The sequence below is a fragment of the Stenomitos rutilans genome, from assembly GCF_059505485.1.
This window is the reverse complement of the sequence record NZ_JCACKR010000027.1, coordinates 1-115343: the sequence shown is the minus strand read 5'-3', so window position 1 is coordinate 115343 and position 115343 is coordinate 1. Positions and strand designations below refer to the sequence as shown.

94 protein-coding genes, 2 pseudogenes and 1 riboswitch (1 of these 97 running past the window's edge) are annotated in these 115343 nt (G+C 51.0%); of the genes and pseudogenes, 51 read left to right on the top strand and 45 right to left on the bottom strand.

Annotated elements, in window-relative coordinates; translation table 11 throughout:
- Nucleotides 1-502, top strand: partial view of a TPR end-of-group domain-containing protein gene (locus tag AC5JLP_RS03725; RefSeq protein WP_496066556.1) — the end only. Its footprint begins 704 nt before the window's first position; only the last 502 of its 1206 coding nucleotides appear in the window; its start codon lies beyond the left edge, outside the window; the stop codon is at nt 500-502.
- Nucleotides 503-531: 29 nt separating this feature from the next.
- Here the strand turns inward: AC5JLP_RS03725 and AC5JLP_RS03720 are convergent, their stop codons facing one another.
- The 4 genes from AC5JLP_RS03720 to AC5JLP_RS03705 all read right to left on the bottom strand — a co-directional run bounded on the left by AC5JLP_RS03720 (nt 532) and on the right by AC5JLP_RS03705 (nt 3395).
- Nucleotides 532-1371, bottom strand: a complete 840-nt coding sequence (locus tag AC5JLP_RS03720) for an energy-coupling factor ABC transporter ATP-binding protein (RefSeq protein ID WP_496066555.1) — start codon at nt 1369-1371, stop codon at nt 532-534.
- Complete coding sequence (gene cbiQ, locus AC5JLP_RS03715; RefSeq protein ID WP_496066554.1) at nt 1355-2158, bottom strand: cobalt ECF transporter T component CbiQ; 804 nt, start codon at nt 2156-2158, stop codon at nt 1355-1357. The genes AC5JLP_RS03720 and cbiQ overlap by 17 nt, the downstream gene beginning before the upstream one ends.
- A gap of 181 nt (nt 2159-2339) precedes the next feature.
- Nucleotides 2340-2633, bottom strand: coding sequence for an energy-coupling factor ABC transporter substrate-binding protein (locus tag AC5JLP_RS03710; RefSeq protein ID WP_496066553.1), 294 nt, complete (start codon nt 2631-2633; stop codon nt 2340-2342).
- Between the two features lie 3 nt (nt 2634-2636).
- A complete protein-coding gene (locus AC5JLP_RS03705; protein ID WP_496066552.1) occupies nt 2637-3395 on the bottom strand; it encodes an energy-coupling factor ABC transporter permease in 759 nt (252 codons plus the stop codon).
- Between the two features lie 22 nt (nt 3396-3417).
- Nucleotides 3418-3741: riboswitch (cobalamin riboswitch) on the bottom strand.
- An 85-nt stretch (nt 3742-3826) separates the two neighbouring features.
- Here AC5JLP_RS03705 and xylB point away from each other — a divergent pair.
- A complete protein-coding gene (xylB, locus tag AC5JLP_RS03700) occupies nt 3827-5290 on the top strand; it encodes a xylulokinase (protein WP_496066551.1) in 1464 nt (487 codons plus the stop codon).
- 54 nt (nt 5291-5344) lie between these two features.
- On the opposite strand, the gene aroF is transcribed toward xylB, so the two are convergent.
- Nucleotides 5345-6208, bottom strand: a complete 864-nt coding sequence (gene aroF / locus AC5JLP_RS03695; RefSeq protein WP_496066550.1) for a 3-deoxy-7-phosphoheptulonate synthase — start codon at nt 6206-6208, stop codon at nt 5345-5347.
- Between the two features lie 844 nt (nt 6209-7052).
- Here aroF and AC5JLP_RS03690 point away from each other — a divergent pair.
- Nucleotides 7053-7277: a hypothetical protein gene (locus AC5JLP_RS03690; RefSeq protein WP_496066549.1), complete on the top strand. Its 225-nt coding sequence runs from the start codon at nt 7053-7055 to the stop codon at nt 7275-7277.
- A 94-nt stretch (nt 7278-7371) separates the two neighbouring features.
- Here the strand turns inward: AC5JLP_RS03690 and AC5JLP_RS03685 are convergent, their stop codons facing one another.
- Entirely contained in the window at nt 7372-8961 is a 1590-nt protein-coding gene (locus AC5JLP_RS03685) for a glycoside hydrolase family 57 protein (protein WP_496066548.1), read from the bottom strand.
- 431 nt (nt 8962-9392) lie between these two features.
- Here AC5JLP_RS03685 and AC5JLP_RS03680 point away from each other — a divergent pair, with 431 nt between their 5' ends.
- Nucleotides 9393-10493 (top strand): type IV pilin-like G/H family protein, encoded by a 1101-nt coding sequence (locus AC5JLP_RS03680; RefSeq protein ID WP_496066547.1) that lies wholly within the window; start codon nt 9393-9395, stop codon nt 10491-10493.
- Between the two features lie 96 nt (nt 10494-10589).
- On the opposite strand, the gene AC5JLP_RS03675 is transcribed toward AC5JLP_RS03680, so the two are convergent.
- Together AC5JLP_RS03675 and AC5JLP_RS03670 are read right to left on the bottom strand one after the other, a co-directional pair.
- On the bottom strand, nt 10590-11078 hold the full coding sequence (locus AC5JLP_RS03675) for a phosphate-starvation-inducible PsiE family protein (protein WP_496066546.1): 489 nt from the start codon (nt 11076-11078) through the stop codon (nt 10590-10592).
- 302 nt (nt 11079-11380) lie between these two features.
- Nucleotides 11381-11518, bottom strand: a complete 138-nt coding sequence (locus AC5JLP_RS03670) for a hypothetical protein (protein WP_496066545.1) — start codon at nt 11516-11518, stop codon at nt 11381-11383.
- A gap of 140 nt (nt 11519-11658) precedes the next feature.
- On the opposite strand from AC5JLP_RS03670, the gene egtD reads away from it, so the two are divergent.
- The 4 genes from egtD to crtO all read left to right on the top strand — a co-directional run bounded on the left by egtD (nt 11659) and on the right by crtO (nt 19437).
- Entirely contained in the window at nt 11659-12672 is a 1014-nt protein-coding gene (egtD, locus tag AC5JLP_RS03665; RefSeq protein ID WP_496066544.1) for an L-histidine N(alpha)-methyltransferase, read from the top strand.
- A 273-nt stretch (nt 12673-12945) separates the two neighbouring features.
- A complete protein-coding gene (locus AC5JLP_RS03660; RefSeq protein ID WP_496066543.1) occupies nt 12946-15135 on the top strand; it encodes an SPFH domain-containing protein in 2190 nt (729 codons plus the stop codon).
- A gap of 71 nt (nt 15136-15206) precedes the next feature.
- Complete coding sequence (locus AC5JLP_RS03655) at nt 15207-17174, top strand: protein kinase domain-containing protein (protein WP_496066542.1); 1968 nt, start codon at nt 15207-15209, stop codon at nt 17172-17174.
- Between the two features lie 571 nt (nt 17175-17745).
- Nucleotides 17746-19437: a beta-carotene ketolase CrtO gene (gene crtO, locus AC5JLP_RS03650; protein ID WP_496066541.1), complete on the top strand. Its 1692-nt coding sequence runs from the start codon at nt 17746-17748 to the stop codon at nt 19435-19437.
- Nucleotides 19438-19459: 22 nt separating this feature from the next.
- Here the strand turns inward: crtO and AC5JLP_RS03645 are convergent, their stop codons facing one another.
- Nucleotides 19460-20200 carry a carbonic anhydrase gene (locus AC5JLP_RS03645; protein ID WP_496066540.1) on the bottom strand — a complete coding sequence of 247 codons (741 nt, stop codon included), beginning with the start codon at nt 20198-20200 and terminating at the stop codon, nt 19460-19462.
- Between the two features lie 237 nt (nt 20201-20437).
- Here AC5JLP_RS03645 and AC5JLP_RS03640 point away from each other — a divergent pair, with 237 nt between their 5' ends.
- The 4 genes and pseudogenes from AC5JLP_RS03640 to AC5JLP_RS03625 all read left to right on the top strand — a co-directional run.
- Nucleotides 20438-21556, top strand: coding sequence for a saccharopine dehydrogenase family protein (locus tag AC5JLP_RS03640; RefSeq protein ID WP_496066539.1), 1119 nt, complete (start codon nt 20438-20440; stop codon nt 21554-21556).
- Between the two features lie 105 nt (nt 21557-21661).
- Nucleotides 21662-22408 carry a DUF561 domain-containing protein gene (locus AC5JLP_RS03635; protein ID WP_496066538.1) on the top strand — a complete coding sequence of 249 codons (747 nt, stop codon included), beginning with the start codon at nt 21662-21664 and terminating at the stop codon, nt 22406-22408.
- 584 nt (nt 22409-22992) lie between these two features.
- Nucleotides 22993-23202, top strand: a complete 210-nt coding sequence (locus AC5JLP_RS03630) for a type II toxin-antitoxin system HicB family antitoxin (RefSeq protein ID WP_496066537.1) — start codon at nt 22993-22995, stop codon at nt 23200-23202.
- Between the two features lie 67 nt (nt 23203-23269).
- A pseudogene (locus AC5JLP_RS03625) lies at nt 23270-23425 on the top strand (type II toxin-antitoxin system HicA family toxin); the annotation flags it as partial.
- Between the two features lie 649 nt (nt 23426-24074).
- Here AC5JLP_RS03625 and AC5JLP_RS03620 read toward each other — a convergent pair.
- The 6 genes from AC5JLP_RS03620 to AC5JLP_RS03595 form a co-directional block, all read right to left on the bottom strand.
- Nucleotides 24075-24590 carry a DUF309 domain-containing protein gene (locus tag AC5JLP_RS03620; protein WP_496066536.1) on the bottom strand — a complete coding sequence of 172 codons (516 nt, stop codon included), beginning with the start codon at nt 24588-24590 and terminating at the stop codon, nt 24075-24077.
- A 17-nt stretch (nt 24591-24607) separates the two neighbouring features.
- Nucleotides 24608-25348, bottom strand: a complete 741-nt coding sequence (locus AC5JLP_RS03615) for a DUF928 domain-containing protein (RefSeq protein ID WP_496066535.1) — start codon at nt 25346-25348, stop codon at nt 24608-24610.
- 24 nt (nt 25349-25372) lie between these two features.
- A complete protein-coding gene (locus tag AC5JLP_RS03610; RefSeq protein ID WP_496066564.1) occupies nt 25373-27313 on the bottom strand; it encodes a sensor histidine kinase in 1941 nt (646 codons plus the stop codon).
- Nucleotides 27314-28068: 755 nt separating this feature from the next.
- Nucleotides 28069-28740 (bottom strand): response regulator, encoded by a 672-nt coding sequence (locus tag AC5JLP_RS03605; RefSeq protein ID WP_496066534.1) that lies wholly within the window; start codon nt 28738-28740, stop codon nt 28069-28071.
- A gap of 155 nt (nt 28741-28895) precedes the next feature.
- A complete protein-coding gene (locus AC5JLP_RS03600; RefSeq protein ID WP_496066533.1) occupies nt 28896-29018 on the bottom strand; it encodes a hypothetical protein in 123 nt (40 codons plus the stop codon).
- Between the two features lie 116 nt (nt 29019-29134).
- On the bottom strand, nt 29135-29677 hold the full coding sequence (locus tag AC5JLP_RS03595; RefSeq protein WP_496066532.1) for a type IV pilin-like G/H family protein: 543 nt from the start codon (nt 29675-29677) through the stop codon (nt 29135-29137).
- Nucleotides 29678-30023: 346 nt separating this feature from the next.
- Here AC5JLP_RS03595 and AC5JLP_RS03590 point away from each other — a divergent pair, with 346 nt between their 5' ends.
- From AC5JLP_RS03590 to AC5JLP_RS03575, 4 genes are all read left to right on the top strand, one after another.
- Nucleotides 30024-33557 carry an O-linked N-acetylglucosamine transferase family protein gene (locus tag AC5JLP_RS03590; protein ID WP_496066531.1) on the top strand — a complete coding sequence of 1178 codons (3534 nt, stop codon included), beginning with the start codon at nt 30024-30026 and terminating at the stop codon, nt 33555-33557.
- 175 nt (nt 33558-33732) lie between these two features.
- Complete coding sequence (gene trxB, locus AC5JLP_RS03585; protein WP_496066530.1) at nt 33733-35118, top strand: thioredoxin-disulfide reductase; 1386 nt, start codon at nt 33733-33735, stop codon at nt 35116-35118.
- A 775-nt stretch (nt 35119-35893) separates the two neighbouring features.
- Nucleotides 35894-38110 carry an O-linked N-acetylglucosamine transferase, SPINDLY family protein gene (locus AC5JLP_RS03580; RefSeq protein WP_496066529.1) on the top strand — a complete coding sequence of 739 codons (2217 nt, stop codon included), beginning with the start codon at nt 35894-35896 and terminating at the stop codon, nt 38108-38110.
- A gap of 50 nt (nt 38111-38160) precedes the next feature.
- Nucleotides 38161-39324: a glycosyltransferase family 4 protein gene (locus AC5JLP_RS03575; protein ID WP_496066528.1), complete on the top strand. Its 1164-nt coding sequence runs from the start codon at nt 38161-38163 to the stop codon at nt 39322-39324.
- 28 nt (nt 39325-39352) lie between these two features.
- On the opposite strand, the gene AC5JLP_RS03570 is transcribed toward AC5JLP_RS03575, so the two are convergent.
- On the bottom strand, nt 39353-40930 hold the full coding sequence (locus AC5JLP_RS03570; protein ID WP_496066527.1) for an FkbM family methyltransferase: 1578 nt from the start codon (nt 40928-40930) through the stop codon (nt 39353-39355).
- A 145-nt stretch (nt 40931-41075) separates the two neighbouring features.
- Here AC5JLP_RS03570 and AC5JLP_RS03565 point away from each other — a divergent pair, with 145 nt between their 5' ends.
- From AC5JLP_RS03565 to bchI, 4 genes are all read left to right on the top strand, one after another.
- A complete protein-coding gene (locus AC5JLP_RS03565) occupies nt 41076-41654 on the top strand; it encodes a biotin transporter BioY (RefSeq protein ID WP_496066526.1) in 579 nt (192 codons plus the stop codon).
- Nucleotides 41655-41740: 86 nt separating this feature from the next.
- Nucleotides 41741-42283, top strand: a complete 543-nt coding sequence (gene lspA, locus AC5JLP_RS03560) for a signal peptidase II (RefSeq protein ID WP_496066525.1) — start codon at nt 41741-41743, stop codon at nt 42281-42283.
- A gap of 115 nt (nt 42284-42398) precedes the next feature.
- Nucleotides 42399-42800 carry a phosphomannose isomerase type II C-terminal cupin domain gene (locus AC5JLP_RS03555; protein WP_496066563.1) on the top strand — a complete coding sequence of 134 codons (402 nt, stop codon included), beginning with the start codon at nt 42399-42401 and terminating at the stop codon, nt 42798-42800.
- Between the two features lie 160 nt (nt 42801-42960).
- Nucleotides 42961-44067: a magnesium chelatase ATPase subunit I gene (bchI, locus tag AC5JLP_RS03550; protein ID WP_496066524.1), complete on the top strand. Its 1107-nt coding sequence runs from the start codon at nt 42961-42963 to the stop codon at nt 44065-44067.
- Between the two features lie 38 nt (nt 44068-44105).
- Here the strand turns inward: bchI and AC5JLP_RS03545 are convergent, their stop codons facing one another.
- Nucleotides 44106-44579 (bottom strand): GNAT family N-acetyltransferase, encoded by a 474-nt coding sequence (locus tag AC5JLP_RS03545; RefSeq protein ID WP_496066523.1) that lies wholly within the window; start codon nt 44577-44579, stop codon nt 44106-44108.
- Nucleotides 44580-44802: 223 nt separating this feature from the next.
- On the opposite strand from AC5JLP_RS03545, the gene ruvC reads away from it, so the two are divergent.
- Nucleotides 44803-45294, top strand: coding sequence for a crossover junction endodeoxyribonuclease RuvC (gene ruvC / locus AC5JLP_RS03540; RefSeq protein ID WP_496066522.1), 492 nt, complete (start codon nt 44803-44805; stop codon nt 45292-45294).
- A gap of 297 nt (nt 45295-45591) precedes the next feature.
- Here ruvC and AC5JLP_RS03535 read toward each other — a convergent pair whose 3' ends face one another.
- Nucleotides 45592-46827, bottom strand: a complete 1236-nt coding sequence (locus tag AC5JLP_RS03535; RefSeq protein WP_496066521.1) for an LL-diaminopimelate aminotransferase — start codon at nt 46825-46827, stop codon at nt 45592-45594.
- Nucleotides 46828-47588: 761 nt separating this feature from the next.
- Here AC5JLP_RS03535 and hpnI (AC5JLP_RS03530) point away from each other — a divergent pair.
- The 7 genes from hpnI (AC5JLP_RS03530) to AC5JLP_RS03500 all read left to right on the top strand — a co-directional run bounded on the left by hpnI (AC5JLP_RS03530) (nt 47589) and on the right by AC5JLP_RS03500 (nt 57495).
- Complete coding sequence (gene hpnI, locus AC5JLP_RS03530; protein WP_496066520.1) at nt 47589-48806, top strand: bacteriohopanetetrol glucosamine biosynthesis glycosyltransferase HpnI; 1218 nt, start codon at nt 47589-47591, stop codon at nt 48804-48806.
- A gap of 130 nt (nt 48807-48936) precedes the next feature.
- Nucleotides 48937-49800 carry a ferritin-like domain-containing protein gene (locus AC5JLP_RS03525; protein WP_496066519.1) on the top strand — a complete coding sequence of 288 codons (864 nt, stop codon included), beginning with the start codon at nt 48937-48939 and terminating at the stop codon, nt 49798-49800.
- Nucleotides 49801-49941: 141 nt separating this feature from the next.
- Nucleotides 49942-51423 (top strand): hopanoid biosynthesis associated radical SAM protein HpnJ, encoded by a 1482-nt coding sequence (gene hpnJ, locus AC5JLP_RS03520; RefSeq protein WP_496066518.1) that lies wholly within the window; start codon nt 49942-49944, stop codon nt 51421-51423.
- Nucleotides 51424-51689: 266 nt separating this feature from the next.
- Entirely contained in the window at nt 51690-52571 is an 882-nt protein-coding gene (gene hpnK, locus AC5JLP_RS03515; RefSeq protein ID WP_496066517.1) for a hopanoid biosynthesis-associated protein HpnK, read from the top strand.
- Nucleotides 52572-52591: 20 nt separating this feature from the next.
- A complete protein-coding gene (gene hpnI, locus AC5JLP_RS03510; RefSeq protein WP_496066516.1) occupies nt 52592-53845 on the top strand; it encodes a bacteriohopanetetrol glucosamine biosynthesis glycosyltransferase HpnI in 1254 nt (417 codons plus the stop codon).
- 593 nt (nt 53846-54438) lie between these two features.
- A complete protein-coding gene (locus AC5JLP_RS03505; RefSeq protein WP_496066515.1) occupies nt 54439-55788 on the top strand; it encodes an HlyD family secretion protein in 1350 nt (449 codons plus the stop codon).
- A 96-nt stretch (nt 55789-55884) separates the two neighbouring features.
- Nucleotides 55885-57495, top strand: coding sequence for an MDR family MFS transporter (locus tag AC5JLP_RS03500; RefSeq protein WP_496066514.1), 1611 nt, complete (start codon nt 55885-55887; stop codon nt 57493-57495).
- Here the strand turns inward: AC5JLP_RS03500 and AC5JLP_RS03495 are convergent.
- From AC5JLP_RS03495 to AC5JLP_RS03480, 4 genes are all read right to left on the bottom strand, one after another.
- Entirely contained in the window at nt 57470-57676 is a 207-nt protein-coding gene (locus tag AC5JLP_RS03495; protein ID WP_496066513.1) for a hypothetical protein, read from the bottom strand. The two genes, AC5JLP_RS03500 and AC5JLP_RS03495, sit on opposite strands and share 26 nt — an antisense overlap.
- Before the next feature lie 152 nt (nt 57677-57828).
- Nucleotides 57829-59880, bottom strand: a complete 2052-nt coding sequence (locus AC5JLP_RS03490; RefSeq protein WP_496066512.1) for an AAA-like domain-containing protein — start codon at nt 59878-59880, stop codon at nt 57829-57831.
- Nucleotides 59881-60689: 809 nt separating this feature from the next.
- Nucleotides 60690-62288, bottom strand: coding sequence for an AAA-like domain-containing protein (locus AC5JLP_RS03485; protein ID WP_496066511.1), 1599 nt, complete (start codon nt 62286-62288; stop codon nt 60690-60692).
- Nucleotides 62289-62391: 103 nt separating this feature from the next.
- A complete protein-coding gene (locus AC5JLP_RS03480) occupies nt 62392-62997 on the bottom strand; it encodes an exopolysaccharide biosynthesis protein (protein ID WP_496066510.1) in 606 nt (201 codons plus the stop codon).
- A gap of 324 nt (nt 62998-63321) precedes the next feature.
- On the opposite strand from AC5JLP_RS03480, the gene AC5JLP_RS03475 reads away from it, so the two are divergent.
- Nucleotides 63322-63861, top strand: a complete 540-nt coding sequence (locus tag AC5JLP_RS03475) for a hypothetical protein (protein WP_496066509.1) — start codon at nt 63322-63324, stop codon at nt 63859-63861.
- Between the two features lie 213 nt (nt 63862-64074).
- A complete protein-coding gene (locus AC5JLP_RS03470; protein ID WP_496066508.1) occupies nt 64075-64830 on the top strand; it encodes a DUF6816 family protein in 756 nt (251 codons plus the stop codon).
- Between the two features lie 120 nt (nt 64831-64950).
- Here AC5JLP_RS03470 and AC5JLP_RS03465 read toward each other — a convergent pair whose 3' ends face one another.
- From AC5JLP_RS03465 to AC5JLP_RS03450, 4 genes are all read right to left on the bottom strand, one after another.
- Entirely contained in the window at nt 64951-65550 is a 600-nt protein-coding gene (locus AC5JLP_RS03465; protein WP_496066507.1) for a hypothetical protein, read from the bottom strand.
- Nucleotides 65551-65667: 117 nt separating this feature from the next.
- Nucleotides 65668-66732: an LOG family protein gene (locus AC5JLP_RS03460; protein WP_496066506.1), complete on the bottom strand. Its 1065-nt coding sequence runs from the start codon at nt 66730-66732 to the stop codon at nt 65668-65670.
- A gap of 238 nt (nt 66733-66970) precedes the next feature.
- On the bottom strand, nt 66971-67294 hold the full coding sequence (gene trxA / locus AC5JLP_RS03455; protein WP_496066505.1) for a thioredoxin: 324 nt from the start codon (nt 67292-67294) through the stop codon (nt 66971-66973).
- Between the two features lie 662 nt (nt 67295-67956).
- Complete coding sequence (locus AC5JLP_RS03450) at nt 67957-69120, bottom strand: GuaB3 family IMP dehydrogenase-related protein (RefSeq protein ID WP_496066562.1); 1164 nt, start codon at nt 69118-69120, stop codon at nt 67957-67959.
- Nucleotides 69121-69368: 248 nt separating this feature from the next.
- On the opposite strand from AC5JLP_RS03450, the gene AC5JLP_RS03445 reads away from it, so the two are divergent.
- The gene (locus AC5JLP_RS03445) at nt 69369-69965 is read left to right on the top strand and encodes a DUF1517 domain-containing protein (RefSeq protein ID WP_496066504.1); all 597 of its coding nucleotides are present in this window, start codon (nt 69369-69371) and stop codon (nt 69963-69965) included.
- A 60-nt stretch (nt 69966-70025) separates the two neighbouring features.
- Complete coding sequence (locus tag AC5JLP_RS03440; protein ID WP_496066503.1) at nt 70026-70874, top strand: hypothetical protein; 849 nt, start codon at nt 70026-70028, stop codon at nt 70872-70874.
- Between the two features lie 170 nt (nt 70875-71044).
- Here the strand turns inward: AC5JLP_RS03440 and AC5JLP_RS03435 are convergent, their stop codons facing one another.
- From AC5JLP_RS03435 to AC5JLP_RS03410, 6 genes and pseudogenes are all read right to left on the bottom strand, one after another.
- Nucleotides 71045-71881, bottom strand: a complete 837-nt coding sequence (locus tag AC5JLP_RS03435; protein WP_496066502.1) for a type IV pilin-like G/H family protein — start codon at nt 71879-71881, stop codon at nt 71045-71047.
- A 240-nt stretch (nt 71882-72121) separates the two neighbouring features.
- Nucleotides 72122-73972 (bottom strand): ShlB/FhaC/HecB family hemolysin secretion/activation protein, encoded by a 1851-nt coding sequence (locus AC5JLP_RS03430; RefSeq protein ID WP_496066501.1) that lies wholly within the window; start codon nt 73970-73972, stop codon nt 72122-72124.
- 30 nt (nt 73973-74002) lie between these two features.
- Nucleotides 74003-78121, bottom strand: coding sequence for a cobaltochelatase subunit CobN (gene cobN, locus AC5JLP_RS03425; protein WP_496066500.1), 4119 nt, complete (start codon nt 78119-78121; stop codon nt 74003-74005).
- A 266-nt stretch (nt 78122-78387) separates the two neighbouring features.
- Nucleotides 78388-78807: pseudogene (gene tnpA, locus AC5JLP_RS03420) on the bottom strand (IS200/IS605 family transposase).
- A 113-nt stretch (nt 78808-78920) separates the two neighbouring features.
- Nucleotides 78921-79904 carry a DUF4347 domain-containing protein gene (locus AC5JLP_RS03415; protein ID WP_496066499.1) on the bottom strand — a complete coding sequence of 328 codons (984 nt, stop codon included), beginning with the start codon at nt 79902-79904 and terminating at the stop codon, nt 78921-78923.
- Between the two features lie 485 nt (nt 79905-80389).
- Nucleotides 80390-80557: a hypothetical protein gene (locus AC5JLP_RS03410; RefSeq protein ID WP_496066498.1), complete on the bottom strand. Its 168-nt coding sequence runs from the start codon at nt 80555-80557 to the stop codon at nt 80390-80392.
- A gap of 354 nt (nt 80558-80911) precedes the next feature.
- On the opposite strand from AC5JLP_RS03410, the gene nrdJ reads away from it, so the two are divergent.
- Nucleotides 80912-83242: a ribonucleoside-triphosphate reductase, adenosylcobalamin-dependent gene (gene nrdJ, locus AC5JLP_RS03405; protein WP_496066497.1), complete on the top strand. Its 2331-nt coding sequence runs from the start codon at nt 80912-80914 to the stop codon at nt 83240-83242.
- A gap of 81 nt (nt 83243-83323) precedes the next feature.
- On the opposite strand, the gene AC5JLP_RS03400 is transcribed toward nrdJ, so the two are convergent.
- Complete coding sequence (locus tag AC5JLP_RS03400) at nt 83324-84091, bottom strand: C39 family peptidase (RefSeq protein ID WP_496066496.1); 768 nt, start codon at nt 84089-84091, stop codon at nt 83324-83326.
- Nucleotides 84092-84611: 520 nt separating this feature from the next.
- Here AC5JLP_RS03400 and AC5JLP_RS03395 point away from each other — a divergent pair.
- From AC5JLP_RS03395 to AC5JLP_RS03380, 4 genes are all read left to right on the top strand, one after another.
- Nucleotides 84612-84827 carry a ssl0294 family protein gene (locus AC5JLP_RS03395; protein WP_496066495.1) on the top strand — a complete coding sequence of 72 codons (216 nt, stop codon included), beginning with the start codon at nt 84612-84614 and terminating at the stop codon, nt 84825-84827.
- 131 nt (nt 84828-84958) lie between these two features.
- Nucleotides 84959-85225, top strand: coding sequence for an RNA-binding regulator (rbp, locus tag AC5JLP_RS03390; RefSeq protein WP_496066494.1), 267 nt, complete (start codon nt 84959-84961; stop codon nt 85223-85225).
- Nucleotides 85226-85422: 197 nt separating this feature from the next.
- Nucleotides 85423-86646: a (E)-4-hydroxy-3-methylbut-2-enyl-diphosphate synthase gene (gene ispG, locus AC5JLP_RS03385; RefSeq protein WP_496066493.1), complete on the top strand. Its 1224-nt coding sequence runs from the start codon at nt 85423-85425 to the stop codon at nt 86644-86646.
- A gap of 299 nt (nt 86647-86945) precedes the next feature.
- Nucleotides 86946-87824 (top strand): DUF2806 domain-containing protein, encoded by an 879-nt coding sequence (locus tag AC5JLP_RS03380; RefSeq protein WP_496066492.1) that lies wholly within the window; start codon nt 86946-86948, stop codon nt 87822-87824.
- A gap of 160 nt (nt 87825-87984) precedes the next feature.
- Here the strand turns inward: AC5JLP_RS03380 and AC5JLP_RS03375 are convergent, their stop codons facing one another.
- On the bottom strand, nt 87985-88527 hold the full coding sequence (locus AC5JLP_RS03375; RefSeq protein WP_496066491.1) for a GIY-YIG nuclease family protein: 543 nt from the start codon (nt 88525-88527) through the stop codon (nt 87985-87987).
- Nucleotides 88528-88594: 67 nt separating this feature from the next.
- Complete coding sequence (locus tag AC5JLP_RS03370) at nt 88595-88921, bottom strand: hypothetical protein (protein ID WP_496066490.1); 327 nt, start codon at nt 88919-88921, stop codon at nt 88595-88597.
- A 165-nt stretch (nt 88922-89086) separates the two neighbouring features.
- Between AC5JLP_RS03370 and AC5JLP_RS03365 the strand changes: the two genes are divergently transcribed.
- Complete coding sequence (locus AC5JLP_RS03365; RefSeq protein WP_496066489.1) at nt 89087-90499, top strand: 16S rRNA (cytosine(967)-C(5))-methyltransferase; 1413 nt, start codon at nt 89087-89089, stop codon at nt 90497-90499.
- A 97-nt stretch (nt 90500-90596) separates the two neighbouring features.
- Nucleotides 90597-91022 (top strand): tellurite resistance TerB family protein, encoded by a 426-nt coding sequence (locus AC5JLP_RS03360; RefSeq protein WP_496066488.1) that lies wholly within the window; start codon nt 90597-90599, stop codon nt 91020-91022.
- A 145-nt stretch (nt 91023-91167) separates the two neighbouring features.
- Here AC5JLP_RS03360 and psb35 read toward each other — a convergent pair whose 3' ends face one another.
- The 4 genes from psb35 to AC5JLP_RS03340 form a co-directional block, all read right to left on the bottom strand.
- Nucleotides 91168-91374 carry a photosystem II assembly protein Psb35 gene (psb35, locus tag AC5JLP_RS03355; RefSeq protein ID WP_496066487.1) on the bottom strand — a complete coding sequence of 69 codons (207 nt, stop codon included), beginning with the start codon at nt 91372-91374 and terminating at the stop codon, nt 91168-91170.
- A 780-nt stretch (nt 91375-92154) separates the two neighbouring features.
- Nucleotides 92155-92370, bottom strand: a complete 216-nt coding sequence (locus AC5JLP_RS03350) for a hypothetical protein (protein ID WP_496066486.1) — start codon at nt 92368-92370, stop codon at nt 92155-92157.
- Nucleotides 92371-92557: 187 nt separating this feature from the next.
- A complete protein-coding gene (locus AC5JLP_RS03345) occupies nt 92558-92959 on the bottom strand; it encodes a hypothetical protein (RefSeq protein WP_496066485.1) in 402 nt (133 codons plus the stop codon).
- A gap of 133 nt (nt 92960-93092) precedes the next feature.
- Complete coding sequence (locus AC5JLP_RS03340; protein WP_496066484.1) at nt 93093-94118, bottom strand: hypothetical protein; 1026 nt, start codon at nt 94116-94118, stop codon at nt 93093-93095.
- Nucleotides 94119-94599: 481 nt separating this feature from the next.
- Here AC5JLP_RS03340 and AC5JLP_RS03335 point away from each other — a divergent pair, with 481 nt between their 5' ends.
- Both AC5JLP_RS03335 and AC5JLP_RS03330 read left to right on the top strand, forming a co-directional pair.
- Nucleotides 94600-95082, top strand: a complete 483-nt coding sequence (locus AC5JLP_RS03335; RefSeq protein ID WP_496066483.1) for a DUF2267 domain-containing protein — start codon at nt 94600-94602, stop codon at nt 95080-95082.
- 300 nt (nt 95083-95382) lie between these two features.
- Entirely contained in the window at nt 95383-95883 is a 501-nt protein-coding gene (locus AC5JLP_RS03330) for a hypothetical protein (protein ID WP_496066482.1), read from the top strand.
- A 14-nt stretch (nt 95884-95897) separates the two neighbouring features.
- Here AC5JLP_RS03330 and AC5JLP_RS03325 read toward each other — a convergent pair whose 3' ends face one another.
- A complete protein-coding gene (locus AC5JLP_RS03325; protein WP_496066481.1) occupies nt 95898-97094 on the bottom strand; it encodes an ATP-grasp domain-containing protein in 1197 nt (398 codons plus the stop codon).
- A gap of 301 nt (nt 97095-97395) precedes the next feature.
- Between AC5JLP_RS03325 and AC5JLP_RS03320 the strand changes: the two genes are divergently transcribed.
- The 3 genes from AC5JLP_RS03320 to AC5JLP_RS03310 all read left to right on the top strand — a co-directional run bounded on the left by AC5JLP_RS03320 (nt 97396) and on the right by AC5JLP_RS03310 (nt 101021).
- Entirely contained in the window at nt 97396-97734 is a 339-nt protein-coding gene (locus tag AC5JLP_RS03320) for a hypothetical protein (RefSeq protein ID WP_496066480.1), read from the top strand.
- A 430-nt stretch (nt 97735-98164) separates the two neighbouring features.
- On the top strand, nt 98165-99877 hold the full coding sequence (locus tag AC5JLP_RS03315; protein ID WP_496066479.1) for a transglutaminase domain-containing protein: 1713 nt from the start codon (nt 98165-98167) through the stop codon (nt 99875-99877).
- A gap of 622 nt (nt 99878-100499) precedes the next feature.
- Nucleotides 100500-101021, top strand: a complete 522-nt coding sequence (locus tag AC5JLP_RS03310) for a type IV pilin-like G/H family protein (protein ID WP_496066478.1) — start codon at nt 100500-100502, stop codon at nt 101019-101021.
- 111 nt (nt 101022-101132) lie between these two features.
- Here the strand turns inward: AC5JLP_RS03310 and AC5JLP_RS03305 are convergent, their stop codons facing one another.
- Nucleotides 101133-101258: a hypothetical protein gene (locus AC5JLP_RS03305; RefSeq protein WP_496066477.1), complete on the bottom strand. Its 126-nt coding sequence runs from the start codon at nt 101256-101258 to the stop codon at nt 101133-101135.
- A gap of 9 nt (nt 101259-101267) precedes the next feature.
- On the opposite strand from AC5JLP_RS03305, the gene AC5JLP_RS03300 reads away from it, so the two are divergent.
- The gene (locus AC5JLP_RS03300) at nt 101268-102743 is read left to right on the top strand and encodes a CoA-acylating methylmalonate-semialdehyde dehydrogenase (RefSeq protein WP_496066476.1); all 1476 of its coding nucleotides are present in this window, start codon (nt 101268-101270) and stop codon (nt 102741-102743) included.
- Nucleotides 102744-103016: 273 nt separating this feature from the next.
- Here the strand turns inward: AC5JLP_RS03300 and AC5JLP_RS03295 are convergent, their stop codons facing one another.
- From AC5JLP_RS03295 to AC5JLP_RS03285, 3 genes are all read right to left on the bottom strand, one after another.
- Nucleotides 103017-103727 (bottom strand): fasciclin domain-containing protein, encoded by a 711-nt coding sequence (locus AC5JLP_RS03295; protein ID WP_496066475.1) that lies wholly within the window; start codon nt 103725-103727, stop codon nt 103017-103019.
- A 115-nt stretch (nt 103728-103842) separates the two neighbouring features.
- Nucleotides 103843-105090 (bottom strand): cation:proton antiporter, encoded by a 1248-nt coding sequence (locus AC5JLP_RS03290; protein ID WP_496066474.1) that lies wholly within the window; start codon nt 105088-105090, stop codon nt 103843-103845.
- 227 nt (nt 105091-105317) lie between these two features.
- Nucleotides 105318-106370, bottom strand: a complete 1053-nt coding sequence (locus AC5JLP_RS03285; RefSeq protein ID WP_496066473.1) for a glucokinase — start codon at nt 106368-106370, stop codon at nt 105318-105320.
- A gap of 176 nt (nt 106371-106546) precedes the next feature.
- Between AC5JLP_RS03285 and AC5JLP_RS03280 the strand changes: the two genes are divergently transcribed.
- From AC5JLP_RS03280 to AC5JLP_RS03270, 3 genes are all read left to right on the top strand, one after another.
- Nucleotides 106547-107170 (top strand): tetratricopeptide repeat protein, encoded by a 624-nt coding sequence (locus AC5JLP_RS03280; protein WP_496066472.1) that lies wholly within the window; start codon nt 106547-106549, stop codon nt 107168-107170.
- A gap of 123 nt (nt 107171-107293) precedes the next feature.
- Nucleotides 107294-107509, top strand: a complete 216-nt coding sequence (locus AC5JLP_RS03275; RefSeq protein ID WP_496066471.1) for a hypothetical protein — start codon at nt 107294-107296, stop codon at nt 107507-107509.
- Between the two features lie 382 nt (nt 107510-107891).
- Nucleotides 107892-108293, top strand: a complete 402-nt coding sequence (locus AC5JLP_RS03270) for an ISAzo13-like element transposase-related protein (protein ID WP_496066470.1) — start codon at nt 107892-107894, stop codon at nt 108291-108293.
- 130 nt (nt 108294-108423) lie between these two features.
- Here AC5JLP_RS03270 and AC5JLP_RS03265 read toward each other — a convergent pair whose 3' ends face one another.
- Nucleotides 108424-109227: a DUF6885 family protein gene (locus AC5JLP_RS03265; RefSeq protein WP_496066469.1), complete on the bottom strand. Its 804-nt coding sequence runs from the start codon at nt 109225-109227 to the stop codon at nt 108424-108426.
- Nucleotides 109228-109326: 99 nt separating this feature from the next.
- On the opposite strand from AC5JLP_RS03265, the gene aptA reads away from it, so the two are divergent.
- From aptA to AC5JLP_RS03250, 3 genes are all read left to right on the top strand, one after another.
- Nucleotides 109327-110673 (top strand): omega-aminotransferase AptA, encoded by a 1347-nt coding sequence (aptA, locus tag AC5JLP_RS03260; protein WP_496066468.1) that lies wholly within the window; start codon nt 109327-109329, stop codon nt 110671-110673.
- A gap of 1373 nt (nt 110674-112046) precedes the next feature.
- Nucleotides 112047-112388 (top strand): hypothetical protein, encoded by a 342-nt coding sequence (locus AC5JLP_RS03255; RefSeq protein ID WP_496066467.1) that lies wholly within the window; start codon nt 112047-112049, stop codon nt 112386-112388.
- 232 nt (nt 112389-112620) lie between these two features.
- Nucleotides 112621-115293, top strand: coding sequence for a GAF domain-containing protein (locus AC5JLP_RS03250; RefSeq protein ID WP_496066466.1), 2673 nt, complete (start codon nt 112621-112623; stop codon nt 115291-115293).
- Nucleotides 115294-115343: the final 50 nt, after the last annotated feature.

The following is a 115343-nucleotide window of genomic DNA, read 5'->3' as shown; positions in this document are numbered from 1 at the left end:
CGTTGAGCAGGGGAAAGCCCTTTATTTTGAAAATCAATTTGAAGATGCCTTTACCTTCTACGAAAAGGCCATTCAACTAGAGCCAGAAAACTTCAGGGCCTGGTTTGGCAAAGGCGCAGTTTTAGTCAAATTGCAAAAAACAGACGAGGCGATCGCAGCCTATGAAATTGCCATACAGTTCAAGCCCGATTTTGCGGAAGCCTGGTTCGGCAAAGGCACTGGATTGGCAAAGTTGGCAAAACTGGCAGACGCGATCGCGGCCTATGAAACGGCCATTCAGCTTAAACCCGATTTCTTTCTGGCTTGGTTTGGCAAAGCGCGTAGTTATGCGCTGCAAGGCAACATAGAAGCAACGCTCAAAAGCTTGCAGCAGGCAATCCATCTCAACCCAGAGAAAGCGAAAGAAGCCGCTAAAACGGATACCTCTTTCGATGCTATGCGAGAGGATCAACGCTTTCAGTCACTCACTGCCCCGCAGGCGGAACTGACAGACAAACAGTGAGCGATCGTGCCTGGTGTGCAAAGCCACTGTCAGTCGCGGCGGAAGGCATTTAGAATGCGTTGTTGCAGAGGTTGAAAGGCCATCGCCTGGAAATGAGTGTCGTCAGCTAACGCATCTGCGACTCGATCGAGCACTTCAAAGACCTGGGGCACGCCTAAATGCAGCTTCTCCAATAACTCGCGGTGGGCAAATACATCTTGGGGCGTGCCTTCTAAGACCAGTTGCCCGCGATCGACCACAAACACCCAATCTGCCCAACTGTAAACGAGATCCAAATCATGGGTTGCCATAAGAATCGTCGTTCCGGTTGACCAAATCTGCTTGAGCTTCACCATCAAATCGCGGGTATGAAGACGATCAAGATAGGCGGTTGGTTCATCCAGCAACAGCAATTCTGGCTGCATCACCATCACATCTGCCAATGAGACGCGCTTCTTCTGTCCCAGGCTGAGATGATGCACGGGACGATTCACCAGTTCGGTCAGCCCAAATGCTGCGATCGCCTCTCTGACCCGTTGCGCAATCTCTGCTTCTGGCAAACCCAAATTGCACAACCCGTAGGAAATATCTTCTTCAACCGTCGAAGCGACTAGCTGCTGTTCAGGGTCTTGAAATACCAGCCCGATTTGCTGTCGGAGCGCCATCAGGGAAGTGCGATCGTACTGCAATGGGTTTCCCTGCCAGCGCACCACACCCTGCTGTGGTTTATACAAACCATTTGCTAACAAAAACAGCGTTGTTTTACCACACCCATTTTGACCAATCAGCGCACAGCGTTTGCCTGCTGGAATGCGAAGCGTTAAACCCTGAAGGGCAGGCTGAAAGCTCCCTGTATAGGTATAACTAACGTGCTCAAACTCCAACAGCATACTGCCATCCTGCGAGCGTAACCAAAACTGTGCAACCGAAGCAGGCTTCCAGGCTATAGCGTTTGGAGGGTTTGTAGCGACGGGAGTGCCAGACGCGAATATCGCCTGTAAAGCCGCGAGAATCTAAAGTTTGAGATACCTGACGATAGTTTTCGAGCGTGCGTCGAAGAAGTTGCCCCACTAACAGGCTCAGGCTTTTCATCCACACTCGCCAGGTACGGTAGCCACCACGTAACTGTTGCGCCGTCCAAACTTCGCTGGCCGTTCGCAACAACACAAAGATAAAGCGGTACATCAGCAGCAGCAGTTCGGTGAGCAAGGCAGGACAACCAACACGGCGCAGAATGTCTAGCAATTCAGTGAAGGGTATGGTGAGCATGATGAAGTAGATACAGGCAGTAGAGGCGATCGTCCGTGCCGCCAGTTCCCCAGCTTGTTGGATGCCATGAAGACTTAAATAGAGGTAGTAATGCCCCCAGCTAACGCCCTGCCAAGCGTCTGCCTGCACGGATGCCAGGGTGTCTAGACCCACGCCATTGATGACAAAGGCAGGTAAGCTAGTAAACCAAAAGCCGATCGGGATGAGAAGCAGGCGCACATATGTGGCTGCCGGAATTTTGGCATAAATGACGATCCACATGCTCAGCCAGAGGGCGATCGCAAGTTGAATCGGCGCATGAGTACAGTAAGTGATTAAAAGGAGGGCGATCGCAAACAGCAGCTTATGTTCCGGTGGCAGTTGCCGCAACTGATTGGTGTATGCCAGGGTATCGATCTGTAAAGCCATGAACGATTGGATTGATTGTAGAGACATTCCAAGGAATGTCTCTATAAAGGCTCTAATTTTGGGAACCGATCATGCTTCCTGGTAGGGGCAGAATCTTTGCCAGGACTCGTTTTTTCAGTAGTTCGGGGCACGTTCACAGCTTGTACAGCCACAAACAGAACGTGTTGCCTCATCGTCAACCTTACTCGTCTTTTTTGCGTGTCTCCGATCGCCCTTTGTACAGCCCTAAGACATAGCCAGTAATGCCTGCGCCAATCCCTGCTTGAGACGCAAACAAAAACGTTTGCACTTCAGGGCCAGAGTCTTTAATAATCGGTTCAAACCAGGGTTTATAGTTTGGGTGATCTTTTTCGATCGCAGCGACAAAGTTGCCATCCGTTGCACCAAACTCTCTACCCTGGAGTACTAGCAGGGGGCCAAAAGCGAGAACTAAAACCCCAATGACTAACAACCAATGACTTGATAGCTTATTCATCGCTTAAGACTCCTGCTCTAAAAGTTTGAGGGTTTGTAGCTCCTGTTTGCCATACTGCTGCAACCACCCCCAAACCAATACGGTTAGCAGTCCTTCACTAATCGCTAACGGGACTTGAGTAATCGCAAAAATGCCCGCAAATTTAATAAACGAAGCGATAAACCCACCTTGCACTGCTGGAAACGCTAGTGCAAGCTGTACAGCCGTCGTCATGTAAGTGAGCAGATCTTCCAGGGTGGCAGCCAGGAAAACGGCAAGCTTCTGTTTACCCGTTTTCATAACCGTGTTGTAGACTACGTAGGCAACCAGTGGCCCCACGATCGCCATCGAAAACACATTTGCGCCCAACGTTGTCACACCACCATGCGCAAGTAAAACCGCCTGAAACACAAGCACCAAAGTACCCAGCACCGTCATTGTTAAGGGGCCAAACAGAATGGTGCCTAGCCCAGTGCCTGTAGGGTGGGAGCAACTTCCGGTGACAGAGGGAATCTTTAAAGCAGAAAGGACAAAGGTAAACGCGCCTGCCAATGCCAACAGCAATTTTAGTTCAGGGTTTTGCCGGGTGATGCGGGTGAGTGATCGCAAGCCTACGAGAAAGAACGGTAACGATACGGCCCACCAAAAGGCTGCCCACTGCACAGGCAAAAAGCCTTCTGCAATATGCATTGCATAAGCAGGATTGGCAGAACCAAGCAACAAATAACAACTCAAGCCAGCCATTAATCCCAGGCTGACCCATTTCCGGTAGCGTGTCTTCATCCTGTACCTCGCAGATAAGACGATGTTGTAGAACGATACGGCAGGTGTTCTGACTTAAAGAGTGTTGAGTGTCGAGTGATGAGTGTTGAGTTGAATAGGACTTACGCAAAAACGGTCATCTTTCGCCCCCTAGCCCCCAATGCTGGGGGAACCGAGCCAATTAAAGCCCCCAGCATTGGGGGTTTGGGAGCAAATGCGCAAGGCCTATTGAATTAGTAACTTAAAACTCATCATGCAAAACTTCTAACTTCTCTCACAGTTGCGGGACAGCGGTAGAGTTTCACTACACTTTCCCTGTTTTCTCTGGCGGTGGTTTCCCGTCAGAGCCGAATCGTGAACACAGCATACCTGATTAGGAAAAGAATAGAAACTGTTGAGAACGTTCTACCTTAGTTGTTACGCTTGAAGCTTTTGCGTCCTACTGTACAGTTATGTTTCTCGGCATCGATTTAGGCACTGGCTCAGTGAAAGCATTGCTACTTGCAATCGATGGCACCGTCATTGCGGAAGCATCCCATTCCTACCCAGTGCGATCGCCCAAACCAGGCTGGGCAGAAACCGACCCAACTGAGTGGTGGGACGCGGTTGGAAATGTCGTGAGAACTGTCGTTAAAGACAATGAGGCATCGATTCAGGCGATCGGGCTGTCGGGGCAGATGCATGGCGTCGTGCTGACCGATCGCGCTGGAGAGCCATTGCGTCCTGCCATCCTTTGGGCAGACACGCGATCGAGCCAGGAACTCGATCGGTACCGAATGCTCGCTCCTCACTTGCACAAACAGCTTGCTAATCCCATTACAACCGGGATGGCAGGCGCAACGTTGCTCTGGTTACAAACGCACGAACCCAACCTTTACACGAATGCTCGTTGGGTGCTTCAGCCCAAAGATTGGCTGCGCTTTCGTCTGACCGGAGAAGCTGCCTCTGAGCCTTCGGATGCGTCTGGAACCTTGTTATACGATCTCGGTGGGGATACCTGGGCGATCGACGTTCTCGATGCACTACATCTCCGTACCGATTGGCTCCCAAATCTGACGCCATCCACCAGTATGGTAGGCACGTTAACGACCACTGCGGCGGCAGCTCTCGGCTTACCATCTGGCTTGCCTGTCATTGCAGGTGCGGCTGACACAGCATCTGCAATGCTGGGTAGCGGTCTCTTAGAACCAGGACTGATGCAGTTAACGGTGGGTTCAGGCGCGCAAATTGTCACGCCTCGATCGACTGCGATCGCCGATCCGCAAGTTCGGACGCACCTTTATCGCACTGCCCTACCAAACCAGTGGTACACCCTCGCCGCGATGCAAAATGCTGGACTGGCGCTGGAATGGGTTCGCAATCTCCTCGGCTTCAACTGGCAGCAGGTGTACGCCGAAGCCTTTACCGTGGCTTCTGGCTGCGAGGGGCTCACTTTTTTGCCCTATTTCACGGGCGAACGTACACCTCACCTTGACCCCAATGTGCGTGGAGCCTGGGTTGGATTGGGACTCAACCACACTCGATCGCACCTTATGCGGTCAGCCCTGGAAGGCGTTGCGTTTGCCATCAAGCAAGGATTAGAGACGATCACAGCCACAGGTATGACTGTTGCAGAACTCCGTTTAGCTGGCGGCGGCACGTTGGAGCCAGTGTGGAGACAACTACTTGCAGATGTCCTGCAACTGCCACTTCGGAGCGTAACCGTGTCAGCAGCATCCGCAAGAGGCGCAGCCCTTCTAGCCGGTTTGGGGAGTGGAGCTTACGCCAACGTGCAAGCCCTTCCCTCACTGTTGAGCAATGCCCATCCAGTCGTACCGACAAGCAACGCTGACCTCACCGACGCATGGGAACGGTATCGATCGCTCTATCCTCGTCTGCAAACCTGGCGCGACGGTCAGCGCGTTGAGTCAAAGTAGTTTCCCTTCGATACGCAGATTGACGGATCAGCTATGCAGAAGCAATGACGCACGTCAAACAGCAACCAGTTGCTTTGGCTCTGCAACGCTGGGCTTACTTAAAGTGCGTCCAACGGCACGGGCGATCGGTTCCAGGCTATGCACTAGTTCCACCATTGCTTCCAACGAAAGAGCCTGACGAGCATCCGATACAGATTGGTCAGGATCAGGGTGGCATTCAACAATCAAGCCATCGGCTCCACAGGCAACGGCGGCTCTGGCGAGGTCGGCGATCAGTTCCCGCTTACCCGCTGCGTGGCTAGGATCTACGATGACGGGCAAATGGGTCAATTGACGTAATGCTACTACTGCGCCTAAATCCAGCACATTGCGGGTGTAGGTGTCGAAGCTACGAATGCCACGCTCGCATAGCACCACACCGGGATTGCCATGCGCCATGATATACTCTGCTGCCATGACAAATTCTTCAATGGTGGCTGACAGCCCTCGCTTCAGCAACACGGGTTTACCTGCTTGCCCCAACGCCTTCAACAACTCGAAGTTTTGCATATTGCGACTGCCAATCTGGAGCATGTCAGCGTAGGCCGCAACGGGTTCAATCTGGGCGATCGACATCACTTCTGTCACCACAGGCATGCCGTAGCGCGATCGTACGTCTGCTAGAAGGCGCAGCCCGTCCACACCCATCCCCTGAAACGAGTACGGAGAGGTGCGGGGTTTGTATACTCCGCCTCTTAGGGCATGAATGGGGGCACCAGAAAGCTGGCTGGCAACCTGCTCCATTTGGTCAGCGCTTTCTACTGTACAAGGACCACCGATAACGATGACGTTATTGCTACCGATCGCGACTTGCTCAGAAAGCTGTACAACGGTGCGGTGGCTGGGGTGAGACTTGATAACTAACCGGGCATCCAACATGAGATTTGCTCCTAATTTGGGTGATGTGATTGCAAACAAAAAGCCCGAAACCTTTTGGGTTCCGGGCTGTACGAACGAAGGCGCAACAGACTTTACCCGGAACACTTTCCGAACCAGAAGTAAAAGCTGTAAAACCAACTCATAACCGCAGCCATTGCTCTTTCCTACAGCCGATAACAACAACGTAAAAAACTAAAAAACCGCAGAGTTGACTCTGCGGTTCACCTGGACACGTTCGTCTCGAACGGTAGTCACTCCAGGTGAACCGACGAACGCCAGAAATAGAAGTGAAAAACGCTGCTCGACATTTGCGGAACCAGAAGAGGATGAGACAGGTGCATGATCTGAAGCTAGCAGAGGGTCGAGAGACCGTCAAGTACCTCTCCGGATGCTAATTTGCAAAATCCGGAATTTTCCTAGCAGAATAATATTATGGTAGATGTTATTTTTTATACATGCGTACATAATTATGAACATTTATTGAAAGTTTTGGTGAAGTTAGTGGTTTTAGCTGTTAGAAATACTATAAATGGCTGAATTTATACAAGGATTCACAAGAAGCGAAGCGAAGTTGGCTCCACAACGCGAAGGACTATCAAAAACAGTCGAACACTAATGTCTGCTTGAAATACTGAGACAATCACCTTTATCCTAAGCATCGATCTGGCATCTTCTGTAGATTTCGGTATCGTAAGTTCTTCCCATGCATCGATCTTTCTTACCCGCAAAGAGAGCACCTCAGTAGAACTCATTAAAATTCCAGTTATCTAAAGTTCAAGTAAAGATCATGGAGCCTCCTAGCAAGTCACTTGAGTTTAGAAAAGCGTCTCTCTTAATGAGACGTATGATGCCGTGGATCTGCGTACCGATCGCATCTCTCGGTGCAGCGAACGTAGCGCTTTGTTCAGCAAGCTTCGACACAACAGGCTCTATTGCCGTTACGGCCACCCTTGCGGCAAACCCACTCTCCTCAACCCATACCCTTAATAAAACGACTGTAGGCGACTATCAACCACCTGATAACGGTGGCCCAGGCAAATCAGGCGGTTCAGGAACCCGCTTGCAGTAGGACTGAGTCATAAAGAACCGTTTCAAATTAATCGCCTGGCTGATTAGAAGCCGCCTAAATTAACTCAAAACGGCTCCAGTGCTTAAAAACAGTTCTACAACGGTCGGTACACGCGATAGTTGAGGTTGGGGAAGATGTTGTCGATCGCTTCCACCTTTTCCAGCCAACCCGAATCAATTTTGCCTTGCTTAATTTCCTCATACAGCTTGTGGAAGCGCATGAGGTGCGATCGAGTGCGTCGTACCGCATAGGGCACCATCGTCCCCGTCCGCATAATGAACGCCCAGTCGGAAGATTGCGCCAGCAGTAGCTCTCGTGCGGCCTGGTTGAGTGATCGCCACGTCAAGTCGTCCTCTGGCTCATGCTTAGCCAGTTCAATCATCCGCTCCGTGGCCTTGTGCAAGTGCGGATAAATCCAGGCGTTCGTTTCATTCAACCAATATTCGTGGAAGCCTTTGTAACCCCAGCTTGATTGTGATGGATTGCACACTTGCTGCGTTTGATTAATCCGCAGGTAGTCCGCCAAGTGCGTCATCTCAAACGTACCCTGGTCAAACCACGCTTTGCGGAATAGGTAATCGATAAACCAGGGGCCTTCATACCACCAGTGACCAAACAGCTCTGCATCGTAGGGCGACACAATGATGGGCTTGCGCTGCATCATGCCGTATAGGTGCTCCACCTGACGTTCCCGGTTATAGGTAAAGTTTCCAGCGTGTTCGGCTGCTTTTTCCCGTGCCCAGTAAGGGTCGTAAAGCTGCTTATCACCTAATCCCAGACCTTTGCCCGTAATCTTGTGATACTTGATGCCCACATTCTTACGTTGACCATTGGGCATGACATAGGGCTTGATATACTCGTATTCTGCATCCCAGCCCAAATCGCGGTAAAACTCGCGGTACTCCGTTGCGCCAGGGTAGCCCACTTCCGATGACCATACTTGTTGGGACGATTCGTGATCGCGCCCAAAAGCAGCCACCCCTGTTGTGGTAAAAATCGGCGCGTAGGTGCCAAAACGGGGACGAGGGCGGGCGTAAAGAATGCCGTGCCCATCCGTCAAAAAGTAACGCAACCCAGCATCCGCCAGCATGCGCTCTACGCCTTCGTAGTAGGCGCATTCAGGCAACCAGATGCCTTTAGCTGGACGACCAAACGTTTCTTCGTAGTGTTCACAGGCAACCTTAATCTGCGCCCACACCGCTTGTGGATACATCTTCATTAAGGGGAAGTAGCCGTGCGTTGCGCCGCAAGTGATGATTTCGAGGTTATTGGATTCAGCGAACTGATTGAACGCTTTGATGAGGTTGCGATCGTACTTCTCCCAAACTTGCCGCACCTGATTAAATTCTTTGGCATAATATTCAGCCAAATATTTGAGGTGACCACTCTGCGCGTGGCGCTCAACTTCCATCTCTGCCAGTTCTTCAAGCTGAGCAAGATGCTCGTCATACCGCTCTTGCAGCAGTGGATCGAGCAACATCGACACCAATGGTGGTGTCATGCTCATCGTAATTTTGAAATCAACGCCGTCTCGCTTTAACCCCTCAAAGACCTGTAGCAGAGGAATGTAGGTCTCTGTAATCGCCTCATAGAGCCACTCCTCCTCCAGCACATAGTCGCTTTCGGGATGGCGGACGAAGGGCAAGTGGGCATGCAGAACAAGGGCGAGGTATCCAATACTCATAAGAACGTCGATTTAGAGGGGTTGGGCGGGCTACGGTGCATCGGCTTTGCCAAGCATTGTATTTGCCAAGCATTGTAAAGCGAAATGGCAATCGAAAGACGGGTTGATCGGCTGCTTCTATAGTCTTTATCTTACGCAAGCTAGATAGACAGGGGGCAGGGGTTAGAGGGCAGAAGGCAAGAGAAGTTGTAAAGCCTTTGGCATGACTTCGCTAGAGTGGTCAGTTGTTGTTCTTTAGAAGAACGCTGATAGCTGACCACTGACGGCTCACCGCTGATAGCTAATCCAGAAGCATGTTTACAAATTCAATAAGATCGCTATCTACAAGCCTCATACGGGCTTTGATTGACTTTTAGCCCGATCGCTCATTTACGAGTATCCTGAATGCTAAATGCTTTGTCGAGTCAATTTCTTCCGATCGGTGCCCTGCCATGACTCAGCCGAACCTACTTGAACGTGCCCAACAGGGTGACCCGCAGGCCATTGCTGCCCTCATGAACCTGACGCTGGAGCCAGAGGGTGTCGTCGCCAAAGCGGTCCTTGAAGATCAATGCTTGCATGTCTTTCTCAGCGCCACTCGTGCCTTAAACGCCCAAACACTGGTCGCATTCATTCAACGAGGTATCCAACGGTTAGATATTGCTTCCATCCAACGTGTGCTCGTGTATGGGCAACGTCTGGAGAATGATCAACCTGACTGGGTCGAAACGTTTATGCTGCCTCGATCGCCCGTGGCTGAAGCCCTGGAAGCGTTGTCTCACCCATCCAGCGCAAGTGCTGGGTACCCCGAAACCATGCCCATTCCAGCACCACCCACACCAACGCTGTTGGATGAGTGGAAGCAGCGCTGGTTAAGCCCAATACGGCAAGTGCAATCATTCTTAAGCAATGCTTTAACGTCATCAAAACAACGGGTGACACAACGGCACGATCGCCAGAAGAATGCGGAGACAACGTTTGGGGTTGCGCGCTCCAAACCCGCTGCAAACTCCTATCTCAAGCTCTCAGTGCTGGTAACGCTGATCGCTTTTGTCACAGGGGGAGCCGTCGCGCTCATCGCAAATTCCTATACCATTCGCGATCGCAAGACAGGTTCTCAGACCGCTACGATCGCCTCAAACAGTCAGCAGAGCATCAAATCTGAGGCAGAACGTAATCGAGAACAGCAACAGGCAACGACCAGAAAATATCTAGAAACGATGAATCAGGCGCAAAAGACGTTCTATAGCCAAAATGGCCGCTTTGCTTCAACGCTAGAAGAACTGGAGCGCTTTGCTGCCGTGCCAATTGCCTCTCGTAGCGATTATATTTATAAGCTGACTGTTCCTAGCCGGACTCAATCTCAGCTAGCTGCCGTCCCTAAAGCTAATGGCTTAAAGAGCTATACTGCTGCTGTCTCGATCGCAAAAACAACGAATCAGGCAATCGCAACCATTTGCACCTCGCAGCAAGCCGCAAAAGTGCCGCCGCTCGTCTTTCAATCACCAGAGGGCAAAGTTCAATGCCCGGTGGAATCTGCTAAAGCGCCGTGAGGCAGAAGGCAGAAGGCAGGAGGCATCCTTTCATCCTTTAGCTTTCATCCCTCATCCTTTAGCCTTTCATCCCTCATCCTTTCATCCCTCATCCTTTCATCCCTCAGCTTCTTGCTGTCGCTTGGCGAATCGACGTTCTGGATCGATGCCAACAAAGGTGGGAGGTAGCCAAACGCGGACGACTAACAAGAGTGCCATGACGATTAAGAAGGCACACGCTGCTAGAATTTGGCTCCAATGGACTTCGAGTACACCTCGAACGATGACCTCACGCAGTACTGAGACGATCGCCACTTCAACTGCCACGCCGATCGACACCCGTTGTTCCTGCAAGTAAATGATGAGCAGCCGAAACAACTCCACCAAAATCAACAAGAATAAAATGTCCGCTGTGACAGCCCGGAAGTTGAGCGGTGGCAGCAGCGAAAGAAACATCGCTCTAAGCTGAATGACCATCACGCAAAACAGTCCCATACAAAGGGATACCACAATCAAATCTTGCACCATTTCAAGTGCGCGGACGACGTGCTTGCGGGTGAATGGTTCGTGCCAGCGTTTTAGTAACAGTTGAGAAGGTGATTGCATACAAATATTGCCTGAAAGAGTTATTCTATTTAAGTTCAGTTAAATTTATCAGTAAAGCCAAAACCTATTGGAAAATTTAATGACATTCATCACAACGTACAACTAGGGAGCGTTGGGTTTTGGCAAAGCAGTAAACGAAAACAGCCTTTTAATCCGTCTGGTTCTACAGCGGTTTGCAGTTGCATCCATCACACCCCACACTTCACACCCGTCTTAATTCGGCTGTCGTCTACTGAATCTAATAACGGCTGTAAGCTATACCTCTAGCTACCAACGATTCTCATCATTTTTTAAACCCACTCTCAACGGGCGATCGAGTTGCCAGCAGACAATGGCAATTGCGTTTGTAATGCCGTGAGAGATTGTTTGGCAATTATCCCAATGCCGTAAGCGCTGATCCTCTTCCACTGAGAGGTGGATGCAAATGCGGCTGTAAGCACTGTTTAATCTTTATGGAGCGGCTAATCCTGATAGCCTAGACTTTGCTTTCAAACTGCTTCAAAAGCTCATGCTATAGCGCAGGTTAAGGTGAAGAACCTTACGACTGAACGAATGCAGACCTCGTGAAAGGAGACCAATTTTGAACATTGCACAAGAAAATGCTCGCCTCCGCTGGATTACGCTAAACGCTTCAGAAGCGACTGTCGATGAAGGAACTGCCATTATTCAGGGTCTCCAACAAACACCAAAGACCCTGCCATGCCAATATTTTTACGACGATCGCGGTTCCCAGTTGTTCGAGCAGATTTGCGACTTGCCAGAATACTACCCCACCCGCACTGAGCAAGCCATTCTAGAAACCTACGCCACCGAAATTGCCCAACTGACTGGCTCCTGTGAATTAGTCGAACTAGGTAGCGGTAGCTCTCGCAAAACCCGCTTATTGCTGGAAGCGTATAGTCAAGCGAACGACCAACTGCAATACTGCCCAATCGACGTCAGCGCGGGTATTCTCAAAACCACTGCACTGGAACTCCTGCGTCAATATCCTAAGCTCAAGCTTTGCGGATTGGCAGGAACCTACGAACAGGCGCTCGATCAACTGCCGCCTGCTGAAATGGAAAACCGGATGCTGATCTTTCTGGGCAGCACGATCGGGAATCTCAATCAACAGGAGTGCGATCGCTTTCTTGAGCGAGTGCAAAAGGCACTCAAACCAGGAGAATTTTTTCTGCTTGGCGTTGATTTGCAGAAAGATCCTGCCATCCTCGAAGCGGCATACAACGATGCTCAGGGCGTGACTGCCGCGTTTAACCTCAATATCTTGCGTCATCTCAACTGGCGGTTTCAGAGCAATTTTGACCTCGATCAATTCAGGCACTGGGCATTTTACAACCCGATAGACCATCAAGTTGAGATGCATCTTCGCAGTTTAGAAACGCAGACTGTGGCGCTCAAAATGCTTGGCTTCGACACGACATTACAAGCAGGTGAAAGCATCCACACCGAGATTTCGCGCAAATTCCATTTGCCCACCCTGGTTGAAACATTGGAGACCTTTGCGTTTCAACCGCTGCAAGTTTGGACTGATCCAAACCATTGGTTTGGCTTACTACTTTGTCAGCGCCAGTGCACGAGCAACGAATGTCCTTAATGCAAAACTCCTAATTCAAAGCAAGGTATTCAAAGGGCTGTTCTTTCGTCGGGACATTACATGCAATGTCCCTGAACGTTTTTGTCTTGATGGAGGCGATCGCACTCCTTCCGAAATCCGATCGCCTCCTTGCGTATCTACTTGCTACCCCAACGGCGCAATACTTCTTCATTGCACTGGCATAGATTACGACGAGTTTAGATCTTTGGAGTGCGAGCAGATGGGAATGCTAGGTTGGACAAACCTCTACATATAAGGCAACGCCTTATCACTATGAACACTCACTCTTTGCTTTCTAGACTGCAATCGCTACGTCAGTCTCGCAAAGCGGTTCGCTTGGTTTCGTCAGTCGCTGTTTCGCTGTTAACGGCAGGTTCGATCGCCACGCTTTCACCTGCCCGTGCTGATAGTACCAATCTGGGCCAACTGCGATCGGCCGTTGCGGATACGATCGCAGCCTCAACGCCACAATTCATTGAACTGACTACGCAACCATTAGCTCAAGCGCAACCGGGACGATCGTTCCCCACGGTGCAGCAGATGAGCATCTTTGATTTATTTGGTCCCTTAATGGTGGGCAGCATCGTTGTGGTTGGCGGCTTAATCTTCTTCTCATCAATTACAGGACTGGTCATTATCAGTGAGCAAGAAGTTGGCGTCGTCGTCAAAAAATTTGGGGGTCGCCTGCCTGCGGGACGATTAATTGCCCTCAACGGTGAAGCCGGCTATCAGGCCGATACCCTCGCTCCGGGCTGGCATTGGGGGCTATTTCCCTGGCAGTACAATGTGCAAAAGCAGCCGATGATTGTTGTGCCGCAGGGCGAAATCGCGCTACTGGTTGCCAACGATGGTGCCCCTGTTCCAGCCGAGCGCATTTTGGCAAAAGTTGTACCCTGTGACAACTATCAGGATGCGCGTAAGTTTTTGACCAACAGCGGCGAAAAAGGTCGGCAGATGGGCTTTTTGACCGCAGGGACGTACCGCATCAACACCGCCTTGTTTAAGGTGATTACGTCTGCGAATGCGAATCAGCACGGTATGGCTGGCGAGAAACTACGGGTTTACACCGTGCAATCGGATAAGGTGGGCATTGTCACCACGCTGGATGGTCAACCAATCGATGCGGGTGAAATGGCGGGATCAACCGTTCCTGGGCACAACAACTTCCAGAACGGTGAGAAATTCATCCACGCAGGCGGACGACGTGGCTTGCAGGAGCAAATTCTACTATCCGGTTCCTGGAACCTCAATCCCTGGTTTGTGCAGGTCGAACAGGTGCCTATGACCGAGATTCCGATCGGCTACGTGGGTGTGGTCATCGCCTATGTCGGTAAAGCCCACGAAGATGTGAGTGGTGCCTCCTTTACCCACGGCAATCTCGTACTACCCGGACACAAGGGCGTGTGGACAGAGCCGCTCTATCCCGGTAAGCATCCGCTGAATACTCGCGTGATGAAAGTGGAACTGGTACCCACAACGAACATTGTGTTGAACTGGTCAGGACGGACAGAACGCCACAATTACGACTCCAACCTGGCATCGCTGACAGTACGATCGCGCGATGGGTTCGCCTTTGACCTGGAAATTGCCCAAATCATCCACGTCGGTGCCTTGGATGCGCCAAAGGTCATTTCCCGCGTCGGTTCCATGCAAAATCTGGTGGATCACGTCCTGGAGCCGACAATCGGCAACTACTTCCGCAACTCGGCGCAGGAATGTACCGTGCTGGATTTCCTCAGCGCCCGCAGCGATCGCCAGTCCGAAGCGGCAGAATATATCAAAGTCGCACTCCGAAGCTACGACGTTCAGGCGATCGACACGCTGATTGGTGACATTCAACCACCAGAGACCCTGATGCAAACGCAGACCGATCGCAAAATTGCTGAAGAGCAGCGCAAAACCTACGAAGTGCAGCAGATGGCACAAACCCAACGGCAACAGTTGGTGCGTGAAACCGCGCTAGCAGACATCCAGCAAGAAATGGTGAAGTCTGAGCAAAACGTCAACATTGCCGAACTGCAAGCCAGGGCTGATATTCAGCGTGCTAACGGTGAAGCCGAAGCCACCAAGTTGCGGGCAGTTGGTGATGCCGATGCGATTCGGGCCACAGGTACAGCTCGTGCCGAAACCTACCGTGCGGGTGTGGAAGCACTGGGGTCTCAAAGCTACACCGCTATGCAGTTAATGCAAATTATTGGCGATCGCCGCGTCCGGCTCATTCCCGATGTGTTGGTGGGCGCAAACGGCAACGGCAACGGTTTAGTTGATGGCTTACTCTCCATGATTCTGTGGAACCAGCAAACCAACGGCAAAGTTAATTCTGCCAAGCCAGCCGTATCATTAGAGGCGGAACAACCTGAAAGCACCCTGACTAATGGAACGGCTTCCCCTCAAGCAGTACCATCCTTTGATCCTGCGCTTGGTGCTGAGATTGAAGCCATCTTCAACGCCGACAAGCGGTAGGGATAGAGAGTCAGGTGTCAGAATGAGCTAAAGGCTCTTGGTCTGATGCCTGATTACTCACTGATCGCTCTATGAGCTACTGCTTTAATCCAATCTGTAAAGAGCCGCAGAATCTTGATAGCGCCGAATGCTGTCGAGCTTGTGGCTCTTCCTTGCGTTTATGGAATCGTTATCGTGCGATCGCGTTGATTGGGCAGGGAGGGTTTGGGCGAACGTTTTTGGCGATTGATGAGGGTGGGGAGGCAGAAGGCGGAGGGCAGAAGGCAGAAGGAGCAGGGGAAGCGGAGGGGGCAGGGGAAGCAGGGGAAGCAGGGGGGGATGAGTACGGATCACAAACAACTCTCTGTGTGCTCAAGCATTGTTTGCCACGACAGGTGGTAGGGGCAGAGGCGATCGCGCTTTTTCATAAAGAAGCTCAACGGCTTAAGGAGCTGGGCGATCATCCGCAAATTCCGACTTTACTAGGTACCTTTGAGGGCGATGGGCAGCTTTACCTAGTGCAGGAATTTATCGAGGGGCAAAATCTGGAACAAGTCCTGGCAGAGCAGGGGAGCTTTACGGAAAGTGCTATCTGGTACCTGCTGAATCAGGTGTTGCCCATTCTAAAATTCATCCACGATCGCCACGTCATCCACCGTGACATCAAACCTGCCAACCTGATTTGGCAACGACACGGTGAATATTCTCGTCTGGTTTTGGTCGATTTTGGGGCAGCAAAACTGGTGCAACCAAGCGATCGCCTGCAAACAGGCACCTGCGTTGGCAGTGCAGAATATGTTGCCCCAGAGCAAGCACGTGGTAAAGCAGTCTTCGCCAGCGACCTTTACAGCCTTGGTGTAACCTGCATTCACTTACTCACCAACCTCTCGCCGTTTGACCTGTTTGATACCGTAAACGATCGCTGGGCCTGGCAGCAATATGTCACCGAGCCAGTGAGCGATCGTCTTGCCGCCATACTTGATCGGCTGCTTCAAAATGCATTGAGCAGACGGTTTCAATCGGTTGATGCAGCTATAGAGGCGATCAACCGATCAGCTTTCAGCGATCAGCCATCAGCTTCAACTCAAAACTCTCTAGCAACGCGGCGCATAGCGCTACTCAAAACTCAAAACTCTCCCCTACTCCCCTCTTGGCATTGCGCCCACACCTTCACCGGACACACAGCTTGCGTTAATGCTGTTGCACTCAGTCCCAATCGTGCGATCGTGGCGAGTAGCAGCGAAGATAAAACGATTCGCTTTTGGGATTTGCAAACGGGCAGTGTGACAATGGCTGTTCTGGATCATGTGCTGGCGGTGCGTGCGATCGCCTTTAATCCCGATGGTGAGACAGTTGCCTCTGGCGGGCAAGATCGGACGGTCGTACTCACCCGCAAATGGTATTTAGATATTGCGGGACGGAGCGAAATTTTGGGTCAGCATACGCAGGCGGTTACGTCGATCGCCTTTGCGCCTAGTGGACAACTGCTTGCCAGTGCTAGCCGCGACAAGACCATCAAGCTTTGGAATCTCGCCACAAAAGCAGAAATTTGCACACTCAAAGGCCATCGGCTGAACGTCACCGCGATCGCCTTCAGCCCCAACGGACAGTTTCTCGCCAGTGCCAGCGCCGATCACACAGTCTCCCTCTGGACGACTGAAGCAAATCTCAACATCCAGATGCGCTATACCTTTACCGACCATATAGGCACTGTGCAAGCGGTTGCGTTCAGTTTAGACAGCCAGTTGCTAGCAACTGGCGGAGACGATCGCACCATTAAGCTTTGGAGTACGCAAACCGGACGCTTGCTACGAACCCTACCAGGGCACTCATGGACAGTCAGTGCGCTCAAATTCACACCTGACGGTTCAACACTCATCAGCGCCAGTTGGGACGGCACGCTGAAACTGTGGGACTTAACCAATGAGCGATCGGAGTCAGCAATTGTTCTCACTGGGCATAGCGACTCGGTAAACGCGATCGTCCTCAGCACCGATGGCAAAACCCTCATCAGCGGCAGCAGTGATAAAACAATCCGCGTCTGGCAAACTGTGGGGTAAGCGATCGCCCACTGGCTGTCTTATGCCCATTGCTCAACCTTCCCTAAATGGTAGCTCCACTTTAGCCAAAGTCTACTAGTGATTAGGACTTACGCATTTGCCCCCAAACCCCCAATCTTGGGGGCTTTGATTGAGACGGTTCCCCCAAAGATGGGGGCTAGGGGGCGAAAGATGACCGCTTTTGCGTAAGTCCTAGTGATAAACAACTTGAAAGCTCGTTGGATGTGAGTGGCTGTGAGCGGTCAAACGGTAATCTCGCAAGGACTGTTACCTGATTGACTGACAAATCTTTTTTTAGGTTGGGTTGAACTCTGTGAAGCCCAACGCCAAGAGGGGTTTGTTGGGTTACAGTAACGCTTTTCTGGTACGTCGAAACGGCTTTACCCAACCAATCAACAGCAGAATCAGGTTTTCAAGCGTTTTGTCAGTCAATCAAGGGCTATTACTGGTTAACCGCGCTCAGAATGCAGAAACCACGATCGCTGACTTAAAATCTCCGTTTAGATTGATGAAGTGCTCAGTGTGATTACTCTACCTTAAGCTAAGAGATACATAGGCTGGAGACATTTGGATGCAGGAATACGATGTTGTCATCATTGGTGCGGGGCACAACGGGCTGGTCTGTGCGGCTTATTTGCTGAAAGCTGGCTACCGTGTGCTGTTGCTAGAAAAGCGCTCAGTTCCCGGTGGGGCAGCTACAACGGAAGCCGTGATTCCAGACCTACCCGACTTTAAATTCAACTTGTGCGCGATCGATCATGAGTTCATTCATCTTGGCCCCGTGGTTGAGGAACTGGAACTCACAAAATACGGTTTGGAATACTTGTTTTGCGATCCAGTCGTCTTTTGCCCTCATCCCGACGGTAAATACTTCTTGGCTCATCGATCGATCGAGCAAACCTGTGCCGAGATTGAGCAGTTCAGCCCACGGGATGCTAGAAAGTATGCGGAGTTTACAGATTACTGGCAGCGGGCGATCGGGGCGATGATTCCGATGTTTAATGCGCCGCCCAAGTCATTGATTGATATTGCAGGCAATTACGACATTGCCAAGATTAAGGATTTATTCTCTGTCATTGGTTCGACTGATAAAACGTTAGATTTCATTCGCACGATGCTAACCAGTGCGGAAGACATTCTCAACGAATGGTTTGACTCGGAGTTTCTCAAAGCGCCTCTGGCTCGCTTGTCCTCGGAATTGGGCGCACCACCGTCTCAAAAAATGCTGGGTATTGGAGCCATTATGATGGCAATGCGGCATAACCCCGGCATGGCAAGACCCAAAGGTGGCACAGGTGCATTAGTTGACGCGTTACTCCGTCTGGTCAAAGCGCTTGGCGGCGATATTTTAACAGAACAGCACGTTGCAAAAATTTTAGTGGATGACGGTCGGGCGGTCGGTGTGCGGGTGGCAAACGGGACGGAGTATCGTGCCACTAAAGGTGTAATTTCTAACATCGATGCACAGCGCTTAATGGTGCATATGATCGATCCTGCCGATCTGAATGCGGCTGATCCTGATCTGCGCGAACGATTACAGCGGCGCATTGTAAACAATAATGAAACCATTCTCAAGATTGACCTGGCAATAGATGAACCGTTGCGCTTTGAGCATCACAATCATCGAGATGAGTATCTCATTGGCTCGGTGCTGATCGCCGACTCGGTGCGTCAGGTCGAAATTGCCCATAGCGATCCGGCGATCGGTAACATTCCTGATGCTGACCCATCGTTCTATCTGGTGCAACCCACCATGCTAGATCCCACAATGGCTCCGGCTGGCAAACACACTGTCTGGATTGAGTTCTTTGCGCCCTACAAAATTGCTGGGTTAGAAGGCACAGGGCAGCATGGTACTGGTTGGACGGACGAGCTGAAAAACAAAGTCGCCGATCGCGTCATCGATAAGCTGGCAGACTACGCGCCCAATGTGAAAACAGCGACGATCGCCCGTCGAGTGGAAAGCCCTGCTGAGTTGGGTGAGCGGTTAGGAGCAGTCAATGGCAACTATTACCATATCGATATGACCCTCGATCAAATGGTGTTTTTTCGTCCCTTACCCGAAATCGCCAACTACAAAACGCCGATCGACGGGCTATTTCTCACCGGAGCGGGAACCCATCCCGGTGGTTCCATTTCAGGCATGCCAGGACGCAACTGTGCACGGGTTTTCTTGCACACGCAGCAGCCGATCGCGCAGACCTTCCGCGATGCGAAAGAATCGCTTAAAGCAACGGTAGATTCTGTCTTTCGCCTATCTTGAGCTTTAGAAACTGTCTTTTTTGTCAACGATCCGGGCGCTCACTACTCATCGCTCCCATCATGGCTTGCAGCCAAAGCCAGCGACCGTGGCTATCCTTTTCGAGCAGAGGATCAGGCACTGGGAACGATCGTTCCTCTAATGGAATAAACAACCCGGTGCCGGAATGATACGCAAAGATGGCACCTAACTCGATGGCATAAATCCAGGCGTGGAGGTTGAGCTTCCCCCCATACATTTTTGAGTGAATGATGGGATACGTCTTTAAGTTTTCAATTTGGCTCAGGACGTTTTGTTGGATAGCAATTTTCAGCAGTTCTTCTGGCGTATAGCCCTTGTCTTTGCAGTTATCGACGATCAAACGGCGAGTGGGTTCAGCGTGATGTTTGAGCCAATCGTAAACCAACGGCATTTCTTCAGCGAGGCTACCCAATTGCAGCAATCCTTTCATCGCACCGCAATGCGAGTGACCACAAACAATGATGTCTTTGATGCCAAGGGCATGCACCGCATACTCGATCGCGGCACCTTCCGCATGATTGGCCGCTCCATAAGTAGGGATAATATTGCCCACATTGCGGACGATAAAGAGGTCTCCGGGTTGAGCTTGCGTGATCAGGAATGGATCAATGCGTGAGTCAGAACAGGTAATAAACAGAACTTCTGGGGTCTGCCCATGAGACAGTTGCTGAAAGAGTTCCTGATGGGTACTGAAATAGGTATTCTGGAACTCATTAAGCCCGTTGATAATGCCTGCCATCGACATGACTGTAATCCTCTTTTTCTGGTTTCACTCTAGACACGAGTCACCCCACTAAACTGCCCACAGGCTAGAGCATAAAAAGAACGTTCACCTCCCTCTAGAGCCACTTTGCAGATCTACACAATCTGGTTACGATCGCGATCAACGGCTTCAAAACGAGATTTCGCCTGAAACGTGTAAGTTCTAATATTCCAATAAGACAAACTCTGTGTGACAGTAAACGACGTTGTTTAAAGGATAATGACCAAGCAAGTTTTGATCTTAGGTGGACAAGGACGGATCGGTCGCCAAGTCGCTACTGACCTTGCTGCCCACACCGACACCAAAATTACCATTACGGGTCGAAGTCAGCATGTAAAACAGCTTCCTGAGATGGGTTCGCCTTTCCACTATTTGGAACTAGATTTAGACGATCAGGAGCGACTGTCAACGGCGATTCAAGCGTTGAGATCGGATGACAGCAGTCGCAATGTTGTAGTGCACTGTGCGGGACCCTTCCACCATCGCGATGGCAGAGTGTTAGAAGCCTGCATTGCCGCTGGGGTGAACTACGTGGATGTCAGCGATCATCCATCCTATACGCGTACCGCGATCGCCTATCGTGAGGCAGCAGCAGCAGCAGGCATCACGGCGATCGTCAATACAGGCATCTTCCCTGGCATCTCCAATAGCATGGTACGGCAGAGCATTGAGCAGCTTGATGCGGCTGATACGGTGCATCTTAGCTATGTGGTCGCTGGCTCAGGTGGCGCAGGCGTAACGGTCATGCGAACAACGTTCCTGGGCTTACAGCGTCCCTTTCAGGCATGGCTGAATGGTCAATGGCAAGCCGTGAAACCGTATAGCGATCGCGAAGTGGTAGACTTTCCCCCGCCCTATGGCCGCGTTGGGGTGTACTGGTTCGACGTGCCCGAAGCCTTCACCATTCCCAGCGCGTTTCCCGTCAAAACGGTGATCACCAAATTTGGCACCATACCTGACTTCTACAACGTTCTCACTTGGAGCGTGGCTCGTTGGTGGCATCCTCGTCTGCTACAAACTCGCGCTGTGATCGAGTTTTTGTCCTACGTGAGCCACTTTATGACGGATGTCACTGATCGCTTTAGTGGCATTGGCGTTGCCATTCGGGTAGAAGTGGCAGGGCAGAAGAATTACAAGCCCGCTAAGAGCTACGCCACCCTGGTACACGACAATACCGCGATCGCGGCTGGCTATGGTACAGGCAGTGTTGTCCAACTGCTTTTGTCAGGTGAACTCAAAAAACCGGGTGTTTGGGCGATCGAAGACGCATTGCCTACTGATTTATTTGAGCAAACGATGCAGAGCCGTGGCATCAAAATCGAGCAGGCGTTACGCTGATACTGCACTCCCTACCCCCTACTCTCCACTCCCTCTGCAACAAAATGCTGGAATCTCCCGGCATTGGGTGTCAAAATGGACGGTACGAATTTGAGTAGAGATACCATGACAATCCCCACGCTACAGAGTGCTCTAGATAACGGACGTGCCCTTAAAGTTATTAGCGGTCTGCACAATTTCGATGCCGATCGCGTAGCTGCAACGGTTAAGGCGGCCGATCGGGGTGGTGCAACCTTTGTAGACATTGCTGCCGACCCTAACCTGGTGCGCTTAGCCAAACAACTGACCCCTCTCCCCATCTGCGTCTCTACGGTAGAGCCAGAAAAGTTCGTCATTGCCGTCGATGCTGGAGCCGACTTGATTGAAATTGGCAACTTCGACAGCTTCTACGCACAAGGTCGTCGCTTTGAAGCCGATGAAGTGCTGGCGCTCACCCGTGCCACACGCGAGTTGCTGCCCACTATCACCCTTTCTGTCACCGTGCCTCACATCCTGCCGCTTGACCAGCAGGTGCAACTGGCAGAAGCCCTCGTCAATGCAGGCGCTGACATCGTTCAAACCGAGGGCGGCACCAGCAGCAAACCCATTCACGCTGGCACCTTGGGACTGATCGAGAAAGCGGCTCCCACTCTAGCTGCTGCCTACGAAATCTCCCGAGCAGTGACGGTTCCTGTCTTGTGTGCATCTGGTTTGTCCAATGTGACGGCTCCGTTGGCGATCGCCGCTGGTGCCTCCGGTATCGGCGTTGGCTCTGCTATTAACCAACTCAACAGCGAAATCGCCATGATTGCCGCTGTTCGTAGCCTGGTCGAAGCATTAGCCACTGTCAGCCGAACACCGCTTTACGTGTAGGGCGATCGATTCATTAGTCGGAAGCTTTCTGTCTATCTAATCTGAGATTCTAGACAGAAAGTTTCCGCACAACACAAGTACTTACTGTTGCATCATCGGACTGAATCCAAGTGATGAATCACAGGTAAAATCGCTTCAAGATTCCCGATCACAGGAGAAAATCATTAAGTCTATCCGCGATTTAGATCATGAAAATGCTGTATCTAAGTTTCTTATACAACATTTAACTGGCAAGAACCTAAAGGAGATGGTGTGTAAGTTCAAAGACAATAAAAACGGGCACGATATTAATGTTAGCTGCCTTGCCAAATGCATACGTCATGTTTTCGCTCATGGTATTTTAGCAGCCAACTCTACAGGTCTATCACCTAAGCGATTTGATCAAATATCTCAAATTATTTCGGACTTTTTGTTGAATTGTATGGATCAAGATTTTGATCAGCGCGTATCACAAGCACGATCGCTCATTTCCTAAAGTATTTGCTGCAAACCAAATGCACCTTACAAAAAAAGCGCGATCGCCCTACCTAGCTATACTAACTTGAAGCACTAGAAATTTAACTGGCAAACCAGAGGGTAGACCAATGAAAAAGAAAGAATTTTATGTTGTGATTGAACGAGATGAAGATGGCCTTTATGTTGGTGAAGTTCCGCAGCTCAAAGCCTGCTACAGCCAGGGAGACACCGTTGATGAGCTAATGCAAAATATCCGTGATGTCATTGCAATGTGCCTTGAGGAAATTGAGGAAGAATCAACTACTGAATTTATTGGCATTCAGAAAGTGGTGCTCTAGTGACAAAACTCCCTAACCTAAGTGGAGGCGAGCTAATTGCTGCGCTTCAAAAGATTGGCTTCTACGTGGTGAGAAAGGTAGCCATGTTCGTCTAAAGCATGAAGACAATCGCGTTGTTTCTATTCCCGTTCATGCTCGTAAGGCAATTGGTAAAGGTTTACTGTTGAAGATTCTACGAGATACTGATTTGACTAAAGAAGAATTAATCAATTTGTTGGAATAATTCGGAATCTGCTCCTAGCTCCTAGTTCTGCAAGCGAGTTGAGCGACCTGGATGGCATCGAGAAAACGGTGCGTCGGCAGAGGCTAGAGCCTGACTGCCTGACACAAGTGCCTTAAAGCCTTGCTCTGTAAGCAATCTGTCACCTACCGCTAAAAGCTCGATTGAGCATGACTTGACTGGCTGAAAGCCTTGACCTGCCGTACTGGAGAAACTTGGGTTTTACGAGATATCAAGGGTTTGACATAGATGTGTCAGGCAACCAGGGCTAGAGCACGTCAGCCCAGAGGTTGCCTTTTTTATCGTGACTCGCACTGGCACAACCCAAGGCAGCGTGAGCCCAGTGAAAAGCCTGGTTGGTTGCTGGCCCAGGCATGAAGCCCAGGCACAACGACTCAACCTCAAAGCACATAGCCGCTTGAGTAGCTTGTTAGCGAAGTCCATGATCAAGCGGAACAACTATGTTCGATGGGCTCTGGTGCGGTGGCAGCGGCAGTGAAGAAAATGGATCGTCGCTGACAAAGGTCAGGAGCAAAATGGAATCCGGCATCCGTGAACCCAATGTTGCCATTGAGATGCGCAGCCCTCAAGGGTCAACTTGCGTTTTGACTGTTTTTGCATAACTGGGATGCTTCCTTCTAAACCTACGTTGCTAAGCCTGGGAGGACACTGTGTGCAGTACTGGCAAGCCAAGACTCTCAAAGCCTTCAGGCATTAAAACCTCTGCATCGGCAGCACTTGAGTTGGCAGAATCCTCAACAAAATCCTTTGAGGGCGGTAATAAACCAAGCTGTTGAACAACGCTGGCAACTTGCTCAGGGCCAGTTTGCTGGAGCACATTCAAGACCAGAGCCGTTTGCACCAAAAACGCCTCAGTGTCAATGCCCTCATAGCTAGGCTGGTAACCGCGCAAGCGATTCATTCCTTCACCCATCAAAATAACGGCTCCGCGCCAATTTTGATTGCTCAAGTGATAGAGAGCCACCGCTACTTGCAAAATGCCTTGATAGAACTTCTTATCGGGTTCGGTCGCTTCAATCCACAAAGCCTCTAACGTGTCGTGACACGCATAGAATTCTCCCTGGTTGAATTGTGCAACACCGCGCCAAAAGTCTTCTGGTAGTGCTTCGTTCAATTGTCCCATCCCGGCGTTAGCCCGATGCCGCATTGTTGCCTACTGCAACTCTAGCGCTGGATGGCGTGAATGGAGCTAGCTTGTAGCAATTGACGCTCAGCCGGATCAATCGCCACACGATCGAACACAGACTGCCGTAGTGCTTGCAATTGAGTGGCACTGGTAGGAGGGTTAAAGGCCGTTTTTAGCACGTCATACCAGAGATTTGCCTGGGCATAGAGTTTAGCTTGAGTCAGGCGATCGCGCGTTTGCGCTAACTGATTCTTCAAGCCAGTTTGCAAGGGGATGACCTCAAGCGTCGCTTCAGCAAAAAGATTGCTAGACGGACGACTGGGATTGCAAACCAGCTCTACCTGCCAGCGATAGCGCTTCCCTACGGTCAGTTCGGGGATCGCTCCCGCAGAAGACATTACCATAATGCCGGGAGTGCTTTTCAAGCGATCGTCCTTGATCTCTTTCACCAGCTTGAACCGATTAGCTGTCTGTTCGTAGAGCCTGAACTCGATCGGAAAGGACACGGCATCACGCACAAACCACACAAAAGTGGGACGCGTCGAAACCGTTTGCCCTGCTTGCCCACTGGGTGTCAGCAAGATGAGTGCAGGTACCTGCGAAGCATTAGGTTGGGCACTTGTCCCGCAGCCTCGACCGCCTGAAGACCGACCGTTGGTTGGCGCTCTATCTTCGTCTGCCAAACTGATGGAGGGCAGAAGCCACAGCCCTAAAATAACTCCTGCGACTAACCTTGTAACGATTTGTTGCTTGAGACGAAAGGCAACTGGATAACTCATGGCTCTCCGAAAAAGCTAAGTCTATTAAAGCCTGTTGAGTAAGTGCTGCGTTGACTGGAATGGGTGAGAAAACTGCCACCAGAGTCTTGGACTACGCCATGTCAGCTCACACACTAGACCGTGAGGCACGTTAGGACGACGCTGAAAGCTACCTCGGAGCGATCGCGCCAGTTCTCTGGCCTGAGCTGTACCCTGCCCTTCTCTGGCATTGACTTGAGCCAAATAGCATGCACCATTATCAATCACTTGTAGAGTATACCAATTTTTGTTCCGTCGGCAGATAACGTCTAGACAGCTTGCATTGATCGCGTGGTTGCCAACATTACACAAAGCTTCCTGCAAAAACAGGCACAGCGCCTGCTTTTGATCGGGCGACAGCGGGCAGTCTTTAAGCACAGTAAAGTCGGGTGCAATAAAAGTGAGAATAGACGTAAACCCTGGCAGCTCTCGCTCTAGCGTTTTTTCATAGATCTGATAGAGCAATTCCTGAATTGGAGTCTGGGCATAGCGCTGATTACCCGTCACAATGGCTTGATGCATGGAATCGTAGACCGATCGCAGCTCCTGGTTAAGATTTTGTAACTGCGATCGCAATTTCTCTGGTGGCAAATCATCCAGGCTGCGCAACATAGCGGCCAGCGTTTGCAGGGGGCCATTATGTACTGCGTCGTATGTTCGCTTAAGTGTCAAGCTACGTTGCTCAAGCAAGAGCCGCGAATCGCGATCGAACAGTGCTGTCGTTAAGCCAGCAGCACCGAGGGCCAACAGCGCTGGAATCACTGGAATCCACCAGCTTAAGGTGATCAACCCGTAACTGATGCTAATCAAGCACGTGCTGCCAACAGCCAACCCCAAAAGCGTTTTCCAGGGTGATTGCAGCAGCAAACCCAGCGTAATGCCCAATAAACCCCAAAAGATAATCCAGCTATACTCCCAACCTTTCGCCCAGGTTTGCAGCAGTGGACGATGATCCAACACAGCACTGATGATTTGGCTAATGGCATGGGCATGATTCTCAACGCCGTAAAGTAACCGATATTCATCCATCGTGCCAGTGGCATCGGTAAGTAGGCTGCCTTTAATAGCATCGGTCATGACGGTATCATTCAGGCTGTTGGAAGCCGTTACGCCAATCAGCACGATGCGATCGCGTATCTGTTCCGGCTTCACCCGTCCCTGCATAACATCAGTCATTGAAACCACAGGAAACGGCTTTGGATGGCTGCGGAAGTTCAGTAAGATCTGGTTTCCTCCCGCTTGAGCTTGCACATAGCCACCTGTGTTGGCTCGAAAGCGCGGCAGTACCAGCGAGCCAAAGCGAATCGGATCGCTAGCACGCCGTCCCGGTTCAAAAGGGATTCCTTGCGTCTGTAAATAGCGTGCTGCAAGCAGTAAGGATAAGGAATATTTCACCTCACCGGAGTCAACCTTGCTTGCCAACATACAGCGACGCAGTTTGCCGTCAGAGTCGAAGAAAATGTTAGCCAGCCCCACTTGCTCTGGAGGCAATTCTGGCGGTGGTTTCACCTTGAGCGTTGCCGTCGAACCAACATCTGCCTCAATACCAATAAGATTGGGGCTGGTTCTAAACACTTGCGCGAGTGCTTCCCGATTTGGATCAGTCGTCAAGTCACGAAATAGATCAAGCCCGATCGCTGTAGGACGGTAGCTCTGTAGTGTTTTCAGTAGCGCTGCCAGTTCTCGATCGGGAATCGGATACTTTTTTGTCAGGCGGATGTCTTCCTCATTAATGCCAACAATCACAATCCGCGTATCGGGTGACTCTACCGGGCGCGATCGCAGGAAGCGATCAAACGCGCTCCACTCCAAACTTTGCAGCGAACCCGTCAGGCGTGCGATCACGACCAGTCCAACAACGACCAATCCTGGAAGTACTCCAACTCGCCAAACCTTCGCTTGCTGCTCAAGCTGCGTCCAAAATTCAGCATTCACCTTGATTTTCATTTCAGTCAATAGTGGCTATGCTTCAACAACGTACTGTCGCGGATGGTAGATGGCTGGCGGAAAAGCGCTCGCCTTGCTTACTTGACGGTCTGTCAGTGGAACGTGGTTAGATTGCTTTAATAAGTGAAAACTATAGATTAGGACTGACGCCCTTAATGCTTGAACCTTAACCTTTCCTCCAAAAGTGGGAACTCTACAAGCCCCCTTTTGTAGCTTGCCTCCCGCAGAGTAGGAGGGTGAGGAATCTCTTTCACATAAGTCCTGTAGATAAAAAGAGCAATTTAACTTGTTGCCATTTTGAAATGGACGTGTGGCCTTTCCCGACTATCCTCCTTCTCATTAGCGCGATCAGGATTCAGATGAACAGCCATCAGCCCGTGTGTTAAGACAGCACGTGATAAACGTTATCGGCAAACCACACCACCACACAAGGACTATCTCCCCCCCACTGGATGATTTTTAAGTGAAGGATGAAGACAAAATGAAGAAGAAGCCGTAAAGTTTAGAGCGCTTATCCTACACACCTTGACCTTAGAAGCCGCGCCGAACTCGCGCTGGGCTAAAGGATGTTTCTATTTTCTGCCTTTAAGCTGTTTTCTGCCTGAGAATGTTTTGACCCACAACAGCCCCTGATTATTTCCCTGAATCATGGCTATAGATACAACACCAGCGCTCAGCACCCCCTGCTGGCAACCGCTAAAGCGTCTACAGTCCTCAGCACTGACTTTGCAGCGCAATTTTGTAGAACTGATAAATCAGCTCAGCAAGCCAAGTTTACGAGCCGCGATCGCAATTTGAATCCGCAGATCTTTGTCCGGCTCATCGTAGATACCTAACGCATCCTGCAATCTAACCCAGTAATTTCGGACTGTACGATCGCTGACTTGCATCCGGTCTGCAATCGCTCTGTCTGTTAACCCTTCCTGAAATTTCAGCGTGAGCACCTCCAGCCACTTACGGTCAAACTCTGAGCGTGATCGCAACTCTGGCGGCAAGTAAATCGAGCCGCGTAGCGCAAAATCCACTAACCGGAGCATCTCCCGAATGGGTAGCGACTTGTCCATTGCGGCAAAGCCGCCCTCATAGGCATTAATCATCGGCTTCAGTTGTACCAATGGCCGAATGTTAGTACTCAGCACCACAATGTTCGGCGCTAACTGGCTCTCAATGAGTGTCTTGAGAAACTGAATCCCGACCTCGGCACTGGCGATCGCATAAGGCTGTTGCGGTACGCTCAAATCCAAGACAACCAGCGTGGGGTGATAGTAACCAATTTGTGTTTGAGCGGTTTGAATATCTTGCGCTGTAAAAATTTCGGCAGTCGGATACGTTCGCTTCAAAGCAGGCACCGTTCCTTCCAAAATGGCCTCGTGGTCATCCACCACCAAAAAAGTCTGAGTTACTGCACCGGACGCACTACGGTTCATCGGCTACACCCACGCAACGATCGTCTATACGCTCATTCATTAAGCTTCCTTATAAAGCAAAAATGGCCTTAAAGCAAAGACTAACCTGGTCGTTCCACATCAGCAAGGGGCATGAGAACACTGCCATGAGCGGCCGCCCTACATTAACCAAAAACTTACAGCAGTTCTCGATCGAGTAAGCCACAGTCTAATTGAGCACGGTTGCAGGGTGTCGGATAGCGGATGTGGTGAACCCAAACGAAAACGGCTGTAGCAGTCAAGCGGTATGCTGCGATCATCTATAAGCACAAAAATGTAAGCACAAAAAAGAGTGGGTAGAGCATCTACCCACTCTTTTAGTATCTAAACAGGATCGTGATCAAGTGCTGCGATTGCAGACTTGCTAGCAGTCAAATTACTTGCCCAGATCTTGGTAGTTGGTGCCGTCGCAGGAAGGGCCGGTCAAGGAGTTCAGCGTTACGCCAGACAGGGTGGTTGCACCCGGCTTAGCAGATTGGCAAAGAACAGCCAGGGTCGTTGCTTCACCCGACGTTGCACCTGTGGTGAAACCGGTGCTCACGCCACCGAGGTGTGCTCTCAAGGTGTTGGTGAATTTGGGGTTGGAAACGTTCTTCACACCAGAGCTGGTGGGAGAGTCGATCTGGTAGGTGTAGTTGGTGGTGTCGGTTTTGATGCCGAGGCCCAACAGAGAAACATCAGACGAGAAGGTGTTCTTCTCCAGGTAGTAAGCCTGCTGTGAACGGTTCATCGAACCAACGTACTGCTTAGACTCCGACTCTTTTGCTTTGTTCGCTTGGTTCAGGAAGGAAGGCAGTGCGATCGCAGACAGAATACCGATGATGATGATTACAACCAGCAGTTCAATCAGGGTGAAGCCCTTGTCTTGCTTCTTCTCGATGAGGTGGTGTAGGAACTTAGCTTTGAAATCAGACTTCATGAGAGGGTCTCCTTTTAGGTGCGGGGTATGTGGTTCTAACTCCTGAACGTAACGTACCCCGCTCTCCCTGCTTTCATATCACTCCACTCTAAAAAAAATGGCGGTTGAGTTTGTTTGCTGCGGTAAAAATGCGCCTGACCCTGGCAGCGTGAGCGTTTGAGCTTATAAAAAATTTGTCGACATGCGTTGATCTTGGTGTTGCCTTTGCGCTAGCAGGCTTTTTCTCTCGCGAAATTATGTGCAAACTTGTCCGTTTGGGCAAGATAGAAACGTAGCGGTTTGCCTTTCTATCAGTGCGGCTTCTATGATCGCCCCCTCTTGCCCCCTCCATCGCTGACTGACGCATATGGACATTCAACGGTTCACTGCCCGCTTTGCCTCCCATGACGACGCTGTACCGAACCAGAAGGAAAGCTCTTCTCAGGCAACCGTCATGCTAAAGCCACCTCATCGCCTTACCGCAACACCAGTTGCCCAACTCTTAAACACGGCGATCGGCTACATGGTTCCAGGAGAGGTGTATTGCGAAGTTGGCTGCTTGCCGGGAGAAAACCTGATGGCAGCGTTGCTGAATCACCCTGACTGCATGGCATACGCCGTAGAGGAGGATGATCGGTTCGGTGCCAAGCGTGCGACGATCGAGCAATTAACCGAGCAGTTAGCAGCGGCTGGCATGGATGAGCAAGTTTTTCTTTGCAACCAGTCCTTTGAGGAGTTTTTTCACGACCTGCGGCAACTGGCAACCGAAGACCGGATTGGGGTCTATTTCTACAACGGTAAGGCTGATTATCGATCGGTCATTTTGGGGCTAATGCTGGCGGCACCGCTGCTGGCAGAGCAGGCATTGATCATAATCAATCAAGGGCAGCTTAAGACGGTGCAACAGGCAACGCGGGACTTTTTAGCGTCTTATGCTCAAGCGGCTTTACAGCTTAATGGGTTGGCACAAGAGGCGGTGGTAGACGGAGATGCCCCTCATTTTCTGGTTCTCAGTTGGAAGGCCGGGAAGCAAACCGAGGCGCAAGCATTTGACTGGTACGCCCGTCGCGATCGCGCTGTCATTGATGCGATTTATCAGTTGCCCGTGTATCCCAAAATCGATTTGGCAACGTTACGCCAAGAGGCGGTTGACCTGCACGTTAAAGGCCAGCTTTCTGGTGCTGAGGAAAAGTACCGCACGATTCTACAGGTTGAGCCTCAAAATGCAGAGATTTGGTTCAATTTAGGGATGCTCTACTATTTGGCCGAGAACGATGCAGCGGTGATTGAAGCAATCCAGCAGTCTGTAGCGCTTGCCCCTCACACCCCATTGGCGCACTACATTAAGGGGTTGGCGTTAGAACGAATGGCCCGTCCTGACGAGGCGATCGCGGCCTTTCAAGAGGCGATTGCACTGGATGAAAATCACGTCGATACGCTCAATCATTTAGGCAATCTTTTGGTTCAGAACGGTGCTTCTCAGCAGGCAGAAGACCTGTTTCGACGGGCGATCGCGTTACAGCCAAAAGATTTTACGGGGCACCTTGGCTTAGGCAAGGCGTTGATGGCACAGCAGCAAGCGCAACCTGCGATCGCAGCCTATCATCAAGCCCTGAAACTAAAGCAGCGCGATCCTGCGATTCTGTGGAAACTGGGTGAAGCCTATGTTGCGGCAAATGATGTTGCAACTGCACATAACTTTTTTGCCTATTCTTACAATCGGGATGGTAATCCTGAAGCGGCGATCGAAGCCTTTCAAGCATTTTTTGCAACGGGGCAAACGGGCAACGTGCAAGACTATCTCACATTGGCTGACTGCTATCAGCTTTGTGGGCGAATGGAAGCCGCGATCGAGTGCCTTCAGGCAGCGGCGAATTTGAAACCAGATGATCTGTTCTTAGCAAGTCTGCCGCAACTGCTCTTGCCGCTGCTTTACCAAAGTACAGAGGAAATGACGGCGTATCGTCAACGGTTTGAGCAAGGACTCAAGAGCATTAACCATCAGGTCGAATTAGCCGCAACCCAACAACAGTCCGTTGATTTTAGCAATATCTCTTGTTTGAGACTGTTTTACTTGGCCTGTCAGGCAATCAATGTGCGGAAGCCACAAGCTCTATATGGAGGGTTGCTTCAGCGTGCCATGCGTGAGCATCATCCTGAGTGGATGCAGCCGCTTTCCATGCCACCCGTCAGCAAAGCCGGAAAAATTCGGATTGGTTATCTGGCTGATTCTATTGGCACCAACAGTATGTCTCTGTGGACATTTGGATGGCTCAAAAACCACGATCGCAGCCAATTTGAAATCTATTGCTACAACACGGGTTCAGCGATCGATCGTCGCACTGAGCAATTCAAAGCCCTGAGTGATGTCTATCACTACATGCCAAACGATCTGCAAGGGGTTTGTCAGCAAATTCTGGCCGATGATCTGCATCTTCTGGTCTTTCTGGCGATCGGTGTGCATACACCCACTGCGATGGCGGGTTGCTTTCGGTTAGCGCCTGTGCAGTGTGCGGCTTGGGGGCATCCTGTTACTTCTGGGTTACCCACGATCGACTATTTCCTGTCAGGCGCTTTGATGGAGCCAGAAAACGCTCAGGAACACTATACTGAGCAACTTGTTCGCTTGCCCAGTTTAGGGATTAGCTATCCTCACCCATCGATTCCTACAACCACGAAAACACGAACTGCCTTTGGGTTAAGAGCCGATGCGGTACTCTATGTTTCCTGCCAGTTAATCATCAAATATTTGCCTCAGCACGACTACCTGTTTGTCGAAATTGCGCGTCGAGTGCCGCAAGCACAGTTCGTCTTCATCGTGCGATCGACCATGACGAATCGATCGAGTCCAACTTTAGAGCGACAGTTTCGTGAGCGGCTCCAGCGATCGTTTGCGGCAGCAGGACTCAAGAGCGAAGCTTACTGCGTCTTTTTACCGGGTCAAAATTGGCAGGATTACACGAGTCTACTCCTCGATGCAGACGCGTTTCTCGACACGCCTGGTTTTTCGGGTGGGCACACCACCTTTGACGCGATCGCCTGCAATCTTCCTGTTGTGACTCATGCCGGGGAATTTATGCGCGGTCGCCAATCCAGCGGGATGCTCACCATGCTGGGTGTGCCGGAGACGATCGCTCAAACGGAAGCCGAATACATTGAAATCGCAGCGCGATTGGGGCTAGAACCGGAGTGGAAACGGTCGATCGTCCAGCGGATGAGTGAGCGGCATGCGCTTCTTTTTGACGACACAGAGTGCGTGAGAGGACTGGAGCAGTTTTACCAGGACGTGGTTGCTGACAGGTTGATGCAGCAGTCAGCCGATCCTGTTGCCAAACCCATAGAAGAGACGCAGCCGATCGCCACAAAGCTGATTCTGCACGTGGGGTGTGGCCCCTATGATCCTGAAGCGCTGCCGGAAGCGCTGCGGACTTCAGAATGGCGAGAGGTGCGGCTAGACATTAATCCTGCTATGGAGCCGGACATTATCGGTTCCATGACAGACATGAGCGCGGTGCCAGACGAGTCCGTAGATGCAGTATTTTCATCCCACAACCTGGAGCATCTCTACGCTCACGACGTGCCGCTTGCTCTGGCGGAGTTTTATCGCGTGCTGAAACCGGGTGGCTTTGCGCTCGTTACGCTGCCCGACATTCAAGCTGTGGCGGCATACGTTGCTCAGGGCAGGTTAGAAGAAATCCTCTATGTGTCACCAGAAGGCCCGATCGCAGCGATCGACATTCTCTATGGGTTTAGAGCCGCGATCGCGGGTGGCAACCATTTTATGGCTCACCGGACTGCTTTTACGGCTGAGAGCTTGCAGGAAAAGTTACAACAGGCCGGGTTCAAGAACATTGAAAGCCACAAAGATCAATTAAACCTTTGGCAACGGGGCTACAAGTAGGGGTTGAGAGTCTTTTGGGGTACAGGGTTTGGGGATGTGCCTGTTGACAATGGGTGATACCACTTTTAGTCGCTAAATCTCTAATTCCTGCCCCATCCCATAAGCGCTGCCAGATTCTCTAGCGCAGGTGGGGTTTCTCTTTAAGAGATGTTGCGCTATACTATGCGTAGTCGTTATGAGTTTGTATAGACCAATGACCACCCCAACGATCGAAAACGTAGTGATTATCGGCTCCGGTCCAGCCGGGTATACCGCCGCAATTTATGCGGCTCGCGCCAACTTGAAGCCCTTTATGTTTGAAGGCTATCAGGCAGGCGGTTTACCTGGTGGACAACTCATGACAACCACTGAGGTAGAGAACTTTCCGGGTTTTCCAGAGGGCATCACGGGACCACAGTTAATGGATCGCATGAAAGCACAGGCGATACGCTGGGGCGCTGAGTTAGTGACGGAAGATGTCACCTCGGTTGACTTTAGCCAGCGTCCCTTTGTGATTCGTTCTGAGGAACGGGAAGTGCTGGCGCACAGTGTGGTGATTGCCACAGGTGCCACTGCAAAGCGGTTGGGACTCCCCTGTGAAAGCCAGTTTTGGAGCCGTGGCATTTCTGCCTGCGCGATTTGTGATGGTGCGACCCCCATTTTTCGATCGGCAGAACTCGCGGTTGTCGGTGGCGGCGATTCGGCAGCCGAAGAATCGATTTATCTCACGAAGTATGGCTCTCATGTCCACATGCTGGTACGCACTGAGAAGATGCGTGCCAGCAAAGCGATGCAAGATCGGGTGCTCAGCAATCCCAAAATCACCATTCACTGGAATACCGATATTTCGGATGTGTTTGGTGAAGCCGACCACATGAAAGGGGTCAAAATTCGAGATGCCAAAACGGGCGAAGAAGGAGAACTTCACGTCAGAGGGTTGTTCTATGCGATCGGGCACACCCCCAACACCTCCCTTTTCACCGGGCAATTAGACCTGGATGACGTGGGCTATATTGTCACCAAGCCTGGTTCTGTTGAAACCAGCGTCGAAGGCGTGTTCACCGCAGGCGATGTTCAAGACCATGAGTTTCGTCAGGCCATCACCGCAGCAGGTACAGGCTGTCAGGCGGCGATGCTGGCAGAACGCTGGCTCTCAACCCATGACCTGATTCAAGAATTTCACCAGACGGATTCTGAAAAGCCAGCCGCTGAACCGACTGCCAAGAAAACGGACGCCGAGCAAGAAACCGAGTTTAATGTGGAGCGGACTCGCCATGAAGGGGGCTATGCTCTGCGGAAGCTGTATCACGACAGCGATCGCCTGATCATGGTCAAGTATGCGTCACCCCAATGTGGCCCCTGCCATACGCTCAAGCCCATTCTTAACAAGGTGGTGGATGAGTTTGACGGCAAGATTCACTACATTGAGATTGACATTGAGCAAGATCCAGACATCGCTGAAGCGGCTGGAGTCGTTGGCACACCCACCATTCAGTTCTTTAAAGACAAAGACAAGGTCGCAGAACTGAAAGGGGTGAAGCCCAAGAGCCAATACCGGGAGACGATCGCGTCTTACGTGTAGAACGAACATCGGTAGCCATCTGTAGGGACGTTACATGTAACGCCCCTACAGGGTTGCCAGTATCAATCTGATCGACAGTGGTTCTAGGTGTATCGACTCATCAGGTTAGCCCTAAGAAACGGTGCGTTACGCTGGAGCTAACAGCACCCTACGCAGCTACTGCTTCTTTTAAGATTCTTTCAAGGGCGAATTATTACCAGTTAATCTAATAATTTGCCCTCATCGCGTAAAAGTATCAACCAGAGGAATCTGCCTGGAGATTGAGTATCCATGCTCTTCTAAAAACGAGCGCATCCAAAAAGTTACCTGTATACCAAACCATACAAGTATTGAGAGGACAATTGAACCTAGCTTTGAAGGCTGTTTTGGCGATCGAAACAATGCTCTGCTAGCTCTCTTGCCGAAAATAGTGAAAATCAATCCATAGCCAAAAAGAATGGATATGAATGTAATAAATGTGAACCAGCAATTAATACTTTGAACATGATACGTTGCTTGTAGCAATGGGGTGAGGATAAACCCATAGCCCTCTATTGAACTGCCAATAAGTAAGATTACGCCACTTACTCGCTCTGAGAAAAGACCACGCCAGTGGGAATCGTTAGGGTTAGGATTGTTAATTGGCATACACTACGATCGATAATTACTCTAAGCACCACAAGTAGAGTTCCCCAGCGATCGACTGATTTCCCCGCGCTACCCGATCGAAGCCCATACGACTGGGGCATACTGAAGCCGTAGGGCATCCCCCGTCCCTGATGGCAGCGGTGACAACATGATGGTTGAAGACAGTTTGGCAGTGCGATCGCAGGTACAGCAGGCAGACGCTTGTTTGGCGCGTGGTGAATATGGTGCTGCGATCGAGCGTTATCAGCAACTCATTGAAGAGCAACCCGATGTCAAAGCCTACTATTGGCATCTGGGGGTAGCATCCCTGCTGCTGGGTGACGAAGCCGAAGCGCAGACCACCTGGATGCTGGCAATGATGGAGGGGGATGACGAGCAGATTGAGCAATGGACGGCAGAACTGGCACAGGTTGTGCGATCGCAGGCAGAACAGCAAGAAGCCAGCGCCAACCCAAAGCTTGCCTGGGTCTTGCGTCAGCACCTCCGGGAAATTGCACCTCAAGATTTAGCGAACCTGTTATACCTGGCACAACGATCGGTTGAACTCGACCGCTTTGCAGGGGATGATTTGGTGGAGTGGGGTACGATCGACGTGCTGCGATCGTCGGCTGACGTTGACCAGGCATTACTGGTAGACACGTTGAAAGCTGTCTTGAAGCACGCGCCTACCGATCCAGCGCTATTGGACTTTGCGGAAGTGGCGCTCGATCGGGCAGAGGATCTGCTTCCTGTCGTGCAAACGCTCATGCTGGCATCGGTTGCCATTGCCTACGAGTGGAATCGACCCTCACTAGCGGCTGAGTATGCCCAACGGTGCCTAAACGCCTGTCCGCAAGACTTAGAGATTCTCAGCCATCTATCGACCTTCTATCAAAATTCAGGACAGTACGAAAAGGGCATCGAAACCGCGCGGGAGTGGTGTATTCTGGCACGATCGCTGCCGGATCAGGTGTTTGGTGCCTTTCTGCTGCTGCGAGCCTTAACCCGTGCTGGCGGCTACTGGAAAGAAATTTTTGAGTTAGCAACCCTGCAAGAATCCCTCTTGCTGTCGCTGGCTGAGGAGCAAACCGAGCCGCTCGATCAGCACACCACGTTGAAGCTCGTCACCACCACGTTCTTCTTGCCCTATGTGCGAGATGACCTGGAGCGCAATCGTCTGGCCCAAAATCATCTGTTTAAGCTGTGTCAGACCAGCGTTCGAGCGTATGCGGCTGAACCTGCCGAGCGATATCAGCAGGGACTGGCTTCCCGGCGCGATCGCCCACGACAGCATCGACGTTTACGGGTGGGCTACTTTTCGCACTGCATGCGGCGACACTCGGTAGGTTGGCTATGCCGCTGGTTGTTGCAACACCACGATCGGGAACAGTTTGAACTCTTTGGCTACTTTTGGAACTATCAGCGCGGCAACGATACGCTGCAAGATTGGTTTGTAGAACAGGTTGATCAGGCTCGGAAACTGGGGCGCGATGGGCTAGAAATAGCCGAGCAAATCTATCAGGACGACATTGATATTCTGATTGATCTGGATAGCATTACCGCCGATGTGTGCTCGGAAGTGATGGCGCTCAAGCCTGCACCGATTCAAGCTACGTGGTTAGGGTGGGATGCTTCGGGCCTTCCCGCGATCGACTACTTTATCGCTGATCCATACGTCCTTTCGGAAGACGCTGAGGATCACTACGCCGAAAAGATCTGGCGCTTGCCCCAAACCTACCTGGCCGTGGATGGGTTTGAAGTCGGTGTACCCACGCTGCGACGAAAAGACTTGGGCATTCCAGCCGATGCCGTGATTTACCTGAGCGGACAGAGTGCCTCCAAGCGCCATCCTGAAACGGTGCGATCGCAGCTACGCATCATTGCTGCCGTGCCCAACAGCTACTTTTTGATTAAAGGCATTACCGACGATAAAGCGATTCAAGCCTACTTTACCGAAGTGGCAAAAGCAGAAGGGGTATCGACCGATCGACTCCGCTTTTTGCCAGAAGTACCAGCGGAAGCCGTGCATCGAGCCAATCTGGCGATCGCAGACGTAGTGCTAGATACCTATCCCTACAATGGCGCGACAACTACGATGGAAACGCTTTGGATGGGCATTCCGCTGGTGACGCGAGTAGGCGAACAGTTTGCCAGCCGCAACAGCTACACCATGATGGTGAATGCGGGCATTGAAGAAGGCATCGCCTGGACAAATGAGGAGTATGTTGCATGGGGAGTGCGCTTTGGCACCGATCCGGCCTTACGGCAGCAGGTTGCCTGGAAGCTCTGGCGATCGCGCCAAACGGCTCCGCTCTGGAATGCCAAACAGTTCACCCGCGAAATGGAACAGGCTTACAAACAAATGTGGGCACAGTATGTTAGGTAATTTAGACCTTTTTCAAGCCCATTATTGCGACGTTGCTGACTTTTGAGGCTATGGTTAAACCGCTCAAAATCTTAGTGCTGACCAATCTCTACCCGCCTCAGGTGATTGGCGGGTATGAACGGGCGATCGCAGACTTTGCCAGTTTGCTCAAGCAGCGAGGGCATCACGTCGTTGTGCTGACCAGCGACGCACCAGAGATTGCCACGAACTGTCCCGAACCAGCCTTCAATCCTATAGTATATCGGCACTTGATGCTTGGGGGCACCTGGGGCGAACAAGGGGCAGAGTGGTTGCCGACCGATCGGCTGGCCTCAATTCAGGCGCGTAACCTCAAAGCGGTACAGCAGATAGTGCAACAGTTTCAGCCTGATCTTTGTCTGGCAGGAAACATCACCTTTTTTGGCATTGCTGTTTTGCGCTCGTTTCTCACGAACGATATTCCCGTTGCTCACTACGTGATGAATGCCCATCCAGGCTATGTCGTAGAGGAGTCGCCATCGGATCGCCTGCATCGATACATCACGTGCAGCGATTGGGTTCGCCAGCATATGCATCAACTTGGCTACCCGGTTGGAACCGCGCAGGTTGTCTATCCTGGTGCCGCTGTTGAGCAGTTTTATCAGGCCACGTTACCACCTCGCGATTGTTTACGCATTGCCTATGCCAGCCTTGTTATGCCCTATAAAGGTGCCGATACGCTGGTAGAAGCGCTCTGTTTGCTGCATGCTTCTGGGGTGAAATTTACCGCCACGATCGCGGGTGGAACATTTCTGCCTGAATTTGTGCAGGCGTTGCAACAGTTGATAGAAACCGAAGGCATGCAAGCTTTTGTTCATCTTCCTGGTGTTTTATCGCGGCAAGCACTTAGCCAACTCTACAAAGATTGCAACATCCTTGCATTTCCATCCCGGTTTGAAGAACCCTTTGGAATTAGTCAAATTGAGGCGATGGCGGCTGGTTTAACGTTGGTAACAAGCGGTACAGGCGGTGCTTCTGAGATTGTTGAACATGGGCAAGATGGGCTAATCTTTGAAGCAGAAAATCCCTTTGATCTAGCTGAGTGTTTATCCTCCTTATCCGCACAACCAGAGCTTTGGCAAAGGCTGTCTCAAGCGGGTCAGAAAAAAGCAATGTCTCAATTTAGCCAGACACAAGCTGTTGAACAATTAGAATCTGTTTTGTCTGCATTGGTGGCAGGTGTAGCAACAAGTTGAAAGCTAAAATAACGTTCTCTTGCTTCGACTATAATCCGGCCTTACTGGCATGAACGGCAATGATGTTAAGGCTATTCTGCAAAGTTGATAGAGTCTCAAGTCGAGAAAGTGTTTGAACGTAGGGAACATAGTAGAAGAGTAGATAGCCTTTTGCCTGTAAAAATTCGGCAGCATCTAAGTTCGCAGCTTCACCAAAGCCAATATTTTCGTAAAGAATCGTTGGCATATATTCAGTGAGAATTTTTTCGCTTCCTGTTAAGACCTGAAGTTCATGGCCTTCAACATCGATTTTGAGAAAATCTACATGCGTTATAGCTGCTTGTTCAACTAGATAATCAAGGGTAAAGCAAGACACAGTTTCTGTTTGCTCTATATCTAGATCTCCATCAGCTTCAATCAATCGATTTAATTCACTGGCTGGATTGATTGCTAAACGAGCCGTATGGTTGCGATCGCTCGCCGCCCCTGCAATCACGTTGACCCAGTGAAACTGATTGATAGCGCAGGTTTGTTGTAGACATTGGACGCAATCTAAGAATGGTTCTACTGCTAAGACACGGCCTGTTTCACCCACTCGTCGAGCTGCACTGAAGGCATAAACACCCACGTTTGCGCCCACATCAATCACTGTCATTCCTGGCTGTATTTGGTTGCGCCAAAACTCCATTTCTGCCTCAAACCAATCCCCTTTTGCCAGTAAAACTCCAGTTGTAATCGTCAAAAGGCTGGCTCTTACGGCTAACAGGATGGTGTCGAAAGCAACGTAGGTAAAAGGACAATCGTTAGCTAGCGTTGTCCATTGCACATGATCTGGATTAGTAGTTTCTAAGCAACGTGTTTGAGCCGTTTCCAGCCACATGTTTGCTGATGCTGCTTGTTGGCGATCTCGGTATGCCAGATAAAGCGCTTGCAGAATCTTCGGATGGTCTGGTGCTAGCTGTTGGGCGCGATGGAGATGGAGCAAACTTTCCCATTTCTCGTTCATGCAACCTGAGATTCCTAACAGCAAATTGTTTATGACAGACATTGGTGTCATATGAACAGCCAGGTGTAGAAATCGCTGTCCAACCTCGTTATAAAATACGGTTTGCAACTGGTAGCTAAGCACGTCACCCAACAGTAAAAGAGCTTGGTGTAAGCCATCTTCTTGCTGCACCACTGGTATAAGACGCGGCGACAGCGTTTCATGAAAGTGGCTCAATGGTAGATAGATTAATCCAGGCGCTAGGGACTCCGATCGAGTATAGAGCGGCTGGACGATCTGAACAAAGTTGGCAAGGGCAATCTGACCAGAAATTTGGGTTTCGCCTACGAGACTGTACGTAAGGGCAAGATGCGCTGCACAGAGCGGATGGGCGTTGGCACCTTGATTAAAGGCATCGATCGCAGTTTCTACATAGAGCCTACGCAAATCAAGATCAGTTGCTTGCTCTGCTTCAATCAGGGCAAGCACACCATAGTTGTTCCACTCTAGAGGGGACTGTGGCTCCTCCCAGTTGGTGGCTTCGAGGGCGACCTGGATGGTAGGCAATGATGCAGGTGCGATCGACGGGCAGATGCCCTGAAGGTACTGCCAATAAAGCTTGGTATAGGGGGACGTGTTCATGAGGGTAAGAACAGTTTCACCCTGCTAGTCTGCCCTGCGATCGCGCTTAATGTACACGGTCTGCTTTTTCATAAATGTACACGGTCTGCTTTTTCATAATTGGACTCTGCTGCCGTTTGCTTCTACACTTTTACTTTTGGACGTCATGGCTTTTTCCACTGAATTGCTGTGGGCACTCATTGGTCTCATCCTGACGATCGGGGGCACCTTTCTGGAAGCCTTTCTGGCAACCCCAACGCTAGGAGCAGGCAACATTCAGACCCACTCACTAGGCGTTACGTACCAATTTGGGGCGGCTTTGCTGGTGGGATGTCTCGGCGGCAAGAATGCTGCTGCACTCTCCCAAATCGCCTACATCATGCTGGGGTTGACCTGGTTTCCAGTCTTTTCGCAGGGGGGCGGTTTTGGCTACCTCAAGGAACCTAGCTTTGGCTACATTCTGGGCTTTATCCCTGGTGCATGGCTGTGTGGTTATCTAGCATTCAAAGCGTCACCGAAGTTGGAATCCCTTGCGTTTAGCTGCCTGTGTGGGCTACTGAGCATTCATGTAACAGGCATGCTGTACATGACGGCAACCTATGGACTCAAGCTCGTCAATACGGCTGGCTTACCGTTAGAGCAGCTATTGATGAAGTATTCGCTCTACCCGCTGCCAGGGCAATTTGCGATCGTCTGTGCCGTGACGGTACTTGCCTTCACGCTGCGCCATTTGATGTTTTACTGATAGCCTGAAAGAGAAGACAGAAGGTAGAAGGTAAAGGGAGCAGGGGAAGCAGAGGGAGCAGGGGGAGCAGAGGACGCAACAAATCAATGATTAACTCAAAACTTAGAACTCAAAACTCAAAACTTCCTGCACCCATGTTTTTTAAGAATCGCTTTTTCTGGATAGCTGCTGTTGTGGGTCTGGCGCTCGATCGCCTGACCAAGATCTTGTTTGTCACCTATATTTTTCCGCCAATTCTGCACTATTCGATTCCGGTACTACCGGGTGTGTTTCACTTTACTTACGAGTTAAACCCCGGTGCGGCCTTTAGCATCTTTCCGGGTGGTTCTATCTGGCTACGTTGGCTTTCGCTGGGTGTCAGCATTGGGTTGATGCTGCTGGCATGGTCAAAAAGATTTGCGCTCAATCGGTGGGAGCAGGTTGGCTATGGTCTCATCTTGTCAGGAGCGTTGGGGAATGGCATCGATCGCTTTCTGGTCGGCGAAGTGATTGACTTTCTGGATTTTCGGCTGATTCGCTTTCCAGTCTTTAACGTGGCAGATACGTTTATCAACATCGGGATTGTCTGTCTGTTGATTGCCAGCTTTGGCCGATCGCCTGCTTCAGAGCGCGAAACAAACCAAAAATAGGCGCTAATCAGCAGTGGATGTAGGGTACAGGGTTTGGGAGATAGGGGAAAAACGCCGACGATCCGGCATGATGGATTTGTGGATTTTGGTAGATAAAAGCATGGGCGAAAGAAGTATGGGCGAACCTGACGATCGCGACCTCCCGCACTCACAACCTGTAGACTCTGACACGATTCGACTACGACCCTGGGGCACCGTTACGCTGTTAGAAGAAAGCGACCACTACCGCATCAACCGTATTGAACTGGCACCCAGTCAGCACATCAGTACCCAGATGCACTACCACCGCAGCGAACACTGGATCGTCGTTTCGGGCACCGCAAAAGTCATTTGCGACGGTCAAGAAACGATCCTGATGCAAAAGCAATCAACCTACGTACCCATGTGTACCCCCCATCGCGTCGAAAATCCTGGTGTCATTCCGCTTGTGATGATTGAGGTGCAGAACGGCGAATATTTGGGTGAGGACGACATTACGCGGTTTGGGGATGATCCGGGAGTGAGGAATGGGGAGTAGGGAGTGGGAGAGAGGGATGAAGGAAGGCTAAAGGCCCACTCAAAGCTCTCTTAACCTCCTCTCTGCCAACTCAAAACTCAAAACTCAAAACTTCGTCTCCCCCTCTATGGCACAATGAAAGCCAGTGATCTATACGTTTTAACAAACATCAGGTAAGTCCGTGAGTCTTATTGCGAATCCCGTTACTGCTGAGAATGGTCGATCGGTGCAATCCTCGTTTACCCGTCGTCGTCCGGTGTTCCCGTTTACGGCGATCGTCGGGCAGGAGGAAATGAAGTTAGCGCTCTTGCTCAATGTCATTGACCCAAAGATTGGTGGAGTCATGATTATGGGCGATCGGGGCACGGGCAAATCCACAACCATTCGCGCACTGGCGGACTTGCTGCCAGAAATTGATGTGGTGACAGATGACCCGTTTAACAGCCATCCCCACGACCCTGAAATGATGGGCGATGCAGTACGGCAGCAAATGGAACAGGGCACAGAGATTTCTGTGACGAAGAAAAAGATCACGATGGTGGATTTGCCGCTGGGTGCAACAGAAGATCGGGTTTGCGGCACCATTGACATTGAAAAAGCGCTTTCGGAAGGGGTGAAAGCCTTTGAACCGGGACTGCTGGCGAAGGCAAATCGGGGCATTCTCTACGTGGATGAGGTTAACCTGCTGGACGACCATTTAGTAGACGTGCTGCTGGATTCGGCTGCCTCTGGGTGGAACACGGTAGAGCGAGAAGGGATTTCGGTACGGCATCCCGCGCGGTTTGTGCTGGTCGGTTCTGGCAACCCGGAAGAAGGCGAATTGCGTCCCCAATTGCTCGATCGCTTTGGGATGCACGCCGAAATTCGTACAGTGAAAGAACCCGCGCTTCGGGTGCAAATTGTGGAGCAGCGCACCGAGTTTGATCAAGATCCACAAGCCTTCCTCGATGCCTGCCAGCCACAGCAGGATGCATTGCAACAGCAGTTGGTGGTGGCTCAAGAGCGGCTCAAAAGCGTGGCGATCGACCACGATCTGCGCGTCAAAATCTCTCAGGTTTGCTCTGAGTTGGATGTAGATGGTCTGCGAGGCGACATTGTGACCAATCGTGCGGCCAAAGCCTTAACCGCTTTTGAAGGACGCGATGAAGTCACAGTGCAGGATATTCGCCGCGTCGTCACCCTTTGTCTGCGCCATCGCCTGCGGAAAGACCCTTTGGAGTCGATCGACTCTGGCTACAAGGTGGAGAAGGTCTTTAATCAGGTGTTTGGGCTGGAAGGGGGAGAATAAGTGAGAGGGGAGGAGTGAGGAGTTGAACACGAATATCCTCAGTCTTCGAGTTTTACATACACTTCTGTCGGGTGAGAAATGGCGAAAGAAATGTTCCATTGCCAAAATCCCAAACTCTGATACAACCTTGCAGCGATCTCATTCTCTTTTTGATAACTGGTCGCAATGATCTCAACTTCAGGATGTAGCTTGAGACGACGAATCACCTCAATCATGGTGGCTCGTCCATAGCCTTGCCTCTGGTACTTTTGATCAACCATTAACCGCATAATAAACCCTACACCCGCAACAATTTCATACATCGTGAACCCAATCAGTGGTACTTCAGGTTGTTCATAGCCACATGCCGCAGCATCGTAGATAGCCAAAGGAAAAAGATTGGGATCAATATAGGCTTCTGCGAGAGATTGGGTGGCTGTCGCAACCAATCTCCTCTGCACCTCAGTCACCTGAAGATTCAGGCACGCGTGGAAATTCTCTCGCGTTATTTTGCGAAGATGAACTTTAGCCATAAGCTTGCTTACCTGGTCAAATTTCTTGCCGTTGGCTAGCTTAACACTCACCTTAAAGATACTTTGAGATCGCTTCACCAATAACTTCCAGGCAGCTACCTCATTGCTTCCTCCAATCTACCTAGTTGTAAATGCCAGCAATTACTCTTCAGACGACTGCTACTACAGAAACCGAAGCTGCACAGCATGTTTATCGCTCTCTCCATGTAACACTCAAACCTCTATGCAAAAGCGGATTCTCGGACTCGATCCAGGGCTGGCGACGTTGGGGTTTGGCGCGATCGAGTGTTCAGGGCTGGCAAGGGGTGAAACTGAAGCTCCGGTGTCTGTCCTAGATTATGGTGTGGTACAGACTCCAGCAGGTCAGGAAATTGGGCAACGGTTGATTATCATTCATGACGATCTGCATACGCTGATGAAGCAGTGGCAACCCGATCTGGTGGCGATCGAGAAGCTTTTTTTCTACCGCATGGGCAACACGATCGCGGTGGCACAAGCTCGTGGTGTGGTCATGCTGGTGCTGGCACAATACAACGCGACGTATATCGAGTTCACCCCGGCTCAAATCAAGCAAGCACTGACCGGATATGGCAATGCCGATAAGCATCAAGTGCAAACCGCTGTTACCCGCGAGCTTAATTTAGACCAAATTCCGAAACCAGACGATGCCGCCGATGGATTAGCCGTTGCGCTGACAGCCTGGTTTCAGAATTAAGACCAGAGAGCAGGCCGGGGAAGCTAGGAGAGCGGAGGAGGCCGGGGAAGCTAAGGGAACGTTTTGAGTTGCTTGAGCAATTAGCAGTCAGCGGTCAGCTAGCGCTTTCTTCTCTTCTTGGATGCCAAAAGGCTTTAAAGGTAAAAACCTTTCTTGGTTGCCCGAAGGACTTTGTAACAACTCCTTTCTCCTCCTCTCCCCTAGCCTCCCCTAGCCTTCTCGGCTCCCCTTAGCCTCCTCCGCTTTCCCGGCTCCCCTAGCCTCCTCCGCTTCCCCAACCTCCTGACCACTCGAACACTAGTCCTTAAACGTTGCTGTAATCCGCTTCATGGCTTCTTCTACGTTCTCGCGGCTATTAAAGGCTGAAAGGCGGAAGTAGCCTTCGCCCGCTGCACCAAAGCCTGAACCGGGTGTACCAACCACATGGCAGGTGTGCAGCAGCTTATCGAAAAAGTCCCAGCTTGAAAGACTATTGGGGGTTTGCACCCATACGTAGGGTGCATTGACACCACCATATACGGTCAGACCCGCCGCAGTGAGCTGTTCGCGAATGATGCTGGCGTTTGCCATGTAAAAGTTGACTAGCGTTTTGGTTTGTGTCTGTCCTGCTGGTGAGTAGACGGCTTCGGCTCCTCGCTGCACGATGTACGAAACGCCGTTAAACTTTGTAGACTGGCGGCGATTCCACAGCTTCCACAGTTCAACATCAGAGCCATCAGCTGCTTTGCCAGTGAGGGTTTTAGGAACAACCGTGAGGGCACAACGGGTGCCTGTGAAGCCTGCATTTTTGGAGAAGGAGCGAAATTCGATCGCGCATTCCCGTGCGCCTTCAATTTCGTAGATCGAATGGGGAATCGCTGAATCGGTAATGAACGCTTCGTAGGCCGCATCAAAGAAAATGATGGAGCCGTGCGATCGGGCGTAGTCTACCCAGGCTTGTAAATGCTCTTTGCTAGCGGTGGCACCCGTTGGGTTGTTGGGGAAGCAAAGGTAGATCAGATCAATCTTCTGAGTGGGAATCTCAGCCGTAAAGTGATTTTCGGCGGTAATGGGCAGATACACTAAACCGCCGTATTCACCTTTTTCGATCGCATCGCCCGTATGCCCTGCCATCACGTTGGTATCGACATACACAGGATAGACCGGATCAGTTACGGCAATGCGGTTGTTACTGCCAAAAATATCAAGAATGTTACCGCAATCGCACTTGGAGCCATCCGAGATGAAGATCTCCGAAGCGTCAACATTGCAGCCCCGTGACTGAAAATCTTGGGCGACAATTTTTTCTCGCAACCAGGCATAACCTTGCTCTGGGCCGTAACCTTTGAAGTTGGCACGATCGCCCATATCTTCTACAGCCTGGATCATAGCTGCACGGCAGGCTTCGGGCAGGGGTTCTGTCACATCGCCGATGCCTAACCGAATCACCTTCGCGTCAGGATTTGCGTCTACAAAAGTGGTTACCCGTCGCGCAATTTCGGGAAACAGATAGCCTGCTTTGAGTTTGAGATAGTTGTCGTTAATGGTAGCCATGAGTTCGATCGCTAAGAACACTTGAGACAGTAAAGCAGAGTTAACTGGAGTGCAACGCTTTGGTTGCTCCAAGGCGAGTGGTCAATATCTGTTTGACCTCGCACGGTACATTCGCTTACAGTATCCATCATTGCTCAAAACCTTAACTCTGATTCAACAGAGGCAGCTTTAGCGAGGTAACTCAACAGAAACGCTTTACTGATCCGCTTAGGCCCGTAACAAAATCACCACAAAAAGTTTGTTGTAGCGACATATCGAGGCTCTAAATACTTCATAGAGCGTGTCATTGAAGTACTTAGAAACACTCATTTCTGTCATCAAAAGTACTTTATTGGCTGATGGATGGATGGATGCTAAATGACTGATAAAACGCCTGGAAACCCTTGCAGCCTCGTCGTCAGGTCAACGTTAGCGTAGCCCAACCAAAGCAAGCTTGGCGTTGGTTTTCACGCCGTTTAACCCAACCTACAACAAAAAATCTGTCAGCTAAGCAGGGATTGATGAGAGTGCGCTTGCTAAGCGCCAAGGTGCTATGTGCGTTGCAACTTACATGTGCTAATTAATACTTAAGTCAAGATGCTGGTTTAATTTACTAAATTTTTAATGGTTTTTTACTTGTTGTTAGAGAGGTAAATGAATACGCTTATCTGGCTATCGATCGAGTGCTTAGCCGTTTTAGCTGATGAAGGCCAGTCAACATTTCTTTTCTCTCCTTTCTTGCATTTCATATGGCGTATCTACACTCTCTTTGGTCTCTCTCAATGCTTCTAACTGCATTTCCCATCGCCAGGGTTGAATTCGCGCCTTACTTACTCTTGCCCTTATTCTGCCTCTGCTTAGCTGGCATTAGCTACTACGGCTACGCTATCTACGCTGCTTTCAAATTTTTAAAGCAGGACACTGACGTTGATCTCAGCTTTCATCCTCCAGTGAGTATTCTGAAACCCATCTGTGGGTCGGATGATAAAACGTATGCTAACCTTGCCTCCTTTTGCCGTCAGGATTATCCTGAATACCAAATTATTTTTGGCGTGCAAGATTTGCATGATTCCAGCTTGGAGGTCGTCAAGCAAATCATTCAGGACTTTCCAGAGGTAGACATTCAACTGATTGTGAGTGAGCGCATTTTGGGCACTAACCGCAAGGTGAATAATCTCGCCAGCGCTTTGCCTAGAGCCAGTTACGATGTTTTGCTGCTCGCTGACAGTGATGTGCGGGTAAGGCCAGATTACCTGCAACAGGTAGTGCAACCGCTGAAAAAGCCCGATGTTGGAGTGATCACCTGTCTCTACCGTTCGATTACCCAGGGTTGGGTGACGACGTTGGAATCCCTTAGCACTCCGACAGAATTTCACCCTGGGGTGCTGGTGAGTAATCAACTGGAGGGTACCAAGTTTGCGATGGGGCAGACGATCGTCATTCGTCGCTCTGTTTTAGAAGAAATTGGCGGATTTAAAGCGATCGCTAATTTCCTCGCAGATGATTTTCAGTTAGGTTATTTACCGGCTCAAGCGGGTTATCAGGTCGTGTTGTCATCCTATGTCGTTGATCATGTACTACCGAGCAACGATACGGTGATTAATGCCTTACAGCGCCAAATCCGTTGGTTAGTGGGCATTCGGGTGTCGCGCCCTTGGGGGTATGCCGGACTCATTTTCACCTATGGTACGCTTGGCAGTACTGTGTTGTTGCTAATGACCGGAGGCGCGTTCTTGAGTTGGCTCCTGTGGGGCCTTACCCTGTTAACCAGAATCGCAATGGCCTGGATCGTTGGGGTTCGTTGCCTGAACGATCCCGTCGCCAGAGCCTGGTTTTGGCTATCTCCACTGAGAGATCTGCTGAGTTTTACCCTGTGGGCCTATGGCTTTCTGGGCAACACCTTCCGCTGGCGCAGTCAATTGTTTCGGTTAACGAAGAAGGGAGAACTGGTCGTTCTGACCTCTGGTATCTCAAATAGCATTAAACTTAGCCCTCGCTGATTGCAGGGGAGAAGGCAGAGGGCAGAAGGCAGAAGGTAAAAGGCAAAAGATAAAAGATAAAAGGCAAAGAACAGACTTGAGGATTTAATTGACCGTTTTGCTCAGGGTTTAATTGATTTGGAGGAGGCGTATGGGACTTGGAACGGATGCCCACAAGGAGCTATTTTCGCGATCGTTTTTAGACAGTCATCTCACCTATGAGCCGGAAACCATTGACTGGCCCAAGTTGGATGAGGATGCTTTGGCCCGTTTGCGGGGGATTCCCTTTTGGCGGGTTGCTCTAGAAACGGAGCGGCAGGCAGGCGTGATGGTGGGTGCCTTTGCTGAAACGGTGAAAGATCCTTTGATTCAGCAGGCGGTGGCCTTGCAAGCGCAGGAAGAAAGCCGCCACGGTAGGCTGCTGGAATTCTTGATTAACCATTACGGTGTTGAAATCACAGAACCTGCGCCTACCAGAATTCCGGCTCATCCTGAGCAAGAGTTTGTAGACTTTGGGTTCGGCGAATGCCTTGATTCGTTCTTTGCCTTTGGGATGTTTGGCCTAGCTCGTCAAACAGGCTATTTCCCAGAGTCCATCTTCACCGTCTTTGAGCCAATTCTGGATGAAGAAGCGCGACACATCGTCTTTTTTGTGAATTGGATTACTTACCAGCAAATTCAGTCAGGGCAGGGAGCCGATCTGTTTAGAGGCATGCATGCGTCGTGGCATTACAGCCGCGCCCTCTTGCACCTGGCTAAATCGTTTGGTGGTGCGGGTGGCAGTGGTGAGAGTTTTACAGCTGCGTCTTCTAACAACTTTATCGACAATCTGACGCCTGAAAAAGTGTTTGCTATGTGCTTGCAGGAGAATGCTCGTCGGATGAGCCGCTTTGACGATCGCCTGCTACAACCCCGACTCTTTCCTCGTCTCTCCGCGATCGCGCTACAGGTGCTAAAGCTACTGCCCCAACGGCGATCGACGCACACCACTCAAATGAGTCCGTCAAAGCCCTAAGCAACATCGATTGTTTGTGCCAACAAAAAACGCCTTGAATACCACCGCCAATCTTTAATGGCTGCATTACGCTTCAAGCACATCCACGCTTCAAAGCACATCCACACTTAAAGCACATCTACACCTAAAGAGGAGAGGGTAATGACCTTGTTAAAAACACTGCTGCTCAATCCCCCATCCTTTGAAAAATTTGACGGCGGTGCCAGTTCGCGCTGGCCTGCAACGAGAGAGATCGAAAGTTACTGGTATCCAGTCTGGCTGGGCTATCCAGCGGGAATGATCCGCGACCTTGGCGGCCATTCGCGAGTGTTGGATGCGTCACCTCACCACGTTGGCCCAGAAGAGACCGTTCGCATTGCTGCCGACTACGAGTTTGTCATCCTGTTCACCTCACACGTCGGCTTTACAAACGACGTCACACTTGTGGAACGGATGAAGGAACTGAAGCCGAGCCTCAAGATTGCCTTTGTCGGCCCGCCTGTCACCACACATCCTGAAGTGGCCTTACGTGCCTCAACCGCGATCGATTTCGTCACCCACAAAGAATTTGACTATGCGGTGACGCGTTTTGCCAGTGGTGAAGCCCTGGATACCATTCCGGGTGTGCATTTTCTACGCGACGATCAGATGGTTTCAACGGCACCGGAACCACCCGTAGAAGATCTCGATCGGTTCCCCTGGGTCAGCAAAATCTGGAAGCGCGACCTGGATATTACCAAATACAACGTGCCGTTCCTGCTGAATCCATACCTGGCAATGTACTCCACGCGGGGCTGTCCAGCACTTTGCACTTTCTGCCTCTGGCCCCAGACGTTCGACGGACATCGATGGCGCACGCGATCGGTCGAAGATGTCCGCAATGAAGTCGAGTGGGCGTTGGATGCCTTTAAACCGGAAGGCTTGCAGGAAATCTTTTTTGATGACGATACGTTTACCTACAGCCCCAAGCGCATGGTCGAAATGGCAAAGGCGTTCAAACCTTTAAACTTTCAATGGTCTTCCACGTCGCGATCGCATCTAGATTACGACACTTTGAAGATTCTGGCGGATTCTGGTTGCCGTCTGTTTATCGTTGGGTTTGAATCCGGTAATGAGCAGATTCTCAAAAATATCAAAAAAGGGATTACCGCAAAACGTTCCCTGGAGTTTGCCAAAGACTGCCACAAAGTTGGGATCAAGGTGCACGCAGATTTCATCATTGGTCTGCCAGGCGAGACCCGCGAGACTATTCGCGAAACCATTGAATACGCCAAGGAGATGGACCCTGAGACTCTGCAAGTGTCCGTTGCACATGCCTATCCGGGCACCGAGATGTATGAATGGTTCGAGGATCAAGGCATCATTATGACCACCAAGATGTCGGATGAACTGGGTCAGCAGTTGCCGATGGCAAACTTCCCACACCTGTCTGGTGCCGAAATGCTGGAGTGGGTGCATCGTTTTTACGATGAATACTACTTCCGACCCAAGCCGATTTATCGCATCATCAAGAACGCCATGTTTAAAGGAAATGAGCGCAAGCGCCTCTATAAAGAAGCCAAAGAGTTCTTAATCACCCGCGCTAGACGGCGAGACTTAGTGAAGACGGGGCAAGTAACGCCACTTGCTGGGGAATCTAACTAGTGTGTCAAGACTGTTTTACTGTTTTGAGGGTTTTCATTTGTATACCCCTCAAATCTATTTTGACGGACTACTAGAAGCGGAAGTCGTTTGCATTGAGGCCATATTATTGTCGGTTCTACACCTGTGTCACAGTGTTTTTTCCAGTTGTGAAGACGTTAAGCGATCGCGGTTACTGCTAGACCGTTTGCGAACAGGCCGTCCTAGCCTGAGCACTACTTCGATCTCCAGATCATACAGAAAAGCGGAGATCCTGACTGAGGAAAACGATGGAAACACAGAGTCAGCAGCGACAACTGATCATTAATGGAGATGATTTTGGCTTTTCTTCGGGCGCTAATCAAGCCATTATCGACGCTCATCTACGGGGCGTCTTAACCAGCACCAGTTTGATGGTGACAGGGGATGCCTTTGAGGAGGCTGTGGCTTTAGCAGAGGCTCATCCTACCCTGGCGGTAGGACTACATCTGGTGCTGGCGTGTGGGCGATCGGTGCTGCCACCAACTCAAATTCCCCATCTGGTTGATGCTCAGGGCCGTTTTTCTAGCCAACCAGAAACAGTAGGGCTGTATTACCAATTTAGCCGTGCAGCCCGACGAGAATTGCCGCTCGAAATTCAAGCACAGCTAGAGAAGTTCCATCAGACTGGGTTGCCGCTCTCTCATGTAGATGGACATGTGCATGTACACGTTCAGCCAGTGGTACTGCACCAACTCGTGAATCTGGCAGAAGCCTTTAAGATTCGGTTCATTCGCCTGCCCTATGAGGAAGCGTCGATCGCGCTGAACGCCGACTCCTCAGATTGGGTCATCAAACGGCTATTGTCCTTTGTTTATGCGGGGCTGCGCCTTTACGGAAAGCGATTGCTACAGGCACACGGCATTCAATATGTCGATCGCGTCTATGGCTTGTTGCACAGCGGTCGCATGACAGAAGACTATTTGCTGAAGCTTATTCCCCAAATTCAAGCCAACCGGGTGGAACTCTACGCCCATCCTGCCATTGCTAGACCGGGTGAACCTGCGAACGAAGCGTTTGGGCTAGGTCAGGCAGAACGCGACGCGCTCATGAGCGATCGTGTCCGCGCGGTGATTCACAACCAGGGCTTTGAATTAACTAATTACCGCCACTTAGGAGTCACTAGCAGATAGTGTTATCAGCCTTCAAGCAGATGGAGCGAATCACCTATTACGCTCCATTTTTACCATTGCTCTTTTGTTTAAGCGCCATCGTTTATTACTGTCTTGCACTGTATGCCGCGATCGCTTTTTTAACTGAATCGACGGATACTGATCTTGATTTTCATCCGCCTGTTAGCATTCTGAAACCCCTTTGTGGACTTGATCGCAACACCTACGAAAATCTTGCCTCCTTTTGTCGCCAGGACTATCCAACTTACCAGATCATTTTTGGCATCCAAGACCCAACCGACCCTGTGATTGCTGTCGTCAAGCAACTGATCCATGACTTTCCTGCCTGTGATCTTTGTCTGGTTGTGAGCGATCGTGCGATTGGCCTCAACCGCAAAATTAGCAACCTGGCAAATGCCGTCACAGAAGCTAAACATGACCTTTTGCTGATTGCCGATAGCGACATTCAGGTGGGTTCCGATTATTTGATGCAAGTGGTGCAGCCCTTACGCGACCCGACCGTAGGAGTCGTCACCTGTACCTACCGTTCGGTAGCGCAAGGCCGTATAGCAGCTCTTGAGGCTCTGGGCGTTACCACAGAACTGATTCCAACGGTATTCGTTTCTCGCCTGTTGATGGGCATGACCTTTGGCATTGGTGCCACCATTGTGCTGCAAAAATCAGTGCTGGCTGCGATCGGCGGGTTTTCAGCCGTTGCGAACTACCTGCACGATGATTTTCACTTGGGGCGCATACCCACGCATCTAGGGTATCGGGTTGTGTTGTCCCGTTACGTGGTGGATCATATGTTAGCAGCCACGCAGTTAACCGACTTCTTGCAGCATCAAACACGCTGGAATCGTGGTATTCGCTTTTCTCAACCCTGGGGCTACGCGGGGCAAATTTTGACCTTCGGCACGGTAGCTGGCGGTTGTTTCTTGCTGACGATGCACGGCTCCATACTGAGTTGGATGGTGTTAAGTCTTACCCTGGCATTCAGACTGCTCATGGCGTGGGGGGTAAGCGTTAAGGTGTTGCGCGACCCCACGGCTCAAAAGCTATTGTGGCTGGTGCCGCTGAGTGATCTGGTTCGTTTCGCGCTGTGGTGCTATGGCTTCACTGGCGATCGCATTGAGTGGCGAGGGCATACGCTGACGTTAACCGCCAGTGGCAAGTTGCTTGGTTGGTCTTCAGCGCTGCCTAGTGATTCATCACAAACAGATGCTGCCGATGTAACTGCTCCATATCTCAGTGCAGCGCAAACAGAAGCAACGGCTCTCCCCTCTCAACGGTGAAAAGAGGATCGCCAAATACTTTTGCATGCCCACAAAAACCAAGAGGCTTTGGGTTTCTAGGTATCAACGTCGCTTATCACCAGGAACCCAGGCGTACCGAAGCATCGTGATCATTTTCTGAGGAAGCAGTATTGTCCAGGTAATGGGTGATCAGGAGGCGTGTAGACTATACTAATACTTAGCGTGCTAAGTAATTGGTGTTCAACATGTACCGATTTTGAATGGCTAAGGTGCTAGGGGCTGTCATCAATTACCCATATAAATGACTTGCAGCAAGGGTTACAGCCCCTAGCCTGGTTTGTGAGGGCGGGCGCGGTAAGGCTGATACTGCAAGGCTTCCAAGCTTAATTGATGACGTGCCCTAAGCCTCTTGCAGTTCCGTGTAACCTGCACAACATGTGCACGATCGCTCCTCAGTGTCATGATCACAGTAGAGTGTGTCTAGTACAGTGGCTTTGAGAGGTGACTGAAATTGAATCAATTGTCAGCGCTTCAACGCAGCTTTGCTGATATTCACTCAGTTCATTCCTTCAGGCTCAACGGCTTGTCCTTATGCGATCAACCATGATTACCTCTTTTGTGGTGCCCTTAGTATGGAATCGATAAACTCAGATAACCAGGCTCAAGAACTCGATGGTCAGAAGCCTGCCGTCCTCGATCGGGAAGCCACTCCGACCAGTCCGGCTGCTGATCAACCGAAACCAGAAGCCAAAGCGCCTAAGCGGCATCCGCGTCGAAAGTGGGTTCTCTTTGGTGCCTTGGGTGTTGGCCTGATTATCGGTAGTGTTTTCGGCTATCGCTGGTGGCGCTTTGCCGCTACTCATGCTGAAACTGACGATGCTTACATCACGGCTGATGTGCATCCCATTAATGCTCGCATCAACGGCACCGTAACCGAAGTTGCTGTTAATGATAACCAGCAGGTGCAGCAAGGACAATTGCTGGTCAAGCTCGATCCCCGTGACTACGATGTTTCCTTGCAGCAAGCGAAAGCAGCCCTGGATGTGGCTCAACAGCAGGCGCAGGTTGCGCAGGCGAATATTGGCGTAACCGCAACCAACGCGCAGGGCTTAACCACACAGGCGCAGGGCAACATTGACGCAGCGGCTGCTAGCGTCTCCACATCACAAGCGTCGCTAGCAGAAGCACAGGCAGGAGTGCCAGCCGCTCAAGCCCAACTGGCACAAGTGAAAGCCAATTTGGTCAAGGCTGAGCTTGACTACAGGCGCTACACTACGCTGCTTAGAGAGGGTGCCGTTGCTCAAGAGCAGTTTGATACAGCCAGAGCGACCTATGAATCAACGCAGGGACAGTACAACGCGATCGCTGAACAAATTAGGCAAGCTCAAGCCAGAGTAGTGCAGGCACAGAAAAACCTCGACAACGCTCAAGCAAAACTTAATTCCACCCAGGGTGGTTTGCAGCAGGCCAATGCGAGCGGCAAGCAAACAGAAGTCAATCGCCGACAATATCAGGCCGCACTAGCCACTGTTGCCCAGTCAGACGCTCAACTCAGAAATGCTCGGCTGCAATTAGCCTACACGTCGATCACGGCTCCCCTTGTGGGACGCATTGGCAATCGCACGGTGCAGGTAGGGCAACGCGTGCAGCCTGGACAAACGTTAATGTCTCTAGTCCAGCCGCTGCCGTGGATTACGGCTAACTTTAAAGAGACCCAATTAGGAAAGATGCAATCTGGACAAGCGGTTGCAATTAAAATTGATGCCTTCCCAGGCCGCGTGTTTAGAGGCAAAGTGGATAGCCTCTCACCTGCATCCGGTGCTAGATTTGCCCTCCTGCCACCCGATAACGCCACAGGCAATTTCACTAAAATTGTGCAGCGCATTCCCGTCAAAATCGTTTTTGATGCCGACAGTATCAGAGGCTATGAAACTCGTATTACTCCTGGGATGTCTGTTATAGCGACTGTTGAAACGCCGTGAACGGAAGGGATGAGGGGTGAGGGATGAGGGATGAAAATGGCCTTTAAAGACCAACTCCTACCATCTCCAACAACGAACAATCAATAACGATTCTCAATGACCAGCACTCGTACCGATCGCTCTTCTACCCTCCCTCCAAATGCTTCACCCCAAGGCGCTACAGAGCGTACTATCTCTTTTCGAGATTGGGTTGGTGTGATGGCAACCTTGCTGGGCGCATTTATGGCGGTGCTGGATATCCAGGTCACGAATGCGTCATTGAATGACATCACGGGTGCCTTGAGTGCCACGATCGACGAGGGTTCGTGGATTTCAACGGGCTATCTGGTCGCTGAAATTGTGGTCATCCCCATGACGGGATGGTTATCGCAGGTGTTTTCAGTGCGGCGCTATCTGCTGGTAAATGCCACGCTGTTCCTGATGTTTTCGGTGGCATGTGCGTTTTCAGTCAACCTGGGCATGATGGTAGCGTTTCGCGCAGGACAAGGCTTTACGGGTGGTGTGCTGATTCCAATGGCGTTCACCGTCATTTTGATGACGTTACCGAAGTCAAAGCAGCCGATCGGTCTGGCAATGTTCTCAATTACAGCCACGTTTGCGCCGTCGATCGGCCCCACAGTGGGTGGTTGGCTGACCGATAACTATGGTTGGGAATATATCTTCTATCTCAACGTCATTCCAGGATTGCTTTTAATTGCAGGCGTTTGGTACGGACTGCCCCAACGTCCGATGCAGCTTAACCTGCTGCGTAATGGCGATTGGTGGGGCATTCTCACGATGGCGATCGGGTTTGCATCGTTTGAGTTTTTTGCGGACGAAGGAAACCGTAAAGACTGGTTTGGGTCGGTTGAAATCCAGCGGGCAGCAATTATTGCAGCGATCGCGCTACCGCTGTTTGTAGTCATTCAGCTCACGCGCAGACAGCCGTTATTAAATCTTCGCTTGGTGGGACGACGCAACTTTGGCTTATCGATTATCGTGACGTTGGCGTTAGGTTTAGGCTTGTATGGCTCGACGTTCATTCTGCCACTCTATCTGGCGCAGGTGCAGGGCTACAACGCGATGAAAATTGGCGAAACCATCATGTGGTCAGGCATTCCGCAGTTGTTCATTACACCATTCGTGCCCAAGCTGATGCAGCGGTTTGATCTACGCTTGCTGGTGGCGGTTGGGATGGGGCTGTTTGGCACCAGTTGCTTTATGAACTCTCACATGACACACGATACGGGCATTGACCAATTAATTCCGGCGCAGATTGTGCGGGCACTGGGGCAACCGTTGGTGATTACACCACTGTCTAGCATTTCAACGGCGGGTATTGAACCAAAACAGATTGGTTCTGCGTCGGCACTCTATAACATGTCGCGTAACTTGGGTGGTTCGGTGGGGATCGCCATTTTGGGCACGATTCAATCTCAACGCGAGAAGTTTCATTCCAATCGATTAGTAGATGCGGTGTCGCTCTCCAATCCCATCACACGCGATCGCATTGACCAACTCACCCAATTCTTCACGACAAACGGTGCGGATGCTGTGACCGCGCAAAACCAGGCGATCGCGCAGATTGGCAACATCGTTCGTCGTGAAGCCAATGTCATGGCCTTCAACGATTGCTTTTTCTTTATGGGCTGTGCGCTAGTGGGCAGCGCTGTGCTGGTATTCTTTCTCAAAAAAGCGAAACCTAGCGGCGGAGGAGCTGGTCACTAAGGCTGAAAAGCTTTTCGCACTCTGGGCAATCGTGGAAGGCGGGCGGGCGCTCCATCGGTGGAATTTGGTACCCGCAAGTTTTACACATGCTGGTAAAGCGCGGCAGTGTGCCACGTGAGGTTGCCAGCACCATAACTTGAGTTAACACTCCCAAGGCAATAAGGGCGATCGCGATCGTCATGGCTCTAAAGACAGAGAAGTTGCAATACCTTTATTAAACGCCTTTTTTCGATCGGCTGAGCAAAATGTGATGAAACGTAGATTATTGAGTCTTACACAGTTGACCAAAACCTCGGAGGTTTAAGGCAGGCATCGCACCCCACACCCCACACCCTACCCCCCAACGAACTTCCTCCACTCCCGCGCCACCCACTCACCCCACCCACCCTCTCGCTCCGGCACGGCTGAGACCTTTTTGACGCGCCCAACACCGTCGCAGAGATGACGGTCAGACTCGCTGACGTTGGGGTTATTGGTGAGATAGTCATGCAGCCAATCGCAGCCGCATGCCATTAAGTCATCCAGATCCAGGTTCCACAGCTTCACCGTGTTGTCCGAACTGGCGGAGGCGAGCGTCTTGCCATCCGGGCTGAAGCTGACGCCATTGACCGTATCGGTATGGCCTGCCAGTCGGTTGTGCTCTCGCATGGCGTAAACGATTTGTCTCAGGGTGGCAACCCCCTGCGTGCGGGCATCGGCTTTTGCATCGTTACCCAGTTCCTTTAATTTACGTCCAACTTTCACACCCTCCGTGAGCGCATCCAGTTCAAAATTCGAGGTGAGGAGCTTTTCGGCATTCAGGCTCTGAGCCGTCACTTCAGTATTAGCCTTTTGTTTTTCCACAAGGGCTTTCGCTATGAGTGCTTCTCGCCCTTTCTGTTCCGCAATTTGCTGCGCAGCGACCGCTTTTTCCCGCTGCTCCGCTTCACCGATGCGGGCGACCTCTGCTTTCTGTCGCAGCCGATTGGCAATCTGACGTGCCCGTTCTGCCTGTAGTCGACTTCTTTCAGCCAGTGCCGTCTGCCGCTTAGCCAGTGCTGTTTGACGCTTAGCGATCTGCTCATTCTGTTTGGCTAACAATGCTTGCTTTTTCGCTTCCTGTTCACTCACTTGAGCGAACTGAGCCTGTCGCCGCGCTTCTTTCTCGTTGCGAGTTGCTGTATCAGCATTTTTCTGAGCAATCTCGCGCTGCTGTGTGGCTTCGTTTGCTTGCGACAATGCATAGACAGTTAGAGGAATAGACACCAACAAAGCTGCTAACGCCGCTGCTATGCCACGAGCGCGTTGAATCCGCTTCATCCAGTTGACAGGCAAGTGGCTTTTCACCCACTGGTCATCAAACACCTCCCCGTAAATGGGGTTCCGCACGGTCAGCGCCCCATCGGCTCGCTTCACCACGCCCGATAGCTTCAGGTGCGATTTATTGAGCGATTGCTCCTCATCCGGCACAGGTTGTCGCCCGCGCCACACCTCGCGGTAGGTGGTCAATACGCCGTACACATCATCTGCCCGCCTCGTCAGCATGTCGCGCACAAACTGCATGTTGCTGTCTTGCTCACACATTGCACCCAGGAACGTGCTGCCAACGACGCGATCGACCTCTTCCTTTGTCCAGTACAACTGCCCCGCATCCACCAGGGCACGACACAGGCGCTGCGTCAGGTAGGGGTGTCCTCCTGTCCACTGCATCACCCAGCCCAACACCTGGGTTGCCTGGTCTGCGGATAGCCCAAAGCCATCCGCCAGGGGCAGGGCTTCCGTCTGGGTAAAATCGGTCAGGTCTACCCGCTGCCCAATGTTAAAGGGGGTGCGCTTGGGGTCGTGGATCAGGTCGCCCGGTGTGGCAACCCCGACCAGCACAAACGAGAGCCGCTGAAAGACAGGTTTATGGGCACGGGCGAGGTAGAGATACCGGATAGCGGTGAAAAAATCGTCGGTAAAGTCGAGGCTAAGGGTAGTGTCGATCTCATCCACAAAGATGACGATGCGCTCTGGGATCTCGGTCAGCAGCACCGCTTCAAAAAAAGACGTTAACCGTTGCGACACGCCCAGGTGTTCACGATCGCGCCACCAGCTCACCACGTCCGTGTCCAGCATTAGTTGGTCTTCCAGCTTCACCAAAAAGCCAAAGTACCACTGCTCTGCCGTCACCTGTGCGCCCAAATCCTGAAGATCCACAACGGCAGAGCGAATGCCCTCCTCGGCTAGCGTCTCCGCTGTCTGCACCATCAGGCTCGACTTCCCCATCTGGCGTGGCGTGAGGACATACGCAAACGTGCCCGATCGACACAGCGCCAACAGTTCCTCATCGGCGCGACGGGGCAAATAGACCCCACCCCCCGCCTGCACCGTGCCGCCTACCGTGTAGATGGTTGTGCCTGTCATGCTTTTCTCCTCATCCACGCCTGCCGATCGCTGGAAACTGGGTTTTTCTACGAGTCTCCCCTGTTGCAATCAGATTACAGCCAGAAACCCGGTTTCGACCAAAACCTCGGAGGTTTCAGCGACGACATTGGTCAGATGCTTGACGCTTGATCAAACCCTCCAAGGTTTGCATCAGTCCTGCATCAGTCCGATTTGAACCTCGTGAATGAGTCTTTGAACCTCATCGACGAGTCTTTACTACTCATCGACGAGCCTCTACTACTCGTGCATGAGTCTTTGATACTCGTGCGTGAGTGTTTACTACTCGTGAATGAGTGTTTACTACTCGCCGACGAGTCTTTGATACTCGACAACGAGTCTTTGAACCTCATGAATGAGTCTTTGAACCTCACTGCTGAACCTTTACTACTCGCCGGCGAGTCTTTGAATCTCGTGAATGAGTCTTTTAGGACTTACGCATTTGCCCCCAAACCCCCAATTTTTGGGGCTTTGATTGAGACGGTTCCCCCAAAGTTGGGGGCTAGGGGGCGAAAGATGACCGCTTTTGCGTAAGTCCTATCTTTAATACTCACCCCTGAGTCTTTAGTACTTACTAACAGGCCTTTGAACTTCATCCCTGAGAGGAGTTGGGTGGGCCACTTGCCCTGCTGATAGAACGCTGGCAATAGATAGCAAACGGATGAAGCAGATGTCTTCATTCGCTACTCACAGATCATTTATCCGCTTCATCCGCTACAATCCGTTGCCAATTATACTCGCTCTCTAGAACAAAACAGCCGCCATCATCCATCATCCATCATCCTTTCCCCTCACCCCCTCAAATGCTCTCGAAAGTAATCTGCATACAACTGACACCTCGGTAACACCGTCTGCCCCTCCCGCCGCACTAATCCAGCCCCTCGTAGACGGAAAAACACCTGCTCATCCTGACAAACATTGTTCTTAATCACCTGCACAAAGCCCTGCACCAGCGCTTTTTTGTCGTGCATCCGAAACAGGTGGTAGCGCAGGTGATCGCCAAAGGGGCCGCGATCGTCGATCGCCCTGGCAAACAAATCCGCCACCGAAAGCTGCTGGCTGGCGGTCAAGTACAGCGCCCGTCGCACTAAATAGGGGTGTCCGTTCAGGAGCCGCATCAGTTGTTGCGCTTGCTCTCGGTTAAACGGTGAACCGTGCCGCTGGTTCAGGGATGCCATCTGGTCGGTGGTGAAGTCTATCAGGTCAATGACCAACCCCACGTTAAAGGGCGACTGGTTCAGGTTTTCAATCAACTGGTAAGGTTCGGTGGAAGTCACCAGAGTCAGATCAAGCTGCCGCCAAATGGAGGATGTGGCACGGCTATTGTGCCAGCTCCGCAGCATACTGAAAAAGTCCGATCGAAAGTCGGTATCAAAGACCGATTCCACCTCATCCATCGCCAGCACCAGCGGGCTGCCCAGTTCCTTCAGCAGATAGCGCTGCATGTAGCGCGTACAGCGCTGACTGTTGCCCAACGGCATCGCCCAATACTCTTCCACCTGGCTGTCCATCTCTAACTCATCCGTTAACCAGGCGCAGAATTGGCGAAAGAATGGCTCTGGATGGGTCAACGCCGTTTTATCAAAGAGTTGAAAGTCCAGAAACGCCACCCGTTTCCCAGCGTTAACGGCGGCATCGATCGTCCGCACCAGCAGCGAACTCTTGCCCATCTGCCGGGGGCCTTTGATGGTAATAGTCACGCCCTTTCCTGTTTGCTGAATCGTGCTGAGGGCGATCGCATCGGTCGGACGCTCCACATAAAACCGCGACTCTGGGTTCATGGTTCCCTCTGGCATTTCTAGCGCTGCCAACTGAGCCGAGGGCAGCGGCGGCGGCATGGCATCCGGTTCACCGATTTGTAGCAGCTTTGCTTTTGAGTCCTCAGTACCGAGCGACAGGCTATTACCCGCGATCGCCTGCATCAATTCCTGCAAGAGTCGTGGTGTATCGGTCTCATTCTCCCAGAACGCCCAGTTAATGCCATTCAGGTACGCACTCAGCGGATACACAAATGGCTCACGGTAAGCAAGCCGAATCGGTAGAATGATGGGCTTGCCTGCCTGCTTCTTCGAGAGGTGATGAGCCGTCTCAATCTCGCCCAGCACCATTTCACTGTGAACCGATTGCGCTGACAGCAACGAAATCAAAAAGTCTGACTGCCGAATTTCTGCCTCAATGCGCTCCGCCCACCGGGTGCCCACCGTCATTGTCTGGTCGATAAACACCTGATGGTGCTGACTCAGAGTATGGAAGAGTTGCAGCGCGATCGGCTCGTCTGGCTCCACACCGCGCTTATAGCTAATGAAAATCCGTCGCGGTGCCTCGTCTGATGATCGTGGCTCTGTAGGCTTGGGTTGAGTAGACGGTGCATCAACAGATAGACCAGGCATGTGTGAATGTGGCACGGATGGATTGGAGGCAGCGATGCCCTCAATCTACATTAACTTTATGCAAAAAGGATAAGGCGATCGGGTCGTTTCTGATGCCCTCGCATTACCCCAACAGATCTTGAAAAAAGCCTGGTGATTGCCAGAGTACGTAGCCAATGCCTGCAACGGCAAGCGTGATGGCGATCGTCATACCATAGGCAATGCACATCAACAACCCATCGGCCTCTAACGTGGCGATCGCCAATAGCAAGATTCCAGCAGTCGGAATGGGATTGGTAAAGGGGATGGGGAGCATGAGCAAAAACGCCAGCCAGGCAATACAAAGCCCATTAAGCTGCCAGATGTGAGAACTTTCAGCCAGCTGCCGTAACCGGGGGCGAACGAGTTTCTCGATGAGTCCAGTCACTCGGCGGAGCAGGCCCAGTAGGTTCAACACAAGCCAATTGGGAAACTGAAATTGTGCAATGCGTCTGGGTAACCAGGGCGATCGCCGTCCGACTGCCATCTGCGCCCCTAAAATGAGGCAACCTAAACCCAGTGGGCCTGCAAAGCCCGGTGGCATCGGTAACAGAAACGGTAGAGCAAGCAACCCGATCACAAGGCTAAAGCCTCGTTCGGAGGTTCCTGTCAAAATGTCGCCTAGCGTCAGGGGTTTCTCTGCCAGTTGCGTTAGCAGTGCTTCTAAATCTTGCGAAAATCTTAGATTCATGGCGCAGGTGACAGTTGAGTACGATCGCTGAACGAGTGTGTCAAAGAGAGGCACAACCAAACACAGAAGGCATTGACATCAAACATTGTCACCAAAGATTGACGAGGTCTGCTCGGCTTCACTCGCCAGACTAACCGATCCTAATCCGAGTTGACATCCCAACCTACGGATGATCCCTGCTCATCCGATCGATTTTTGTTGCTTATTTTTAACAAGCTACTGAACAAGCCAAAGTTGGAGATCACTTGTGTCGCGAAGCTTTTGACGCAGTATCGCCTCTTCGAGCTTCAACCGGGTGTGATCAATTTCTTAACATTGAGAATTATGAAAAAGCCCAAATCTGTACAGGATCTATCAGCTAGCGTTGAGTTGTGGCGCACTTTAATTGCCCTTTCAGCACCAGCCATCGTCACTATGAAGATTCAACTAGAACGTAAGCTTTATCCTTGCCGAGACAACCTTCGCTGCACGGTTTGTCAGCAAGTGTTTCATGTTGCGCCGATCCGTTCGCTGCTGTACCAGGACAATGGTCTCTTACAAGGCGATGTCTGCTCGACCTGTGCCAAATTACCAGCAACAGAGTTTAAGCAACGCATGGTCTTAAATGCAAGAATCTTATTGCAACAAGAAAGCGTGCAGGATGCTCAGACCGTCACATTACATGTACAAGCCTTAGAGTTATTAGACGTTGCAAAAGAATCCATCAAATTTCCTTCGTTCTGGCAGCAATGGCTTATGCAGCTTGATGTCTTTGCCCAAGACACACAGGAGCTAGAAGCTGCGCGCTTTGGCTTGCAGGAGTATCCCTACTCATGGCGATCGCACCCTCGCCCGTTCCTTGACGACGATCGTGCTCAAAGCTAGCGCAGCTAAATCAAGCTCAGGTCTTTTCTAAGAGATCTGGGTGACTTGACCCTCTAAACCCTGGTGAAGCGCTGCCGTCCGTTGATACGATTGAGGGTAACCGCATCAGTAGGCAGCATGACCACAAGCTGGAAACGATTCAAAGGCGTTACCCCTTCCCTTCAGGTATGTTTGCGCCTTTTCTGGTGTGTGCTGCTTTGTTGGTTGGTCTCTATGAGTGCGGTCAATGCGGGTCTGCTTGACGATCGCCTTGCGACCTTCCCAAAGTGGGACAATAAGCCTGCTGTGCAGCCCGCCAATGGCGACTTGGAGTACCCCGATTGGTTAGCAGGCTCTTGGACAATGACTAGCACTCTGGTTGAACTTGCAGCCCCCCTGGCACCGGATGTGGTGACGCCAGGGTTTGACAGCAACCAGCAGTACCTCAATCAGCCGATCGCCTGTAAAGTTCGGTTTGTCCCCTCCAGTCACTTGTCGATAAAGCGTGAGTTTCTGTCCTTACTGCCGCTGAAGGGACTGATTAAAGATCCTGTGGTGTCCGATCGCGCCTTTAACGGGTTAAACCTTGCAAAAGCCTATCTGGGTGACAGTGTGCTAGCTGTGACGGTCGATCCTCGATCGCCCAACCGTCAGATGACGCTACTGCAAGGTGGACGGCAGTTGATTTCTGTCATCACTGCCCGCGCTATTGAAACGCCCGCTCCCGATCGCTTTCTCACCACCGAGCTTTTTCAGCAAGTCTTTCGCGGTGTGCCCAATCCTTACCTGAACCAGGTTGAGACAACAACCGCTTACCAGCACCTTGCAGCCCAGGATGCCTCAACCGAAAAGCCAACCATCACAGCCGATCAGGTGACTGCCATTTATCTCTCGCCGCAAGACCCAGAGTACTTTAAAGCGGTCGATCGTCCAGTCGCTTTGTATCGCTATCGCTTGGAGTTTACCCGCGAAGAGGGAAATCAGTTTTGAGGTTTGACCAGTCACCAGTGAAACAATGAACAGCACATGGACAGAGCTTGACTGAAAATTGGAGACTGCCTCTGCTTCCTCCGCTCCCCTTGCTTCCCAGCCGCACACACCCTTCTACCTTCACTGATGCTTCATCGCTTTCAGCAGAGACATCAACGCCTGATCTTCAGAGGGGTTAACGGCACGATCGAGCATGGCGATGCTCACTGCTTTAGGCAGGGCGACAGCAGCCACATCGGAATCGAGTCCTTCTAGGAGGTCTTCGAGTGATTGGGGCACTTTTAAGGCCGATCGAATCCCAAGGATTGTCTCCTCAGGCAACCCGAACGCTTGCAATTGAGGTTGGAGGCTTTCCCAATCAACTGATTGATCAGGATTGCCAACCTGAATCAGATACGCCAGTAGCCGTTGCATCTTGCTTTTCTGCTGTGGTGTAAACTCTGCGGGATTGGTAACAACAGCATCGGCTTCCGTTTCAGACACATCCAGGTTGCGGAGAATTTGCTGCCAATCATGGGTATCGCATGCTTCGGGTTTATCCACAGAGATTGAAATGTGGATTTTGCCAGCACCTGCATTCAGTTGTGTTACCTGAGCACGAACGCCCAGAAAGCCCAGCCATTGCGCAACAGTCGAGACCATTGTAGGACGGGTAGCGCGACTATTTGCCAATAGCCTGATTTGGGTTTGAACCATCGGACGCACAATTTGTGAAAGCATAGCAGAGGCTTGTTCATCAACTGTTCTCTAGCCCCTAGAATAGCCAACTTTTCGCATGGATGTAGCAGTTTTAACCACATTCTTGCCGTGCTTGCCGTTCAGGCCTGGAATCTGCGCCTATTTCCGCTCTGGATGCTTTGCCTCTTCAGTCGATGCGCCGAACTGGTTAATGGTGGCAATGAGTTGATACAAGCGCCCTAAGTCGCGTTGATTAAAGTACATGCTCAGCGTGGATAGGCCCTCGGTTGCCAGGGTCTCATGAGGCAAAGGCTGACTTTTTTCGATTCGTCCTTTGACTAGAATGTCGCTAAAGGTGGCGTTCAAGCGCTCAACGTCAGCATCTGTAGGCTCTAGGTTCAGCCGAATGACGAGTCGGTTGCCTACATAACGGCAGGAGTGGAAAACACGATAAAAGCTGGCGATCGCCTCGCATGCCACATCAAGTCGATCGGTAATGGTATAGAGACTGGGATCATCGGGGCTAATCAAGCCGCGTTTTAGCAGTTGTTTGTGGATGTAGTCGTTCCAATCATGCCAGTAGTTACCACCCGGTTTATCAATGAGAACGAGCGGTACAGGCGACGATTTCCCTGTTTGACTCAACGTAATGCATTCAAACGCTTCATCCTGCGTGCCAAATCCACCCGGAAACAGTGCCAACGCATCGCTTTCGCGCAAGAAAAACAGTTTACGGGTGAAAAAGTATTTGAACGGAACGAGCTTGCCATCGCCCTCAATAAACGGGTTTGCACCCTGCTCAAAGGGAAGCTGAATGTTTAAGCCAAAGGACTTTTCACGTCCTGCACCTTCATTGCCTGCTTGCATGATGCCGCCACCCGCACCCGTAATCACCATAAACCCTTGCTCTGCTACACGACGTGCAAATTCCACTGCCAGGGCATACTCTTCTGTTTCAGGTGCAATGCGAGCAGAACCAAAAATTGCAATTTTTCGCACGTGCCGATAAGGGTAGAACGTCTTAAAAGCCCGTTCCATGTCCTGTAGCGACGCATTGCAGATTTTCCAGTCTAAGCGGTCAATGTCATCCTCGGCCATCCTGACAATTGTTGCTAGAGCAAGCTGGATGAGTTCCCCATGCTTTAAATTTGGTAAGCGATCGAGCAAATGAAACACATCCCCATGCAGTGACTCGGATGGGTTTGATGACGGAGATGAAGCCATGCATTCCTCCAACAGCTAGCACTCTATTTTATCGAGATAACCGCTCACCTCGTTCAGCAAATAAACTGAAAACGCCCCAGAAGTTATGTTTCTGAGGCGTTTGTTTGCGTTTTAGGTAATTCGCAGCGGCTGCAAACTCTGGCGATGCAGCAGAGTTAGAATGCTAATTTAATAAGCAGCGTTCAAGCATCAACTCTTCGCTGACACGCTTCAACGCCATCTTCCAGCCTGGTTCCAGCTATAGATATTTTTCCAGCGTGTTTGATAAGGTTGTTTTGGGCACTGCACCAACCACCATGTCAACGCGCTGCCCAGCCTTAAAGATCATCAGCGTTGGAATACTGCGAATGCCGTATTGGCTGGCGACACTAGGATTCTCATCAGTATTGAGCTTAACCACCTTTACCTGACCGTCGTACTGTGCAGCGATTTCATCAACGATCGGTGCCACCATGCGACAGGGACCGCACCAGGGAGCCCAAAAATCTACTAAAACTGGCACATCGCTTTCAAGAACTTCTTGTTTAAAAGTAGAATCCGTAACTTGTGCGGCTGCTGACATGCTTGGAACCCTTGCCTATATCGTTTCACAAGATTCTACCATAGCGACAATTGGCACCTTAGAGGCAACGATGCCAATCTTTAGACATAATTTTTGATGTTTTCAATGAATAGAGCGTTCTCTAGCTCATGCTGATTCTTGCCTCAGCAGCCAAAGGACACAAGACCGTAGTTTTGACTTTTCAGTCGATCCAGCAGTAGGATGACGTTGTAGCATCTTAGTGAAGCAATGGTTGTTGACCCTGAGCGGTAAGAGCGATCGCTTGAAACCATTCAGTAAGCTAAGCATCGCTGTAGGCGTGTCGCCTTTAGTCGTGTTGCCTGTATTAAGGTGCCAACAGAAGTCTCGTTCCTCACTCACCTGATTGCAGCTCCAGTGCCAGCTTAGGGTGCTCTTGCCGAAAATCCCATACAAAAGACCCATAAAAAGGAACCGCCCAAACAAACGTTTAGGCGGAGTGTGGTGTGAGGAGTGAACGGAAACATGCGTCTCCGCTCCCTTTATTGTAGACGACCCTTTATTTTTTTCCATCTATTCTTAAGCAGTAAGGAAAAAGTCTTAAGAATTTGATCACATCATGCAACATTGCCTTTCTTGAGATAGATATTGCAGGTAGAAAAGCAGCTACAAACAAGCTGCCTCAGAGCACAGCTCTTCGCTGCTTACTTGCCCATACCAAGCTGTTGAGCTTTTTGGTAGACTTTTCCTTCCGTTAGTAAAGAGGGTGCAATCACTACTTCAACGTGCTGCATCTCCTTAATATCCTTCGCTCCCAGGGTGCCCATGCTGGTTTGTAGCGCACCTAAAAGGTTGTGCGTGCCATCATCTAACTGTGCTGGCCCCCGTAGGATTTGCTCCAGCGTCCCGGTTGTGTCAACGCGAATGCGGGTACCACGAGGTAGGACAGGGCTTGGCGTTGCCATGCCCCAGTGAAAGCCCTGCCCAGGCGCTTCTTGCGCTCTCGCAAAGGGAGAGCCAATCATGACACCGTCTGCACCACAGGCGATGCACTTACAGATGTCACCGCCTGTGATAAGGCCACCATCCGCAATCACGGGCACGTAGTTACCGGTTTCTTGATAATAATCCTCACGAGCCGCCGCACAATCTGCGATCGCCGTTGCCTGTGGCACTCCTACACCCAAAACCCCGCGTGAGGTGCAGGCGGCTCCTGGCCCAATGCCTACAAGCACTCCTGCTGCACCCGCTTTCATGAGATTTAAGGCGACTTCATAGGTGACACAGTTCCCCAGAATAACGGGAATTGGCATTTCCTGGCAGAAGTGAGCAAGGTCTAGCGGCGTAACGGACTCTGGCGATAGGTGTGCTGTTGAAACCACAGTCGCCTGGATAAAAAATAGATCTGCCCCAGCTTTAGCAACCGTTGCACCGTATTTTGTGGCGGCGATCGGCGTCGCGCTTACAGCCGCAATCCCACCCTGCTGCTTAATTTCTTGAATGCGCTGTTCAATGAGTTCTGGCTTGATGGGTTCAGCATATAGCTCTTGCATCAAGGTCACGAATTCGCTTTTGCCTACAGAGGCAATGCGATCGAGCACCGGGTTAGGATCAACATACCGGGTCTGAATCCCTTCTAGATTGAGCACGCCCAACGCACCCAACTCCGATAGCCGCACTGCCATACCTACATCGACGACACCATCCATTGCGCTGGCAATGATGGGGATTTCGCGCTCAATGCCACCAATTTGCCAGTGGGTATCTGCCAGCTTTGGGTCAAGCGTTCGCTGTCCAGGAACGAGCGCAATCTCATCAATACCGTATGCCCGACGGGCGGTTTTGCCCCTGCCAATTTGAATGTCCACCGTTCTTCCCATGTCTATTTACGTTAGGGTATCAAATTGCGAAAGGGATTGGCGCATTTTCAACCCTACCTGCTTCCCCTGCTCCCCACCTCGACCGTAACGCAATGGGCAGTAATCCGAACCTGGTGCAGACCGAAACGTAGGCTAGACCAGAGGTAGATAATATCGTGTCAGTAAGTGCCTACCGTAAACTTAGGACAGACAGTGTTTGATTGAGTGGCTGTAATTTCCATGAAAGGACATGAGCTATGAATGCATGGCGCGATCGCCTGAATCAGTTTAGCGGCAAAACCCGCTTTGTTGTCTGTCGTCTCTTTGTGCATTTAGCAGGGGAGGAGGTCGCTGCACTGTTAGGTGTACTCAATAGTACTGGCCGTGATGCAGTGGACAGTGAGGGCGATATGAACGTTTTGGGAGAAGGACTGGTGGAGATTTGCCAGAGCCTGCTGCAATATGACACTTACTGGCAAGCGGCAGCAAACGAAGGCGATGTGTTTTGGGAAGAAGGCGATGCGGGCGACTTTGTGACGGAGCTATTTACGGATTCGGCTCAGCGCTATCGCAGTGCGCCCGCTTTAGACACACCAGATAACGAGCCGCTGACCTTGCCTACCACCCGGCATCTGGTTGTAATGCTGACGATCGCCTACGAAGGAGAAGTCCCCGAACTGGAAACGGATCTCGCTAGCATGGGTGCATTGAAAGCCGGACTCAAGGCCATGATCAATCTGCACTACCAGGAAAAACTGCGGGCTGTGCAGGTGCACTTCTCCCCAGCTCAGTTGGGCGACGAGTTGACAGATGATCAAGTACTAGTCGCCTTTCCAGAACTGATTCCGCTTTAATTTGCTTACAACCTGGCTTACGGCCCATTCATTCACCGAATCGAACCTATTCACTGACCTATGCTACGTAAATTTTTGCTTTACTCAATGGCGTTGACGCTGCTCTGGACTTCCGTTGGTTGTGGTAATCCGATCGCTGACCAACCAGATGAAGGACAAACGCAGACTGCCCAAACTCGCACGGTTGCCCAAACTCGCCTCTCCGATGGGCAATACCCTGTTCAGCAGGCAACCTACAATGACGACGGTGGCGAATATAACGTCGTTCTACTCAACACGAAACCTGGGGAATCATCTGTTTTTCGCGCAACGAATCTACCGATGGCGCGTCTGACGAATGAAGAGGTTTCGGCTGGCAAGAAGAGCTACCTCAAAGTGGAAAACGGTCAGCCGTCGCTCTATTTGACTGAAGACTTTAAGATTGAATACGTCCATAACGTGACGGAAACGCAGACCAATTCGCAAACAGGTCGCCAAGAAACGGTTGTAGTCCGTCAAGAATCTAATTTCTGGACTCCGTTTGCGGGGGCATTGGCAGGGCAGGCGTTAGGTAGTCTGCTGTTTAGACCGCAGTATTATGTACCGCCGATCTACCAACCAGGTGTGCCTTTGGCTGGCTACGGGGGGTATGGCACCTCTTACAACCAGGCGGTTAATAGCTATCAAAGCCGCTATCAAGCACCTCCAGCAGAAGTGCGAAATCGTCAGTTACGAACAACGGGACAGCTTAGAACGCCAACCTCTAGTGCCGCTCGATCGCGCAACACAGGACAGTACGATCGCTCGACGGGTTCTGGGTATGGCAACAGCACGCTACGTCGTTCCAATCGTTCGACTGGTAGCTACCGGAGTCCTAGCAGCGGCTTTGGGAGTGGTTCGCGATCGCGCAGCTTTGGCAGAAGACGGTAACTCTGAGCCGCTAACTTTTGGTAGGTAGCTTAGTTTTAGCGGTCGGCTGTCAGCCCTGTGGAGCCGATACAAGGCTAACTGTGAAGCTGTGTGGTTCTAACCGCTTTTCAGTAAACATATACCTTCTTATTGGTGTTTGTCAGTAGTTGCCTTCTACCTTTTGTCCTCTCCTACACTTTGGTCGCTCCCGATGGGCACTGAATGTCTTTATCGACTAGTTGGGGTATTGCAGGAGGCGTTTTGGATGGTTTGCTAGTAACGCAGATCGTTGTGATCGGCGTGTCGTTGTTTTTATCATCTTTGACCAAAAGTGTGACACCTGCGTAGCTTGGTAAGCCATCTTGTTTTGCTGTCGCGATCGCGATCGCTTGCTTTGACGGCAACACATCAGTGCTGTAAGCGTAATTTGGGGTGTCGGCAGGAATGCTGCTCCCCAATTCTGCAAGCGTTGGGGCATAACGTTTCTGTTTGGCAAAAAACTCAGTTTGCTGCTGAAGCAAGGCTTTGACCGTAGCAATGGCAGTGGTTGCAGTATCTTTTGCCGTATCGGGGTTTGCGGACGGTTGCCCCCCTGCAATGAGCGGTGTGCCATCTTCAGCACTACCTCCTTTGGCAGCAACAGCCGTCTGTGTCCCCCCTCGTTTCGCTTGTTGCTGAACGCGTGCCAGTGCTTGCTGATAGCTGGGTAGCAACTTTTGGGCGGCGGCGTGATTGGGGCTAGAAGTAGGGACGGCTTTCATAAACGCGATCGCGCGTTGCCATTGGGTCAGCACCAGGTTCCAGTCTTCTGGCGTTTGGGCAGACTGAGCCAGACTGGTGGCACTGGCAGCCTTGTCCACGCCTTTGACAAACGGATCGCCCGTCACGGTTGGTGTAGGTGATGGGCTACCAACAATGGGGCTTTCTATGACGAGTTCTGGTGGCGATGACGTTGGACGAGACGTGCTGCAAGCCGCCAATGCCATCACGATCGCCACTAAAGAGGCATGAATCCAAAAAATCTTCATATCTAGCGATTCTACCTTTGCAAAGTCGTTTGAGATGAATAGTTTTGAGTTTTGAATAGCAGTCAGCTATCAGCTTTCTTCTAAAAACCAACAACTAACAACTTCTTTAGCCTTCTACCTTCTACCTCCCACCCTCTGCCTTCTGCCAGCTTCTAACAACCAAAAACTTTTCTGGTATGCCCTTTCTTGTATGCCTGCAAGGCTTTAGGGCTTTACAATCAAAAACTGCTTCTGCCTTCTTCAAAACGGATTGACGACAATTGAAAAGTACACCCCATTTTCCTGCCATGTCTCTTTTGTACCGCTGATTGCGATGAGTGGAATGCCCCAATCCAGACGGGCGGTGACGCGATCGCCACATTGCAACCGCAACCCCAATCCCACAGCGGCTAGTGTTCTTGGATCTGGGTCAAGGTTGGTGCCCAGGTTCCAGGTGGTACCCAGGTCGATGAAGGGGGTGAGTTGGAGCAGGCTTCTCAACTTGGGCAAGCGCAGAATGGGAAGGCGAAGTTCAATGGAAGCAAAGAGTCCGCTATCGGTGAGTAAGGCATCCTGCCGATACCCACGCACGCTGTCTTGTCCGCCCAGGCTAAATTGTTCGAGCGGTAGGATGGGTCGATCGGCCAGTTGCAAATCGCCGCGCACAAGCAGCAGGGTTTCTGGCGCTAGTAGCCGTACCCATTGGGCTTGCCCCCGCCAGGTAAAGAAGCGGCTGTCGGGAGGACTGGGATTAATGGTGGCGTCTAGGGCATTGAGTCCTACGGTGAATTGAGAACGGAGGGCAATGACTTCAACCCCGCTGCGCCAGGTCATGTCTTGGAAAAAACGCAGGGCGGTGAGGCGGGTTTTACCGTTGCGATCGGCTCCTAATACCGGGAAGGGAAAGAGTCCGTCTGCTATAGTTGCTTCGCTTTCACGTCGAGTAGCTGTCAAGCCGAGTGCAAATTCGTAGGTTGGTGTCTGGACGATCGGTTGTCGAAGGGTGAGTTCGTAATAGCGTGATTTGGACTCAATCCCTAGACGATCGAAGGGTGGCTCAATGACATTGCTGGAGGCGCTGCCGTAGTTAAAACTAAGGGTGCCATTTCGCGGATTAAACGGAATGGTATGGCTCAAATCGATCGCGTTGCTGCCGTTTGTGTTGGTGTACACCCCACTGAGACGATCGCCTGACCCGGTGACGTTGCCAAGGCTGACTTGCAGCTGCCGTCGATCGGTGCCAACACTGGGGGCACGCCCATTGTCTAAGGTTAGCTGTGCATTTAGAGGGGGTTCTTCAATGATGCGCACCGACAGCACGCTTTCGCCAGGACGTGACCCAGCCGTTAACTCTGCTGAGAGCGATTGAATGAGCGGATCAAGTTGTAGTAATTGCAGCGCTTCTAGTAAGCGATTGCGGTTGAGTGGGGTGCCTGTTGCCAGCGCTAAGCGCGATCGCACGTAGTTTGGATTCAGTCGGCGGGTGCCTGCAATGGTGATGTTTGCCAGGTTGCCCTCGACTACGCGAATGGTAACGATGCCACGCTGAAGCACCTGCGACGGAATGTAGGCTCCGGACGTGATGTAGCCGTTATCGAGATAAAGCTGAGCAATGGCAGACCGTAGCTGAAATAATTCGGCGATCGTCAGAGGGCGTTTGGTGTAAGGTTCGGTGATTTTGGCAAAGTCTGCGGCGCTAAACACCTTGCTGCCAACGACTTCAAAGCGATCGACCGTAATGGTTTCGGGCGGTGTGTCAAACGGTGCAGGTGGGGCTGAAGGGGGGGGGAGCGGCAGTAGTCGATCGAGCGATGGTAGCGGGTCTGGTACAGAGGCTGGTGGTAGTTGGTTGGAGGGGGGGGAAGGGTCTCGTGGCAGTGTTGGCGGCACTGCCCGTGTTGGAACACCCCTTGGAGGGATGGTTTGGGCGATCGCATCTGACCGCTGCGCTAACAAGAAGGGCGACGGTGGTTGTACGGTGATGGTTGCTGGCGGCAACCTTTGAGGAAGACCAGGCTTACTATATTGCGCTCTCACAGGTTGGGTGCACAACACCTCAAAGGCAACGAACAAGCTCAGCCAAAACCGAAATGAGATCGACGAGTGCTGCATGAAACCTTTGCTTCAACCTTTGGCATCATCTCATGTGCGGTTGGTTCCAGGGTGTTGAGTTTCAATGATGCCTTCGGCTTCGTTGGCGATCGCTTTCAGTCGTTCTAACGTTTCGGGTGCGACCTGTTGCCATAGGCCGCGCTGATTCGCCTCCAGGAGCCGTTCTGCCATGTCACGCAATGCCCAGGGGTTACTTTTTTGGATAAAGTCCTGCACGGTTGGGTCAAAGACATAGGCATTGGCAACGCCGTCGTACATAAACTCTTCGACGCAATGGGTGGTGGCATCGTAGGCGAATAAGTAATCGAGGGTCGCTGCCATTTCAAAGGCTCCTTTGTATCCATGCCGCATGACACCAGCAATCCATTTGGGGTTGATGACGCGAGAACGATAAACGCGGGCAATTTCTTCGCTGAGCTTTCGCACTTTGGGCTTTTCGGTGCGGGAATTGTCGCCAAAGTAGATTTCTGGAGATGTTGCAGAGGCGAAGCGTACAGCGGCTGTTAAGCCACCTTGAAACTGGTAATAGTCATCCGAGTCGAGCAGGTCATGTTCGCGATTGTCCTGGTTTTGCAGTACGATTTGCAGGGTGCCGAGCCGTTGGGTGAAGGCTTCGGGGGCTGATTTACCTTCGGCGTTACGGGTGTAGGCGTAGGCGCTCCAGTTGATGTAGGCGCGGGCCAGGTCGGCATCACTTTCCCAGTTTTGCGCTTCGATTAAACCTTGTAGTCCGGCTCCATAAGCGCTGGGTTTGGAGCCAAAGATGCGGTAGCGCGATCGGGCAGCGGCTTGTTCTGCTATCAGTCCTTCAGATTCCCAGTGCAGGGTTTCTTGTTGTACCTGAGCGGCGAGGGGATTCTGGTCGGCGGGTTCATCAAGGTTAGCGACGGCGTTGACGGCACTGTCAAATAGATCGATCAAATTGGGGAAGGCGTCGCGGAAGAAGCCGGAGATGCGCAGGGTGACATCGACGCGGGGACGACCGAGGAAGGAGAGGGGTAGGATCTTAAAGTCAATGACTCGTCGAGAAAGGCCATCCCAGACGGGCTGTACGCCGAGTAGTGCGAGGGCTTCTGCGAGATCGTCGCCGCCTGTGCGCATGGTGGCGGTGCCCCAGATGGAGAGGCCGAGGGTTTTGGGGTATTCGCCGTGTTCCTGGGTGTAGCGTTCGATGAGGGTTTCGGCGGCGTTGCGTCCGATGTCCCAGGCGGTTTCGGTGGGGATGGCGCGGATATCTACGGAGTAGAAGTTGCGTCCGGTGGGGAGAACTTCGGGTCGTCCGCGTGTGGGGGCACCGGAGGCACCGCTGGGGATGTAATGTCCGTTGAGGCTGTGGAGGAGGTTGGTGAGTTCTTGATCGGTTTGATATAGGGCGGGGAAGAGGCGATCGCGTATCCAGATCAATTCTTGCTGGGTTTGTGAGTTGATCGAGTGTTGCGGTGAGTGCTCGTGTAGAGAGGTAGTGGCTTTGGTTGAGAACCTGCTCCGGGGGACTTCCCCCCGGCCCCCGGCGATGTGGGGGCCTAACTCCCCCACGCCCCCCGAATAGGAGGTCTTGGGTGGATAGCAAGGAGCGATCGAGAGGGGTTGGGCGTTTGTGGCTAAGTCTGTTGGGTCATGAATGAGTGCGGCGACGAGTGTGGCGGCATGGGTTTCGATGGCTTCGACGGCATCGCCGATGGTGCGGCAGGTTTGAAGGGCAGGATGATCGGTGGGTTCTAGGGGGTCGCCTAAATTGGCGATGAGGGGATCGAGGTCGAGGTGCCAATCTTGGGCGATCGCGCGGGTGAGGCCGAGACGATTGGCGGTGGGGTTGCGGGCGATCGCAAGGGCTAGATCGCGGAGTTGGGTACCAGTGGGACAGTGTCCCAAAATATGCAAACCATCTCGAATTTGGGCTTCTTTGAGTTCGCAGAGGTAGCCATCGGTGGTAGTGAGAAGGGTGGCGATCGCGTCTTCGGAGAGGTCAGTTTCGAGGCCTAGATCTTTGTGGAGGTTTTCTTGATGGATGAGTGCGAGCAGGCGATCGCGAATGAGGTTAACCCGCGACGGATCGAGGGTTTGGGCTTCGTAATATTCGTCGATTAAGCCTTCTAATTGATGCAAGCTGCCGTACAATTCAGCGCGAGTCATGGGTGGCGTAAGGTGATCAAGAATGACGGCGTGCGATCGCCGTTTTGCCTGCGATCCTTCACCCGGATCGTTCACGATAAAGGGGTAGAAATGGGGCATCGCGCCAAACACAGCTTCGGGATAGCAACGTTCTGATAGGGCCACACTTTTGCCAGGAAGCCATTCTAAATTGCCATGTTTGCCCACATGCACAATGGCATTTGCTTCAAAGTGAGCGTTGACCCAGTGATAAAACGCAACATACTCATGGGTTGGTTCTAAATCGGGTGCGTGATAATTCAAGGCTGGGTCGCGATCGTAGCCCCGCGCAGGTTGAATGCCAACAAAAATATTGCCAAATTGAATGCCTGCAATGGGAACCGCATTGCTGGTTTGAGGGTTTCCCCAGCGTGTTTGGATACCTGTTTGAACGGACAAAGGCAATGTTTGAAAATGGGTTTGATAAGCTTCTAAAGGTAAAGATTGATGGATCGATCGCAAATCTAAACTTTCTGGATCATTAGTCACTCCGGCAGTCAGCATTCGCATCAATTCATCACTGGTTTCAGGAAAATCTGCAACAGTGTAGCCTGCTCGTTTCAATGTTTTAAGGATTTCCAAACAGCTTGCAGGCGTGTCCAGTCCTACACCATTTGCTAAGCGTCCATCGCGGTTAGGATAGTTCGCCAAAATGAGTGCAATCTTTCGATCGGCGATCGACGTGTGGCGTAATGCAATCCACTTAGCAGCTAAATCTGCAACAAAGGCAATACGCGATCGCTCCGGCTCATACACCACCACATCCGTTTGCAACAATGGATTTTGAGTCTGCACTGCTTTAAATGAAACCGCCCGCGTAATGATTCTGCCGTCCACTTCGGGTAACGCCACATTCATCGCCATGTCACGCGGCATTAAACCCTGTGTGCTTGCTTCCCAATAGTCTTTCGTTCCGCCACTAAAAATGACTTGAAACACAGGGACATTCAGCCTTTGCCACAAATCAACTTTAGGTGTATCCGTATCCAAACTTGCTAATGAAAAACTGGTGGTATTCAGTAAAACATCAACCTTCTCACGGCACAAGCGCATGAGTTCTGCCTGCACATCCGGCTCTTTTAACGATGAAATAAAAATAGGTACAGGCGTTAAGTTCCGTTCAATTAAAGCCTCACAAAGCGCATCGATCGCTGCCGTATTTCCCGCCAAATAATGTGCTCTATAGAATACGATCGCCACCCTTCCCAATCGTTGCTTTTCGTCCCCAAACATCTCTACAGAATGTTCTAAAGCCTCCTCAAACCCTTCAGTGTCTAACAAAGACCCCTCAATCAATCCCTGGTTTTCACGACAGAACTCCTGTTCGGGGGGCGTGGGGGAGTTAGGCCCCCACATCGCGGGGAGCCGGGGGGAAGTCCCCCGGAGCAGGTTTCCAACAAAGCCCAAATTTGTAGCAACCACAGCCTCCACCAAAAGCTTCTTAGAACCAGGTCGATACAACCCCACACGCGACACCGACCGAGGCAGTTCATAGTCGATCGCCACCTGCAAAAACTCCACCGCCACAAACTTCAAAAGGTTCTGATAATTCTCACTACCCGCCTCAATAAAGTACTGCCATACCCGATTTACGATCGCCAGCGGTACCGTCGAATGACTCGTCAACGTTGGGTCAGGACGTTCATCCCCCGGAATGAACATCAACGCAGCCCCAGTTTGCCTCGCCGTTTGCTCAACCACATCCAACCCATAGCTCCAGTAAGCCTGCCCACCAATCAACCGCACAATAATCACACGTGCGGCAGACAAAACGTCTTCAGCGTAGGTATCGATCGTCAACTGTTGCTGAAGCTGAAGCAAATTCACCACCCGCAACGATGGAAAATCGGCGGGTAGCTGAGCCACCGCTACTGCAAGCGTCTGAATATCCGTATCGGCGGCTGTAAGCACCACGATCGGTGCAGGCTGTTGCTCCACAAAAATCACCCCATCCGCAGATGGGTTCCAGCCTCCTGGCAAAGTGGCAAGACGATGCATCGCGTCAAAAGGTAGCGGACAGTGGCTACCATTATTGCAGGTGAATCAAGCATTGCGCCTGAGATCGATCGATAAAGTAGGCATGGCAACACTTTGCCATTCAAGGATGGCAAAGTGTCAAATATTGAGTGGAACCTGCAAATTGAACTTTTCCTTCAATATGCATGCTTGGCGAGAAGCTGTCAGACACCCCCAGCAAAGCTGGTGGCTTGATGAGTGTGACCGCCCCAAGGGCGGATGTCCTTGCTCAGGGGTGTGCGCCAGCGTTAGAACTGACCGCTTTGATCAGCCGCTTCCTGTTCTCGAATGTCGCGACGTACTGTTTCTAGTTCAAAGCCAACCGTCGAAACGGCATAGCCTCGTGCCCAGAAATGCTCACCGTTGAACTTGCGTTGTTTGCCCTTAAATTGCCGTGCAATAGCCATCGCACTCTTGCCTTTCAAAAAGCCGATGATGGACGAGACCGCCTACTTGGGTGGAACCTCAATACACAGATGCACGTGGTCGGGTAGCAGATGTGCTTCGACAATCCGACATGCCTTCTGTCGAGCCAGTTCATGGAACACCGGACCGAGCTATTGTCGAATGTCATGGAACATCGTTTTCCGTCGAAACTTGGGTACGAACACGACATGATACTTACAATCCCACTTGGAATGAGACAGGCTTTGGTACAGTTGTGACATGCTATGCCTCCTACGGTTTTGCTTCATCAAGCCACCGTAGGAGTTACTTTATTGCCGTATCGCTCAAAGCTGCTCGAGTCGCACTGGTAGAACCAGTGGCTTACCCCATAGATTCAGTTAACCGTCAGGGTGCCCGTGTCAAAGTCGGTGGAGTCGAAATCGGTGACGGTGGCAGTAGTGTCGATCGGGGTAGCGGGATCGTTCTCGGTATAGCTAAGGGCAGTCCCAGAAACGGTCAGGGTTGGTGCCACGTTGGGTTGTTCTATCCACAGCTCATTCCCATTTACACTATCATCCGCAAAAAATAGCAGGTGATTGGCATCAAGGGCACTCAGGTTGGTTGGGTTGGAACTGTTGGAGCCAGGATAGATATCTTTAGTTAGGACGGTGCCTGCGGCAGTGCCATCACTCTTCCATAACTCATACCCATTGGTGGAGTCAGATGCCGTGAAGTAGAGGGTGCCGTTGAGGTTAGTCAGGTTGTATGGATTGGAACCGTTGGTGGGGAAGGAAAAGTTGGAGAGGTGGGTAGGTGTTAACACTCCGCTGTAGTGGGCAAGGGTCTGCACCTGCCATGCCAGCTCCGATTCGATCTCGCCCGTCTGGTACTCCAGCGTCCAATCGCCGCTCTTACTGGCACTCCCTGTCAAGTCATCCGATGCCGCGACATCCGCCCCTGTCAACTGGCTGAGAATCGAGACAAACGCTTTGCCCAATTCGCCCTGCGCTACCTCACAGCCATAGAGCAAAATATCCGCATCATCCGTCAGCGCCTGCTTCCACGACTGAATCTGGTTAGTAAAGGTGGACAAGCCGCTCAGGTTCAGTTTGCCCACACCAAAGTCTAACCCGCCCGCTTCGCCGTGAGAGACAATGTGAATGCTAGAAACATTGTGGCGACTCAACAGGGTATTTGTGATCTGAGTCACAGCATCCTGGCTAGAGTTCAGCAGATGCACTTCGGTGTCCGGTGCAATGCCTGCCACTAGGGTTTGGTAATCGGTGACGGTGGTGTCGATAAAAGCGATCGCGCTAGCCGCACTTGTCCCACTCCAGGTAGCTAGCGGGCTTAGCCCATTCGTCGTTGGTGTTTTCAACGCAGATGACTGCGACAGCTCATACCGATTTAAAGAATGACGGCTACAGATCAATCGGTGGGTAGGGGCAAGGCATTGCCTTGCCCCTACAGGATGTGTCGCATTTTCAATTCAAATTGGTATCACCAGAAGGCACAGTCTTCAGGGCATCACTCAACACAGATGGTTTCGCAAAGTTCATACAGAGACTCGATAGATTGGCACGACAAGATGAAGGACTGCGATCGTCCACGTCAGTAGGGACAATCCAACGTGCATTGAGTCCGAGATGGGTTATGAGAGTTAGTGACTCACGCTTAAAGGAGAAGAGACGCGACTAATGGACGATGTGCTACCGAGCGTTCACCAGTGCATTCGCGTGAGTGCCAACCTTAAACATGAAAACTTAAACATAGAGGTACGTAGTCGCACCTACCTTAGTAGATTTCCCCACAAGCTGAAGAAATATCACGAGTAAAAAGCAATGCGATCGGGCCTTACTACAGTCATTCATTGACTGGTAGCCTATCTCCATCTGCAAACGGAGGAGCGATCGCCGCGTAGCCGTCTTGGTTCGCAAGCAGGGCTAAACGACGAGACGAAAAGCAAGCGGGCAATGCGCCCAACTTTGACTTACAGATGCCTTTGTACCGCACCAGTGGCGTAGACTTCACCCAAGTCGATGGCTTTGGGGTGTTAACCGTGCTGACCTGCTCTCTGAGTTGGTCTTTGACATTGTTGCTAAACCCACCACTCTGAAGGTGTTTCTTAGGAGTCAGTTTAAGTGCCGCGATCGTCCTTCCAGGTAAAGTCTCCTCTTAGAACGGGCAAACGCTGCAAAAAAGCACGCCGTTTCGCAAAATTGTGCTAAAACTCTACCGATAGTGTAGAGTTTGAATTCTAAATGCTACATTTAGCTGAGTTCATGTATTCTAAAGTCACTTTAGTATGACTAAGATCGTCCATCTATACGAGCTTTAGATGCTGCATTTAGCCCACCCCGTTCCAAAGAAGTGAGCGCTTAACCTATGGTTCGAGAACTTCATCAAGTTCGTGCCAATAGCTTGCCAGCCAATCCTAGTTTTGTGCAGGATTCCGCCTTTCTGTCTGCGCAGTTTCCTGAAACCGCGCAGACAGCAAACCCTGTCTTCTACAGAACCTACAGCCGCCGTACCGAAAACCGTCGTGAACCGCTTGCCGATGTCATTCAGCGGACGACACAAGGCTTGGTTGCGCTAGGGAAGCTAACCCGCGAAGAAGCTGACTTAATCCAGCATATGCAGGAGCAACTGAAGAGTATGCCCTCCGGTCGCTGGCTTTGGGTTGGTGGCACAGATTGGATTAACAAGCCAGAGAACTTCTCCGGAGCATACAACTGCACCAGCACCAACGTCATCGACTGGCAAGCGTTTGGGCTGATGATGGATCTCGCCATGATGGGCTGCGGCACCGGCGCAATCCTGGAACACCGCTACATCAACCAACTGCCCGCCATTCGGAATCGTCTAGTGGTGCGGCTAGAAGGTGAGATTGGCACTACGCCTATAGGTCAGCGTCACGATCGCACTCAAGTAACCATTGACGGCAATCAGGTACACATCCTCGTAGGCGATAGTCGTCAGGGCTGGGTGCAGTCCTACAAAGCCTTACTGGAACTCTCGACAGACGATCGCTTTACGGGAGATGTCTCTGTAATCGTCAACGTGAGTGATGTCCGCGCCGAAGGGGAAGTGCTGAAGGGCTTCGGCGGTATGGCAAATCCGATTCGCCTCCCAGGACTGTACGAACGGTGCGCGGCATTATTGAACAAGGCGATCGGGCGACAGTTGACCTCGGTAGAGTGCTGTCTGCTGATTGACGAAGCGGCTGCAACCGTTGTGGCGGGCAATATCCGGCGCAGCGCAGGGATGCGACAGGGCATCAGTAGCGATGCAGCCTTTGCCATTGCGAAAGACAACCTCTGGCAGCAAGATGATACAGGCAACTGGCGCATTGACCCAGAACGTGATGCCCTGCGGATGGCGAATCATACCCGTGTGTATCACCACAAGCCGACCGATCAGGAATGTGTCGATGCAGTGCGCAAGCAGTTCTACTCTGGCGAAGGCGCGATTCAGTACGCACCAGAAGCGATCGCCCGTTCTAACCGTGATGTGTTGACCACTCCTGAGCTAAAAGCTGACTTTCTCGCTGCCTACAATCAGGGCACCGCTAGAGAATGGCTCCAGCAACAGGTGCCTCAAATGCCTGTGGATGAGCTAGAGCATCGCCTGGGGCGCTACGGGTTGAATCCCTGCGGAGAAATCTTGGGTGCCGATTTTCACTGCAATCTGGCAGAAGTGCACCTGAATCAGCTTGATCCTCATAATCTTGAAGAACAGGCGGATGCCTTCCGAGCCGCTGCATTGTCTGTAGCGGCCCTTCTAAACCACCGCTTTGCCGAACCGCGCTACCAAAAATCACGCGATTTAGACCCGATCGTCGGCGTTTCCTTTACCGGGCTGTTCGATTTCTTTGTGCATGCCTTTGGGGTGGAATGGCTGCGCTGGTGGGAAGCTGGCAGACCTAATACGGTTGCTGGCCTGGAATTTAAACAAAGAGAACAAGAATATCTGTCGTTCTGGCGCGAAACGGTGCATCAAGCCGTGTGGGAGTATTGCGATCGCCACCACTTAAAACGCCCCAACCGCTGCACCACCGTTCAGCCAGCGGGTACTAAATCCTTACTGACAGGAGCCAGCCCCGGTTGGCATCCGCCCAAGGCTCAGCGATTCATTCGACGCATCACGTTCCGCAAAAACGATCCCGTCGCGATGGCATGTCTGGATTACGGTTACAGCATAGTGCCGTCGCAATCAGACAAGGACGAGACGGGCAATCTCTTGAACGACCCATTCGACCTACGCTGTACAGAATGGTTGGTCGAAATTCCCGTCGAGGTATCTTGGGCGAATCTGCCGGGTGCGGATACGATCGCCATCGAAAAATTCTCGGCTCTCGCCCAGTTCGACTTCTACATGCAAGTGCAAACCTACTACACCGCGCACAACACTAGCGCCACTATCGAACTCACCGAAGCAGAAGTGGAACCATTGGCGCAGCGCATTTATCAAGCGATCGCCAACGACGAAGGCTATATCAGTGCGGCTCTGTTAGCGCGGTTTGATGCTCCCTTCCCCCGTCTCCCGTTTGAGAAGATCGATCAGGAAACCTTCGATCGCCTCCAACAAGATGTCAAAGCGAGACAGCAAACCAGCGACTTTTATGCCGCCCTCAGCCGCTATGATTCTGGCTTCAGTCTTGCCGAAGGGCCTGCTGGTTGCGATAGCGATAAGTGTATGTTGCCGGAGAAGAAATGAGGAGGCAGAAGGCAGGGGGCAGAAGGTGAGGAGTAGGGAGCAGTAAAGAACTCAAAACTCAAAACTCCTTACTCTCTCCCCTCACTTAGAAATAAAGTGCACCCAAAACTGGTTATCTGTGCAGCACAGGTCATAGACTAATCTGTACGAGTAGGTCAAGCCTGCACCATTAGCATAGATGTCGTATTCGCTGTCACCAGGGCCGTTGTAGGTCAGTTCTCCGTAGGGATCATTTACAACGAACCCATCGGCGTTATAGCCAGTGAAGACCACAATATGCCCAGAAGCGGTGAAATAGCCGTGGGCGACCACTGGGTTGCCCTGGATCAACCATTCTTTTACATTCTCAAAGCTGGCAGTTGTTTTGAAGGTGTCCTGGCAGCCATACACCTGCACGACCTTTGCCAACACGTCAGGTTCGTGACGATCGAGCCCATTGGCCGCACAGTAGTCCTGAAGTTCATCCGGGAAGCGCTTTTCGGGGTGCTTGCGTGATGCTCCCAGATATGCCAAACACATCGCGATCGAAGTGACATTACACGTACCGTAAGGATTTTCAGAATTATCAAGCTGGTCGTAATACGGCACTGACAGCTTCACAGCTTTTGGAAAAATCACCTTGTTATTCTCTAGAATTGCGCCATGACGCTGATAGACATACCAGGTATTTTTGCCTTGAAAGCTTTGATCTGCCAGCGCTACTTTAATGTGATCACTGGCTGGGGCATAAGACTCCACGTTGAGCAAAGTCCCAGCCTTTACGGGTTGAAGCTGAGCCGCTGTAAGCTTTGAGGCTTGAACTGGTTGTTGTTTGAGTGCTGTATCACAAAGAATTTTAAGCTGAGTCATAAGAAAACACCTGCTGTAGACGATGGAGCTTCATTAAGGGAGAGGCAATTCAGGTGAGGCGATCGAAGCATAGTTCGGAGTGGATGTCTCATCCAGCCCGCTTAACATCAACACTGTTGCACCTGGTTCCGGATGTTGTGATGTGTTGTCATCTTGATGTCAAGTTTGCCCGCATTGAGATGCCTAGATTGTGGACTATAAATTGACCACTGAAACGCAGAGGACACAGAGAAAATCTTTCACTGTTTGCGCCTCTGCGATCGCGTCTGAGTACGATTTAATTCTCCTGCCTTAGCCGATGGACTAATTCACTTCGCGTTACAATCACCAGTGGGAGAGCGCTCAGTAACGGAAAAGCAATCAGCGGTCAGCTTTTGAGCTTTACATGCCGTGCTAAGTCTCAATCGGGTTGAGAGTAGAGCGAAACAGATTTCTCTCGTTCGCTTAATACCGACCGCTGATAGCTGACTGCCGATAGCCAGTAGCTAACTGCCCAAACAACTCAAAGGAGCCTCAATTCATGTTTCTAGATGAACTATCCCCTGTTTGGAGAGAGCTTTCGCAACAGCCCATCGCGTTTTTAGGCGGCTTTGTGTCTGGGCTTCTGCGTCTCAATCTCTCGGAAGATCCCGTGAGAAGCTGGCTTGATCAGCAATCAGGTGCCACTAGCTATACATCAACGGCTGGATCAAACAATGGTAATAGCAGTGGGCCTAAGTCGATTTCGATCGATTAAAGTGCGAGTCTTTCGCATCAGCAACCCTCAATAGGTATCAGGGTTTTCAGAATGAGGTGAGGAGGATATGCTATCACCGGATCTATGGGGTTATACATGAACCCTTCGCTCCTCAACCTGATGACTCGCTCATGACTATTTACGTTGGTAACTTGTCCTATCAAGCAACCCCTGACGACCTCACGGAAGTATTCTCTGAGTACGGCACCGTGAAGCGCATTTCGCTGCCAACCGATCGCGAAACGGGGCGTATGCGTGGCTTTGCCTTTGTTGAACTGGCCGAAGATGCTCAAGAAGACGCCGCGATCGCCGATTTAGACGGGGCAGAGTGGATGGGCCGTCAGCTTAAGGTGAATAAGGCAAAACCTCGCGAAGATGCTCGTAGTGCGGCTCGTTAGCTCGTTGCATCATCCGCCACAATCAATGCGAAGGGTTACGGCTGCTGTGAAGGTTCGCCTTGCCACGAGTTCGTTGTGTCTTAATCGCCAAATTTAACCGTCAAACTCGTCCTATCTATGGCAATCTGTAAGGGCAGAGACAAATCATTTTGTCCTGTTTACAGTGTTGTCTTGCTGCCAAGCGTTACTAACAGCGTATGCAAACTCTGCCTAGCCCAACTGCGGTTTCCACTTCCCCGGCTGCTCCTACCGATACGTCTATTCAACGTCGCAAAACGCGATCGGTGCCTGTCGGCAGCCTTGCGATCGGTAGCCAGCACCCCGTTGCCGTCCAGTCCATGATCAATGAAGACACACTGGACATTGAGGGTTCCGTCGCAGCGATTCGTCGCCTCCACGAAATTGGCTGCGAAATTGTGCGGGTCACGGTGCCCAGTATGGCACATGCCAAGGCAATGGAAGAAATTCGCCGTCGCTTAAACACGACCTATCAAAATGTGCCGCTGGTGGCAGATGTGCATCACAACGGACTCAAAATTGCGCTAGAAGCTGCCAAGCATGTGGATAATGTGCGGATCAATCCAGGGCTATACGTGTTTGAGAAGCCGAAGAGCGATCGCACCGAGTATACCCAGGCAGAATTCGACGAAATTGGCGAGAAAATTCGCGAAACGTTAGAACCGTTGGTCATCTCCCTGCGCGACCAGAATAAATCTATGCGGATTGGCGTAAATCACGGCTCCCTGGCAGAACGGATGCTATTTACCTACGGCGACACACCCGAAGGCATGGTGGAGTCGGCGTTGGAGTTCATCCGCATCTGCGAATCGCTCAACTTCTACCACATTGAACTGTCGCTCAAAGCCTCCAGAGTGCCCGTGATGATTGCGGCTAATCGTTTGATGGTGAAGCGCATGGATGAGCTGGGCATGGCGTATCCCCTCCATCTGGGCGTAACGGAAGCAGGCGACGGCGAATACGGTCGCATTAAATCCACTGCGGGCATTGGCACACTACTGGCAGAAGGCATTGGCGATACCATTCGCGTCTCCCTCACTGAAGCACCCGAAAAAGAAATCCCCGTTTGCTACGGCATTTTGCAAGCGCTGGGACTCCGCCGCACGATGGTGGAATACGTCGCCTGTCCTTCCTGCGGACGCACTCTGTTTAATCTGGAAGAAGTGCTGCACAAAGTACGCGAAGCCACCAGTCACCTCACAGGTTTAAACATTGCCGTGATGGGCTGCATTGTGAATGGTCCCGGTGAGATGGCAGACGCAGACTATGGCTATGTGGGCAAACAAGCAGGCTGGATTTCCCTCTACCGGGGACGGGATGAAATTAAGAAGGTCCCCGAAGCGCAAGGCGTTGAAGAATTGATTAATTTGATTAAGTCAGACGATCGCTGGGTTGATCCGTAAGAAAGTTAGAGGAGGTTGTTACTTTTTGGCTATTAAAAGCAATTAGAGAAGTGGTAGGCAAGGAGATAGAAATCACAAGAAGTGAGCTATCCTCGCCTCTGATTGCTGAATTCTCTATCAAGAGAGTTAGACATACCATGACAAATTAGTTGGCTGCTCCGCTTCTAAACCGAGGTATAACCTTAAAGCTATCTTTTAGGCATTGAATACTGCTCAACCTTCTCTTCTATACTCAGATGAAATTGCTATAGTGTACTAGCAAGAGTACTAAAAACTAAAAATTTGAGTTACGGGAACTTATGAGTAACGGCAACTCCATCATTAATCTTGGAGATGTTTCAAAACCTGCGGTTGTTCTAATTGAGAAAATATCAGATGCAATTGGAGGGTATTTCAGGCCTTATCAGATAAGGCAAGTTGCTCGTGCAGAAGCTGATGCTGAAAGAATAAAGGCTCTTGTTCAGATTGAGATAACTGAATTACAACAGCGAGCTTTACATCGGTTCGTCCTTGAGGAAGCAAAAAAACAAGACAACATCGAGTCTATTACTGCTAAGGCTCTACCTTACCTCCAGGAAGATGCAGACCCTAGTAGTGTTGAGGATGATTGGATCACAAACTTCTTTGATAAATGCCGTCTCATATCAGACGAACAAATGCAGGCATTATGGGCAAAGCTGTTAGCTGGAGAGGCAAGTTTCCCTGGCAGTTACTCAAAGCGCACGATTGATCTGTTGAGTTCACTTGATAAAACAGATGCGTCGCTATTCAGCACTTTATGCGGATTTGGGTGGTTTATTGGGAACGTGGTTCCATTAATATATGACGAGCAAGTCTCAATTTACATCGATCACGGAATTAACTTCAATGTCCTGAAACATCTGGATGACATTGGTTTAATTAGTTTAGCTCTCACTGGATACAAGCGAATAAGAGTTCCAAAATACATGTGCATTTTTTACTATGGAGCGCCAATAAGCATTGAGTTTTCTGGTGAACAAGATAATGAGTTAGAGACTGGAAAAGTTCTACTGACACAAGCAGGACAGCAGCTTGCATCAATCTGTGGTGCTGAACCTATACCAAACTTCCTTGATTATGTTTTAACTACATGGAGAGATAGAGGTCTTATTGTTTCATCTCCATATCCGCGTGAACTATCGGTCAATGACAAATAGCTAAGTTGAGTCAATATGGGAAGTCGACAAATAGCCAGCAACCCAAAGTACACCCGATCTGAAGAAGCTATTTAAGGGTGAGGCTACTGTCAAATGGCTTGAGCCTGTCTTGTGAGACGGAGGTGTACAAACCTCTACAGAACAGTAATCGGATTGAATGCTACTTAAGATCTAATAAGCCTTCTTCCTTTAGCTTAGGATTGAAGCGAATTTCGACCTGAACGCCGCGAGATTTTAACACTTCCAGGATTTCTGCCTCGACTCGACGAGCCACTTGCTTGAGAACCTTCGTTTGAGTCAATTCATCGATCGCCCCCACAAGGCTCGCCTGCTCCTCTGGTGTCATTTGAAGCTTGGCATCGATCGCTTGCGTCCATTGCCCCTCATCCACACCATTCCCTGCTGGTACCGATCCATTCTCGCTGATCCAGGTGGTACGAATTTCTTCTAAAATCGTGCGATTGGGGCGATCGATCGTCTGTACTTTCAGCCAGTAACAGCACTCTGGTTGACGCACCAACTGTTGCTTGAGGCTCAAATGAATATCGCGGGAATACCCAACATATTGCAGCATTTGCTGTTGATCAAAAATGGCATACACGCCGATTTTTCCCTGTAAAAATTCAGGCAAGTGACCACGATCGTCAAGATAGTGAATAAACTCCAAACTAGACAGTGAAGGAGTATCGGGTTGAGAAGACATTTGGAGAAGAATGAGAGATGAAAGGTTGATTTTTAGCCTTGAGTCCTAATCATGTAGCCCTAATTATTTAGTCTCGAGCCTTTCGATAAATCGCACACAGGCGACTGGGCTTAAAAATCTTTGCCTTAAACATAAAATTAGGCGGTACGTTGATAATGACATAACCATCAACCTTGTGGAATTTCTCAAATTCAGCAGGCATTCCTTTTGGTGTAGCAGCACTGTAAGGAACGGGCTGGAACAATAGTTCGGTGAACGCAACAACCGGATAGCTTGCTTGCTGAGCCACCTGTTGAAGAAAGGGGCCACTTTGCAGCAGCTCAAACAACGCCGCTTTTGCGTCAGGATCAAGGGTAAAACTGCTGTCGAACTGATCGATAATCTTAAGCGCCATTGTAAAAGGCAGATGATTGTAGAGGATGGTCAAGCTGAGTCGTTCAGATCCTACCGCCTTATGGGGACACTGTGGTTCAGGAAGACTTGAGGTATCAGACAGCCAAAAACGTCGATCGCCATAGCCACCCTGTTATCCTGAAAAAGGTGTTCTTTCCTATTTTTCGTGACTCAAAATCCTCGTCAGTTGGCTTTTTTAGTGCTGCGATCGGTGCAGCGAGGAGCCTTCGCCGACGTTGCCCTGGATAAAGTTTTGCATCAAGCAAAGCTGAGTAGTTTACTCGATCGTCGCCTGTTGACTGAGCTAGTGTACGGCAGCATTCGTCGCCAGCGCACCTTAGATGCCCTCATTAACCAACTTGCCAAAAAGCCTGTCCATCAGCAACCCGCCGATCTGCGTGCCATTCTGCATTTAGGGCTGTACCAACTGCGCTATCTCAACCAGGTGCCTGCCTCTGCTGCCGTTAATACTACGGTCGATCTGGCGAAGCAAAACGGGTTTACGGGATTAACAGGTTTTGTGAATGGGGTGCTGCGGCAGTATGTTCGCTTGAGGGAAAGGGGGCAAGGGGCAGGGGGCAGGGAGCAGGGGGCAGAAGGGATGACAGGAGAGGATCTTGCTCTGCATCCTGATCCTTTAGACTTAAGCCTTTATCCTTCTACTGTCGATCGTCTGAGCGTTTTGCACAGCTACCCCAACTGGATTGTGGAGGTGTGGCTAGAGCAGTTAGGAATTGAGGCAACAGAGCAACTGTGTCAATGGCTGAATCAACCGCCCCACATTGATCTCCGGGTAAATACGCTACGAGCCTCTCTAGAAACGCTTGAAGCGGCAATGCAGTCAGCAGGAATTGCAGTCAGTCGGGTGCCTCAGTTGCCACAGGCGTTGCGCCTTCCAAGTGCATCCGGGGCGATGCAGCAGTTACCAGGGTTTGCTGAAGGCTGGTGGATTGTACAGGACAGTAGCGCGCAACTGGTGGGCTATCTCGTAGATCCGCAGCCAGGAGATGTTGTGGTTGATGCCTGTGCTGCTCCGGGCGGCAAAACCATGCACCTGGCGGAGTTGATGCACGATCGAGGTACGGTTTGGGCGTGCGATCGCGCGGCATCGCGGCTCAGAAAACTCAAGCAAAATGCTGATCGACTGGGCGTGCGATCAATCCAGCTTTGCGAAGGCGATAGTCGCCAACTACCGCAATTTGTCGGACAGTGCGATCGAGTGTTGGTGGATGCGCCCTGTTCTGGGTTGGGCACCCTCCACCGCCATGCCGATGCTCGCTGGCGACAAACGCCCGAAACGGTACAGCAACTGACCCAACTGCAAACCGAGTTGCTAGAGCAAGCAGCCTCATGGGTAAAACCATCCGGCATTCTGGTTTACGCCACCTGCACGCTGCATCCGCTAGAAAATGAGGCGATCGTGCAGGGTTTTCTGGAGCGTCATCTTGAGTGGGCGATCGACCCACCAGCTACCACATCTCCCCCTGCCGCTTTCGTCACAACTGAGGGATGGGTCAAGGTGTGGTCACAGCAGCATGATATGGATGGCTTTTTTATGGCTCGCTTGAAGAAGCGTTAAGGGGTCATAGGTGGGGGTAGGGGGTAGGGTGTAGGGTGTAGGGAAAATAGCTAGTATTCTTCGACCAAACCTTACCACCTAACTTTTTTAGAAACCAATGGCATCAAACTCTGACACCAAAACCCTGCTTAAAATTCTGATTGGGGTTGCCTGGCTTGATGGACAAATTCAGCCAGAAGAGCGCACCTACCTAAACCGTATTGTGCAAGAAAAAGGACTGGAAAACGAACCGGAAATCCAGCCATTGATACACGAATTTCGCGCCGTCAAACCAGAAGAATGCTATGCGTGGGTCAACGATTACCTGGGCGATCACCCCACCTCAGAAGGATGCCAGCAACTGATTGAAGCCATCAGCGGACTCATCTACAGCGACGGCGTTGTTGACAGTGCTGAAGCAAAGATGCTTACTGATTTGCAACAGTTGAATCCTGCTAGCCCCTCCTCTGATACAGGCCACAGTCCCGTACTAAATGCCATCCGGAGCATGTACCAACGCTGGATCTCGACCCTAAATTCATAGACCCAAGTTTGAAGCCCTGTACCCACGCAGATTTATAGTGCTTCAAAGTGCGTTTTAGACAACACAGAGTTAGTCATCAGCTTGCAGTTTGAGCTGATAGCCGATGACTAATACAGCTGTAGACACTGACGGCTCAGCTTTTTCACTATAAGCCAGGGGTTTCTTCTTTCTTTACTTCAGGTACAGCATCGGGGCGCTCTTTGCCTTCCCAACCGGGGGGACGCTTCGAGTTGTACCAAGCGATCGAGCCGATCGAGACAGCCGCAATAAACCCAACCACATAAACAACTGTAAAAGAAACTGGAAACTGCATGCCAGTGCTAGCAGCATCCGCAACCATTAATATACTCATCGATTACACTCCATACGAATTCTAAATCCTACCGTTAAGCATATAGGCGTGAGTAAACCAAGACATCTTCCACAGGGTTTATTTTCACGATCGTGGTATCTCATCACCTTGATGGATATAAAGAAATCTTCAGAAAGAGCGATTCTCTGTAGGGATGCATGGCTCATTCGTACAGAGAATCGTACTGATTAAGAGGTCAATGGTCAACGGTCAGCAGTTAGCCTTCTACCTTCTGACAGCTTTTAATAACTATAGGACTTACGCAGAGCGCAGAGAGAGGGACACTCCAAGCGAATGAAAAATCGCTAAAGTCAAGGTATGAAAGACCCTGTGACTCGGCTAGATCACTGCCAATATTAGAGGATGTTTGGAAATACGGAGAAGGTCTAAAAAGGTTCAAGCCAACCTGCGTAGCATCAGCCGAATCATCGCAATATAGATGAACGCTCTGAGGACTCCGACAGCAGATTGATCGTGCGAGGTCTGCCAGTCGGGGCAGCAGGGGGCAACAGGGCTGGGAGTAACTCAAATTGTTCAAGCGTGAGTTCGCTTGTGTAGGCTAGAGTCATACCGATTTAAAGAATGACGGCTACAGATCAATCGGTGGGTAGGGGCAAGGCATTGCCTTGCCCCTATAGGATGTGTCGCATTTTCAATTCAAATTGGTATCATTGCTTCCTGGAGGGCTGTTGTTGTTATGATTCAGCCTAAGCCCCTAGGAGGCTTTCCTCTCTACAGGTGCCCTTTGCCACTTTCCAAACATCCTCTAAAGAATTGGTATTACAGGATCGTAGAAAGCTCATTAACGATCTGTACGCGTCCTTTCCGCAAGGAGTGTAGAAGACGATCGATGCAATGCAACTCCTCCTCATTGGTGGGTTCATGCAACAGCACTGCCAAAATGCCATAGCGATCGGCCAATGTAATTTGGCCAGAAACGCTAACTTGGGCAAACAGTTCAGAGATGGCGCAAGGCAGTGGACTGATAGCAACCATGACGACAATTAGAACTCGATGGTTTTAGTATCGAGCCTGCGGCCTAAAGTTCCAGTGACAGACAGACGTGCAACCTGTGATTCCTACTGCACTGGCTAGTGACCACTGAAGGGGCTTAGCGTGATGCGTGTCACATGACTGCAAGCTGCAGCGGTCGGAACTTCTGCTGTCAAGCAACCGTTTCGCCTCAGCCACTACTACCAGAAGACGGCAGCGATGGTTGAGACGACGATCGATCAGACCCAAAAATAGGAGTCGGATCAAGTCCTGTAATTTGCTGAAACTGGTCTGGTGCAATGGTGCTAGCGCGTTGTCGCGTCACAGAGTCGCTTCCTGTAAGTGCCTGTTCTTCCCATTGCTTGAGTAGCTCATACACTTTGGCTAGAAACTCACAGCCTCGTAGGAGCGGCACCTGAAGCCAGCCATCAACCAGTGTTTCAACGAGGGCAAGCTCAATGAGAGGGGACGGGTAATGAGCAAAAAGCAACTGTAAATCGTGCTCAAATACCTCTGTATCGTGACCATCTAGTTGGTAGCTGCTGACGATGTGTTTGACTCTCTGCCAGCTAAGTTGCGCTCCAAGTTCCATGAAGACCCTCGCCAATGCACTTTACTTGAGTGCGCTGACCACTCCTGATTGTAGCTCACCTCGATCGAGGCCGACCCTATGCCAACTAACCTGACGCGATTGCAGCCATCTTAACGGCTACTGTTATCGCTCCTTAGCGTTCATAGCCTGGAATCACATGATGCTGCACTTCTTCATAGGCGGCAAGTTGAAGCTTGAGGAATTGATTTTGCTCTTCGATCGCCTTCAGTTCTTCCAGCTTTTGCAAAATGGCGCGGGTAAAATTGCTTGCATCTGGTAATTGATCGGCAATCCAGGATGTTTCTATCTCGATTTCAATCATTTGCAATGCCCGTCGATATTCCCGCACTAGTCGTTGACTGTTGGTAATTTGCTGCTTCAAGATTGTCACTGCGCCAGTGGTTCTAAAAATGCGGGGGGCATAGAGTTGCTGATCGACATCGACCATTTTGCGCTTCAAGTCTTCTAGCCGATCGATAAGACCTTGATTCGATTTGCACTCATGATTGATCTCATCAATGCGATGCTCAATCTTTACTTTCTGCGTTAGAAGGCGTTGATCGCCCGTTAGTCGCCGACCTTCATGCCCTTGCGCATCCAGCGGTGGACTAGTTAATTGTGCGCTATTGGTTACTTTAAGATAGGCCAGCACTCCCAGAGCCGTCACGATCGACACGAGAAAGACATTGACCCCGCTTAGCATAAAAGAACCCACCAAAAGCCCAAGAACGATCGTGGTCAAGGACAGGAACCGTTGGGTGTTACTGGGTACGGGTTTCGGCAGGACGTAGCGTTTGCCAGTGGTGTGGTTGGTGACAGCAACGAGCTTTTTCATCAGGTAGCCCTGCATCGTGTAGAGCACAGACACCACGTCGCCATAGTGAACCGAGAGCGGGTCTGCCTTGCCAGGGATAGAAAACTGAAGTTGCTTCAAATTGCGATCGGGCGTTGTAATTTGCAGCGTGTAGTGTCGTTTATGGAAACTAGGTAGCTTATCGCTAAGAAACAGCAAGGGTTCGCTGATGGAGGAATGCTTAGACAGCTTGCCATGTACCACACCATAATGATGTCGGCAGGCCGCGCAGGTTACCTGCGGCACTGTGTTGTTGAGGTCAGCGATCGGTCGGGAGCAGCTAGGGCAATAAAGCGACAGTTTCATTGAGTCAAAATTCAGTGACAACTGGTTTCTAAGCGCTCCCAGATTTCCCTGAAACGCGCAAATTTAATAGCGGTAGCTCAAACTTTGAGGGCAAAGGTGCGGCAGGTGCACCAACGAGAGCAATCGATGGAGGTGCCTTGGAAAGAAGACGTATCTTCTTTTAACCAATAAAAATGGGTTGTAGAAGCGAATCCCTCTATTTTAGACTGCGATTTGATCGCTTAGAGGCTAGCGTAATGTCGTCTTAACGATCGAATCCCTCTAAAGAATAGCGTGACCGCTCAAAAAGCTGCTTCCTGCGACGGAGACGTAGAAATGTCCATTCCAATAAATTTTGATTACAGAAGTTAATGTGATCAGTGGAAAAACCCGGTCATGACGATCCACTGCGGCTTTTGGCTAAGTCTTGCCAGTTAGACTTGCAGCCGCGATCGCACAGAGACAATTGTAAAAACGACATTTCATAAAGTTGGAGCCTTTCATGCAGACTCAAATCCAAGAGAAGGACATGCCATTCCTTGAAAAGGTGATGAGAAATGGTGATTTACCTGAGCCTTATGACGCTAGAGACGTCACAGAAGTTGTTTTTCGCATTATGCGCGACTTGATGACAACCGAAGCGGCCGATCGCGTCGCTGACGAACTTCACGAAGACGCGCTGCCAACGGATGAGAAAGCGCTACAAATGGAAGTTACTGATCTCTGGCGCGATACCAATCCGCTGGTTGGCTTCCTAAGTCGGGTACGTCCACCGTGGCAAGGTCCTGGTATCTTCAAAATTGATTCTGATCGCTTTCTCTTCCGAGTTGCTAATGAGTCTGGAATGCCTCCAGAACGAGATCGAGAAGCTGTCGTCAAAGCTATTTTCGCTGCGACAAAAGATGAACTCTCTGAAGAACGCATTGAAGAAATTGCTCAATGGATGCCAGAGGGACGAGTCAGTGAACTATGGCATGAAGCTTAAGTAGACGTTTTGTTGCTATTGTTAAGGTGAGTTGCGGGGATAGACTTTATGTTCGTCTCTTGCAGATGCTTAACAGTGCTAGAAACGAATAAAGAAAGCTTTCTAGCAAATGCAAGTCGTTAGTTGACTACGTCCGTCTATAGAAAGCCTCGCTCAACTACGGTACAACTTCAATTTAAGCATTGAGGAGTCAGAAGTTAGTCAGTTAACCACTTCCAACTCCTGAGTTCTGTCTCCTAGATGCTTTCCAATTTTCCATCTTTCACCAGTTTAGGAAAATTTATAAAGTATAAAGTGATTATGACAAAAGCGCTACAAGTGAATAAGTCTGCTTTGGGTGATATTTTTTATGCTGGCTTATTGTTTTCGGTTGTGATTGCTTTCCCAATCATCGCTTTTTCATCCAGCGGTAAGGCAAGTGCACAAACGCGCCCTTCACCTCCCGTAATCAATCCACCTTTACCAAGTCAACAACAGCCTCCGATTGCAACGCTTAGACCTGCAAACGGTTTAGTTAGCGTTAAGTTAATCAATAAGACTGGAGCTGACATCGCCTATCAAGTGATCGGTGATACTCAGGTGCGAACGCTGACCGGACGATCGACCGCAACACTCCAAGCCCTAAAAACACCTGTTAATGTCACGTTCTATCGGCGCGATCGAGGGTTTTTGCTCGTGAGTCCGCAGGTGCCTACAACGGCTCCCAACACGATTGAACTCACGCTGACTGAAACTACTGATTTTGCCATTGATAAGACAGCACTTAGCATTGAGTCAGATGGCGAAGTGTATTTGAACTGATGCCAGAGTGTTTACTACGAATTGCGTGCGGGTGTTTTGGCTAGCGTCACAGCTTGGGTCACGGCATCATTCAGACTGTCAATCAACGAAATTTGAACCGTTTCTAAGCACGATCGCGCTGAGTCCCGATCGCGTCCAACTAACCGCACAACTAACTGAGGGAACCGAGTCGCATGAGAAATCAAGGCTTCAGGGCTGATTTCGCTGATGCTGCGTGGTTTGCGTACTCGGCTGAGTAGATATGTGGCAATAACGCCTGCGATATCATCACAGGGGATCAGGCCGCTCACTAAGTTGATGAGCAGCACGCGCACGTATTTTGTTTGCGCCATCTGTTCTAACCCGCGCTCCAGTTGTTCACGTAATCTTTCTGGAGTTGCATCCCACTGAGTCTCACCTCCGATCGTCAAGAAGGCGGCTGGTTTGCCTCCCGCTTGAGAGACTGCATCCATCGTTGCCATCGTCAATCCTGCACCGTTGCACAAAATGCCAATCTGACCGTCCAGTTCCATTGTCACAGGCTCTGTGCTCGGAGGCCCAGCGTAACTGTCTGTTCTGGCAATGAGAGTGGCTAACGCAGGATGTCGTGCAAGGGCATCATCATTTACGGTAATTTTGCCGTCTAGTGCCATGACTTCGCCGCTGGTCGTAACGCCTAGAGGATTAATCTCTACCAGATCTAAGTCGTGTTGGACAAAAAGTCGATACATCTTCTCTAGCATGGCGCTAACAGATTCGATCAACTCTCCCTGAAGCCCCATTTTGAGCGCTAAACGGCGGGCATAGAAGGGCGAAAACTCTTGATCGACCACCACATGCTGCATCCGTTCCAGCGCGGCTTGGACATCAATACCACCCTGCTGCGACCCCAGCAGCACAGGGCGACAAATCGATCGATTGAGAACAACTGCTAGATAAAATTCGCGTTCGGAATCGTACTTGGCTTCTGCCAACAGCGCTGTTGGATACTCACCCATAATTGGCAAGTTGAAAATCGTTTGCGCGGCGGCTACCGCATCGATCGTGTTTTCGACAAACCGCACGCCACCCACTCGCCCGCGTCCCCCAATATATACCTGCGACTTCAGCACGACCGGGTAAGGGATCGTCAGGCCCTTTAAGTCTTTAGGGCGATCGATGCGCTGAGAGGGCAGCACTGGAATGCCCATTTCGCGAAATAATTCCTTTGCCTGATACTCCAACAAATCCATACCGCTACTACCTTGTTTACCAATGCCCCATAGCCATCAAACTTGATTCTAACGATAGCCTTTTAGCTGGGTTTTCCTCTACCGTGCATTCGCGATTAGTTTACCAGTAATGCTGTCAAGCCTTGTCAGGACACTTTTGAGGGTGTGTATGAGAAGACCTTTGGCTAAGCCACGATCGCAAACGCAAGTGCTGCAAACTAGCTATCCATCTTGCGAGATACCGAACATCGCTCCGTTAGAAAGATGAGCATTTCGAACTCTCCTTCTAATGTGGAATGAGAGATAAGAAGAGGACTGTGTGATGAACAAAGACTCTATGCCGAACGATAACGCAGCGGACATCAACCAACCAATGACCCCTGAGGAAGTTGATCCCGCTCAGAAACAAGAGCAGAGAAAAGCGCTTGATCGCAACCCTGACATGACGGTCAATCCGGGCGATCGTATTGATGAATCCAAATCCTTGGAAGAGAAGGCTCAACAAGTGGCCGTTGACGCGCCTGACATCACAGGTGACCACATTGTTGTACCCACTTACTTTGTCGTTGACGAACCAGATGGCAGCCAGAAAGCGCTCCATCACGTCAAAGATGCAGAAGAAATTTCTGACGTTGTCCGTCAAGCTGGTTACGGTGGCTAGCCGCTGAGTTGCCTGGTTTGTCCAGAATAATCCTAGGGGCACAAGGCAGAAGCAAGACGAATGGGGCTTGTTTCTGCCCTTTAAATTTGTCGTTCGACCGCGACTCTTATCTTCCTCCGGCTACTGATTCACTTTGTTGATCTAATGGCTTGCTCAAAGACGACAGGAGTGGTGCTGTTCCAGCCTACGCAAGGCGTGCATAGCGATCGACCGTAGATACCCGACCAGAGATCGCTGTACGTATCCACAAATTGATTTTATGGAAAGCTGTCTGGATACAGATCTGCTCAAGGGATTGTGTTTATGATGAAGACACTGAGTACTGGTCGAAAAGCTGGATTGCCACGTTTCCTTCGCTGATTAATTAAGTGAAAGCAGGCGACGACACTTTAGTCATTCCAAAACGGTACGGTACAGAAAAGCCGCAAATATGCAAACGAGCCACGCACAGTCTGTAGTTAAGTCTTCCGCCTCCATTCCCACGCCCCCTTCTGCACAGGACGTTTGGTCGCGTACCGTTCGGCCCTTGGGAGCTTACGCCATTCAAGGACTTGCGGTTTTAGGCGAGTCTCTTGTGGCACTCGATTCGATACGGGGCTATGTGCTAAGGATTGACCCTGCTACTGACAATGCAACGATCGTTAATTCCTGTCAGGTAGAGGATTTTATTGGTGCGACTGGGTTAGCGGTCTGGCAGTCGAGTCTTTGGTTTGCGCGCGAAGAAAATGTTTACGTTTGCAGCGTTGATGACTTTTTGCCGCAGCTTTTTGTCACCATGCCTTACGAGGTTGATGGCATTGCTGTCTGGGAATCAACGGTCTATATTGCCAGTCAAAAAGAAGGGTATATCTCGATTTTTGAGCGTCAGTCACGACGGTTAATTACTCGCTTGCCTATGCCCGGTGTGGGTGTTGCTAACCTGGCAGTTCGCGGTGAAGAGCTTTGGGTGTGCGATCGCCTAGAGCAAACCGTGTACTGCCTCGATCGAGCGACGGGTGAACAGCAGTTTTGCGTGTTAACGCCTTTTGAATTTCCGACTGGGCTGACGTTTTACCCCTCTCCAGACGAGGGACGGGATATTCTTTATGTCTCCTACGCAGGTGAAGAACCCTATATTCGAGATAACCCAAACAATCTAGAAGAGCCGCTAGAACTCACGTTCCGCGATCGTACCTTCATCCACCCGCTCTACATTCAGCACAATGCCAAAGACCGCTACACCTTGTCTAACGGCTATTTGATTGAGATGTCTTATGCAGAGGAGCTACTACCGTTAGAAGAAGTCGAGATCCACAACCTGGAATGGCGGATTGCCTTACCGACTGAAACGCATCGCCAAAAAATTCTGCGCGTTGATGCGATCGGCCTTCCCTTTACCGAAGAACTACAAGATGGGCAGCGGGTTGCTGTCTTCCACTTCAATAAGCTCAAAGCGCAAGAACGGCAGGTCTTTGGCTGGAAAGCACTGCTGGAGGTGCGTGGCATTAAGTATGCCTTGACGCCAGATGATGTGGAGACATTACCTGCCATGCCCGCCGATTTTCATGACCGTTATCTTGTGGATGATGACGAGCTGGCAATGGATATACCCGTAATTCAGCAAGCCGCTAAGGCCGCGATCGGCACCGAAACTAATCTGTTGCGAAAGATCTTAAAGATTCGCAATTACGTGTACGATCGCCTTTCCTACAGCCTCACGCCTCATATTGATACGCCTGATGTCGTGTGGGAGAGAGGCGTTGGTTCCTGTGGCGAATATGTGGGTGTGTTGCTAGCGCTAGCACGGTTAAATGGCATCGCCTGTCGTACTGTTGGTCGTTACAAGTGCCCTGCCAAAGCCGAACAGCATAACGTTCCGCTAGAGCCGGACTATAACCACGTTTGGATTGAGTTTTACGTTCCTGGCTATGGCTGGCTGCCGATGGAATCAAACCCTGATGATGTGGTTGAGCGGGGGCCATATCCAACCCGATTTTTTATGGGGTTGCCCTGGTATCACGCCGAAATTGGCAAGGGCATTCCATTTGAAACCATGACGACCCAGAATGATGGAGTAGATGTGTCGATCGGCGAGTTGGCGATTAATCACGTCCGCTTCACGATTCTCGGCGAATTGCCTCCTCCGGACGCAACTGGTCTGTAAATTTAGCACATCAGAAGTTTTGTAATGTCGGTTGAAAGAGTGCTGAGGATTGAGTAGCGCTTAAGCATATTGCATCATTTCTGTTTCAACACACAAATGGTTTGTTTAGTTCATACACGCTTGTGTGAAAGCAGCAACACGCGATAGATCGTAAAGCCAGTCATCAACGTTAGCAGTAGCAAAGAAAACATCGTTACACCCAGAGTTCTGCATTTAAGATTCCCTGGCTACTTGTCAGCATTCTCAGCCAAACTGCCGATCTTTCTAAGCATTGGTCAATCGTTTGCTTGCTTTGACTCTAAATCTGGACTGAAAACAGTCCTGCTGGTACTACGGCTTTGGTCATTCAAACCCCTTGGGCGTAAGGGCTGTAAGCATGTAAGCCTTGAAACACCTATGCCGAGCTATGTAGCACCGATGAACCCTAAGTATTAGCTTGTCAAGAGTCTATAAACTTGAGGACTTCTGGCTTGTTGCCCTCAGTAGAATTGCTGATAATCCGTTAAGAAAGACACGCTTCAATGACTTTAGCAATGTTGATTTGAGATCCCATTCAAAGCCTGCATTGGTACGGGTTGCATCTCCTAAGTACTTCACTCTCTATTGACTACAAGAGCAATCCATGAAACCGTCTCTCCGTAAATCCACCCCTAATCCACCTGAAGGTTTTACCTTAATTGAACTGCTGGTTGTAATTGTGATTGTTGGCGTTCTATCGGCGATCGCACTCCCCTCGTTCTTGAATCAGGCTAACAAAGCGAAAGAAACCGAATCAAAGCAGTACATTGGTTCGCTGAACCGCGCTCATCAGGCGTACTTTCTTGAGCAAAATACATTCACAAACGATTTCTCGCTATTGGGTTTGGGCATCAAAACTCAAACGACAAACTATACCTACGCCATTCAAGACAACACCAGCACGGCTGCGACCAATGTTTCTTATCCCCAGAACACGCTTTCGCTGCGGGCGCATGTAGGTGGGGTGAGTGTGGGCAGTACGACTGGTGTAGTGGGTGGTGAATTGACGACGCTGGCGGTACTCTGTCAATCTCAGAAACCCCAAGCGGGTGATGCCTCTGGCGTTACGTTTGCGCCAGAAGCTGGCCCATCATGTACTGGCTCCTTTGAAAATTTGGGTAATTAATGATGCACGGTCTTTTTGAGACGAATGGCATGAATGCTGCTTGATAAGAAGGTGGAGTTGGCGTTTTGTCAGTAGATTTAAGCATCGCTTGTATCCGTAGAAGCCGCAATACTACCACCGATCGCAGAGAGTGACGTTAGACTGAAGCATCTGCCCAACGGCGCAGGCTAGAAACGCTGTTGGATCACGCCGCGCGATCGACAGGTCGTGGTGGTTGTCATTCTTCTGCAAACTCAAGAACAACGTATGGGTGTATCTACCGCTCTTAAGAACTACATCAACGGTGCATGGTCTACGTCAACGGCTACGACGTATCTAGACGTGCTGAATCCAGCGACGACCGAGACATTGGCAACGGTGCCCTTATCGCCAGCCAATGAAGTGGACGAAGCGGTACAGGCGGCAGCAGCAGCATTTGTTTCCTGGCGACGCACACCCGCAACAGAGCGCATCCAATATCTTTTCAAGCTCAAGGGTTTATTAGAAGATCATCTTGATGCCCTGGCACAGACGATTACGCAGGAATGCGGCAAGACGTTCGCCGAGTCGAAGGGTGAATTGCGACGGGCGATCGAAAACGTCGAGGTTGCCTGTGGCATTCCCGTCCTCATGCAGGGCTACAACTCTGAAGATATCGCAAAGGGCATTGACGAAAGCATGATTCGTCAGCCGCTTGGCGTCACAGCGGTGATTGCGCCGTTCAACTTTCCGGGGATGATTCCGTTTTGGTTTATGCCCTACGCGATCGCCTGTGGCAATACCACCATTCTCAAACCGTCTGAGCGTGTGCCCCTCACCCTGCAAGCGGTGATGCATCTGCTGGAACAAACAGGGCTGCCTAGAGGAGTGGTGAATCTGGTGAATGGTGATAAAGCGATCGTGGATGCCATTCTCGATCATCCATTGATTCGGGCCATCAGTTTCGTCGGCTCTACGCCTGTTGCTAAATATGTTTACAGTCGTGCGGCGGCAAACGGTAAGCGTGCCCAATGCCAAGGCGGAGCAAAAAATCCGGTTGTGATTCTGCCGGATGCTGATATGACGATGACAACTCGCATTATGGCGGATAGTGCGTTTGGGTGTGCGGGGCAGCGTTGTCTAGCCGCTTCGATCGCGCTCACCATTGGCGATGCCCGTCAACCCTTTACCGATGCGATCGCCGATGTGGCTCAAACGCGTACCGTAGGCTATGGTCTGGACGACGGTGTGCAAATGGGGCCAGTGATCACCCCTCAAAGCCAGACCCGCATTGAAGGCTTGATTCAAAAAGGGATTGATGAAGGGGCATCGATTCTGGTGGATGGTCGTCAGCCCAAAATTGCTGGTTATGAAGCTGGCTACTTTGTACGACCCACTGTTTTACAAGATGTCAATCCACTGGGCGACGTTGCCCGCACTGAAATTTTTGGCCCTGTGCTGAGTTTGATGCATGTTGATACATTGGATGAGGCGATCGCGCTGATCAACCAGGGGCAATATGGCAACATGGCCTGCTTGTTTACTACTAATGGTGGGGCAGCGCGTAAGTTTCGCTACGAGGTGGATGCTGGGAATATTGGTATCAATATTGGTGTGGCGGCTCCGATGGCCTTTTTCCCCTTCAGCGGTTGGAAAGACAGCTTCTTTGGCGATTTACACGGGCAAGGGCATCAGGCGGTTGAGTTTTTTACGCAAACGAAGGTTGTGGTAGAACGTTGGCAGGATTGGACACGGAAGTTTTAGCCGCGATCGCACAAAGACAGCGGTTCTCGATCGACTAAGCCGCAGTCTGATTGAGAATGGATGCAGGGTCTAGGGCTTCGACGTGAGTGCTCAGCCGAACGGTACCGGGTGTGGTGCATCCAAACGAAAACGGCTGTGAGATCGCACAAATAAGATGAGGGGGTTCTCATCGCCCATCAACGCACCCGGTTAAAAAAGAGCAGGAACAGCGATCGCCATTCCTGCCCTAGCTTCACACGTGTTCAAATATCCGATCGCTTAGTGCATCAGCCACTACTTCAGCGAAATCAAGCGCTGCTTAACAGTGGGCGAAATCAGAACGCGATCGATCGCATGCACAACGCCGTTAGAAGCCTCAATATCGGGTTGAATCACAGTGGCATTGTTCACAACGACTTTGCCTGCGCTGACCTTCACCGCAAGACCACCACCCAGCGTTTTGACCAAGCCCGTCTTAAGGTCGCTTGAAGGCAACTCAGTGGGGGCGACATGGTAAGCCAGAACTTGTCTCAAAAGCGCTTTGTTTTCTGGCTTCAGCAGTTTTTCAAGTGTGCCTGCTGGAAGGGCCGCGAAGGCTTCATCGGTGGGAGCAAACACGGTGAAAGCTCCATTGCTCTCGCTCAAGGTTTGCTCTAACCCGGCTGCCTGCACGGCTTTAGCCAGAGTTTTGAACGAGCCTGTGCTAGCTCCTTTTTGAAGCAGCTCAGAAAGAGTCAGATTGCTAGTTGAGGCACCTGGTGTGCTGGTAGCAGGCGGTTGAGTGGGATCAATAGGTTGGGTTGTGCCTGCGGGAGCTTGAATGGTGCTACCAGGCTGAACTTCGACAGGAGCCTGAGTGGGCGACGTTTGCACGCTGCCTGCGGGAGACTGCTCTGGACTGGGTGACATTTGAGCGATCGCGGGGACGCTAACCACTCCTAGCCCAGCAACACTTACGAGTATGGAAAAGGATTGGAACAGGGTCGGGCGATGAACGTTTCGCATGTTTAGCACTCCTTAACAGTGTTAACAAACATGAACAAAATTTACTGTAACGATGTTGTGTTAAGAACTGCTCTACCATTTGGTAGATTTGAAAAAACGCTACAGGTTGCACGGATTACGACTCAAAAGACTCTTTTTGAGGAGCTTTATGCTCAATCCGTCGCTCATACCATGTCATGAGAGGGGTGGAACTGATGCCATGCAGCACCACCGAAAGCACAACGGTTATAAAGGTGATCCAGGCAATGAGTTCTCCTGTTTGCCCTCGTAGTCCGTGCCCAAACGCGTAGGTTAAATAGTAAAGAGAACCCACTCCACGGATGCCAAACCAGCCAAAGAGCCAGCGCGTTGCAGGGTGAATGGGTGCGCCGATCGTGCTGATCCAGGTGCCTAAGGGACGAATCACAAAAAGCAGTAGCCCTGCAATCAAGAGAGCCGGAGCGGCAAACTGAACGATCGGCTCCAGCCGTAGCATCGAACCTAGAATGAGAATCGCGCCCACCTCGGTTAACTTTTCGAGACGCGAAATAAAGCGCAACTGAGAGTTGGACTTATCTGGGCTAGCAACCCGTCGCTGCATCACCATCCCAGCAACGAAGACGGCTGCAAAGCCATAGCCATGAATTAACTCTGTCAGCGAGTAAGTCACCAGAATCGTGGCAAGCGCAACAAAGTCTTCGATTAACTCATCCGCTGGTCGGTAGCGTTGCAGGGAGCGATCGATCCATCCAATGCAGCGTGCCACTCCAATACCCATCCCAATACCAGCCACGATCGCCCAAAGGACATTGACAGCGGCCCATTGTGCAAACCAGTTTTGCCACTGATCGTCCTCAAGCCACCGCAACCCAAAGTAGACGAATGGAAATGCAAGAGCGTCGTTTAAGCCACCCTCAGACGTGAGACCAAACCGCAATTCATCTCGATCGCAGAGACCTTCTAGCTGCACCTCTGATGCCAATACCGGATCGGTTGGTGCCAGAATTGCGCCCAGTAGAACGGCAGCCCCCCAGTTGAGCTGCAACAGCCAGTGTGCGATCGCCGCCACCGCAAAAATAGAAAGGGGCATCAGAAAGCCAATGAGTCGAATGGTCGAGTTCCACGCCCACGCTTTAAGGGGGCGGTTCATCTTCAAGCCGCAGCCAAAAAGCGAGACTAAAACGACAAACTCCGTCATGCGCTCTAGAAATTTCGCATCGGGACGGAGTTGAATTAAGTTAAAGCCATAAGGACTGAGTGTGATACCAACAACCAGGTAAATGAGCGCATAGGAAATGGGCAAGCGAGCAATCCATCCCGACCCTAGCGTAACTAGCAGCAGCAGCAAGCCAATGACCAGTAGGTCAAGAATGTAGATATCCACACAAGTGTTGCGAAACGGTCATCTCAACTTTAGAGATTGGATGGGCAACCGTAATGCAACCTGTGGTGGATCTTGTTGACTAGTAGAAGCTTTCAATTAAACTGACACTCTCTAAAAGCGATCAGCGGTCAGCGGTTAGCGGTCAGCCATCAGCTTTCAGCCCATCTAGCCTGTTCAGCTTACTTTACTCCTCATCCTTCTGCCTTCTGCCTTCTACCTTTTGCCTCTTAAAGTTTTGAGGCGTACAAAGCTGCACCAATTAACCCGACTTTGGGATTAAGTACCACGTGAACAGGAACGGTTTCTAGCAGAGGCAGCATGCGTCCTTTGTCGATCAGAGAGCTAAGGAAGCTACTGTCTTGAATGAGTGGCAGAATTTTGGGCGCAATGCCACCAGCCACGTACAACCCGCCATAGGGAAGCAGTTTGAGTGCCAGGTTACCAGCTTCGGCACCATACGCATCCACAAACAGATGCATCGATTGTTCCGCAAGGCGATCGCGCTTTTCTAAAGCGGCCTGTGAGATGGCGGCGGCTGGATCAACGCTCTTTTCACGCCCCGTTTCGCGTTCCCAGGTACGCACAACTTGTTTGATATCGGGTGATTCTTCCGCCAACTGTCGATCGCGCAAAAACTGATAGATGGCTACGATTCCTTGTCCAGACACGACGCGCTCGGCTGAAATACGCTGAATATTATGCTTATCGATCAAGTAGCGTGACAGTTGAAATTCAATTTCGGTACGGGGTGCAAAATCAGAATGCCCACCTTCTGTGGGGTACACCCTGTGATCGCCACCTTGAGGAATTAAAAAGCCCTGACCGAGACCTGTTCCAGCACCAATCACAGCGATGGGCGCATCGGTTTGAAGTTTCCCAACTTGGAGCGTCAGCAGGTCTACTGGCTTCAAGCCAAGCACACCATAGCCAACCGCTGCAAAGTCGTTAATTAGAGATACCTGCGCAATGTCTAGCTGCTGGCTCAAGCGAGTGCCGCTGAGCGACCAGGATAAGTTGGTGAGCTTTGATGTATTGTTGACAATCGGCCCCGCGATCGCAAAGCATGCTTTTTCGGGTGAAACTGCATAACCAAGCCCCTGCTCTGCCTCCGCCAAGAACTGTCGCACCATCGGCACCAAATCTATAAAATTGGCGCTCACGTAACGATTTTCGTGCAGCGTTGTGAAGTTCGTTTCTGGATTCGGTTTACTGCTTTCAGCGTCTACAAGGCGAAGGGCTGTTTTTGTGCCGCCAATATCGCCAGCTAATAATAATGTCATACCTTCCCTACTCCACGCGTTGATCCGGCTTCGTTGCAGCCCATTACCGCCAAATGCTCATCTAACATTATGGAATGGTAGCCAGTCCTCGGCGCGTTGCTTGAGACACGATCAATTAAAGCGTGATCACAACAGCAGGCAACTGAGCAGTCGGACGGCAGTCACATCATAGCTGTATGTTTAAGCCTTACCCCACCACCCATCAACCAACTAAAGTCGGATTTATGTCTCAATCGAGCTTGATTGTCCTTGGCCCACATATGGGACTTGCAATGTTTCCTAGCCGCTTTACTGCTTATCGCTTCCTTAATATGACGGTTCGTATCGCGATCGCCCTGATGATTCTCGGCGTACCCGTGCTGTCTGCTTGTGCTAGCGACAACAGTGACATCCCGTCCACTCCTAGTGCTGCCTCGCTGCTACAGCCAAAGACCGCTTATGAATGGGTTAAACGAGGTTTGGAGCTAGCGAAAGCGAACGATTTGGACGGCGCGATCGCGTCATTCAATCAAGCGATCGCGTTGAAGCTTGATTATGCCGATGCCTACTATAACCGGGGCACGGCCTATGCCAAAACAGGCAACGTACGGGCCGCACTTGCCGATTATAGCCAGGTCATTTTGCTAAAACCTAATAACGCGGCGGCTCGCTACAGCCGTGGTTCACTCCGCACCGCTACGGGCAATAAGGAAGGGGCGATCGCAGACTTTCAGCAAGCCGCTACGCTGTTTAAGCAGCAGTTGAACCTGCCCTGGCAACAAAAAGCGCTGGATAACGTAAAGCAACTTCAGCAACTGTAATCGCCAAGTTTCATCGGATGTGAGGTTTATTTGAGGAGTCTTGGGAGTAAAACTATCATCAAAGCTTTCCTTGCTTAGGAACTTGGGGGGAAATAGACTCCCCGCCATTCTAGAGGATAGAACGTGCGGCTTGGTCTGCGGCTGCCCTCAATCTCTAGCACTGGAATCGTGAGCATCATGCTAGACAACACCATCAAGCTGACCCTCAAAAATGCAGCGAAGAAGCTGACTGGTCACCGTAAGCGAGACTTTATGGCAAAAGACACCGAAGATTCCTTCGATGGCTCAGCCCGCAAAGCAGAGACAATTTTAGGCTGGTGTCGTCCTAGCGTCCAGTGAGGCTTGCATGAACGGCGCAGTGGGCTTGTCTGTGTGGAGAACTATCGAGCCAGGGGACGGCGCAAAAGTGCAGAGCTTTTGCCTCACTTAGAAGCGGATATTTGTTCCTTGGTGGAGGCTCAAGCCCAGGCAGACCCAAAGTTTCAATCGACCTTTCTGTATGCCTGGATTAGCGCCAGAGCCGTCTGCGAGGCGTGCGTGCGACGGGCTACGACGAGAGCGCTTGGCCGACTCGTCAAACTATCGGTGAAAGGCTCAATCGCATGGGGTATCGCCTCAAAAATACACAAGACCAAGCCCGTAAAAAAGATGCCGCCAACCGATTGTCCTTTTCGCCCATGTCTTCCGAGCAAATCGCGCAGCCGATGACAAGCCGAACGCGTTGCGATTGTCCATTGCTACTAAAGCGAAGGTCAAAAGGAGGAAGCTAGCGCGCAGCGGGAACGCCCGTAGCTTGGAGGCCAAACAGGCAGAGGACTACGATCCTGAGTGGCAAGCCGGCTGGGTGCCTTTTGGCCTTCTCAACACGCACAATGATCAACTCTCGCTTGACTTGGGTCAGTCAGCAGAGACCAGTGATTTTATGGTCGATTGTCTAACTGCTGGGTGGCGTGAGCATCCCCTCGATTCCCCGCAGCTTGACGAGTGGGTCGTTGACCGCGATAGTGGCCGTGCGACCCGCCGTCACCACCGTCAAACGCTTCGAGCTTGCCCGCTTCCACGACCACATCACAGAGTGGGAACAGCAGGAGTATATGGAGATTTATTAGAGGATGGGGGTTAGGGGATAGGGAGTGGGGAGAGTTTTGAGTTACTTCTGACTCCTGACTTCTGACTCCTGACTCCTTCTAACAACCAAAAAACAATCACTAAAAACGCTCCTGCTTCCTCCGCTGCCCTTGCTCCCCCAGCCTTCATTTACTGGGACTGCCGTTATCCCAAGCCTCGATCGCAAACTCCTCTGCCTTAATGCACTGCTCAACTTGCTCTTTGTCTTGAGTAGCAATAAACAGCAGAATGCCGCCGCTGTTGCCATCGCCTCGGTTAAGTGACTGGGCGATCGCGTCTGCGGGTTGGAGGTGGTAGCCTTGCCAGCCAAAACTGGGATAGGTGTCGCACGTCAAAATGAGCGATCGCTCGTAGCCTTCCACTATGCCTGCTAGCGCCAGAAAATGTCCCACGTTCCAATCGGCGGCTGGAGAGGTGATGGGTTCACCGTTAAGGTAGGCGATCGCGTCACTAACTGGCAGGCTTGCACTCCAGCGGCGATCGGTGCGGAGATTGCAAAGCGGGATGGCCTTCCAAGTGGGATGGCGGCAGAGATCAAGCACCACTTCGACTCGCGCGGCTGACCACTCAGCTTGAATAGCTACCAACGTATACGCCCCTCCAATAGCGTTGAGACTGCCGCCATTAAACCCTGTGCAAGACGTACCCGCATCACTCAAACCAGCGGCTACAGGAAGCGCCACGCTGTAATCTTGTCGTGAACTGGCGGTTCTGGGAAGCCACGTTTTTGGGTCACCCGTTGGCAAAACGGAGCCTGCACATTGGGCGACCGCTTCTGGAGTAAGCTGATGAAAGCCACGCGATCGCAACAGCAGGGCAATCCAGTACGGCCCGCAAAGATTATCGTGCTGTTGACCCGCCAACCGATGCACGTCAGCAAGCTGCACCATCCCTGGCAAAAGCCTTACCAAGAAATCACCCTGTTCCACGACTGTCCTCCTCCTTTCCCATCCGTTATACGCTTCACCCACTAGCCTCGATCGCGCTTTCTACCCGTAAACAACCGACCAATGCAAGGTGTTCACACAATGACCCTACTCCCTACTCCCCACTCCCCACTCCCCATCGCCTCCCCCACCGACCTCAATGCCTTCTGGATGCCCTTCACGGCCAACCGTCAGTTCAAAGCCAAACCGCGATTGATGGCCTCTGCTAAAGGCGTTTATTACAAAACGGTGGATGGTCGAGAGGTCCTCGACGGTACGGCTGGGCTGTGGTGCGTCAACGCAGGACACGGGCGTGAGCAAATTGCCGCCGCTGTGCAGAAGCAAGTGATGGAGCTTGACTTTGCGCCGACTTTTCAAATGGGGCATCCAGGGCCATTTTCGCTGGCCGATCGCCTTGCCAAAATGCTCCCTGGCGACCTCAACCATATCTTCTTTACCAACTCTGGCTCTGAGTCGGTGGATACAGCCCTCAAAATTGCCCTGGCATACCATCGCGTGCGGGGAGAAGGGGCACGTACTCGGCTCATTGGGCGTGAACGCGGCTATCACGGCGTTGGGTTTGGGGGCATCTCTGTGGGTGGCATTGCGCCCAACCGCAAGTTTTTCGGCAGTTTGATTCCAGGGGTCGATCACCTGCCGCATACTCACAATCTCGAACACAACGCCTTCTCAAAGGGACAGCCGGAGTGGGGCGCACATCTGGCAGACGAGTTGGAGCGCATTGTAACGCTGCACGATGCTTCGACGATCGCTGCTGTCATTGTGGAACCGATGGCAGGCTCAACTGGAGTCCTCATACCGCCGAAAGGCTATCTAGAACGACTACGCGCCATTTGCGATAAATACGGCATTCTGCTGATTTTTGATGAAGTCATTACGGGCTTCGGGCGGTTGGGTTCAAGTTTTGCAGTGGACTACTTTGGCGTGATGCCTGATTTAGTCACGGTAGCCAAAGGCATTACGAACGGCACCGTGCCAATGGGGGCAGTGTTTGCACGGCAAGGTATTTATGACGCCTTCATGCATGGCCCCGACAATGCGATCGAACTCTTCCACGGCTACACCTACTCTGGTCATCCCGTCGCCTGTGCTGCTGCCGAAGCTACGCTAGATATCTATGAGGCAGAAGGATTGTTTGAACGAGCGCATAGCCTCGCAAGCTACTGGGAAGATGCCGTCCATTCTCTCAACGGCTTGCCGCATGTCATTGACATTCGCAACCTGGGCCTGGTTGCCGGGATTGAACTTGCCTCCTCTGGGCAGCCTGGTGCTCGTGGATACGAATGCCTGGTGAACTGTTTTGAACAAGGACTTTTGGTGCGTACCGCTGGCGATGTCATTGCGCTGTCGCCCTCACTAATTATTGAAACCAGCCAGATTGATCAACTGATAGAGCGTTTAGGGCATGTCCTTAAAACACTATCCTGAGCAGGTATTGGTTGAACCAACCGGCTTACGGCCAGTCTGCAAAGACTCAGCATAATGCCGGAGAAACTTCAGCTTTGTGCCAGAGGAACCAATCTTCAGGCAGGACTATACTCAATCTGCTACCGCCCGTAGTGCGATGCCGTTCACAGCAGATCAATCTTCTATAGCCATCCTCTTTGAGTTGTGAAAGTCATCTTGTGACCAGCGATCGGCTTCATTAAAAGCTGACGGCTGATAGTGAATGGCTTTAGATCGGGTCTTGCTGATAACTGACTTCAGGGGTGCTATCTGATTACTGACAAAGCTCTGGAAATCTCGATGCTTGCGTCGGTTGGGTAAAGCCGTTCTGGCGTGCCAGGAAAGCGATAGCGAAACCCAATAGAAACCAGGCTGGTATTGAGTCTCACGCTGTACTGTTACGCAAAAGCAAGCTACAACTCAGCCTGCAAATTTCGAGGGTTGAGGAGCTTGTTTGCCGCACGCCTCTACAAAAGGCGATCGCAATGTCTCAGACGTCCTCTCAGATTCCACAACTTTGAAAAGTTTACTCTTCTTAAAAAATAAGCGAAGTAATACGCATATTACGTTGACATTCTACTAGCATCAAGTCATACTCGCCAAGTTAGTAGTGTACTGAGCAACCCTTATGTGGCTACTTTTACTCCTATATTTCTTCCTCTATTACTCATTAGCTGCTGTCTGAAACTCGGTCAAAGTATGTTAACGCCTCTGATTCGGTTTTCAGATCTCATTATTAATATGAACTGTATTTTACAGTCAAATATTAGTACATATGCAGCAAATAATGAAGAGGTAGGGGTTTCCATTAGCAACATCTGCCCTATGCTTCCTGAAAGCTCGATCGACGGCGAGACAGAGCTTAAAGCTGAAGTCTATGGCAATATAAAACGATTAGAATTTGAGAGAGACTCAGCACTGACAGTACGGGAGTGCTTTGTTAACTCAGGGCAAGGTTGACGTTTTGTTTGAGTAACTTTTTCCTACTTCTGCTTATTTAAACCTCAGAATACGTCGAAGTGATTAGAGTGATCAGCATCTATTCTAATCAAGTGCTTTACTTGAATTCTAAACGTGGTGTACCCTTTGATTGAACTGAATCTTTAGCAGCAATAGAGTTATGTCTATGAAGATCCTATAAAGATCGTCTTACAGAATTGCTGATTATTTCTGGGACGTTGTAAATTCTAAAGTATGGGTCTGTAATACGCGTCTTTCATCCTACTTGGTTAGGTTTAATCCCGTCCCAAGGATTTAAAATTTTTAGGCTCGACTAAGTCGGCATCACCAGGGCTATCTACCTTTCGTATCAAGTTTCGGGCCTGTTCTGTGATGTTGTTTCGGATGCTAGTTGCATGAGCTTTTTTAATTTGAACACGAATTTTGAAAAACGATCGCTTAGCGGCTTTAACTCAGGTAAAGCTGAGCCGTTACCCTATGAAGCGGTACCGTCGTTTGATTTCAGTGCTCACCTTGAGACGTTGGCGCTTTTTCTAGCACAAGCCTGGAAAGATGATCATCCCCATGCTGTGGCCGACTTCGAGGAAGATGTGAACCAGTGCATTTTGGCTGTCACTACAGAGTTGGCGATCGCGGCCAAGGCTGTTGGTGGCCCTGTGGGCCTAGAAATTTTGACTGGTGGCGGTTCTGCGGCTGCTCGCGCTGTGTGTAAGCGGGTGCTTAGCTGTAGTGACTAAAGTAATTTGCCAAGAAGTCTGGCAATCAGGTTTGACCCTACAGAGCTGCTGACCAGATTTGATCAGCAGGTTGGCATCTGCTGAAGTGCTACGCAAACGCACTTCACGCTTAATTTTTGCTGCTAAGGATTGGGGAAATCATGGGTATTCACCAGGCTTGGCATGGCTTTTCTCTGCAAACGTGTTGGAACGCACGTCGCTCAACCATCTAATGATTTAAGGTCTCGCTTTTATGACGAATCAATTGGCAAATCAAGTTCAACCACTGCTTGCAAACGATGAGCATGATCAAGCTGAGGTGTCTGAGCGATCGCGGTCTGGGTTAAGTTTGACCGCAAGTGGGCCAGCGCCTCGGCAGCAATCATTGGTGCCACGCTGGTTTAGCGACCAATCACTACGGCGCAAATATCTTCTTGGCTGGATTACATCTGGAGTGTTGTCGGTGACGGCCGTTGCAGGTGCCACCGTCTGGTTTACAGCATCGGTTAACCAGATACAGGTTAATCAGTCTGGTCTGAAGCCATCGCTGACTGAACAACAACGAGGCACCTTAAAGCAACTGGCTTTGCAGCAACAGCTTTTGACGATCGCCTTCCTTGTAGCAACGCAGGCAGGCGTGATGCTTCTGTTGTATCGGGCGATCGCAAAGCCCATCAAGCAGCTACAGCAAGATACCCAGATGTTTGCGCTGGGCGCTCGTGAGATTCGTGCTGATAGCGCCACAATGGATGAAATCGGCAAAATTGCTCAGGTGTTTAACCAGTTAGCCGATAGTGCTGTTAAGGCTGAGTCCCTGCTGGCTAACCAAACCCTTCAGCGCGATGGCCGGGTGCAACGAACACACGTCATCGGGCAAATTGCAAGTTCGCGTGCACGCACCGAGCAAGACTTAGAAACCGTTTTTGAGCAGGCAGTGCAGGGAGCTAAAGCGGCTTTGAATGTCGATCGCGTGGTGATTTATCGCTTTTATGCTAACTGGAGCGGCTATATCTCTACTGAAGCGGTAGCACCTGGCTTACCGATCGCGCTAGCAGACACCATTGAAGATGCCTGCATCAGTGAAAACCTGATTGAAGCCTATCGACAAGGGCGAGTTGTCGCCACTAACGATGTCTTTAACGCTGGGTTTCATCCAGAACATTTGAAGTTAATGGCAAAACTGGGCATTAAAGCCAACCTGGTTACACCCATTCTGAAAGATGATCAGCTATATGGCTTACTCATTGCACATCACTGCGAAGCTCCTCATGTATGGGACGCGAGTGAGATTGACTTCCTGAAAGAACTCGCCATCCAGGTGGGGTTATCGCTCGATCGAGTGACCTTCCTGGAACAGAAGGACGCTGAAACCGAACGAGCACAACAGCTCTATCACATTAGCTCTCGCATGCGGAGCGCGCTTACCCTGCAAGAAATTTATAACGTGACGGTGCGCGGCGTGCGAGAAACGCTCAAAACCGATCGCGCGATCGTCTATCTCTTTGATAACCAGTGGCAGGGCATGATTGCGGCTGAGGCCGTGGGACATCAGTATCCCAGTGCGTTGGGCACCGTCATTGCTGACCCCTGTTTTGCAGAAAACTATGTCGAAAAATACAAGCAGGGTCGCGTGCAGGCGTTGGAAGACATCTACAAAGCTGGTCTTACAGAATGCCATTTAGCACAATTAGAACCCTTTAAGGTCAGAGCTAATCTGGTGGCTCCCATTTTGGCAAGCGGCACTTTGCATGGGTTGCTGGTCGTTCATCAATGTTCGCGCACGCGTGCCTGGCAGGCTCCAGAAATTACGTTCTTTCGAGAGGTCGCGGCTCAAATCGGTTTGGCGATCGATCGAAATGAAGTGTTGCAGCAGCTTGAACGATCAAGCCAGCAAGCGGAACAGTTAGGCGAAGAGCAACGCCAGCAGCGAGAAGCGTTGCAGCAGCAATTGGTGGGCTTGCTCTCTCAGGTAGAAGGTGCCGCCTCTGGCAACTTGACCGTGCGAGCCGATGTCACCGCAGGTGAGATTGGGACGGTAGCAGATTTCTTCAATGCCATTGTGGAAAGCTTGCGCCAAATTGTAGTGCAGGTGAAGCGATCGGCAACTCAGGTCAACACCGCGCTCGGTGAAAACGAAACGACCGTTCAACAACTCGTGGCTGAAGCGCTGCGGCAATCAGAAGACATTACCCAAACGCTTAGCTCTGTGGATCAAATGACGACTTCAATTCAGGCGGTCGCAGAGAGCGCGCACCAGGCAGCCACCGTTACCAATACGGCATCGGTTACCGCAGAGGCAAGTCAAGCGGCGATCGACGTTACGGTTCAGAGCATCTTTACCCTCCGCGAAACCATGTCTGAAACCGCCCACAAGATGAAGCGGTTGGGCGAATCATCGCAGTCTATCTCGAAAGTAATCTCACTGATCAATCAAATCGCGCTGAAAACAAATATGTTGGCACTGAACGCCAGTATTGAAGCGGCACGAGCGGGCGAAGGCGGGTTAGGGTTTGCTGTGGTTGCCGAAGAAGTGGGAGAATTGGCAACACAATCATCCGCCGCAACTCAAGAAATCGAGCAACTTGTGGACGACATCCAGCGCGAAACGCGCCAGGTGCTTGAGGCGATGGAGCAAAGCACTGTGCAAATGGTAGAAGGCACGCAACTCGTTGAAGATGCCAGGCAAAATCTTGGGCAACTGCGCCAACTTTCTCAGGAGACTGATCAGTTAGTGCAATCCATTTCGGAGGCAACTATTTCTCAAACTCAGATTTCCCAGGCAGTCGCCCAACTCATGCAGCAGCTTGCCCAACGATCGCAGCAGACGGCCCATACGTCTCGGCAGGTAACAGAGTCGCTGCACGCAACGGTGAACGTTTCTCAGGCATTGCAACGATCGGTGAGCACCTTCAAGGTTGAAACCTGACTGCCTGACAAAACTTTTCTAATTGAGGGTAGAACCAGGTTTACAAACAA

Bases quoted from the DNA above. Each gene is read 5' to 3' on its own strand.
- AC5JLP_RS03615 (WP_496066535.1), bottom strand. From the start codon at position 25,348: ATGAGTTATCCAGTTGCCTTTCGTCTCAAGCAACAAATCGTTACAAGG.
- trxA (WP_496066505.1), bottom strand. From the start codon at position 67,294: ATGTCAGCAGCCGCACAAGTTACGGATTCTACTTTTAAACAAGAAGTT.
- AC5JLP_RS03595 (WP_496066532.1), bottom strand. From the start codon at position 29,677: ATGAAGTCTGATTTCAAAGCTAAGTTCCTACACCACCTCATCGAGAAG.
- AC5JLP_RS03505 (WP_496066515.1), top strand. From the start codon at position 54,439: ATGGAATCGATAAACTCAGATAACCAGGCTCAAGAACTCGATGGTCAG.
- AC5JLP_RS03300 (WP_496066476.1), top strand. From the start codon at position 101,268: ATGGGTGTATCTACCGCTCTTAAGAACTACATCAACGGTGCATGGTCT.
- AC5JLP_RS03555 (WP_496066563.1), top strand. From the start codon at position 42,399: ATGGGCGAACCTGACGATCGCGACCTCCCGCACTCACAACCTGTAGAC.
- AC5JLP_RS03495 (WP_496066513.1), bottom strand. From the start codon at position 57,676: ATGACGATCGCGATCGCCCTTATTGCCTTGGGAGTGTTAACTCAAGTT.
- AC5JLP_RS03675 (WP_496066546.1), bottom strand. From the start codon at position 11,078: ATGCAATCACCTTCTCAACTGTTACTAAAACGCTGGCACGAACCATTC.
- AC5JLP_RS03315 (WP_496066479.1), top strand. From the start codon at position 98,165: ATGCAAACGAGCCACGCACAGTCTGTAGTTAAGTCTTCCGCCTCCATT.
- AC5JLP_RS03655 (WP_496066542.1), top strand. From the start codon at position 15,207: ATGAGCTACTGCTTTAATCCAATCTGTAAAGAGCCGCAGAATCTTGAT.
- aptA (WP_496066468.1), top strand. From the start codon at position 109,327: ATGACCCTACTCCCTACTCCCCACTCCCCACTCCCCATCGCCTCCCCC.
- AC5JLP_RS03525 (WP_496066519.1), top strand. From the start codon at position 48,937: ATGGGACTTGGAACGGATGCCCACAAGGAGCTATTTTCGCGATCGTTT.
- AC5JLP_RS03465 (WP_496066507.1), bottom strand. From the start codon at position 65,550: ATGCTTTCACAAATTGTGCGTCCGATGGTTCAAACCCAAATCAGGCTA.
- AC5JLP_RS03640 (WP_496066539.1), top strand. From the start codon at position 20,438: ATGACCAAGCAAGTTTTGATCTTAGGTGGACAAGGACGGATCGGTCGC.
- ispG (WP_496066493.1), top strand. From the start codon at position 85,423: ATGCAAACTCTGCCTAGCCCAACTGCGGTTTCCACTTCCCCGGCTGCT.
- AC5JLP_RS03350 (WP_496066486.1), bottom strand. From the start codon at position 92,370: ATGGTTGCTATCAGTCCACTGCCTTGCGCCATCTCTGAACTGTTTGCC.
- AC5JLP_RS03690 (WP_496066549.1), top strand. From the start codon at position 7,053: ATGATGCCGTGGATCTGCGTACCGATCGCATCTCTCGGTGCAGCGAAC.
- AC5JLP_RS03370 (WP_496066490.1), bottom strand. From the start codon at position 88,921: ATGGCGCTTAAGATTATCGATCAGTTCGACAGCAGTTTTACCCTTGAT.
- AC5JLP_RS03340 (WP_496066484.1), bottom strand. From the start codon at position 94,118: ATGAAACTGTCGCTTTATTGCCCTAGCTGCTCCCGACCGATCGCTGAC.
- AC5JLP_RS03635 (WP_496066538.1), top strand. From the start codon at position 21,662: ATGACAATCCCCACGCTACAGAGTGCTCTAGATAACGGACGTGCCCTT.
- AC5JLP_RS03605 (WP_496066534.1), bottom strand. From the start codon at position 28,740: ATGAACCGTAGTGCGTCCGGTGCAGTAACTCAGACTTTTTTGGTGGTG.
- AC5JLP_RS03535 (WP_496066521.1), bottom strand. From the start codon at position 46,827: ATGGCTACCATTAACGACAACTATCTCAAACTCAAAGCAGGCTATCTG.
- AC5JLP_RS03565 (WP_496066526.1), top strand. From the start codon at position 41,076: ATGGCTTTTTCCACTGAATTGCTGTGGGCACTCATTGGTCTCATCCTG.
- AC5JLP_RS03720 (WP_496066555.1), bottom strand. From the start codon at position 1,371: ATGCTGTTGGAGTTTGAGCACGTTAGTTATACCTATACAGGGAGCTTT.
- AC5JLP_RS03460 (WP_496066506.1), bottom strand. From the start codon at position 66,732: ATGGCTTCATCTCCGTCATCAAACCCATCCGAGTCACTGCATGGGGAT.
- AC5JLP_RS03490 (WP_496066512.1), bottom strand. From the start codon at position 59,880: ATGACAGGCACAACCATCTACACGGTAGGCGGCACGGTGCAGGCGGGG.
- nrdJ (WP_496066497.1), top strand. From the start codon at position 80,912: ATGGTTCGAGAACTTCATCAAGTTCGTGCCAATAGCTTGCCAGCCAAT.
- AC5JLP_RS03360 (WP_496066488.1), top strand. From the start codon at position 90,597: ATGGCATCAAACTCTGACACCAAAACCCTGCTTAAAATTCTGATTGGG.
- AC5JLP_RS03295 (WP_496066475.1), bottom strand. From the start codon at position 103,727: ATGCGAAACGTTCATCGCCCGACCCTGTTCCAATCCTTTTCCATACTC.
- AC5JLP_RS03600 (WP_496066533.1), bottom strand. From the start codon at position 29,018: ATGATCGCAGCATACCGCTTGACTGCTACAGCCGTTTTCGTTTGGGTT.
- hpnK (WP_496066517.1), top strand. From the start codon at position 51,690: ATGGAAACACAGAGTCAGCAGCGACAACTGATCATTAATGGAGATGAT.
- AC5JLP_RS03685 (WP_496066548.1), bottom strand. From the start codon at position 8,961: ATGAGTATTGGATACCTCGCCCTTGTTCTGCATGCCCACTTGCCCTTC.
- lspA (WP_496066525.1), top strand. From the start codon at position 41,741: ATGATTAACTCAAAACTTAGAACTCAAAACTCAAAACTTCCTGCACCC.
- xylB (WP_496066551.1), top strand. From the start codon at position 3,827: ATGTTTCTCGGCATCGATTTAGGCACTGGCTCAGTGAAAGCATTGCTA.
- AC5JLP_RS03575 (WP_496066528.1), top strand. From the start codon at position 38,161: ATGGTTAAACCGCTCAAAATCTTAGTGCTGACCAATCTCTACCCGCCT.
- AC5JLP_RS03470 (WP_496066508.1), top strand. From the start codon at position 64,075: ATGAGTGCGGTCAATGCGGGTCTGCTTGACGATCGCCTTGCGACCTTC.
- AC5JLP_RS03500 (WP_496066514.1), top strand. From the start codon at position 55,885: ATGACCAGCACTCGTACCGATCGCTCTTCTACCCTCCCTCCAAATGCT.
- AC5JLP_RS03380 (WP_496066492.1), top strand. From the start codon at position 86,946: ATGAGTAACGGCAACTCCATCATTAATCTTGGAGATGTTTCAAAACCT.
- AC5JLP_RS03445 (WP_496066504.1), top strand. From the start codon at position 69,369: ATGAATGCATGGCGCGATCGCCTGAATCAGTTTAGCGGCAAAACCCGC.
- AC5JLP_RS03310 (WP_496066478.1), top strand. From the start codon at position 100,500: ATGAAACCGTCTCTCCGTAAATCCACCCCTAATCCACCTGAAGGTTTT.
- AC5JLP_RS03475 (WP_496066509.1), top strand. From the start codon at position 63,322: ATGAAAAAGCCCAAATCTGTACAGGATCTATCAGCTAGCGTTGAGTTG.
- AC5JLP_RS03335 (WP_496066483.1), top strand. From the start codon at position 94,600: ATGCAGACTCAAATCCAAGAGAAGGACATGCCATTCCTTGAAAAGGTG.
- AC5JLP_RS03325 (WP_496066481.1), bottom strand. From the start codon at position 97,094: ATGGATTTGTTGGAGTATCAGGCAAAGGAATTATTTCGCGAAATGGGC.
- AC5JLP_RS03285 (WP_496066473.1), bottom strand. From the start codon at position 106,370: ATGACATTATTATTAGCTGGCGATATTGGCGGCACAAAAACAGCCCTT.
- AC5JLP_RS03480 (WP_496066510.1), bottom strand. From the start codon at position 62,997: ATGAATCTAAGATTTTCGCAAGATTTAGAAGCACTGCTAACGCAACTG.
- AC5JLP_RS03620 (WP_496066536.1), bottom strand. From the start codon at position 24,590: ATGCGGCATCGGGCTAACGCCGGGATGGGACAATTGAACGAAGCACTA.
- aroF (WP_496066550.1), bottom strand. From the start codon at position 6,208: ATGTTGGATGCCCGGTTAGTTATCAAGTCTCACCCCAGCCACCGCACC.
- AC5JLP_RS03580 (WP_496066529.1), top strand. From the start codon at position 35,894: ATGATGGTTGAAGACAGTTTGGCAGTGCGATCGCAGGTACAGCAGGCA.
- AC5JLP_RS03660 (WP_496066543.1), top strand. From the start codon at position 12,946: ATGAACACTCACTCTTTGCTTTCTAGACTGCAATCGCTACGTCAGTCT.
- trxB (WP_496066530.1), top strand. From the start codon at position 33,733: ATGAGTTTGTATAGACCAATGACCACCCCAACGATCGAAAACGTAGTG.
- AC5JLP_RS03430 (WP_496066501.1), bottom strand. From the start codon at position 73,972: ATGCAGCACTCGTCGATCTCATTTCGGTTTTGGCTGAGCTTGTTCGTT.
- AC5JLP_RS03375 (WP_496066491.1), bottom strand. From the start codon at position 88,527: ATGTCTTCTCAACCCGATACTCCTTCACTGTCTAGTTTGGAGTTTATT.
- crtO (WP_496066541.1), top strand. From the start codon at position 17,746: ATGCAGGAATACGATGTTGTCATCATTGGTGCGGGGCACAACGGGCTG.
- AC5JLP_RS03590 (WP_496066531.1), top strand. From the start codon at position 30,024: ATGGACATTCAACGGTTCACTGCCCGCTTTGCCTCCCATGACGACGCT.
- AC5JLP_RS03345 (WP_496066485.1), bottom strand. From the start codon at position 92,959: ATGGAACTTGGAGCGCAACTTAGCTGGCAGAGAGTCAAACACATCGTC.
- psb35 (WP_496066487.1), bottom strand. From the start codon at position 91,374: ATGAGTATATTAATGGTTGCGGATGCTGCTAGCACTGGCATGCAGTTT.
- AC5JLP_RS03395 (WP_496066495.1), top strand. From the start codon at position 84,612: ATGTTTCTAGATGAACTATCCCCTGTTTGGAGAGAGCTTTCGCAACAG.
- hpnJ (WP_496066518.1), top strand. From the start codon at position 49,942: ATGACCTTGTTAAAAACACTGCTGCTCAATCCCCCATCCTTTGAAAAA.
- AC5JLP_RS03610 (WP_496066564.1), bottom strand. From the start codon at position 27,313: ATGAAAATCAAGGTGAATGCTGAATTTTGGACGCAGCTTGAGCAGCAA.
- AC5JLP_RS03320 (WP_496066480.1), top strand. From the start codon at position 97,396: ATGAACAAAGACTCTATGCCGAACGATAACGCAGCGGACATCAACCAA.
- AC5JLP_RS03645 (WP_496066540.1), bottom strand. From the start codon at position 20,200: ATGTCGATGGCAGGCATTATCAACGGGCTTAATGAGTTCCAGAATACC.
- ruvC (WP_496066522.1), top strand. From the start codon at position 44,803: ATGCAAAAGCGGATTCTCGGACTCGATCCAGGGCTGGCGACGTTGGGG.
- AC5JLP_RS03440 (WP_496066503.1), top strand. From the start codon at position 70,026: ATGCTACGTAAATTTTTGCTTTACTCAATGGCGTTGACGCTGCTCTGG.
- AC5JLP_RS03680 (WP_496066547.1), top strand. From the start codon at position 9,393: ATGACTCAGCCGAACCTACTTGAACGTGCCCAACAGGGTGACCCGCAG.
- cobN (WP_496066500.1), bottom strand. From the start codon at position 78,121: ATGCATCGTCTTGCCACTTTGCCAGGAGGCTGGAACCCATCTGCGGAT.
- hpnI (WP_496066516.1), top strand. From the start codon at position 52,592: ATGGAGCGAATCACCTATTACGCTCCATTTTTACCATTGCTCTTTTGT.
- AC5JLP_RS03710 (WP_496066553.1), bottom strand. From the start codon at position 2,633: ATGAATAAGCTATCAAGTCATTGGTTGTTAGTCATTGGGGTTTTAGTT.
- rbp (WP_496066494.1), top strand. From the start codon at position 84,959: ATGACTATTTACGTTGGTAACTTGTCCTATCAAGCAACCCCTGACGAC.
- AC5JLP_RS03485 (WP_496066511.1), bottom strand. From the start codon at position 62,288: ATGCCTGGTCTATCTGTTGATGCACCGTCTACTCAACCCAAGCCTACA.
- AC5JLP_RS03545 (WP_496066523.1), bottom strand. From the start codon at position 44,579: ATGGCTAAAGTTCATCTTCGCAAAATAACGCGAGAGAATTTCCACGCG.
- AC5JLP_RS03570 (WP_496066527.1), bottom strand. From the start codon at position 40,930: ATGAACACGTCCCCCTATACCAAGCTTTATTGGCAGTACCTTCAGGGC.
- AC5JLP_RS03255 (WP_496066467.1), top strand. From the start codon at position 112,047: ATGAGCTTTTTTAATTTGAACACGAATTTTGAAAAACGATCGCTTAGC.
- AC5JLP_RS03435 (WP_496066502.1), bottom strand. From the start codon at position 71,881: ATGAAGATTTTTTGGATTCATGCCTCTTTAGTGGCGATCGTGATGGCA.
- AC5JLP_RS03400 (WP_496066496.1), bottom strand. From the start codon at position 84,091: ATGACTCAGCTTAAAATTCTTTGTGATACAGCACTCAAACAACAACCA.
- hpnI (WP_496066520.1), top strand. From the start codon at position 47,589: ATGCTTCTAACTGCATTTCCCATCGCCAGGGTTGAATTCGCGCCTTAC.
- AC5JLP_RS03630 (WP_496066537.1), top strand. From the start codon at position 22,993: ATGAAAAAGAAAGAATTTTATGTTGTGATTGAACGAGATGAAGATGGC.
- cbiQ (WP_496066554.1), bottom strand. From the start codon at position 2,158: ATGGCTTTACAGATCGATACCCTGGCATACACCAATCAGTTGCGGCAA.
- AC5JLP_RS03280 (WP_496066472.1), top strand. From the start codon at position 106,547: ATGTTTAAGCCTTACCCCACCACCCATCAACCAACTAAAGTCGGATTT.
- AC5JLP_RS03705 (WP_496066552.1), bottom strand. From the start codon at position 3,395: ATGAAGACACGCTACCGGAAATGGGTCAGCCTGGGATTAATGGCTGGC.
- AC5JLP_RS03250 (WP_496066466.1), top strand. From the start codon at position 112,621: ATGACGAATCAATTGGCAAATCAAGTTCAACCACTGCTTGCAAACGAT.
- AC5JLP_RS03330 (WP_496066482.1), top strand. From the start codon at position 95,383: ATGACAAAAGCGCTACAAGTGAATAAGTCTGCTTTGGGTGATATTTTT.